Source organism: Aurantimonas sp., assembly GCF_964217435.1.
In the GTDB taxonomy this organism is placed as follows: domain Bacteria; phylum Pseudomonadota; class Alphaproteobacteria; order Rhizobiales; family Rhizobiaceae; genus Aurantimonas; species Aurantimonas coralicida.
Map to the genome: position 1 here is coordinate 1 of NZ_CAXPJM010000030.1, position 93,994 is coordinate 93,994.

90 protein-coding genes are annotated in these 93,994 nt (G+C 68.0%); 38 read left to right on the forward strand and 52 right to left on the reverse strand.

The genetic code is table 11. The annotated features are described in order from the left end of the window. A partial coding sequence (gene ligD, locus ACEQX1_RS12705; RefSeq protein WP_370196884.1) for a DNA ligase D occupies positions 1 to 2,318 on the reverse strand: 2,318 nt, incomplete at its 3' end. Positions 2,319 to 2,330: 12 nt separating this feature from the next. Next, positions 2,331 to 3,296 (reverse strand): Ku protein, encoded by a 966-nt coding sequence (locus ACEQX1_RS12710; protein WP_370196885.1) that lies wholly within the window; start codon positions 3,294 to 3,296, stop codon positions 2,331 to 2,333. Between the two features lie 224 nt (positions 3,297 to 3,520). Here ACEQX1_RS12710 and ACEQX1_RS12715 point away from each other — a divergent pair, with 224 nt between their 5' ends. The 4 genes from ACEQX1_RS12715 (at position 3,521) to ACEQX1_RS12730 (ending at position 10,397) form a co-directional block, all read left to right on the forward strand. Beyond that, entirely contained in the window at positions 3,521 to 4,669 is a 1,149-nt protein-coding gene (locus ACEQX1_RS12715) for an exonuclease SbcCD subunit D (protein WP_370196886.1), read from the forward strand. 3 nt (positions 4,670 to 4,672) lie between these two features. Next, entirely contained in the window at positions 4,673 to 7,321 is a 2,649-nt protein-coding gene (locus ACEQX1_RS12720; protein WP_370194931.1) for an AAA family ATPase, read from the forward strand. Positions 7,322 to 7,719: 398 nt separating this feature from the next. After that, positions 7,720 to 8,949 carry a porin gene (locus ACEQX1_RS12725; protein ID WP_024348687.1) on the forward strand — a complete coding sequence of 410 codons (1,230 nt, stop codon included), beginning with the start codon at positions 7,720 to 7,722 and terminating at the stop codon, positions 8,947 to 8,949. Between the two features lie 476 nt (positions 8,950 to 9,425). Continuing rightward, the gene (locus ACEQX1_RS12730) at positions 9,426 to 10,397 is read left to right on the forward strand and encodes a hypothetical protein (RefSeq protein ID WP_370196887.1); all 972 of its coding nucleotides are present in this window, start codon (positions 9,426 to 9,428) and stop codon (positions 10,395 to 10,397) included. A 40-nt stretch (positions 10,398 to 10,437) separates the two neighbouring features. On the opposite strand, the gene ACEQX1_RS12735 is transcribed toward ACEQX1_RS12730, so the two are convergent. Next, positions 10,438 to 12,618, reverse strand: coding sequence for a lytic transglycosylase domain-containing protein (locus tag ACEQX1_RS12735; RefSeq protein WP_370196888.1), 2,181 nt, complete (start codon positions 12,616 to 12,618; stop codon positions 10,438 to 10,440). Between the two features lie 375 nt (positions 12,619 to 12,993). On the opposite strand from ACEQX1_RS12735, the gene dapA reads away from it, so the two are divergent. The 3 genes from dapA to ACEQX1_RS12750 all read left to right on the forward strand — a co-directional run bounded on the left by dapA (position 12,994) and on the right by ACEQX1_RS12750 (position 15,015). Beyond that, the gene (dapA, locus tag ACEQX1_RS12740) at positions 12,994 to 13,875 is read left to right on the forward strand and encodes a 4-hydroxy-tetrahydrodipicolinate synthase (protein WP_009208945.1); all 882 of its coding nucleotides are present in this window, start codon (positions 12,994 to 12,996) and stop codon (positions 13,873 to 13,875) included. An 89-nt stretch (positions 13,876 to 13,964) separates the two neighbouring features. Further along, entirely contained in the window at positions 13,965 to 14,438 is a 474-nt protein-coding gene (gene smpB / locus ACEQX1_RS12745) for an SsrA-binding protein SmpB (RefSeq protein WP_009208946.1), read from the forward strand. Positions 14,439 to 14,454: 16 nt separating this feature from the next. Then, the gene (locus tag ACEQX1_RS12750; protein ID WP_370196889.1) at positions 14,455 to 15,015 is read left to right on the forward strand and encodes a peroxiredoxin; all 561 of its coding nucleotides are present in this window, start codon (positions 14,455 to 14,457) and stop codon (positions 15,013 to 15,015) included. Between the two features lie 3 nt (positions 15,016 to 15,018). Here ACEQX1_RS12750 and ACEQX1_RS12755 read toward each other — a convergent pair whose 3' ends face one another. Both ACEQX1_RS12755 and ACEQX1_RS12760 read right to left on the reverse strand, forming a co-directional pair. Continuing rightward, positions 15,019 to 15,690, reverse strand: coding sequence for a uracil-DNA glycosylase (locus ACEQX1_RS12755; protein ID WP_370196890.1), 672 nt, complete (start codon positions 15,688 to 15,690; stop codon positions 15,019 to 15,021). Positions 15,691 to 15,736: 46 nt separating this feature from the next. Continuing rightward, entirely contained in the window at positions 15,737 to 16,342 is a 606-nt protein-coding gene (locus ACEQX1_RS12760) for an NYN domain-containing protein (RefSeq protein WP_187392228.1), read from the reverse strand. 270 nt (positions 16,343 to 16,612) lie between these two features. Here ACEQX1_RS12760 and rpoZ point away from each other — a divergent pair, with 270 nt between their 5' ends. The 8 genes from rpoZ (at position 16,613) to recO (ending at position 24,029) form a co-directional block, all read left to right on the forward strand. Then, positions 16,613 to 17,017, forward strand: a complete 405-nt coding sequence (rpoZ, locus tag ACEQX1_RS12765; protein ID WP_370196891.1) for a DNA-directed RNA polymerase subunit omega — start codon at positions 16,613 to 16,615, stop codon at positions 17,015 to 17,017. A gap of 111 nt (positions 17,018 to 17,128) precedes the next feature. Beyond that, positions 17,129 to 19,345 carry a bifunctional (p)ppGpp synthetase/guanosine-3',5'-bis(diphosphate) 3'-pyrophosphohydrolase gene (locus ACEQX1_RS12770; RefSeq protein WP_188077277.1) on the forward strand — a complete coding sequence of 739 codons (2,217 nt, stop codon included), beginning with the start codon at positions 17,129 to 17,131 and terminating at the stop codon, positions 19,343 to 19,345. 57 nt (positions 19,346 to 19,402) lie between these two features. Beyond that, on the forward strand, positions 19,403 to 19,981 hold the full coding sequence (gene pyrE / locus ACEQX1_RS12775) for an orotate phosphoribosyltransferase (RefSeq protein WP_187392230.1): 579 nt from the start codon (positions 19,403 to 19,405) through the stop codon (positions 19,979 to 19,981). Positions 19,982 to 20,084: 103 nt separating this feature from the next. Further along, a complete protein-coding gene (locus ACEQX1_RS12780) occupies positions 20,085 to 20,687 on the forward strand; it encodes a DUF2062 domain-containing protein (protein ID WP_370193941.1) in 603 nt (200 codons plus the stop codon). Positions 20,688 to 20,828: 141 nt separating this feature from the next. Continuing rightward, on the forward strand, positions 20,829 to 21,563 hold the full coding sequence (gene lepB / locus ACEQX1_RS12785; RefSeq protein WP_228238813.1) for a signal peptidase I: 735 nt from the start codon (positions 20,829 to 20,831) through the stop codon (positions 21,561 to 21,563). Further along, complete coding sequence (gene rnc, locus ACEQX1_RS12790) at positions 21,551 to 22,273, forward strand: ribonuclease III (protein ID WP_029702499.1); 723 nt, start codon at positions 21,551 to 21,553, stop codon at positions 22,271 to 22,273. Before lepB ends, rnc begins: the two co-directional genes overlap by 13 nt. Further along, a complete protein-coding gene (era, locus tag ACEQX1_RS12795; RefSeq protein ID WP_370193943.1) occupies positions 22,270 to 23,232 on the forward strand; it encodes a GTPase Era in 963 nt (320 codons plus the stop codon). Before rnc ends, era begins: the two co-directional genes overlap by 4 nt. 65 nt (positions 23,233 to 23,297) lie before the next feature. Beyond that, complete coding sequence (recO, locus tag ACEQX1_RS12800) at positions 23,298 to 24,029, forward strand: DNA repair protein RecO (RefSeq protein ID WP_009208957.1); 732 nt, start codon at positions 23,298 to 23,300, stop codon at positions 24,027 to 24,029. A 19-nt stretch (positions 24,030 to 24,048) separates the two neighbouring features. Here the strand turns inward: recO and ACEQX1_RS12805 are convergent, their stop codons facing one another. After that, positions 24,049 to 25,287, reverse strand: coding sequence for an MFS transporter (locus ACEQX1_RS12805; RefSeq protein WP_370196892.1), 1,239 nt, complete (start codon positions 25,285 to 25,287; stop codon positions 24,049 to 24,051). A 192-nt stretch (positions 25,288 to 25,479) separates the two neighbouring features. Here ACEQX1_RS12805 and panC point away from each other — a divergent pair, with 192 nt between their 5' ends. Then, positions 25,480 to 26,361 (forward strand): pantoate--beta-alanine ligase, encoded by an 882-nt coding sequence (panC, locus tag ACEQX1_RS12810; RefSeq protein ID WP_370193946.1) that lies wholly within the window; start codon positions 25,480 to 25,482, stop codon positions 26,359 to 26,361. Then, positions 26,358 to 27,176, forward strand: coding sequence for a 3-methyl-2-oxobutanoate hydroxymethyltransferase (gene panB / locus ACEQX1_RS12815; protein ID WP_370193947.1), 819 nt, complete (start codon positions 26,358 to 26,360; stop codon positions 27,174 to 27,176). The genes panC and panB overlap by 4 nt, the downstream gene beginning before the upstream one ends. 16 nt (positions 27,177 to 27,192) lie before the next feature. Here panB and ACEQX1_RS12820 read toward each other — a convergent pair whose 3' ends face one another. The 3 genes from ACEQX1_RS12820 to ACEQX1_RS12830 are packed head-to-tail and all read right to left on the reverse strand — an operon-like array spanning position 27,193 to position 29,257. Further along, complete coding sequence (locus tag ACEQX1_RS12820; RefSeq protein WP_370193948.1) at positions 27,193 to 27,708, reverse strand: tyrosine phosphatase family protein; 516 nt, start codon at positions 27,706 to 27,708, stop codon at positions 27,193 to 27,195. A 32-nt stretch (positions 27,709 to 27,740) separates the two neighbouring features. Continuing rightward, positions 27,741 to 28,394, reverse strand: coding sequence for a YfbR-like 5'-deoxynucleotidase (locus ACEQX1_RS12825; RefSeq protein WP_370193949.1), 654 nt, complete (start codon positions 28,392 to 28,394; stop codon positions 27,741 to 27,743). Next, positions 28,391 to 29,257 (reverse strand): folate-binding protein YgfZ, encoded by an 867-nt coding sequence (locus ACEQX1_RS12830; protein WP_370193950.1) that lies wholly within the window; start codon positions 29,255 to 29,257, stop codon positions 28,391 to 28,393. Before ACEQX1_RS12830 ends, ACEQX1_RS12825 begins: the two co-directional genes overlap by 4 nt. A 74-nt stretch (positions 29,258 to 29,331) precedes the next feature. Between ACEQX1_RS12830 and ACEQX1_RS12835 the strand changes: the two genes are divergently transcribed. Continuing rightward, complete coding sequence (locus ACEQX1_RS12835; protein WP_370196893.1) at positions 29,332 to 30,696, forward strand: dihydroorotase; 1,365 nt, start codon at positions 29,332 to 29,334, stop codon at positions 30,694 to 30,696. A gap of 95 nt (positions 30,697 to 30,791) precedes the next feature. Continuing rightward, positions 30,792 to 31,331, forward strand: a complete 540-nt coding sequence (locus ACEQX1_RS12840) for an ankyrin repeat domain-containing protein (protein WP_370196894.1) — start codon at positions 30,792 to 30,794, stop codon at positions 31,329 to 31,331. A 21-nt stretch (positions 31,332 to 31,352) separates the two neighbouring features. On the opposite strand, the gene ACEQX1_RS12845 is transcribed toward ACEQX1_RS12840, so the two are convergent. The 4 genes from ACEQX1_RS12845 to ACEQX1_RS12860 form a co-directional block, all read right to left on the reverse strand. Further along, positions 31,353 to 32,264, reverse strand: a complete 912-nt coding sequence (locus tag ACEQX1_RS12845) for a hypothetical protein (RefSeq protein ID WP_370196895.1) — start codon at positions 32,262 to 32,264, stop codon at positions 31,353 to 31,355. A gap of 66 nt (positions 32,265 to 32,330) precedes the next feature. Continuing rightward, positions 32,331 to 32,591: a hypothetical protein gene (locus ACEQX1_RS12850; protein WP_035694394.1), complete on the reverse strand. Its 261-nt coding sequence runs from the start codon at positions 32,589 to 32,591 to the stop codon at positions 32,331 to 32,333. Positions 32,592 to 32,695: 104 nt separating this feature from the next. Beyond that, positions 32,696 to 33,133 carry a TIGR02301 family protein gene (locus ACEQX1_RS12855; protein WP_370194550.1) on the reverse strand — a complete coding sequence of 146 codons (438 nt, stop codon included), beginning with the start codon at positions 33,131 to 33,133 and terminating at the stop codon, positions 32,696 to 32,698. A gap of 121 nt (positions 33,134 to 33,254) precedes the next feature. Then, the gene (locus ACEQX1_RS12860) at positions 33,255 to 33,683 is read right to left on the reverse strand and encodes an NUDIX domain-containing protein (protein WP_370196896.1); all 429 of its coding nucleotides are present in this window, start codon (positions 33,681 to 33,683) and stop codon (positions 33,255 to 33,257) included. A gap of 83 nt (positions 33,684 to 33,766) precedes the next feature. On the opposite strand from ACEQX1_RS12860, the gene ACEQX1_RS12865 reads away from it, so the two are divergent. From ACEQX1_RS12865 to ACEQX1_RS12875, 3 genes are read left to right on the forward strand one after another with little or no spacing between them, the layout of a single operon-like run. Next, a complete protein-coding gene (locus ACEQX1_RS12865) occupies positions 33,767 to 34,504 on the forward strand; it encodes an SOS response-associated peptidase (protein ID WP_370194554.1) in 738 nt (245 codons plus the stop codon). A gap of 24 nt (positions 34,505 to 34,528) precedes the next feature. After that, on the forward strand, positions 34,529 to 35,566 hold the full coding sequence (locus tag ACEQX1_RS12870; protein ID WP_370194552.1) for a M42 family metallopeptidase: 1,038 nt from the start codon (positions 34,529 to 34,531) through the stop codon (positions 35,564 to 35,566). 44 nt (positions 35,567 to 35,610) lie between these two features. Further along, positions 35,611 to 36,225 carry a LysE/ArgO family amino acid transporter gene (locus ACEQX1_RS12875; protein ID WP_370194555.1) on the forward strand — a complete coding sequence of 205 codons (615 nt, stop codon included), beginning with the start codon at positions 35,611 to 35,613 and terminating at the stop codon, positions 36,223 to 36,225. A 17-nt stretch (positions 36,226 to 36,242) separates the two neighbouring features. Here ACEQX1_RS12875 and ACEQX1_RS12880 read toward each other — a convergent pair whose 3' ends face one another. Next, complete coding sequence (locus ACEQX1_RS12880) at positions 36,243 to 36,431, reverse strand: hypothetical protein (RefSeq protein ID WP_187392246.1); 189 nt, start codon at positions 36,429 to 36,431, stop codon at positions 36,243 to 36,245. A gap of 339 nt (positions 36,432 to 36,770) precedes the next feature. Between ACEQX1_RS12880 and cysS the strand changes: the two genes are divergently transcribed. Continuing rightward, the gene (cysS, locus tag ACEQX1_RS12885; RefSeq protein WP_370196897.1) at positions 36,771 to 38,255 is read left to right on the forward strand and encodes a cysteine--tRNA ligase; all 1,485 of its coding nucleotides are present in this window, start codon (positions 36,771 to 36,773) and stop codon (positions 38,253 to 38,255) included. Between the two features lie 790 nt (positions 38,256 to 39,045). Next, the gene (gene pip / locus ACEQX1_RS12890; protein ID WP_210315360.1) at positions 39,046 to 40,011 is read left to right on the forward strand and encodes a prolyl aminopeptidase; all 966 of its coding nucleotides are present in this window, start codon (positions 39,046 to 39,048) and stop codon (positions 40,009 to 40,011) included. A 24-nt stretch (positions 40,012 to 40,035) separates the two neighbouring features. Here the strand turns inward: pip (ACEQX1_RS12890) and ACEQX1_RS12895 are convergent, their stop codons facing one another. The 3 genes from ACEQX1_RS12895 to ACEQX1_RS12905 all read right to left on the reverse strand — a co-directional run bounded on the left by ACEQX1_RS12895 (position 40,036) and on the right by ACEQX1_RS12905 (position 43,081). Continuing rightward, positions 40,036 to 40,233, reverse strand: a complete 198-nt coding sequence (locus tag ACEQX1_RS12895; protein ID WP_060576971.1) for a hypothetical protein — start codon at positions 40,231 to 40,233, stop codon at positions 40,036 to 40,038. Between the two features lie 524 nt (positions 40,234 to 40,757). After that, positions 40,758 to 40,892: a hypothetical protein gene (locus tag ACEQX1_RS12900; protein ID WP_370195775.1), complete on the reverse strand. Its 135-nt coding sequence runs from the start codon at positions 40,890 to 40,892 to the stop codon at positions 40,758 to 40,760. A gap of 101 nt (positions 40,893 to 40,993) precedes the next feature. Further along, positions 40,994 to 43,081 carry a PatA/PatG family cyanobactin maturation protease gene (locus ACEQX1_RS12905; RefSeq protein WP_370195776.1) on the reverse strand — a complete coding sequence of 696 codons (2,088 nt, stop codon included), beginning with the start codon at positions 43,079 to 43,081 and terminating at the stop codon, positions 40,994 to 40,996. Between the two features lie 201 nt (positions 43,082 to 43,282). Here ACEQX1_RS12905 and ACEQX1_RS12910 point away from each other — a divergent pair, with 201 nt between their 5' ends. The 3 genes from ACEQX1_RS12910 to rarD all read left to right on the forward strand — a co-directional run bounded on the left by ACEQX1_RS12910 (position 43,283) and on the right by rarD (position 45,747). Next, entirely contained in the window at positions 43,283 to 43,750 is a 468-nt protein-coding gene (locus ACEQX1_RS12910; RefSeq protein ID WP_370195777.1) for a GFA family protein, read from the forward strand. Then, the gene (pip, locus tag ACEQX1_RS12915) at positions 43,747 to 44,712 is read left to right on the forward strand and encodes a prolyl aminopeptidase (protein WP_370195778.1); all 966 of its coding nucleotides are present in this window, start codon (positions 43,747 to 43,749) and stop codon (positions 44,710 to 44,712) included. The genes ACEQX1_RS12910 and pip (ACEQX1_RS12915) overlap by 4 nt, the downstream gene beginning before the upstream one ends. A 120-nt stretch (positions 44,713 to 44,832) precedes the next feature. Beyond that, complete coding sequence (gene rarD / locus ACEQX1_RS12920; protein ID WP_370195779.1) at positions 44,833 to 45,747, forward strand: EamA family transporter RarD; 915 nt, start codon at positions 44,833 to 44,835, stop codon at positions 45,745 to 45,747. 10 nt (positions 45,748 to 45,757) lie between these two features. Here rarD and ACEQX1_RS12925 read toward each other — a convergent pair whose 3' ends face one another. Together ACEQX1_RS12925 and ACEQX1_RS12930 are read right to left on the reverse strand one after the other, a co-directional pair. Continuing rightward, entirely contained in the window at positions 45,758 to 47,308 is a 1,551-nt protein-coding gene (locus ACEQX1_RS12925) for a GNAT family N-acetyltransferase (protein WP_187391546.1), read from the reverse strand. Positions 47,309 to 47,491: 183 nt separating this feature from the next. Continuing rightward, a complete protein-coding gene (locus tag ACEQX1_RS12930; protein ID WP_188077300.1) occupies positions 47,492 to 48,103 on the reverse strand; it encodes a TIGR00730 family Rossman fold protein in 612 nt (203 codons plus the stop codon). 209 nt (positions 48,104 to 48,312) lie between these two features. On the opposite strand from ACEQX1_RS12930, the gene ACEQX1_RS12935 reads away from it, so the two are divergent. Then, positions 48,313 to 48,915 (forward strand): YceI family protein, encoded by a 603-nt coding sequence (locus ACEQX1_RS12935; protein ID WP_024348649.1) that lies wholly within the window; start codon positions 48,313 to 48,315, stop codon positions 48,913 to 48,915. Positions 48,916 to 49,059: 144 nt separating this feature from the next. Next, on the forward strand, positions 49,060 to 50,343 hold the full coding sequence (locus ACEQX1_RS12940) for a cytochrome b/b6 domain-containing protein (protein WP_370195782.1): 1,284 nt from the start codon (positions 49,060 to 49,062) through the stop codon (positions 50,341 to 50,343). A 23-nt stretch (positions 50,344 to 50,366) separates the two neighbouring features. Here ACEQX1_RS12940 and ACEQX1_RS12945 read toward each other — a convergent pair whose 3' ends face one another. From ACEQX1_RS12945 to ACEQX1_RS13030, 18 genes are all read right to left on the reverse strand, one after another. Continuing rightward, on the reverse strand, positions 50,367 to 51,104 hold the full coding sequence (locus tag ACEQX1_RS12945; RefSeq protein WP_370195783.1) for an ABC transporter ATP-binding protein: 738 nt from the start codon (positions 51,102 to 51,104) through the stop codon (positions 50,367 to 50,369). Next, a complete protein-coding gene (locus ACEQX1_RS12950) occupies positions 51,073 to 51,870 on the reverse strand; it encodes an ABC transporter permease (RefSeq protein ID WP_370195784.1) in 798 nt (265 codons plus the stop codon). Before ACEQX1_RS12950 ends, ACEQX1_RS12945 begins: the two co-directional genes overlap by 32 nt. After that, positions 51,860 to 52,858 (reverse strand): ABC transporter substrate-binding protein, encoded by a 999-nt coding sequence (locus ACEQX1_RS12955; RefSeq protein ID WP_370195785.1) that lies wholly within the window; start codon positions 52,856 to 52,858, stop codon positions 51,860 to 51,862. Before ACEQX1_RS12955 ends, ACEQX1_RS12950 begins: the two co-directional genes overlap by 11 nt. A gap of 95 nt (positions 52,859 to 52,953) precedes the next feature. Next, positions 52,954 to 53,544, reverse strand: coding sequence for an energy-coupling factor transporter transmembrane protein EcfT (locus ACEQX1_RS12960; RefSeq protein WP_370195786.1), 591 nt, complete (start codon positions 53,542 to 53,544; stop codon positions 52,954 to 52,956). Continuing rightward, the gene (locus ACEQX1_RS12965) at positions 53,541 to 54,215 is read right to left on the reverse strand and encodes an energy-coupling factor ABC transporter ATP-binding protein (protein ID WP_370195787.1); all 675 of its coding nucleotides are present in this window, start codon (positions 54,213 to 54,215) and stop codon (positions 53,541 to 53,543) included. Before ACEQX1_RS12965 ends, ACEQX1_RS12960 begins: the two co-directional genes overlap by 4 nt. Before the next feature lie 25 nt (positions 54,216 to 54,240). Next, a complete protein-coding gene (locus tag ACEQX1_RS12970) occupies positions 54,241 to 54,807 on the reverse strand; it encodes a biotin transporter BioY (RefSeq protein WP_188077306.1) in 567 nt (188 codons plus the stop codon). Positions 54,808 to 54,939: 132 nt separating this feature from the next. Beyond that, the gene (locus ACEQX1_RS12975; RefSeq protein WP_370196898.1) at positions 54,940 to 55,335 is read right to left on the reverse strand and encodes a type II toxin-antitoxin system VapC family toxin; all 396 of its coding nucleotides are present in this window, start codon (positions 55,333 to 55,335) and stop codon (positions 54,940 to 54,942) included. After that, positions 55,335 to 55,628 (reverse strand): type II toxin-antitoxin system VapB family antitoxin, encoded by a 294-nt coding sequence (locus tag ACEQX1_RS12980; RefSeq protein ID WP_370195789.1) that lies wholly within the window; start codon positions 55,626 to 55,628, stop codon positions 55,335 to 55,337. Before ACEQX1_RS12980 ends, ACEQX1_RS12975 begins: the two co-directional genes overlap by 1 nt. Before the next feature lie 59 nt (positions 55,629 to 55,687). Beyond that, the gene (gene glpK, locus ACEQX1_RS12985) at positions 55,688 to 57,172 is read right to left on the reverse strand and encodes a glycerol kinase GlpK (RefSeq protein WP_370195790.1); all 1,485 of its coding nucleotides are present in this window, start codon (positions 57,170 to 57,172) and stop codon (positions 55,688 to 55,690) included. Between the two features lie 82 nt (positions 57,173 to 57,254). Then, entirely contained in the window at positions 57,255 to 58,994 is a 1,740-nt protein-coding gene (locus ACEQX1_RS12990; RefSeq protein WP_370195794.1) for an ABC transporter substrate-binding protein, read from the reverse strand. Positions 58,995 to 59,086: 92 nt separating this feature from the next. Continuing rightward, a complete protein-coding gene (locus ACEQX1_RS12995) occupies positions 59,087 to 59,371 on the reverse strand; it encodes a DUF2160 domain-containing protein (protein WP_040325451.1) in 285 nt (94 codons plus the stop codon). Between the two features lie 40 nt (positions 59,372 to 59,411). Continuing rightward, a complete protein-coding gene (locus ACEQX1_RS13000; protein WP_024348636.1) occupies positions 59,412 to 60,326 on the reverse strand; it encodes a carbohydrate ABC transporter permease in 915 nt (304 codons plus the stop codon). Further along, entirely contained in the window at positions 60,319 to 61,209 is an 891-nt protein-coding gene (locus ACEQX1_RS13005) for a carbohydrate ABC transporter permease (RefSeq protein WP_187391534.1), read from the reverse strand. Before ACEQX1_RS13005 ends, ACEQX1_RS13000 begins: the two co-directional genes overlap by 8 nt. 11 nt (positions 61,210 to 61,220) lie before the next feature. Beyond that, complete coding sequence (locus ACEQX1_RS13010; protein ID WP_370196899.1) at positions 61,221 to 62,303, reverse strand: ABC transporter ATP-binding protein; 1,083 nt, start codon at positions 62,301 to 62,303, stop codon at positions 61,221 to 61,223. A gap of 10 nt (positions 62,304 to 62,313) precedes the next feature. After that, positions 62,314 to 63,396 carry an ABC transporter ATP-binding protein gene (locus ACEQX1_RS13015; RefSeq protein ID WP_370195792.1) on the reverse strand — a complete coding sequence of 361 codons (1,083 nt, stop codon included), beginning with the start codon at positions 63,394 to 63,396 and terminating at the stop codon, positions 62,314 to 62,316. A 24-nt stretch (positions 63,397 to 63,420) separates the two neighbouring features. Beyond that, positions 63,421 to 64,920, reverse strand: a complete 1,500-nt coding sequence (gene glpD, locus ACEQX1_RS13020; protein WP_370195795.1) for a glycerol-3-phosphate dehydrogenase — start codon at positions 64,918 to 64,920, stop codon at positions 63,421 to 63,423. A gap of 94 nt (positions 64,921 to 65,014) precedes the next feature. Continuing rightward, positions 65,015 to 65,803, reverse strand: a complete 789-nt coding sequence (locus ACEQX1_RS13025) for a DeoR/GlpR family DNA-binding transcription regulator (RefSeq protein ID WP_370196900.1) — start codon at positions 65,801 to 65,803, stop codon at positions 65,015 to 65,017. Positions 65,804 to 65,942: 139 nt separating this feature from the next. Next, a complete protein-coding gene (locus ACEQX1_RS13030; RefSeq protein ID WP_370196901.1) occupies positions 65,943 to 66,800 on the reverse strand; it encodes a D-amino-acid transaminase in 858 nt (285 codons plus the stop codon). 183 nt (positions 66,801 to 66,983) lie between these two features. Here ACEQX1_RS13030 and ACEQX1_RS13035 point away from each other — a divergent pair, with 183 nt between their 5' ends. Continuing rightward, a complete protein-coding gene (locus tag ACEQX1_RS13035; protein ID WP_187391530.1) occupies positions 66,984 to 67,763 on the forward strand; it encodes an SDR family NAD(P)-dependent oxidoreductase in 780 nt (259 codons plus the stop codon). 101 nt (positions 67,764 to 67,864) lie between these two features. Then, entirely contained in the window at positions 67,865 to 68,647 is a 783-nt protein-coding gene (locus ACEQX1_RS13040; protein WP_370196902.1) for an enoyl-CoA hydratase, read from the forward strand. A gap of 167 nt (positions 68,648 to 68,814) precedes the next feature. Here the strand turns inward: ACEQX1_RS13040 and ACEQX1_RS13045 are convergent, their stop codons facing one another. From ACEQX1_RS13045 to ACEQX1_RS13075, 7 genes are all read right to left on the reverse strand, one after another. Beyond that, a complete protein-coding gene (locus ACEQX1_RS13045) occupies positions 68,815 to 69,927 on the reverse strand; it encodes a branched-chain amino acid ABC transporter substrate-binding protein (protein WP_370195432.1) in 1,113 nt (370 codons plus the stop codon). A gap of 144 nt (positions 69,928 to 70,071) precedes the next feature. Next, on the reverse strand, positions 70,072 to 70,425 hold the full coding sequence (locus tag ACEQX1_RS13050) for a DUF6867 family protein (protein WP_228238736.1): 354 nt from the start codon (positions 70,423 to 70,425) through the stop codon (positions 70,072 to 70,074). Further along, a complete protein-coding gene (locus tag ACEQX1_RS13055; RefSeq protein ID WP_009209003.1) occupies positions 70,425 to 71,174 on the reverse strand; it encodes an ABC transporter ATP-binding protein in 750 nt (249 codons plus the stop codon). The genes ACEQX1_RS13050 and ACEQX1_RS13055 overlap by 1 nt, the downstream gene beginning before the upstream one ends. Further along, positions 71,171 to 72,148, reverse strand: coding sequence for an ABC transporter ATP-binding protein (locus tag ACEQX1_RS13060; RefSeq protein WP_370195431.1), 978 nt, complete (start codon positions 72,146 to 72,148; stop codon positions 71,171 to 71,173). Before ACEQX1_RS13060 ends, ACEQX1_RS13055 begins: the two co-directional genes overlap by 4 nt. After that, entirely contained in the window at positions 72,148 to 73,608 is a 1,461-nt protein-coding gene (gene livM / locus ACEQX1_RS13065; RefSeq protein ID WP_370195430.1) for a high-affinity branched-chain amino acid ABC transporter permease LivM, read from the reverse strand. Before livM ends, ACEQX1_RS13060 begins: the two co-directional genes overlap by 1 nt. Before the next feature lie 5 nt (positions 73,609 to 73,613). Continuing rightward, complete coding sequence (locus tag ACEQX1_RS13070) at positions 73,614 to 74,531, reverse strand: branched-chain amino acid ABC transporter permease (protein WP_009209006.1); 918 nt, start codon at positions 74,529 to 74,531, stop codon at positions 73,614 to 73,616. A 267-nt stretch (positions 74,532 to 74,798) separates the two neighbouring features. After that, positions 74,799 to 75,542, reverse strand: a complete 744-nt coding sequence (locus tag ACEQX1_RS13075; RefSeq protein WP_024348623.1) for a phosphatase PAP2 family protein — start codon at positions 75,540 to 75,542, stop codon at positions 74,799 to 74,801. Between the two features lie 213 nt (positions 75,543 to 75,755). Between ACEQX1_RS13075 and folP the strand changes: the two genes are divergently transcribed. From folP to ACEQX1_RS13090, 3 genes are all read left to right on the forward strand, one after another. After that, entirely contained in the window at positions 75,756 to 76,616 is an 861-nt protein-coding gene (gene folP / locus ACEQX1_RS13080) for a dihydropteroate synthase (protein WP_228238727.1), read from the forward strand. Beyond that, positions 76,613 to 77,131: a 2-amino-4-hydroxy-6-hydroxymethyldihydropteridine diphosphokinase gene (gene folK / locus ACEQX1_RS13085; protein WP_370195428.1), complete on the forward strand. Its 519-nt coding sequence runs from the start codon at positions 76,613 to 76,615 to the stop codon at positions 77,129 to 77,131. The genes folP and folK overlap by 4 nt, the downstream gene beginning before the upstream one ends. A 131-nt stretch (positions 77,132 to 77,262) precedes the next feature. Beyond that, entirely contained in the window at positions 77,263 to 77,514 is a 252-nt protein-coding gene (locus ACEQX1_RS13090) for a hypothetical protein (protein ID WP_370195427.1), read from the forward strand. 22 nt (positions 77,515 to 77,536) lie between these two features. On the opposite strand, the gene ACEQX1_RS13095 is transcribed toward ACEQX1_RS13090, so the two are convergent. From ACEQX1_RS13095 to ACEQX1_RS13110, 4 genes are all read right to left on the reverse strand, one after another. Next, entirely contained in the window at positions 77,537 to 78,070 is a 534-nt protein-coding gene (locus tag ACEQX1_RS13095; protein ID WP_024348618.1) for a hypothetical protein, read from the reverse strand. An 86-nt stretch (positions 78,071 to 78,156) separates the two neighbouring features. Then, entirely contained in the window at positions 78,157 to 79,278 is a 1,122-nt protein-coding gene (locus tag ACEQX1_RS13100; protein WP_370195426.1) for a YcjF family protein, read from the reverse strand. Continuing rightward, the gene (locus ACEQX1_RS13105) at positions 79,275 to 80,720 is read right to left on the reverse strand and encodes a YcjX family protein (protein ID WP_370195425.1); all 1,446 of its coding nucleotides are present in this window, start codon (positions 80,718 to 80,720) and stop codon (positions 79,275 to 79,277) included. The genes ACEQX1_RS13100 and ACEQX1_RS13105 overlap by 4 nt, the downstream gene beginning before the upstream one ends. 101 nt (positions 80,721 to 80,821) lie before the next feature. Beyond that, positions 80,822 to 81,346, reverse strand: coding sequence for a histidine phosphatase family protein (locus tag ACEQX1_RS13110; RefSeq protein ID WP_370195424.1), 525 nt, complete (start codon positions 81,344 to 81,346; stop codon positions 80,822 to 80,824). A gap of 297 nt (positions 81,347 to 81,643) precedes the next feature. On the opposite strand from ACEQX1_RS13110, the gene dksA reads away from it, so the two are divergent. Beyond that, positions 81,644 to 82,060 carry an RNA polymerase-binding protein DksA gene (gene dksA, locus ACEQX1_RS13115; protein WP_024348614.1) on the forward strand — a complete coding sequence of 139 codons (417 nt, stop codon included), beginning with the start codon at positions 81,644 to 81,646 and terminating at the stop codon, positions 82,058 to 82,060. A gap of 176 nt (positions 82,061 to 82,236) precedes the next feature. Here dksA and ACEQX1_RS13120 read toward each other — a convergent pair whose 3' ends face one another. Then, complete coding sequence (locus ACEQX1_RS13120; RefSeq protein WP_370195423.1) at positions 82,237 to 84,081, reverse strand: hypothetical protein; 1,845 nt, start codon at positions 84,079 to 84,081, stop codon at positions 82,237 to 82,239. A 251-nt stretch (positions 84,082 to 84,332) separates the two neighbouring features. On the opposite strand from ACEQX1_RS13120, the gene cckA reads away from it, so the two are divergent. Then, complete coding sequence (cckA, locus tag ACEQX1_RS13125) at positions 84,333 to 86,870, forward strand: cell cycle histidine kinase CckA (RefSeq protein WP_370195422.1); 2,538 nt, start codon at positions 84,333 to 84,335, stop codon at positions 86,868 to 86,870. Positions 86,871 to 86,891: 21 nt separating this feature from the next. Here cckA and ACEQX1_RS13130 read toward each other — a convergent pair whose 3' ends face one another. Beyond that, positions 86,892 to 87,806, reverse strand: coding sequence for a pseudouridine-5'-phosphate glycosidase (locus ACEQX1_RS13130; RefSeq protein WP_370195421.1), 915 nt, complete (start codon positions 87,804 to 87,806; stop codon positions 86,892 to 86,894). Beyond that, positions 87,803 to 88,750, reverse strand: coding sequence for a PfkB family carbohydrate kinase (locus ACEQX1_RS13135; protein ID WP_370196903.1), 948 nt, complete (start codon positions 88,748 to 88,750; stop codon positions 87,803 to 87,805). Before ACEQX1_RS13135 ends, ACEQX1_RS13130 begins: the two co-directional genes overlap by 4 nt. A gap of 179 nt (positions 88,751 to 88,929) precedes the next feature. Between ACEQX1_RS13135 and recA the strand changes: the two genes are divergently transcribed. Next, positions 88,930 to 90,003 (forward strand): recombinase RecA, encoded by a 1,074-nt coding sequence (gene recA / locus ACEQX1_RS13140; protein ID WP_009209020.1) that lies wholly within the window; start codon positions 88,930 to 88,932, stop codon positions 90,001 to 90,003. A 177-nt stretch (positions 90,004 to 90,180) separates the two neighbouring features. Further along, complete coding sequence (gene alaS / locus ACEQX1_RS13145) at positions 90,181 to 92,853, forward strand: alanine--tRNA ligase (protein ID WP_370196904.1); 2,673 nt, start codon at positions 90,181 to 90,183, stop codon at positions 92,851 to 92,853. Between the two features lie 229 nt (positions 92,854 to 93,082). Here alaS and ACEQX1_RS13150 read toward each other — a convergent pair. Next, positions 93,083 to 93,994: NADP-dependent isocitrate dehydrogenase (locus ACEQX1_RS13150; protein WP_370196905.1), on the reverse strand; the 912-nt coding region annotated here is incomplete at its 5' end.

Sequence of the window (93,994 nt, forward strand, 5' to 3'; positions counted from 1 at the left end):
TGGGCAAAACCGCGGGCGAAGCCTTTCAGATCGTCCCAGCCCTGGCGGCGCTCCAGCGGCGCGATGACGTGGACGCCCTTGCCACCGGTGACCATGGCGAAGGTCGTCAGGCCGAGATCGGCGAGGCTGTCGCGCAGGTCGAAGGCGGCCTGTTTCACATCGCCGAAATCGAGGCCCTCGTCGGGATCGAGGTCGAAGACCAGCCGGTCGGGCTTTTCCAGCCTGTCGTTGTGGGCGCCCCAGATGTGGAATTCGAGCGTGTTCATCTGCACCGCACCGACGAGGCCGGCGGCGCTCCCGACGGTGAGATAGTCGGCCTTGCTGCCATCCTTCTCGGTGACGGCGACGGTTTCGACCGCGTCGGGAAAGCCGCCGCTGTCGTGCTTCTGGAAGAAGCAGCGCTTGTCGCCGCCCTGCGGGCAGCGGACCAGCGACAGCGGCCGGTTGCCGGCATGGGCCAGCATGCGGTCGGCGATCTTCTCGTAATAGAGAGCAAGGTCGCCCTTGGTGACGCCCTGGCCCTCGAAGACGACGCGCCCGGGATGGGTCAGCCGAACGTCGGCCACCCGATCGGGCGCAGCGCCGGTGCTCTGCGGCGACGGCGTCGCCTTCGCGGCGGGCTTGCCGCCCTTGCGCCCCGACGCCGGAGCGGATGTCGGTCGCTCGTCGGTCACGTCCCCGGCCTCCTTGTCCTCGCGCAGTCCCTTGAAGACGCCGTGGCGGATCGAACCGTCGGCGGTGATCTCGGCGAACTCGATCTCGGCCACCAGCGTCGGGGTGACGAAGCGGGCAGCGCGCTTCACATCGGAGGCGAGTTCGGCGAAGGGCGAGGTCTTGCGCGCCAGATCGGCGAAGCGGGACTTCAGATCGGCCATGGCCTCCTCGTCGAAGCCCGACCCGACGCGGCCGCGATAGACCAGCGTGTCGCCGTCCATCACGCCGAGCAGGATCGAGGAGAACGGCCGGCTCTTCTTGTCCGACGGTTTCCAGCCGCCGATGACGAATTCCTGCCGGCGGGTGCATTTCACCTTCAGCCAAGAGCGCGAGCGGCCGCCGCGATAGGGCGCGTCGGCGCGCTTGGCGATGATGCCCTCATGGCCGGAGGCGCAGACCTTCTTGAAGACGGATTCGCCGCTGCCGGTGATGTGCTCGCTGTAGAGCAGCGTCTGGGTCTCGTGCCCGTCGAGAAGATCGCGCAGCGCCGCCTTGCGGTCGGTCAGCGGCTCATCGCGCAGATCCTCGCCATCGAGATGCAGGAGGTCGAAACAGAAGCAGGAGAGGGGGCCGCCCTCCGACAGATGCTTCTGGAGGGTGGAGAAATCGGTGCCGCCCTCGGCGTCGAAAGCCACCACTTCGCCGTCGATCAGCGCGCTGCGGCAGTTCAGGGTCGCGGCGGCCTCGGCGATGCCGGTGAAGCGCTCGGTCCAGTCCTGTTCGTTGCGAGTCCAGCAGGTCACCTTGCCGTCGCCGATGGCGATCAGCACGCGGTAGCCGTCATATTTCATCTCGTGGACCCAGTCGCGCCCGGCCGGGGCCGTGTCGACAAGGGTGGCGAGCTGTGGCGGGGAGAAGGCCGGCATCGGCAACGGCTTGCCCGCCTTGCCCTTGGCGGGCTTGGCCGACGGCTTCTTGTCCTTCGCGGCGGTCTTTGCCTCGGTCGAGGACGCCTTGCTCTTCTTGCCGGTGGTATCCTCGCTCTCGTCGTCGGCCGTGCGGTCGGTGTCCCAGACGTCGTCGCCCTTGGCGATGGCGGCCATGCTGCGCCCGGTCTTGACGCTCTTGTCGGCCTTCAGGAGATTGCGCCGGCGATCGACCGCCTCGTCCTTCTCCTTGATCAGCAGCCAGTTCTCGCGCTTCTCGCCGTTTCGCGGCTTCATCCGCACGAGCGCCCAGTTGCCGCGCATGCGCTCGCCTTCGAGATGCATCTTGAGGCTGCCCTTGGCGAAGCCCTTGTCGGGATCCTCCAGCGGCTCCCAGGTCCCCTGGTCCCAGAGCATCACCGTGCCGCCGCCATATTCGCCCTTCGGGATCGTGCCCTCGAAGGTGCCGTAATCCATCGGATGGTCTTCGGTGCGGACCGCGAGGCGCTTGTCGGCGGGGTCGAGGCTGGGCCCCTTGGTGACCGCCCAGCTCTTCAGGACGCCTTCCCACTCGATGCGGAAATCGTAGTGAAGCCGCGTCGCGTCATGCTTCTGGACGCAGAAGAACAGGCCGTCGCCGGCGATCTTCTCCGCCTCCGAGCCGCTGGGCTCGCGCGTCTTGGCGAAGTCGCGCTTCTGCCGGTAGGTTTCGAGCAGGGCGTCGCTCTTTGCTGCCATGACCGCGACCCGTCAGGCGCTCTTGCGCCGGCTGGTGGAGGCCTTCGCATCCGAGCCGGACTTCGTCGATTTGCTGCCGCTCGCCTTGGTGCTGCGCGACTTGGCGGTGGTCTTGGCCTTGCTGCCCCGTGCGGACGATGCGCCGGACTTGGAGGCGCTCTTCTTCTCGCCGCTCTCGCCGCCGCCACCTTCGAGGCTCTTCTTCAGGGTGGCCATCAGGTCGACGACATTGCTGCCCTTGCTGGCCGGTGCCGGTTCGTCGTCCTCGACGGTGACGCGGGCCTTGCCGCCCTTCTTGCGCTTCTCGGCAATCAGCGCCTTGAGGGCCGCGGTGTAGTGGTTCTTGAAGTTCGAGGCGTCGAAGGGGGCGGTCTTCTTCTCGATGAGCTGGGTCGCGACGTCGAGGAGATCGCCGTCGGTCTCCGCGTCGGAGATGTCGGAGAAGATCGTATCGGACTTGCGGATCTCGTCCTCGTAATGAAGCGTCTCCAGCAGCAGGCCGGTGCCGCAGGGGCGCAGCGCCACGAGATATTCCTTGCCGCGCAGCGAGAGCTGGCCGAGCCCGGTCTTCTTGGCCTGGCGCAAGGCGTCGCGCACGACGCGGAAGGCGTCCTCGGCGAGCTCGTCCTGGGGCACGACGTAATAGGGCTTGTCGAAATAGAGCGGCGGGATCGAGCAGGTGTCGACGAACTGGACGAGCTCCAGCGTCTTCTTGGTCTCGATCTTGACGTCCTCGATCTCCTCGTCGGTGAGCAGCACGTAGTCGTCCTTGCCGACCTCGTAGCCCTTGACGATCTCGTCCTTGTCGACCGGGCCGATGCCCTCCACCACCTTGTCGTAATGGATGCGCTTGCCGCTCTCGCGATGGATCTGGCGGAAGCTGATCGAGGCGCCGGATTGTGTCGCCGAGAACATTTCGACCGGGATCGAGACGAGGGAAAGCCGGATCTGGCCTTTCCAGATGGGACGAGGCGCCATGCATATACTCCAGACAAGACAGACTGCCGCGCCGGTAGAACGGACGCGGGCGGCGACTCGTTCCCGTTGAGTCACCCCGTCGCCCTGCGCGCGTTGGCGCACGGCGAAAAGTGGTTGATGGACACGGGCTGTGCCGCCGCAACCTTGCGTATCGGCCGGCACTCGGGCAGCACGTCCTGCGAACGCCATCCTCGCCCTTCGATTCAACCAACCGCGCCAAGCCCTTGATCCGGATTCTCCATACCGCCGACTGGCAGGTCGGAAAGCCCTTCGGCCAGTTCGAGCCGGACCGCCGCGGCGAGCTGCGGGCCGAGCGTTTCGCCGTGGTCGCGCGGATCGCCGCGCTGGCGCAGGCGCGCGGCTGCGACGCGGTGCTGGTGGCGGGCGACGCCTTCGACGACAACACGGTGTCCGATCGCGATCTGCACCGGACGCTGGAGGCGATGGCGGGCTTTTCCGGCTCATGGATCATGCTGCCGGGCAATCACGACGCGGCCTTGAGCGAATCCGTCTGGACGCGGCTGCGCCGGCGCAGCGGCCAGGCTGCGGTGGTCATTGCCGACCGGCCGGAGCCGATCGATCTGAAGGACGGCGCGGCGGTGATCCTGCCGGCGCCGCTGACCCGCCGCCACGAGGGCGCCGATCTGACGGCCTGGTTCGACCACGCCGAGACGCCCGCCGGCGCCGTGCGCATCGGGCTGGCCCACGGCTCGGTCGCCAACCGGCTGCCGGCCAAGGCCGAATCCGGCAATCCGATCGCCGACGACCGCACCGAGCGGGCGCGGCTCGACTATCTGGCGCTCGGCGACTGGCACGGCTTCGTCGAGATCGCGCCGCGCACGGTCTATGCCGGTACGCCCGAGCCGGACCGCTATCCGGCCAACGAGCCCGGCCATGTGGCGATCGTCGAGATCGACGCGCCGGGCGCGGCGCCGCGCATCGAGCGGGTGCGCACCGCCCGCTTCGACTGGCGCGCGATGGAACTCAGGCTCGACGGTGCGATCGACGGCCTCGACGCGGCGCTGGCGGAACTGACCCGTCCCGGCGAGACGCTGCTCGACCTGACCCTGACAGGCAGCCTGCCGCTGCGCGAGCGGGTGCGGCTGGACGCGGCATTGGACGAGTGGTCGGCGCGGCTCTTCGATCTGCGGCTGCGCGACGCCGGGCTGATCGACGAGCCGGACGCGGAGGATCTCGACCTGATCGATGTCGGCGGCTTCGTGCGCGTGGCCATCGACCGGCTGCGCGAACGGGCAGCCGATCCGCAGGACCCCGAGCGCGCCGCCGCGCAGCTGGCGCTGCGCATGGCCTATGTCGAGCACCGCCGGCTCTTAGGCACCGCGGCCGACGGCTCCGGCACGGCAAAGGGCTGAGCCATGTATCTGAAGTCGCTTCGCCTCACCGATTTCGCGGGCATCCGCTCGGCCGAGCTGCCACTGATCGAGCCGGGCCTCAACGTCATCGTCGGCGACAACGAGGCCGGCAAGTCGACGCTCTTGACCGCGCTGCGCGCCGCCTTCTTCCAGAAGCACCGGGCCGGCGGTGAGGCGGTGAAGGCGCTCGGACCCTATGACCGCCAGGCGCGGCCCGAGGTCGAGGTCGGTTTCGAGATCGACGGGACGAGCTACACGCTGACCAAGGCGTTCCTGCAGCGGCCGGCGGCCGAGCTCGTCTGGGCCGGCGGCAAGCTCTCGGGCGACGCGGTGGAGGAGCATCTCGCCGAGCTGTTCCGCTTCACCCATCCGGGCGCGGGCGAGCCGAAGCTCGACAAGCACCAGGGCGCCTTCGGGCTTTTGTGGGTCGAGCAGGGGCGTTCGACCGGCGGTCTCGACGTCGGTGTCGGTCGCGACGCGGTGACGGCTTCGCTGGAAGGCGAGGTCGGGCAGATTCTCGGCGGCGAGCGCGGGCGCAGCCTGATCGCCAGCGCCAAGGCGCTGCAGGACCGCTTCTTTACCGAGACGCTGAAGGTCGCCCGCTCATCGCCGGTGCGCGAGACGGAAGAGCGTCTGGCGGAGCTGCGCGACGAGCTGTCCGCCAAGACGGCGCTCTGGCGCGACTTCCAGGACCGGCTCGACCGGCTGGAGGAGCGGCGGCGCAAGCTGCGCGCCTATGAGCGCGACGCCGCACTGCCGATGGCCGAGCAGGCGCTGGAAGCGGCCGAAGCGGCGGCGGTCCGCGCCGAAAATCTCGACCGGGAATGCGGCGAGGCCGAGCGCGACGTGCAGCATGCGCTGGCGCGGCGTGACGCGGCGGCCGAGCGCCTGTCCCAGCGCGACAAGCTGATGGCGACGGTTGCCGAGGCGGCGCGGGTGGCCGGGGAGAGTGCGGCCACGCTCGACGAGTTGCGGGCGGCCGGCGTCGAGGAGCGGGCCGGGCTGGAGCGGGCGGAAGCGGCGCGCGAGGCCGCGCGGCTGGCCGCCGAACAGGCCGACGCCGCCGACGAGGCGCAGCGTTCGCGCGCCGAGGTGAAGCGCCTGACCGACGAGATCGCCGCGCTGGAGCGCCGCCTGACGGAAGGCCGGACGCTGGATGCGCGCCTCGCCGAACTGCGCCGGCCCGACGGCGCGCCGGCGATCGACGCGGCTGCGATCAAGGCCCTCGATGCGGCCGACCAGCGGGTGCGCGATGCCGCGGTCCGCCTGTCGGTGGCCGCGCCGACCATCCGGTTCGAGCCCGACGGTGGCGCCGGCGTCACCGACCCGGCCGGGCAGGTCGTGGCGCCCGGCACCGCCGTCCGGGTGACGGTCCCGACCGGCTTCACGCTCGACGGCTTCGGCCGGATCGTGGTGGAGCCCGGCGGCGACGCCGAGACCCTGCGCCATGACAGCGAAGCGGCGGCGGCCGAGCGGGCGGCGCTCATGAAACGCTTCGGCGTCGAATCGACCGACGCGGCGCGCGCCCGTGCCCGGGTCGCCGAAGAGCGCCGGATCGAGGCGGCCGCGCTGACCCGGCAGCTCACGGCGCTTCTGCCCGAGGGCGTGGCGACGGCAGTCTCGGCGCTGGAGGAATTGCGGGCAGACCTTGCCCGGCGCGCAGCCCTGTCGCCGGAGGCCGCGGGAGATGGCGCCGGGCCGCTTGCGGCCGACGGCGAGCGCATCCGGCAGATCCGCCAGGAAGCGCGGCGGCGCCTCGATGCCGCCAGCGCCGAACTGGAGCAGGTGCGTCGTGCGGCATCCGGCAGTCTCGCCCGGATCGCCGCGGCAGAATCGGAGGCCGGGTTCCGGCGGGCCGAGGCCGATCGGTTGCGCCGCGAACTCGCCGAAGCCGAAGCCGTGCGGCCGCGCACGGCGCTGGCCGAGGATCTGGCGGCGGCGGAGCTGGAGCGTTCGGCCAAGGCCGCCGTTGCGGCGATGCGCCAGCGCGAACGCGACAATGCCGATCCGGAGACGGTGCGCCTCACCCTGACGACACGCAGGAAGGCGCTCGAATCGATCCGCCGCGACATGGCGGCGCTGAAGGACGAAGCGCTGACGCTGGAAGGCGAGCTGCGGGCCCAGGGCGCCACCGGCCTCGGCGAGGAGATCGCCCGTCTCGAGGGCGAGATCGGCACGCTGGAGACGCGGCTTTCGCGCCTCAGGCTCGAAGCCGACGCCTCGCGCCTGCTGCACACCACGCTGATCGGCGCCCAGCGCGAGGCGCGCGAACATTGGCTGGGGCCGATCAAGACCCAGGTCGCGCCCTATCTGAAGCTGATCCATCCCGGCACCGAGATTGAGCTCGACGACACCACGCTGGAAATCCGCAGCCTGCACCGGGCCGGCGTCGCGGAAGATTTCCGCCGCCTGTCGGCGGGCGCGCGGGAACAGGTCGCCGTCGTCACCCGCATCGCGCTCGCCCACGTCCTGAAGAAGGGCGGGCATCCGGCCGCGGTGATCCTCGACGATGCGCTGGTCAATACGGACGAGAAGCGCCTGGAGCGGATGCATCTCGTCCTGCAGAAGGCGGCGGAGGATCTGCAGATCATCGTCCTGACCTGCCGCGAGCGGGACTTCCGCGATCTCGGGGCGCCGATCTTCCGACTCTGACCCGCTGGACGGCTGCTTCGGGGCGGGAATCACCCGCGCCGCATTTCGGGCCTCGAAGGGGCAAAAGCCGTTTGGAGGGCCTGTTCCGCGCGGTCCGGGGCCCGGCAAGGCTCCGGGCGAAGGCCGTCAGCGGCGGCCGCAAACCCCTGCAAACCGGCGATTCTTAACAAGTGGTGAATGAAAAAGTGGCATCCCCGCAACAGGGGTGTGTCCAAAGCACCCCAGAAGCCCCAATGTGGCATTTAGGCGATTGCATCCAGAACGCTGGTGGATATTGTCGCCACAGAGAGATCGAGGGGGCATTCGCTTCGGACTTTCGCACAGGGGATGGGGCAGGGAAGGCTGTCCTTCGTATAAGGCCCAACCCTAACCTATAAAAAATGACTGGAGGTCAGGACATGAACATTAAGAGCCTTCTTCTCGGCTCCGCTGCGGCTCTCGTCGCAGTCTCCGGCGCCCGCGCTGCGGACGTCATTATGCCGGTTGCTCCGGAGCCGGTCGACTACGTTCGCGTTTGCGACGTTTACGGCACGGGCTTCTACTACATCCCGGGCACCGAGACCTGCCTGTCGATCAACGGCTACGTACGCTTCCAGTACAACGTCGCTGGCGGCATCGAGGACGACTTCGGCAACGACTACCTCACGAACCTCGAAGGCGACAACTACCAGGCCGGCTCCGCCGTCCGCGTCCGCCTGAACTTCGACGCTCGTGAAGAGACCGAGCTCGGCACCCTGCGCGCCTTCGCTCGCGTCCAGGCTCAGAACGCCTTCGGCGCCTACAGCAACGACGCCAACTACCGCATGGACATGGGCTTCATCCAGCTCGGTGGCCTGACCATGGGTTACCTGGACAGCCTCTGGACCGAAGGCGACGGCCTGCTGACGGATACGGACCTGCCGGTCGGTGACTACCAGACCAACCGCGTCTCCTACACCTACGCTGCAAACGGCTTTACCGCCGCTCTGTCGCTCGAAGACGATGGCACGGGCGACTTTGCTCCGGACGTCGTTGGTCGCCTGGCCTATGCCGGTGGCTGGGGCTCGATCTACCTCGCCGGTTCGTACGACGAGGAAGTCGACTTCGCTACGGGCCTGATCAACCGTGCGTCCTTCGCACCGTTCGTCGTCGGCTTCGATCCGCGCGAAGACGATGGTGCTTTCGCTCTGAAGGCCGGTCTGTCCCTCACGGACCTGATCGCTGCCGACTCCGAGCTGAAGATCGAGGGTTCCTACGCCTTCGACCCGTCGAGCTACTCCACGATCGGCCTGTTCTCGAATGCCGCTACGCTCGGCACGCAGATCGACCTGTTCACCGGTACCCTGCCGGTCGAGTGGCAGATCGGTGCTGGTTACGCTCAGCAGTTCGGCAAGCTCGGCATCGCCGTGTCCGGCGTCTACGGTGAGACCTTCGACACCTACGGCTTCACCACTGCCACCGCCTTCACGAACCGTGGCAACGGCGACTACTACAAGCTGGTCGGTAACGTCGGCTACGAGATCACCAACAACTTCGACATGCTGGCTGAGATCTCCTACGCCAACCTCGACTTCAACGGCGACAACGGCTTCGCTGACAACTCGATCGACCAGACGGCGGGCTTCCTCCGCTTCGTCCGCTCCTTCTAATAGAGCAGACATATCGTCTAGAGAGCCCGGCGTTCGCGCCGGGCTCTTTTTGTTTGTGGCCGTGACTGTCACCGCAAGACGTCCGTCCGGCGGATCGACGGTCCTGCCGACCGGCGGTTGCCGCGCTGCACACTCCCACTAGCTAGTCCCGCATCTTCATCGACTGCGGAGCCGGCCAGATGACGTCCTTCCTTGGCAAGTTGATCGTGCTTGCCGCCACGACCGCAGGTCTCACCCGACTGTCCCGCCTTCTTCGCGGCGACAGCGGCCGGGCAGGGAGCCGAGGGCCCAGGGACGACAAGACCTCCCAAGCTGCTGAAACACCAGCCCCCGCGCGCATGGACGGGGCCGAGGCCGTCGACAATGCTGCGGCGAGGCCTGCTCCTGCTCCGCCCGAGACCGACTCGCAGGACGTTGCCGGTCAGGACGTGCCGTCCGCATCGAACGGAGCGGGCGCAGACTCCGCGAAGGCAGAGGTGGCGGCGAAGCCTGCCGCCGCGCCAAAATCTGCGGCACCGGTCCCGCCGGAAGACCCGCTCGCCGTCAAGCACCGGGCCGCGCCCTTCGACCGCAATTTCCGCTCGGTGGACTACACCCGATTGTCGCAGGACCGGGCGGCGATCGCTGAGGATCGCGCGCGTCAGCGGCGCATGCATTCGACCTGGAGCCCGCCGCCGCCGGACCAGAGACGACCAGCCGAACCCAGCCAGTCGGGTGTGTTCTCGAATTTCGGCGGCAGCGTAGTCGCCGCGGAGGTGATCCGCGGTGGCGAGGCCGGGCGCATTCCCGATCCCATGCCGCAGCTTCCCGGCGAACGGATCGCGTTCTCCGGGCCGCATCCCGATGCGCCGACGCCCGATCTCGCCGATCGCGAAGGCATACCGGCCGACCCGTTGGCGGTGAAGCACCGTTCCGAGCGTTTCGACCAGGATTTCCGGACGGTGGATTATGCCAATCTCGATGGCGGCGATGCAGCGCCCGGGATGGTCGAGGACGTCAGTGCCGTGCCGCCGGCCCTGACGCCGGTGCCCGCCGATGACGGGACCTATGTCGCCGCGTTCCGCACGGCCGGAGGGCCGGCGCCGTTGCGCGGCGCGCCGGCGAGCGCGGACATGGAGCAGGACCCGGACGCCGAAGGTTCAGCCAATTCGGGCGAAGGGGATGCGGGCGTCGAGGCGGCGCCTGCTGCCGCAGCCGCCGATGCGTCTGTGACCGACACCGGAGAGGGCGCGCGGGCGCCGGACGACCTCACGCAGATCAAGGGGATCGGCCCGACGGTGGAGCGTCTCCTGTTCGAGCAGGGCATCTTCCGCTTCGACCAGATCGCGGCACTCGGCGAGAGCGAGATCGCGGCGATCGAAGCGGCGATTGGCTTCAGCGGCCGGATCGGCCGGGAGGCCTGGGTCGAACAGGCCCGTGCCCTGTCACAGGGCAAGGCGGCCGGCTGAGGCCGGGCGCCCGCCGTGTCAGGGCTTCAAGCGGCGGCGGTCAGCCGCCGCGGCCGAAGCGCAGGTCGCGCTCGATGTCGAAGCCGGCGCCGAGGCGCATCTTGTAAACCCCGTAATTCTCCATGATCCGCTGCACGTAGTTGCGGGTCTCGGTGTAGGGAATGCGCTCGACCCAGTCGACGACCTGGTCGAGCGGCTTGCCGCGCGGGTCGCCGAACCGTTCGATCCATTCGCGGGCGCGCCGCGGGCCGGCATTGTAGGCGGCGAAGGTCAGCACGTAGGAGCCGCCGAAATCGGCGATCTGCTCGCCGAGAAAATGCGCGCCGAGAGTGGCGTTGTAGCCGGGGTCGCTGGTCAGCCGGTCCGGCGAATAGCTGACGCCCACCTTGCGGGCGACGCTCTTGGCGGTGTTCGGCATGAGCTGCAGCAGGCCGAGTGCGCCGGCCGATGACCGGGCCTTCGGGTTGAAGGCGCTCTCCTGCCGCGCGATGGCATAGGCCAGCGCCTTGCCCGCCGCCGAGATGTTGGCGCTCGCCGGGATCACGCCGATCGGGAAGGCGAGGGCAGGGGCATCGATGCCGCGCCAATAGGCGAGCTTGCCGACCTGCAGCACCAGATGATGGTCGCCGCGTCGCTCTGCCATGACTGACAGAAGCGCGAGTTCGCCGGGGCTCTCCAGTTCGTCCGCAAGGGCGCGATAGAGGCTATCGGCGCGCCAGTCGGAGCCGATCTCCTCCAGTCGCCGGATCGCGCGGACCGCCTCGCGCTGCTCGAAGCGGCGGCGTTCGGCGTCGCTCGGGCGGGGGAAGCTGATCGCTTCGGGCTTGCGGCCGAGGCGCGCCGCCGCGAGCTGGCCGTAATAGGTCGCCGGATAATGCGCGGCCTTGGCGTAATAGCTGGCCGCCGAGCCCGAGGCGCCGGCTTCCGCCGAACGACCCAGCCAGTAATAGCCGCGCGACAGGGACAGCGGCATGCTGGAGATCTGGACGATCTGGGCGAAATGGCGCTGCGCCGTCACCGGGTCGTTGAGGAAGCGCATGGCGATCCAGCCGGCGTGGAACTCGGCCTCGACCTGTTCCTGGGGGCTTTCGGCCAGATGCATGGCGGCGACGCGATAGGCGAGCTTCGGCTTGCCGAGATCGAGGAGATCGCGGGCAACGATGCGGCGCTCGTTCCACCAGGCGTCGGGATCGACCAGCGCATCGACATCGCGCGGGGCGTCGATGAGGAGCTGCGCGGCTTCCTCGACCTTGTCGTGCTTGCGGTTGTACTCGATCAGCGCGAGGCGGTAGCCGGGATCGGCGCGCTCGGCCTTCGGCACCGCCGACAACAGCTTGGCGGCATTGCCCTCGTTGCGGATCACCGCGGCGCGGGCGGCATAGAGCGCCTTGGCGCCGGCCATGCCGACGACGCGCCCGGCATCGGTCACGCGCTCGGCATAGAGCAGCATGTCCATGCGGCGCTTGTGGTCGGCCCGCGACAGAAGTGACTGGAAATTCGCCAGGAACTGGCGCTCGACATCCTTGTCGAGACGTTCCTCGCGCCAGACCCGCGACACCAGCGCCTTGGCGCGGCCGGCGTCGCCGGCGGCCAGATAGGCACGGGCGAGCGCCATCGCGCCCTCGGGGCTTTCCGGTTTGCCGTTGCCGAAGGCGCGGATCACTTCGCCCGCCGGCAACTGCTCGCGATAGAGCGCCTTCTCGCTGTTGATCCGCAGCGTCTTGGTGCCGGGCCAGCTGGCGAGCTCGGTGGCGGTGCGGGCGATCTCGGCGGCCGGAACGTCCTTGCCGCCGGTCAGGCCGATCGCCCAAGAGAGGATGTGGCGGTCGAGCGAGCCGGGCACCATGCCCTCGCGGATGGCACGGGCCTTCTGGGCATTGCGGTCGGAGAGCGCCTGCAGGCCGTCCTTCAACTCGCCGCGCATCGGCTGCACCGAACCGAGGCGCGGGGTCATCGCCGCGATCGAGGCGGTGAAGGCGCTGGCGCCGGCCGGGGTCGCCGCGGGGGCGGCCTGGGCGAGGGCCGGGTTCTGGCGCGCGGTGACCGTTCGGCCAAAGCGCCACGGATCCATCGGGACGCCGGCCGCATGGACGGCGGGACGCGACGTCGGCAACGGGCCGAGCAGGGGCAACACGGCCTCCTGGGCCAGTGTGGACGTGGCCGTCATGGCGGAGATCACCGCTGCAATCACGAGCCGCTGCGCAAGATTCTGTGCTGTCATGGCCAACCTTCTGGACGTCCGGACCAAGGCAGATGGACTGCCTGGCCCCGCCATTTCCGCTCGCAATCGCCGCTGCCTGTGATCGTCGCGATCGGGGCATGGCGGATTGCCGGAATGGTTTGCAAATCTCTCACGACCACGATTAAAGCGCCGTTACCGGCAACAGTCACGAGGCTTCGGGCGGGACCGCCTCCGGGCGCTGCTTGTTTCGCCCCGACCGCTTCAATATGGTGCCGCGATCCCGGACCGATCGCAGCTTCCGGCACGCCATCTTCGGGTGGTCCAGCGGGCGACGGTCGTCGGCCAAATGACATTCACGAGACGAAGTGCGTGCCGCCGTTCGATGCGTCCGGCATGTGGGGAGAAAGAGAGAGCATGTTCAAGGGTTCGCTGCCGGCGTTGGTGACGCCGTTCGCCGAAGACGGATCGCTGGACGAGGCGACGTTCGCGGCCTTCGTCGAATGGCAGATCGGCGAGGGCTCGCACGGTCTGGTGCCCGTCGGCACGACGGGCGAGAGCCCGACGCTGACCCATGGCGAGCACAAGCGCATCGTCGAGATCTGCATCGAGACGACGCGCGGCCGGGTGCCGGTTGTGGCGGGTGCCGGCTCGAACAACACGGTCGAGGCGATCGAACTCGCGCAGTTCGCCGAAAAGGCCGGCGCCGACGGGCTTCTCGTCGTCACGCCCTATTACAACAAGCCGAACCAGAAGGGCCTCTACGCCCATTACGCCGCCATCGCCCGGTCGGTGTCGCTGCCGATCATCATCTACAACATTCCCGGGCGCTCGGTCATCGACATGACGCCGGAGACGATGGGCCGGCTGGCGGCGGATTTCTCCAACATCATCGGCGTCAAGGACGCGACCAGCCGCGTCGAGCGCGTGTCGGAGCAGCGGATCACCTGCGGCCCCGACTTCCTGCAGCTGTCCGGCGAGGACGCCTCGGCGCTCGGCTTCAACGCCCATGGCGGCCAGGGCTGCATCTCGGTGACGGCGAATGTCGCGCCGAAGCTGGGCGCCGAATTCCAGTCGGCCTGCCTTGCCGGCGACTACGCCAAGGCCCTGGAGATCCAGGACAAGCTGATGCCGCTGCACAAGGCGCTGTTCATCGAGCCGAACCCGACCGGCGTGAAATACGCCCTGTCGAAGCTCGGCAAGCTGGGCAACCGCCTGCGCTCGCCGCTGGTGCCGATCGACGAATCCACCGAGCGCACGATCGACGCGGCGCTGAAGCATGCCGGCCTGATCGGCTGATCTGCCGTCTTACGACGGTCGAAACCATGCCGTCTCGCCCCTATATCATGGGGCGAGAGGAGCGCGGCCGGGCCGCGCGCGAGGTTTGAATGGCGAAGAAGAAGAAATCGGCAGGCTCGAACGTTGCGGCGGAGAACCGCAAGGCCCGCTTCAATTACGAGATCCTCGACACGCTGGAGGCCGGCCTTGTCCTGACCGGGACCGAGGTGAAGTCGCTGCGCGAGGGGCGGGCGTCGATCGCCGAGTCCTACGCCAGCGAAGAGGGCGGCGAGCTCTGGCTGATCAACTCCAACCTGCCGGAATATCTGCAGGCCAACCGCTTCAACCATGTGCCGAAGCGGCGGCGGAAGATCCTCGTGCATCGCACCCAGCTCAGCCGGCTGGCGAGCGCGATCCAGAAGGACGGCATGACGCTGGTGCCGCTGCGCATCTACTTCAACGATCGCGGCGTGGCCAAGCTGCAGCTGGCGCTGGCGCGCGGCAAGAACGCGCCCGACAAGCGGCAGACCATGAAGGAACGCGACTGGAACCGCCAGAAGCAGCGGATCCTGAAGGAAGCCTGAGCCGGGGGAGAGGCGGATGGTCGACGTGTCGAGACTGCCGGACGATCTGACGCCGCCGACCGACGACGGCGGGGCCGCCCACCTGGAAGGTGTGCGCCTTCCGGCGGTGCCGCTGCCGGCAACGGACGGGACAGAGGTCGACCTGTCGCGTCTGCCCGGCCGGCTCGTCCTCTATGTCTATCCGATGACCGGACGGCCGGATGCGGCGCTGCCCGAAGGTTGGAACGACTTTCCCGGCGCACGCGGCTGCACGCCCCAGAGCTGCAGCTTCCGCGACCATCATGCCGAATTGCAGGCGCTCGGCGTCGCACAGGTGTTCGGCCTGTCCACCCAGACGACCGAAGAGCAGCGCGAGGCAGCCGAACGGCTGCATCTGCCCTATCCGCTTCTGTCGGATGCCGCGGGAGACCTGCGCCGCGCCCTCGACCTTCCGTTCTTCGAACTCGACGGCGGGCTGTATCTGAAGCGCATGGCGATGGTCGTCACCGACGGGCGCATCGACAAGGTGTTTTACCCGGTGTTCCCGCCCGATCGGAACGCGGCCGATGTCGTCGCCTGGCTGTCCGCCGGGCGCTGACCTTCAGCGCTTCAGGAACGCCGCCGCATTCTCGAACACGTCGTGGAACATCGCCTCGGTCAGCCGGCCGGTATTCGTGTTGTAGCGCGAGCAGTGATAGCTCGAGAACACGGCGATGCCGCCGACCATGTGATGGGCGTTGTGCCCGAAGGGTGCCACTGATGGGCGTTCGCCCAGCGCGCGGACCGTCGAGTCATGGGCGATGCGGCCCAAGGTCACGACCGCCGCGAGCTTCGGAAAGGTCGCCATCCGTCCGGAGAAGAACTGCCGGCAGGTGTTGATCTCGGCGCCGACCGGCTTGTTCTGTGGCGGCACGCAGCGCACGGCGTTGACGATCGCCGTGTCGATCAGTTCGAGCCCGTCATCGGTGCGGGCGGCGAAGCGATCATTGGCAAAGCCGTAGCGCGCCAGCGTCGCGTAGAGGAGGTCGCCGGCATAGTCGCCGGTGAATGGCCGGCCGGTGCGATTGGCGCCGCGCAGTCCCGGCGCCAGACCGGCGATCAGCAGCCGCACCGCGCCGGCCCCCTCTGGCGGCAGCAGGGGCGGCACCGGGGCATTGTGCCAGTCGGGCTCCTTTGCCCGCCATTCCTCGCGGAATGCGACGAGCCGCGGGCAGAGCGGGCAATCGCGAGAGGGCTCTGCCGGCAGGTTTTCGGGCGCGCGCGTTGAACTCATTCTTCGATCCGAAGCGTCGACGGACGGCGCGGCGCGATGGCGGCGCTCAATAGTCGTCGTCCTCTTCGACGGCCGCGGCGGCTTCCTCGGCCTCGATGCGGCGGGCGATCCGCGCCTCGCGCTCGGCCGGGTCGCGGCCGATCTCGGCCTTGAGGCTCGCCAGCTCGATGAAATGGTCGGCCTGGCGCCGCAGATCGTCGGAGATCATCGGCGGCGAACTGGTGAGCGTCGAGACAACCGACACCTTGCGCCCCTTGCGCTGCAGGGCCGCGACCAGCGAGCGGAAGTCGCCGTCGCCGGAGAACAGGACGAAATGGTCGACGGTGTCGACCAGCTCCATCGCGTCGACGGCGAGCTCGATGTCCATGTTGCCCTTGATCCGGCGGCGGCCGCTGGCATCGGTGAACTCCCGGGCCGGCTTGGTGACGACGCGGTAGCCATTGTAGTCCAGCCAGTCGATCAGCGGCCGGATCGAGGAGTATTCGTTGTCCTCGACGAGGGCGGTGTAATAATAGGCGCGCAGGAGATAGCCGCGGGCCTCGAAGCTGCGCAGCATCTTCTTGTAGTCGATGTCGAAGCCCAGCCCGCGCGAGGCCGCATAGAGATTGGCCCCGTCGATGAAGAGAGCGATCTTTTCGCGTTGATCGAACATGGATGGCTGCTTTCTCGCATGAGGGAGGGCACGCATCCGCAGGCTCGACAGGATGAGCGCAGGCGGCACGAGGGTCTGCGGGCCGGCCGTTTCAGGCCGGCGTCGGCGCCGGTCGGCGAAGGCCGGTGAGTTGCGCTTCGCTTATTCTGGCCGCCGCGGCGCTGTCAACGAGGGCAGGGGATAGCGCAGCGTCCGACCCTTGCCGTACGCCCACAAACGGTATATGCGACGCGTTCATCTCTTCGAATTTCAGATACTCAGGAGACAGGCATGGCCCGCGTCACCGTAGAAGATTGCGTCGATAAGGTCGACAATCGGTTCGAGCTGGTCCTGCTCGCCAGCCATCGCGCCCGGCAGATCTCCCAGGGTCAGCCGATCACCATCGATCGCGACAACGACAAGAACCCGGTGGTCGCGCTGCGCGAGATCGCCGACGAGACCCTGTCGCCCGGCGATCTCAAGGAAGACCTGATCCACTCGCTGCAGAAGCATGTCGAGGTCGACGAGCCGGAGCCGGCACCGCAGCCCGCCTCGGCCCCGGCCGAGACCCGCAGCATCGCTGCCACCGCCGATGCCGGCGACGACGAGCCGGTTTCCTTCGACCGGATGTCCGAGGAAGAGCTCCTCTCCGGCATCGAGGGCCTGGTCCCGCCGGAAAAGACCGACGATTATTAAGCTTTTGGGAATGCCGGCACTTTCGGTCGGCGGCCTCACAGTCTTATATTGAGGGGCGTGCCGTCGTTGACGGCGCGCCCCTTTCTCTTTGCGGACCCGATCCCCAATCCCATGATGCGGCAATATGAACTCGTCGAGAAGGTGGCGGCCTACAAGCCCGATCTCGATGAAGCGCTCCTCAACCGAGCCTATGTCTACGCCATGCAGAAGCATGGCGCGCAAAAGCGTGCGAGCGGCGATCCGTATTTCTCGCATCCGCTGGAGGTCGCGGCGATCCTCACCGACATGCATCTCGACGAGGCGACCGTCGCCGTCGCGCTGCTGCACGACACGATCGAGGACACCGACGCCACCCGCAAGGAGATCGACCAGCATTTCGGCCCCAAGATCGGCCAGCTCGTCGAGGGCCTGACCAAGCTAAAGCGCCTCGACCTCGTCTCCAAGAAGGCGGCGCAGGCAGAGAACCTGCGCAAGCTGCTCCTGGCCATCGCCGACGACATCCGCGTCCTCCTGGTCAAGCTGGCCGACCGCCTGCACAACATGCGCACCCTCGGCCACATGGCGCCGGAAAAGCGGGCCCGCATCTCGCAGGAGACCATGGACATCTATGCGCCGCTCGCCGGGCGCATGGGCATGCACGACATGCGCGAGGAGCTCGAGGATCTGGCGTTCCGGCATGTCAATCTGGAAGCCTACGAGACGATCTCGGCGCGCCTCGAAGAGCTGAACCAGCGCCATGCGGCGCGGATCGCCAGCATCGAGACGGACCTGACCGACCGCCTGCGCGAGAACGGCATCGTGGCGACGGTCAGCGGCCGGCAGAAGAAGCCCTATTCGGTGTTCTCCAAGATGCAGCGCAAGGCGCTGTCGCTGGAGCAGCTCTCCGACATCTTCGGCTTCCGGGTGATCGTGGAGACCGAGGAGGAGTGCTATCGCACGCTGGGCATCGTCCACCGCAGCTGGGCGATGGTGCCGGGCCGGTTCAAGGACTACATCTCGACCCCGAAGCAGAACGACTACCGCTCGATCCACACCACCATCGTCGGCCCGTCGCGCCAGCGCGTCGAACTGCAGATCCGCACCCGCCGGATGCACGAGGTCGCCGAATACGGCGTCGCCGCCCACACGCTCTACAAGGACATGGAGGGCGACGGCGACCAGCGCGTCCACCTGTCCAAGGATTCCAACGCCTATGGCTGGCTGCGGCGCACCATCGAGCTTCTGGCAGAAGGCGACAATCCCGAGGAGTTCCTGGAGCACACCAAGCTCGAGCTCTTCCAGGACCAGGTCTTCTGCTTCACGCCCAAGGGCCGGCTGATCGCGCTGCCGCGTGGCGCGACGCCGATCGATTTCGCCTATGCGGTGCATACCGATGTCGGCGACAGCTGCGTCGGCGCCAAGATCGACGGCCGGATCATGCCGGTGGTCACCGAATTGTCGAATGGCGACGAGGTCGAGATCATCCGGGCCAAGGGCGCGACGCCGCCCCAGGCCTGGGAGAACCTGGCGGTGACCGGCAAGGCGCGCTCGGCGATCCGCCGGGCCAATCGCGCCGCCATCCGCCGGCAATATTCCGGCCTTGGCCAGCAGATCCTCGAACGCACCTTCGCGCGCTCGGGCAAGACTTTCTCGCGCGATGCGCTGAAGCCGCTTCTGGCCAAGCTCGGCCAGCGCGAGGTCGAGGACGCGCTGGCGGCCGTGGGCCGCGGCGAGCTGAACTCGGCGGACGTCGTGCGGGCGGCCTATCCGGATTTCCAGGACAGCCGCGTCACCCGCAAGTCGCCGCACCGGGAAGAGGACGGCTGGGTCAATCTGCGCACTGCCGCCGGCATGATCTTCCGGGTGCCCGGCCGCTCCAAGAAGTCGAAGAAGGGCGGCAAGGCGATTCCCATCCGCGGCGCCGGCGACGACATGCCTGTGAGCTTCGGCCCGGACGGCGCGGTGCCGGGCGACCGCATCGTCGGCATCATCGAGCCGGGCAAGGGGATCACCATCTATCCGATCCAGTCGCCGGCGCTGATCGCCTTCGACGACGAGCCGGACCGCTGGATCGACGTGCGCTGGGACATCGACGAGGCGATGAACGAGCGCTTTCCGGCCCGCATCATGATCTCGGCGATCAACGAGCCGGGTTCGCTGGCCGAGATCGCCGAGACGGTCGCCGCCAACGACGCCAACATCCACAATCTGACGATGGTCAACACGGCGCCGGACTTCACCAAGATGGTGCTGGAACTGGAAGTCTGGGACGTCCAGCACCTGACCCAGACCCTGCGTCAGCTCCGCGCCAAGCCCTGCGTCTCGGAAGTCGTGCGGGTCAACGGTTGAGCCGGGCGGCCAGCCAGCGTATCGAACCGCTGCAACAGCAGCCGAGGAGACCTGTTCATGACCAGTGAGGAAGTGCTCGCGATATTCCGCGAGGCCGGCGCCTATCTGGAAGGCCACTTCATCCTGACCTCGGGGCTGCGCAGTCCGGTCTTCCTGCAGAAGGCCCGGGTGTTCATGCATCCGCATCTGACCGAGCGGCTGTGCAAGGCGCTGGCCGAGCGTATTCGGGAAGAGGTGTCGCCGGCGCCGGACTATGTCGTCGGCCCGGCCATCGGCGGGCTCATCCCGGCCTATGAGACCTCCCGCCATCTCGGCGCGCCGGCGATCTGGGTAGAGCGCGAGAACGGCGTGTTCCGGCTGCGGAGATTCGAGATCTCTCCCGGCGACCGCGTGGTCATCGTCGAGGACATCGTCACCACGGGCCTGTCGATCCGCGAGACCGTGGAATGCCTGCGCGGGCTGGGCGCCGAGGTGCTGGCGGCGGCCTGCATCATCGACCGCTCGGCCGGCAAGGTCGATGTCGGCGTGCCGCTGATCGCGCTGGCCGAATACGAGGTGCCGGCCTATCCGGCCGACGCCCTGCCGCCGGAACTGGCCGCAATTCCGCCGGTCAAGCCGGGTAGCCGCAACCTGTAGCCGACCGGGCGGGACCATCGCCAGTGACCGTGCGGCCCTTCCGCACCGGGCGCAGGCAAGACTGATCGCCGCGATCTGACGCGGATTGGGGAATGCGACCGGAATGTTGTTCAGGCGGCGCCAGCCGGAGAATCTAGCAGAGCGGATCCGCACGATCCTGTGGCCGCGCCGCTCGTTCCGCCGCTCCTTCCGCTATCTGCGCAAGCGGGTGCTGCGGCTGAACGCGACGCCGCATGCCATCGCGGCCGGGGTGGCGGCAGGCGTCGCCTCCTCGTTCACGCCCTTCATCGGCTTCCACTTCCTGCTGGCCTTCGCCATCGCCTATGTCATCGCCGGCAACATGGCAGCCGCGGCGCTGGGCACGGCGGCCGGCAATCCGCTGACCTTCCCGCTGATCTGGGGCATCACCTACGAAACCGGCCAGTTCATGCTGCATGCGCCGCCGGTGCACGAGAAATCGCCCGAAGGACTGGGTACGGCCCTCGGCCACATGGATTTCATCGCCATCTGGGATCCGGTGGTGAAGCCGATGCTGGTCGGCTGCCTGCCGCTGGGCCTGATCGCCGGGCTGGCCAGCTACGCGCTGGTGTTCTTCACGGCGCGCAGCTTCCAGCGGCGCCGCGCCCGACAGATCATCGCCGGACGGCCGCCGCGCGGTCTGCGCGACCCGGATGCCGCGGGTGGCGACGCCGGACGGGCGGCCTGACAGGCCGCCGCGACGAGGGCGACGGGGCGCGCGTTTGGGCGCCGCGAAGTTTGACGCAGAGCGGATTGCTCCTGTCGGAGCGAGCCGGTAGAAGGCGCGGGCGGCTTTGCCGCGCTGCGATGGGGCGACGAAAGGCGAAGCATGGTCGAGAAGGCCGAACGTAGGGAATCCGGGGGGATCGGCGAGACCCTCAAGGTGATCGTGCAGGCGCTCCTGCTCGCCCTCGTCATCCGCACGTTCCTGTTCCAGCCGTTCTCGATTCCGTCGGGTTCGATGATGCCGACGCTGCTCGTGGGCGACTATCTCTTCGTGTCGAAATGGAGCTACGGCTTCTCGCAATATTCGATGCCGCTGTCGCCGCCGCTGTTCGACGGCCGGGTCATGGCCTCGCAGCCCGATCGCGGCGACGTGGTGGTGTTCCGCAAGCCGCGCGAGGAAGACGTCGACTACATCAAGCGGCTGGTCGGCCTGCCGGGCGACCGCATCCAGGTGGTCGACGGCGTCCTGTCGATCAACGGCAAGCCGGTCGAGCGCGAGAAGGTCGAGGATTTCGTCGCCGAGGACGGCACGCCGGTGCCGCGCTATCGCGAGACGCTGCCGAACGGCGTCAGCTACATGACGCTCGACCTCAGCCCGAATTCGGCCGGCGACAACACCCGCGAATTCGTGGTGCCCGAGGGGCATTACTTCATGATGGGCGACAATCGCGACAACTCGCTGGATAGCCGCTTCGACGTCGGCTACGTGCCGTTCGAGAACCTCGTCGGCAAGGCCCAGGTGATCTTCTTCTCCGTGGAGGGCGACGTGTCCCCGCTGGAAATCTGGAAATGGCCGACCGACCTGCGGCCGGGCCGCATCCTGACATGGCTCGGCTGAAGGCGGACAAGCCGCTCGAGGAGCTCGAACGCCGGATCGGCATCACGTTCCATGAAAAGGCGCGGTTCGAGCGGGCGCTGACCCATTCGAGCCTGCGCTCCAGCAAGGGCGGCAAGGGCGAGGGCGAACGCAGCTACGAGCGGCTGGAATTTCTCGGCGACCGGGTGCTCGGCCTCGTCGTCGCCGAAAAGCTGTTCGACATGTTTCCCGGTGCCGACGAGGGCGAGCTGTCGCTGCGGCTGAATTCGCTGGTCAGCGCCGATACCTGCGCCGAGATCGCCGACGAGCTGGGTCTCTACGAGTTCGTCCGCCATGGCGGCGACCTGAAGAAGCTGAAGAGCGATCGCACCAAGAGCATTCGCGCCGATCTGGTGGAATCGCTGATCGCGGCTATCTATCTGGGTGAGGGGCTCGATACAGCGCGCGACTTCATCGTGCGCTACTGGGGCGGGCGGCTCGGCAAGAGTGTCGCCGCACGCCGCGATGCCAAGACGGCGCTGCAGGAATGGGCGCATACGCGCGGGCCCGTGACGCCGCAATACGAGATCGTCGAGCGCTCCGGCCCCGACCATGATCCACTGTTCACCGTGCGGGTCTCAATCCCGGACGTTGCTCCCGCGGACGGGCAGGGCCGGTCCCGCCGCATTGCCGAACAGGAGGCCGCCACGGCGGTGCTCATTCGCGAATCCGTCTGGAAGGACGACAATTGACCGAAGACGACAACACGACCGGCATCGACGCGACCGAGACGGGCGCGACACCCGCCGCAGAAGGACCGACGCGCTCGGGCTTCGTGGCGCTGCTGGGCGCCCCCAACGCCGGCAAGTCGACGCTGGTCAACCAGCTCGTCGGCACCAAGGTGTCGATCGTCACCCACAAGGTGCAGACCACCCGCGCCCTGGTGCGCGGCATCGCCATGCGCGATCGCACGCAGATCGTCTTCGTCGACACGCCCGGCGTCTTCGCGCCGAAGCGCCGGCTCGACCGGGCGATGGTGCGCACCGCCTGGAGCGGCGCCCGCGACGCCGACATCGTCCTGGCGATCATCGACGCCGACCGCGGCATCAACGAGGAGGTCGAGACCATTCTCGAACGCCTCAAGGATGTGAAGCAGCCCAAGGTCCTGCTGCTCAACAAGGTCGACCAGATGCGCCGCGACCGGCTGCTGGGCCTGACCCAAGAGATCACCGAGCGCGGCGTCGCCTTCGATGAGATCTTCATGATCTCGGCGCTGAACGGCTCGGGCTGCGGCGACCTGATGGACTATCTGGCGAAGGCGTTGCCGGAAGGGCCCTGGTACTATCCGGAAGACCAGATCACCGACCTGCCGCTGCGCCAGCTCGCCGCCGAGATCACCCGCGAGAAGCTGTATCTGCGCCTGCATCAGGAACTGCCCTACAGCTCGCATGTGGAGACCGAGCTGTGGGAGACGCGCCAGGACGGCTCTGTGCGGATCGAGCAGACCATCTATGTCGAGCGCGACAGCCAGAAGCGCATCGTGATCGGCCACAATGGCGAGACCATCAAGGCGATCGGTTCGGCGGCCCGCAAGGAGATCACCGAGGCGGCTGACCAGAAGGTGCATCTGTTCCTGTTCGTGAAGGTGCGCGGCAATTGGGGCGACGATCCCGAGCGCTACCGCGAGATGGGGCTGGACTATTCCAGTTGACCGCCTGCGGCCGTCACCGCCGTCGCGGCGGATCGGTCCGGAGTGCGCTGCGGCGCTGATGTGACATGGAATGGCGTGAGGAAGCGATCGTGCTCGGCGTGCGGCGCCTCGGCGAGACCAGTGTCGTCGCCGAGGTGATGACGCGCGCGCGGGGCCGGCATCTCGGCCTCGTGCGGGGCGGGCGTTCGCGCAAGCAGCAGCCGGTGCTGCAGCCGGGCAATTCGGTCGCCGTCCACTGGCGCGCCCGGCTCGACGAGCATATGGGCGCCTTCGTCCTCGAACCGCTGGAACTGCGCGCCGCCCGGCTGATGGAATCCGGCGTCGGGCTGAACGGCGTGCAGCTCGTCGCGGCGCATTTGCGGCTTCTGGCCGAGCGCGATCCCCATGCGCGGCTCTATGACGGGCTGCAGATCATCGTCGATCACCTCGACCGGCCCGAACTCGTCGCCGAACTGATGCTGCGCTTCGAGATCGCGCTCCTGGAGGAGCTGGGTTTCGGCCTCGATCTGGAGCGCTGCGCAGCCACCGGCCAGCGCGACGACCTCGCCTATGTCTCGCCGCGCACCGGCCGGGCGGTCAGCCGCGACGCCGGCGCGCCGTGGCACGACAAGCTGCTGACATTGCCCGCCTTCCTCGCCGATGCCGCGACGGCCAGCGACGCGGAATCACTGGCGGCGGGTTACCGCCTGACCGGCTATTTCCTCGGCCGCCATGTCTACGAGCCGCGCGGGATCGACGTGCCGGATGCGCGCGCCGGCTTCCTGTCGGCGCTGCGCAAGATCGGCGTCGCCGCCTAGTCGCGGCCGGGGGGCTGGCTCAGGCCGGAACCGGCGTCCGCACCACCGGCACCTCTTGGATCGGCCAGTGAACCAGCGCCGCGACGAGACCCAGCCCGACGCCGAGCCACCACACCGGATCGTAGGAGCCGGCGACGGCATAGAGATAGCCGCCCAGCCAGACGCCGAGGAACGAGCCGATCTGGTGGGACAGGAAGACGAGGCCGCCGAGGAGCCCGAGATAGCGGGTGCCGAACATGATCGCGACGAGGGCGTTGGTCGGCGGCACGGTGGACAGCCACAACAGGCCCATGACCACGGCGAAGACCACCACCGTCAGCGGCGTGATCGGCGTCAGCAGGAAGATCGTCACCGCGATCGACCGGCCGACATAGATCAGCGCCAGGAAATGCGGCTTGGAATAGCGCTGGCCGATCAGGCCCGAGGCGATCGAGCCGATGATGTTGAAGAAGCCGATCAGCGCCAGCGCCGTGACCGCCCAGACCGGGGCGATGGCCTTGTCGGCGAGATAGGCGGGGAAGTGGGCGGTGATGAAGGCGACCTGAAAGCCGCAGACGAAGAAGCCGGTGGTCAGGAGGACGTAGCTCTTCGTCGCGAAGGCCTCGCGCAGGGCCGCGCCCATGGTCTGCTCGATCTCCGCCACCAGGCTGGAATGGCCGCGCGTCGTCCGGCTGTTGCCGCGCAGGGCAAAGGCGAAGAGCGGCACCAGCAGCATCATCGCCGACAGGACCAGGAGCGAATCCGACCAGCCGAAGCGGTCGATCAGCCCCTGGCTGAGCGGCGCGAAGACGAACATGCCGGCGGAACCGGCGGCGGTGCCGAGGCCGAAGACGAAGGAGCGCTGCTCGGCCGAGACCCGCCGTGCGAAGGCCGCAAGGACGATGCCGAAGGAGCCTGCGGCGACGCCCAGCCCGACGAGGACGCCCGAGCCGATGGTCAGCCAGAGCGGCGTCGGCGCGACGGCGGTGATGGCAAGGCCCGCGGCGTAGAGGAAGCCGGACAGGACCAGCACCTTGGCGGTGCCGAAGCGGTCGGCGATGGCGCCGAACAGCGGCTGGCCGGCGCCCCAGAACAGGTTCTGGATGGCAATGGCGATGGCGAAATCCTCGCGGCTCCAGCCATTGTCGGTGAGCATCGGGATCTGGAAGAAGCCGATCGCCGAGCGCGGCCCGAAGGTGAGGAGCGCGATCAGGCAGCCGGCGGCAATCGCCAGCCATGGCGTCCGGTCGGCGCTCGCGGTCGTTGTCGTCGCGCTCATCTCGTCATCCCCGCATCGGTTCGCCGCCATTACTAGACCCGGCGCAGCGCCCGTGAAACCGCGTTTCCGTGATCGCAGCGATCACCCTCGCTGATCGGTCGCCCACAAGTCCGGTCCCGCAACCGGTTGCGACGGCTTTCGCTCGCGCCCCGCAGACGATAAAAGCCGCGGCCAGACGGTGGGGAGGACTGCGTGCAGGTACATAGCGAGATCGGATCGATGCGGGCGGCGCTGGTGGATTGCCGGGCCCGGGGCGAGAGCGTCGGCGTGGTGCCGACCATGGGTTATCTCCATGCCGGCCATCTGAAGCTCGTCGAGCGGGCCTGCGCCGAGAACGACGCCGTGGTGGTGACGATCTTCGTGAACCCGACCCAGTTCGGGCCGAACGAGGATCTCGACGCCTATCCGCGCGATCTGGAGCGCGACCTTGCGCAGCTGGCCGCGTTCGCCGGCGTCCAGGTGTTCGCGCCGACGGTGGCGGAGATGTATCCGCAGCCCCTGCAGACATCCGTCGATCTCGCGCCGCTCGGCCAGATCCTGATCGGCGCGGCGCGGCCCGGGCACTTCCGCGGCGTCGCGACGGTGGTCACCAAGCTGTTCAACATCGTCCAGCCGGACCGTGCCTATTTCGGCGAGAAGGACTACCAGCAGCTCACCGTGATCCGGCGCATGGTCGCCGACCTGTCCTCGCCGGTCGCCATTGTCGGCGTGCCGACGGTGCGCGAGGCCGACGGACTGGCGATGTCGTCGCGCAATGTGCGGCTGACGCCGGAGGACCGCGATGCGGCCGTGGTGCTGGCGCGGGCGCTGGACCGGGGCGAGGCGCTGCTGCGGGCCGGTGCCGCCGAGCCGGAGCCGGTGCTGGACGCGATGCGGGAGATCATCGCCGCCGAACCGCGCGCCGATCTCGCCTCGCTGGACATTCGCGACGCGGCAAGCCTCGACGCGGTGACGGCGATCGACGACCGGCCGGTGGTGATTCTGGTGACCGCCCGCTTCGGCGACGTGCTCCTGATCGACCAGCGCGTCGCGGAGAAAGCGCAAGGGAGCGCAACGGGAGGGAAGGCCGCATGAGCACGCCGGTTCGCACGACCCGCCTGACGGCGCCCGCCATTGCCGGCCGCAAGGGCGCCACCCCCATCGTGGCCCTGACGGCCTATAACGCGACCATGGCGGCTCTGGTCGATCCGCATGTGGATTTCATCCTGGTGGGCGACAGCCTCGCCATGGTCGAGCACGGCATGGCGTCCACCCTCGGCGCCTCGCTGGATCTGATGATTGCCCATGGCCGCGCCGTGGTGTCTGCGACAGAGAAGGCGCTGATCGTCGTCGACATGCCCTTCGGCAGCTACGAGGCGAGCCCCCAGGAAGCCTTCCGCTCGGCCGCGACGGTGATGGCGGAGACCGGCTGCGGCGCGATCAAGCTGGAAGGCGGCCAGCACATGGCGCCGACCATCGCCTTCCTCGTCGAGCGCGGCATTCCGGTGATGGCCCATGTCGGCCTGACGCCCCAGGCGGTGAACGCCATGGGGGGCTTTCGCAGCCAGGGCCATGATGACGCCGCCCGCGACCGCATCCTCGCGGACGCGAAGGCGGTCAGCGAGGCCGGCGCCTTCGCCGTGGTGCTGGAAGGCATCGTCGAGCCGCTGGCCGAGACGATCACGGCAGGGATCGCGGCGCCCAGCATCGGCATTGGCGCCTCGGCGGCCTGCGACGGCCAGATCCTGGTCTTGGAGGACATGCTCGGCCTGACGCCGCGCGTGCCGCGCTTCGTCAAGCGCTACGGCGCGCTCGGCCAGGCCGCCAGCCAGGCCATCGCGGACTATGCCGACGAGGTGCGCAGCCGCAGCTTCCCGGGCCGCGACCACGTCTACAAGCCGCGGGGCTGACGCTGCCGCTCGTCGATCAGAGCGTCAGCGGCAAGATGAAGGGTGTGCCGGAAAAGGCGTCTTCGCCGCGGCCGATGGCGCGGATGGCAGAGACCATGCGGCCGCCGCGCTGCAGCTTGTCGTCGGCGAGGGCGACGAGGCGCGGATTGGGGGTGGCGGACGGTGCCCGCCTGCGCAGCTCGTTCGCCAGCGCCTCTTCTTCAAGATCCGGATTGATCGACAGCGCCAGGATATAGGCGGCGGCGGTGGAGCGGCTGATCCCGGCCCAGCAATGCACCGCCAATGGCGTGTCGCGGCGCCAGCGCGTGCCGAAGTCCAGCAACTGGTCGAGATGGTCGACGGTCGGCGCCGTCAGGCCCTCGATCGGCTCGGCGATGTCGTTGAAGCCGAGGAACAGATGCCGGTCCGGCGCGATGCCGGACGGCCGGTCGACCCGCGTGTCGGCGTTGATCAGCGTGACCAGATCCTGGGCGCCATGGCTGGCGACCGTGGCGGGCAGTTCGGCGAGGGACGAGACGACGAGATAGGACATGGGCCCACATATTGCGCCGGGATGCGCCGATGTCACCCCTGCCGCGACGCTTTGGCCGGCGCCCGCTCGCCCGAGCCGGCGGCGACGGCCAGCGCCGCGTCGAGTTCGGCGAAACGCCTGAGGAAGGCGGCTTCGGTCGCCGCGGTCGGGACGGGGGCGAAATCGGCGGCATCGAGCAGCGCCGCGCCGGGCTTGCCGAAGAGCTGTGCCGCCTCGCGCTCGTCGAAGCCGGCAAGCAGCGTCGCCTCGTGATAGGCCGACAGCCGGTCGGCGGCCTTGATCGCCTTCTCGACGGCGGCGGGCAGCGTCGCCGGCAGGGAGAAGCGCAGATGCAGCGCGGCCTGCAGGCGCTTTTCCACCAGCTTGTAGTCGCCGCCCATGACGCTCTTGAAGGGCGAGATCATGTCGCCGATCACATATTCCGGGCCGTCATGCAGCAGCGCGGCAAGGCGCCAGCGCGGATCGGGCTCGCGGCGCGCGACGATCGCCTCGACGATCAGCGAATGCTGGGCGACGGAAAAGGCGTGATCGCCGCGGGTCTGGCCGTTCCAGCGGGCGACACGCGCCAGGCCATGGGCGACGTCCTCGATCTCGATGTCGAGCGGGGAGGGATCGAGCAGGTCGAGCCGGCGGCCCGACAGCATGCGCTGCCAGACGCGCTGCGGTTTCGCGTCGGTGCGGCTCATGCCTCGCTTCCGGCGGTCTCGCCATCGGCGCCGGCGGGTTCGGGCAGGGCGAAGCCGGCCCAGGGCGGGATCGTCGCCGTCACCGGCACGCCGTCCGCCGACAATTCCTCGCCGCGCGAGAGGGCGCCGGCGAGCCGGTCGATCCGCAGGAAGCCGAAGCCCTCGCTGCCGTCGGCCGACAGCACGGTGCCGATGGTCTTGCCGCCGGCCTCGATGTTGGAGCCGGGCGTCAGATGCCGCTCGCCGGCCAGCAGCATCAGCCGGCGCCGCGCGGTGCCGCGGTGCTGCATGCGCGAGACGACCTCCTGGCCGACGAAGCAGCCCTTGCGGAAGGACACGCCGCCATTCTGGTCGAACAGCACGTCATGGGGGAAGACGTCTGAGCCGGGATAGTCGGTCTCGGCCTCGGCGATGCCGGCGCGGATGCGGCGCAGGCGGTAATCGTCGGCGGAGGCCTCGGCGAGCCCCTCCGGCGGAGTGCCGTAGAGCCGCGCCATCTCCCCTTCGGGGAAACGGCGATCGGCATGAAGTTCGGCGGCGGTGAGGTCGGGCTCCTCCCACACCGCATGGACCGGCAGGTCGGGCGATTCGATGCCGATCTTGGTGCGCAGGCGGTAGAGGGTCAGGCGCTTCTTCAGATCGGCGGCGGCGCTTGTCGCCACATCGATGCGCAGCCCGTCGGCCTGTTTGCCGATGAGGAATTCGAACAGGATCTTGCCCTGCGGCGTCAGCAGCGCGCAGGGGCGCATCTCGCCGTCGGCCAGACTGTCGAGGTCGGCGGTGACGAGGTTCTGCAGAAAATGATGGGCGGCCTCCCCGGTGACGGCAAGGAGGCTGCGCTCCGGCAGGCGGGCATAGGGCATGGACGGCTCGCTTGTGTGATCCTGCCTGTTTACGTAAGCCGGGCACTCCAGAGGGACAAGCACGGAACGACGCCATGGGAACGAGTGCCAGCAACGCCGCGACCTTCGACACGGTTCTCAAGGGCGGTATCGTCGTCAACCAGGACGGCGCCGGTGAGCGCGACGTCGGCATCGTCGGCGGGCGCATCGCCGCGATCGGCACGCTGGACGCCGCCTCGGCCGGCGAGGTGATCGACTGCACCGGGCTGCACATCCTGCCCGGCGTCATCGACAGCCAGGTGCATTTCCGCGAGCCGGGCGCCACCCACAAGGAAGATCTGGAGACCGGATCGCGCGCCGCGGTGCTGGGCGGGGTCACCTGCGTCTTCGAGATGCCGAACACCAATCCGCTGACCACCAGCGAGGAAGCCCTCGCCGACAAGGTGGCGCGCGGCCGCCACCGGATGCATTGCGACTTCGCCTTCTGGGTCGGGGGCACCCGCGAGAACGCCGCCGACGTCGCCGAACTGGAACGGCTGCCGGGCGCGGCCGGCATCAAGGTGTTCATGGGCTCGTCGACCGGCTCGCTGCTGGTCGAGGACGATGACGGCGTGCGCGAGATCCTGCGCCGCACCCGCCGCCGCGCCGCCTTCCATTCCGAGGACGAGTTCCGGCTGCGCGACCGCGCCGACCTGCGGGTCGAGGGCGATCCCGCCTCGCATCCGGTCTGGCGCGACGAGGTGGCGGCGCTGCAATGCACCGAGCGGCTGGTCGGCATCGCCGAGGAGGTGGGCGCGCGCATTCACGTCCTGCACATCTCGACGGCCGAGGAGATCGTCTATCTCGCCGGGCACAAGCGCAACGTCACCTGCGAGGCGACGCCGCATCACCTGACCATGAGCGCCGAGGATTACGGACGGCTCGGCACCAAGCTGCAGATGAACCCGCCGGTGCGCGAGGCGCGGCATCGCAACGGCATCTGGCACGGCATCGCGGCCGGCGTCGTCGACGTTCTCGGCTCCGACCATGCGCCGCACACGCTGGAAGAAAAGGCCGCAATCTATCCGAAGTCGCCTTCGGGCATGACCGGCGTGCAGACCCTCGTGCCGATCATGCTCGACCATGTCGCCAATGGCCGCCTGTCGCTTGCCCGCTTCGTCGACCTGACCTCGGCCGGTCCGCAGCGGATCTTTGGCCTGTCGCGCAAGGGGCGCATCGCGCTCGGCTACGACGCCGACTTCACCATCGTGGACCTCAAGCGCGAGGCCACCATCACCGACGACTGGATCGGCTCGCGCTCGCAATGGACGCCCTATGACGGCAAGGCGGTCACCGGCTGGCCGGTGGGCACGCTGGTGCGCGGCCGGCGGGCAATGTGGGAGGGCGAACTCGTCGCGCCGTCGACCGGCGAGCCTGTGGAGTTCGTCGAGACCCTGGCGCCGCTCGGCCGCCAGGGCTGAGGCGGAGGGCGGCCGTCTGTCGTCCCATGGCTTGGCATCTGCCAGCGACTTCCTAAGTCCGCACGTTGCAGACGCCACGGATCAAGGAGACGGCCATGCAGGACGAGGCGAACGGCCCCGCCCCACAATTCGACGAGGAGACGCTGGCGCTGGCCGCCATGGTCTTCCAGGCGGCGCGCGGCGGCGATGCCGTCGCCATGGCCGATTTTCTCGACAAGGGCCTGCCGCCCAATCTGCGCAACGAGAAGGGCGACAGCCTGCTGATGCTGGCGAGCTATCACGGCCATGTCGAGCTGACCGAACTGCTGCTGAAACGCGGTGCCGATCCGTCGCTGGTCAACGATCGCGGCCAGACGCCGCTGGCCGGCGCCGCCTTCAAGGGCGAGGCGGAGATCGCCCGGCTGCTGCTCGACCATGGCGCCGCGGTCAACGGCAGCGGGCCGGACGGGCGCACGCCGCTGATGATGGCGGCGATGTTCAACCGCACCGAGATGGTCGATTATTTCCTGGAGCGCGGCGCCGATCTCGAGGCTCGCGCCGCGGACGGCGTCGACGCGCTGGGCGCAGCCAAGGCGATGGGCGCGCAGGAGACGGCGGCGCAGCTCGAACGGCTGATGGCGGCGAAAGCCGGCTAGTTCGGCCAGGAACGCTGGGGCTCAGTCGCCGGCGACGAAGAATTCCAGCCGGCCCTCGGGCGAGATGCCGACCCGGTAGAAATTGTAGGCGCCGAATTCGCGCATGTTCCGGTAGTCGCCGGCGGTCACCAGCTCGAACAGCTCGACCAGTTGCGGCTTGGTCAGCGAATCCATCGGCTGCTGGGTGAAATAGGGCCAGACATAGATCTCGTTGTCGGTGTCCGGCTCCATCCGGGCATAGCCCGACTGCAGCACTTCCAGGAGGATGGCGAGGATCTCGATCCCTTCGCCGTCGCCGGAGGCCGATTTCAGGAAGGCGATCGGGTCCTCGCCGCCCTGGCCGAAGGACAGGACCGTGCCGTGGTCGCCGCGTTCGATATAGGGCGCGAGCTTCTCGATCTCGCCGCTTCTGGCCGCGGCGATGAGCCGGGCCCGCAGGTCGCGGACCGGGCGCGGCAGCCCGGCATCGCCATAGGCGACTTCCGAGGCGAGGGCCGCGCTCGGCGCCCGTTCGGCCTGGAAATTGGTGGTTGCGCCGTCCGGTCTTGCCCGCGCCCCGTCCTGACGCGGGGTGTCGGGGCCGGGACGATCGGTGGCATCGGCCGGCGCCTCGCCGGCGGGCCTCGGTTCGCGCCGGCGCTCGGGCCCTTCGGCGGGCGCCGGTCTTGTGTCGCCGGGCTCGACCTCGTCTTCGGGCGACAGCGGCACTTCGCCGGCATCGGTGCCTTCGCCCGGTCCCTGGGGGCGGCCGGTCTCCGTCTCGCTGATCGGCGCATCCGTCAGCGGCGGCAGCGGCACCGCGATGATGCCTTCACGCGAGCCGGAGCGGCCCTCGACGGGATCGATCTGCGACAACGCCAGCGCGTCGCCGGCGACGAGGGTCGCCAGCGCGAACAGAGCAGTGCTGAGGGCAAGGGTCAGGCGCGTCGGCACGACGGACCTCCGCTGCGTTGGACGATGGGGTGCGGTAAAATATCCGGACCGCGGGGAGGGCAGAGACTACTGGATGATCCGGTCGGGACGGAATTCACCATATTCGATGCGCTGGCGCAGGGTCTCGACCATTTCGAGGACATCGTCCTCGCCATGGCGGCGCACCAGCTCGGTGAGGGCGGTGGCGATGGCGGTCTCGGCAAGGATCTCGGCCTCGATGCCGTCGGAGATGCCGTCGGCCCAGGCTTCGTTGTGATACTCGAATGCGACTTGCTTCTTTTCGGCCTGGATCATTTCGTCCAGTTCGGCGCTCTGCAAATCGATCATTCCGATTCCCTCAATTCCAGCCATGCGGCTTCACGTCCCGTTAAGGTCCTAGCACGATCCGGGCGCGAACAGTCTCGCCGTTTTTCCGAACCGTTAATCATCGGTTAATTTCCGTATCTGGCACTGATTTCGCGTGCCAGAGTGACCCCTTCGCCCTGATAGCGGTTCACCGCGACCCGTGCGGCGGGGGTGCATTCGCGATAGGTCGATTCGAACGCCCGGTAGCCGCTGTTGAAGCTGCCGATCAGATAGCGGCGGTCGGCGTCACCCGGCGCCTGCTCGGCCAGCAGCTCTTCCATCTTCTGGCGCCAGATCGCCGCGTCGGTGTCGCCGCACAGGGTCCGCAGGAAGTGGATGGAGCCGAGGATCGACGCCAGCCGTCCGAGAGGCTTCAGGAATGCTGCCTCGCCCCGCGGCGCTGCAGCTTCCGGCGCGGTCTCCGCCGGGGCGCTCTCCTGGGCCAGCGCCCGGTGATCGCCCGCCACGGAACCGGCGAAAGAGACCACCAGTGCGGCCGTCGCGGCTATCATCATTCGACGCATGGCCGATGTTTCGTCCTTCGTTAAGACAATTGCAACGATCGGTCCGATGCCCGGCCGCTTATCTCCCGCGCCTGCGCCTTTCGGGCAACAGGAATCGCGCGCCGTTCGTTGCCCCGGTGTGTCAGTTTTCCGCGCAGGTGGCGAGGACCTTCCGTGCGACATCGTAAAGACCGGGCGTCGTGCGGCCCGCCGCGTCGGCGGCCTCGATGTCGGCGAGCGACAGCCAGTGCAGTGCCGCGGCGTCGTCGGCCGCCGCCAGTTCGCTGCCGGCCATCAGCCGTCCGCCGAAAACCGCGATCACCGCGTGGAAATCCGGATCGATCGCCTCGTGCAGCGTGACGAAGGCGAGATTATCCGCCACCGCACCGGTTTCCTCGGCCAGTTCGCGCCGCGCGGCGGTCGCGACCGCTTCGCCGAAGCGCAGCTTGCCGCCGGGCAGGCTGAGCTTGCCGGCAAAGGGCGGACGACCGCGTTCGACCAGAAGCAGGCGGTCCTCGGCGACGAGGCCGCAGGAGACGCCGAGAATCGGACGGGGGCTGGTCTCTGGCATGGGCAACGTTCCTCTTCGCTCCGCCTGCCGGATCGGCCGCGACCCGCTTGACAGGACGCTGGCGCTACGGCTCAACAGCCGGCATGTGCGGACGTTTCACTCTCACGGCACCCCCGGACGACGTCGCCGCGCTGCTGGCGCTGGCGGAGCTCGATCCGTTTCCGCCACGCTACAACATCGCGCCGACCCAGCCGATCCTGATCGCCATCGGCGGCCAGCCCGAGCGGCCCGGTGCGAATCTGCCGAACCGCACGGCGCTGATCGTGCGATGGGGCCTGATCCCGTCCTGGGTCAAGGATGTGAAGGCGTTTCCGCTGCTGATCAACGCCCGCGCCGAGACCGCGAGCGAGAAGAACGCCTTTCGCGGCGCCATGCGCTACCGGCGCTGCCTCGTGCCGGCGACCGGCTTCTACGAATGGCGCCGGCAGGGGAAGGCGAAGTCCGAACCGTATTTCCTGCGTCCGGCGGACGGCCGGCCCTTCGCCTTTGCCGGGCTGATGGAGACCTATCTGGCGCCGGACGGCAGCGAGATCGACACCGCCGCCATCCTGACCACGGCCGCCAATCCCGGCATCGCGCCGATCCACGACCGGATGCCGGTCGTCGTCTTGCCACAGGATCATGACCGCTGGCTGGACTGCCGCACCCACGATCCCGTGTCGGTCGGCGATATTCTGACCGCGGCGAACGACGATTTCTTCGAGCCGGTGCGGGTGTCGGACAAGGTCAACAAGGTTGCCAATACCGGCCCCGATATCCAGTTGCCGGTGGAGGCCGCATCGGAGCCGGCCGATGGCCCGATCCAGCCCTCGCTCTTCTGACATTTCCAACAGGACGATAGCCCCGTGAACACCGATCTTCTGAAGCGTCTGTGCGAAACCCCCGGCGTGCCGGGCCGCGAACACCGCGTGCGCGACCTGATCACCAAAGAGGCGGAGGGCCTGTTCGACGAGATCCGCGTCGATACGCTCGGCTCGCTGATCTGCACCCGCAAGGGCAAGGGCGAGACCCCGAAGAAGGTCATGCTGCTCTGTCACATGGACGAGATCGGCTTCCTCGTCAGCCACGTCACCGACAAGGGCTTCATCCACATCGACCCGGTCGGCGGCTTCGATCCGCGCAACCTGTTCTCGCGCCGCGTCCTCGTCTGCACCGACGACGGCGACTTCAAGGGCGTGATGAATGCCGAGGGCAAGCCGATCCACATCCAGTCGGCCGAAGAGCGCAAGAAGATGCCGGAGCCGAACGAGTTCTTCGTCGATATCGGCCATGGCGCGGCGACCAAGGACATGGTGCAGGTCGGCGACTTCGTGGTGATGAACGAGCCCTTCGAGGAGATGGGCGAGAAGATCGTCTCCAAGGCGCTGGACAACCGCATCGCCTGCTGGCTCGGCCTGGAAGCCGTGCGCAAGCTTGTCGAGGCCGGCGAGACCCATGATTGCGAACTGACGGTCGCCTTCACCGCCCAGGAGGAAGTCGGCCTGCGCGGCGCCAAGACGGCGGCCTTCGGCGTGCAGCCGGACATCGGCATCGGCGTCGACACGACGCTCGCCTGCGACACGCCGGGCGTGCCGGAAAAGGACCGCACGACGGTGCAGGGCAAGGGCTTCGGCCTGCATCTGAAGGATGGGTCCTTCATCGCCGACATCGACCTCGTGCGCGAGATCGAGGCGCTGGCGCGCTCCAAGGACATCGCCTTCCAGCGCACCATCCTTGCCCGCGGCGGGCAGGACGGCGCCGCCGTCCAGCAGGCGGCCTCGGGAGCCCGGGCGGTCGGCATCGCCGTCGGCACGCGCTACATCCACACGGTGGCCGAGATGATCGACAAGCGCGACCTTCTCGCAGCGCGCGAAATCCTGACCGCGTTCATCGCCGCCCATTGAGGCGGCTGTCCTGCTCTCGATCGGTGACGGATAGCTGAATGGAACTGCTTGCGGCCGGGGCGCGGGGCTTTGCGCTGGGTCTCGGCCTGATCGTGGCGATCGGGGCGCAGAACGCCTTCGTGCTTGAGCGCGGGCTGGCGCGCAACCACGTGCTGGCGGTGGTGCTGGTCTGCACGCTGGCGGATGCGGCGCTGATCGCCGCCGGCGTCGCCGGGCTCGGCACGCTGATCACCGGTGCGCCGGAGATCGTCCGGCTGGTGACGCTGGGCGGTGCGGCCTTCCTTGCCGTCTATGCGGTGCTGGCGCTACGCCGGGCATTCCATCCGGACGCGATGGCGGTCCGTGGCGCACGGCTGATGAGCCGGCGGGCCGCGATCGGCGTGGTGCTCGGGCTGACCTTCCTCAACCCGCATGTCTATCTGGACACGGTGGTGCTGCTGGGCAGCCTGTCGGCCCACTATGCCGACGCCAGTGAGCGCACGGCCTATGCCGGCGGGGCGATGATCGCCTCGGCGGTGTGGTTCGTGGCACTGGGCTACGGTGCGCGGCTGCTTGCGCCCGTCTTCGTCAGACCCGCCGCATGGCGGATCCTGGACGTTTCGATCGCCGCCGTGATGGCGCTCCTGTCCATCACGCTGCTGATGAGCGCGGATCTCTGAGGTCCGCGTCCGTCGCCCTAGTGGGCGGCGGTCAGGTCGGCGCCGGCGTAGCTGTCCCGGCGCGTCTCGACGCGCTTCTGCTTGCAGCAGGACTGGCTCGCCGCGGCAATCGCGCGGTTGCCGATTTCGCGGTAATTGCGCTCCAGATGGATGTCGCGCTCACGCTCGCTCTTGGAACGAAATTCGATACTGTTGCTGCTGCTCATTGCCATGTCTCGTCGGCTGGATGGGACCGCAACCAATGACCCCGATTGCGCCAGATTAGCGGCGAACTCTGAACCGAAACAAAAACCTCGGGGCGTCGCTTGCGTTTGGGTCTCACAGTGGCAATCGCGACACAATGGAAGGGTTCCAAGCAATTGGAATATTTCCGGTTTGGTGCCCTTGGCGAACGAAAATTGCGCCGGGTGTTTTCGATCAATCCGCATGTCGGACTGTCATGAATCGTGGGGTTCATCGGCGTGGCCCTCCGCCGCGATTTGTCAGCCGGGCCGAATGGCGTTAGCGAGAGCCTCCGCAACCACGCAGACGACCGGGGACGAGTGATGGACGACGGCTTTCGGGGGCTGACGCTCTGGAACACCATGAAGCGCGCCAAGGAGGAGTTCCGGCCGCTCGACTGGCAGGATCCGGGGAAGGCCGAGGCCGACCGGCATGTACGCATGTATGTCTGCGGGCCGACCGTCTACGACTACGCCCATATCGGCAACGCCCGGCCGGTGATCGTCTTCGACGTGCTCTACCGGCTGCTGCGCCATCTCTACGGCGCCGATCATGTCACCTATGTGCGCAACATCACGGACGTCGACGACAAGATCAACCGGCGGGCGGCGCGAGACTATCCGGACCTGCCGCTGAACGCGGCGATCGCGAAGGTCACGCAGGCGACGGCCGACCAGTTCCACGCCGACGTTGCGGCGCTCGGCTGCCTGCCGCCCGGTCACGAGCCGCGGGCGACCGATTTCGTCACCGGGCGCAGCGACGGCCACGACATGGTGTCGATGATCGCCACGCTGATCGAGAAGGGCCATGCCTACGAGGCGGGCGGCGAAGTGCTGTTCGACGTCACCTCGATGGCCGATTACGGCCAGCTGTCGAACCGCAGGCTGGACGAGCAGCGGGCCGGCGCGCGCATCGCCGTCGAAGGCCACAAGCGCAATCCGGGCGATTTCGTCTTGTGGAAGCTGTCCTCACGCGGCGAGCCCGGCTGGGAAGCGCCCTGGGGCCGCGAGGCCTGGGAGGCCGCGGGCCGCACCGGCACGCCGAAAGGCCGTCCCGGCTGGCATATCGAATGCTCGGCGATGAGCGAGGCCTATCTCGGCCAGACCTTCGACATCCATGGCGGCGGACTCGACCTGATCTTCCCGCATCACGAGAACGAGATCGCCCAGTCCCGCTGCGCCCACGGCACCGCGGCGATGGCGCAGGTCTGGATGCACAATGGCTACCTCCAGCTGGAGGGCCGCAAGATGTCGAAGTCGGACGGCAATTTCGTCACCATTCACGACCTCCTGCACACGAAACGGTTCGGCCGGCGGTCCTGGCCGGGCGCCGTGCTGCGGCTGGCCATGCTGATGACCCAGTATCGCGAGCCGATCGACTTCTCGGTGAAGCGCCTGGAGGAGGCCGAGGAGGCGCTGGCCGGCTGGGCGCGGGCCGTGGCCGAGGTCGCGCCCTCCGCGCCGAGCGAACGTTTCCTCGCCGCCCTGTCCGACGATCTGGCGAGTGCCGCCGCCATCGCCGAACTGCACGCGCTGCGCAAGGGCGACCCGGCCGCGCTGCGCGCCTGCCTCGATTTGATCGGCATCGACGTGGCCGGCTATCTCGCCGCGACGTCGGACCTGGCCGCGCCGGTGCCGGCGGACGCCATCGCCGCCCGGATCGCCGAGCGCCTCGATCTCCTGCGGGCGAAGAACTTCGCCGAGGCCGACCGCATCCGCGACGAGCTGCTCGCCGAGGGCATCCAGCTCAAGGACGGCAAGGACCCCGACACCGGCGAGCGCATCACCACCTGGGAGATGAAGCGCTAGCGGCGGCGGGGGCGCGGCGCGGCGCCTGGGGTGCAGGGACCCGCTAGCTGGCGACTGCGCCGGCTATCCATTCAACGCGCTACCATTACCGCTTGCTATCCATCCACGACACTCACCCCACCCACGGCGTCATCCTCGGGCTTGGCCCGAGGACCCATGCCTCGGCATCGCCACGTCGCGGCGGTCGGGGAGAGGCGCCCGTTATCGTGGCGGCGGTGGGAACGGTTTGGCATGGGTCCTCGGGTCGAAGCCCGAGGATGACGCAGCTTGGGAGGTCGGCGCCCTTTGTGGCGAGGGCGGGGGCTGGCTGAGCTGCGGGCAGTTCAGTGCGGGCGTCTGTGTCGATCAACCATTCAAGGGCCACCATCACGCCTGCCAGTTACCCTCTGCGCAAACCCAACCAACGCCTGCCATTCATCCGCTGCGCATACCCATCAGCGCCTGCCCGGCATCCACGGCGCTCATCCCCCCACGGCGTCATACTCGGGCTTGACCCGAGGACCCATGCCTCGGCATCGCGCACGTTGCGGCGGTTGGGGAGGGGCGCCCGTTGCCGTGGCGGTGGTGGAAGCGATTTGGCATGGGTCCTCGGGTCGGAGCCCGAGGATGACGCAGCTTGGAGGTTGGCGCCCTTGGCGGTGGCGGTTGGGTGTCGCGGAGCCGCCGGGCATGACGTTACGGCAGCGGTGCGTCGCAGCCAGCTCGGCAGTCGGCGCTTCCCCGTCGCTCGTGGAGAATTCATCGGTGTGTCCCGATGCCAAGCGGGGTTGTCTGCCCTACAAGGCAGGGAATGAGTGAACCAACGCGCAAGCCCTATCCCGCCATCGAGCCCTATGAAACCGGACGCCTTGCCGTCGGTGACGGGCACGAGCTGTATTACGAATTGTGCGGCAATCCGCGCGGCATCCCGGTGGTGTTCCTGCATGGCGGGCCCGGCAGCGGGGCGTCGCCCCAGCACCGGCGGCTGTTCGATCCGGAACGCTACCGCATCCTGCTGTTCGACCAGCGCGGTTGCGGTCGCTCGACCCCGCTCGGCGAGCTGGAGGGCAACACCACCTGGCATCTGGTCGCCGATCTGGAGCGGCTGCGCGAGCTGATCGGCGTCGAGCGCTGGCTGATGTTCGGCGGCTCCTGGGGGGCGACGCTGGCGCTCACCTATGCCGAGACCTATCCGGAAAGGGTCTCGGGGCTGATCCTGCGCGGCATCTTTTCCGGCCGGCGAGCCGAGCTCGACTGGTTCTATGACGGCGGCGCCAACCGCTTGTTTCCCGACCGCTGGGAAAACCTGCTGGGGCCGATCCCGGCGAATGAGCAGGACGACATCATCGCGGCCTATCGCAAGCGCCTGACCGACCCGGACCGGGCGGTGCGGGCCGAGGCAGCGCGGGCCTGGACCGGCTGGGAATCGGCGACGGTCATGCTGCGGACCGCGCCGGGTGGCGAGCCGGCGTCCGGCGGCCATGTCTCGGACGCGACGATCGCCTTCGCCCGGCTGGAGAACCATTATTTCTACCATGATCTGTGGCTGGAGGAGGGGCAGCTGATCCGCGACGCCGGCCGGCTCGCCGACATTCCGGGGGTCATCGTGCAGGGGCGCTACGATGTCGTCACGCCGGCGATCACCTCCTGGCAGCTGGCCCAGGCCTGGGTGCGGGCGGATTATCGCATGGTCGAGGGCGCCGGCCACGCCTTCGCCGAGCCGGGCATCCTGAACGAACTCCTGAAGGCGACGGAGCGCTTCGCAAGGGAATTGTGACCCTGCCGGCGGGGGCGGTGTGCCTCAGCCGACCGAAAAGGTCATGAGCTGGCGCAGGCACGCGCCGTCCGCCTTCTTGCGACGGCGCTTCGGCCTGGTGGTCTCCTCCAGGCGCAGCGCTTCGGGCACGCTGCGGTCCTCGGCCGTCGGCGCCCATTGCCGGCCGACGAGTTCCTGCATGAAATTGCGAGGCTGGGGCTTCGCCTGACGGGGCATGTCCATCGTCTGAGCCTCCCTGTCGAAGGGGATCATGCGGGGGCGCGCTCGCAAGAGGCGAAGCACGCGGCGAGTCTCGGACCGTGGGGTCCGTTTGTGCAACGCGGATCGTGCGTTGCGGGGCGACCGCCGGCCCGGTCGGATGGGCCGGCGGTCGCCGGTGTCGTCAGAAGCAATTCTTGCAGGTGTTGAACGACGAACCGAGACAGCTGATGCAGCCGGGGTTCAGGGGATTCGGAATGCACTGCGGAGCGCAGCGGATGAGCTTGCTGCCGCATTTCAGCAGGCAGCTCCAGCTGAAGGATTGGCCGACGCCGCCCGAATCCGAGACGAGGGTCGCTCCGCGCATGACCGGAGCCGCTTGCATGGGGGATCTCATGATGACTTCTCCCTGTTGGTGACTGGCTGTGGGTCGTTGACATGTCCGGATGGCCGGCGCGCCTGTCGCACGACGCCCATCCCGTTGAGACCGACCGGCGGGTCTTTCAGGCCGGGCGGTCTTCCGATGCGGGCCGGATGATCCGGCCCGTTCAGCAGATCGGGGAACTGGCGATGCAGATCCCGGCGACGCGCACGCAGCAGCCGGACTGGCTGACCGTGCCCGAGAGATGTGTCAGGCCGCTGCCATGGCGCTGGACGGGCGGAGCCTGGATCGGTCGTCTCATGTTGGTTCTCCTTCAGGTTCGCGGAACTGGCGCCGGCACATCATGCGCCGACGCCGGGAACCGCCGGGCGCGCGCAGGCAGACCCGGCGGATGGGCTCGGGTCACGTCAACGCGCTGAGCGGGACGCTCCAGTTGCGGCCGGCGCCGACGGTGACGGGCAGGACCTCGCTGACATCCACCGTGAAGCGGTAGACGCGGGCGGCGCGCCGCTCGTTCTCGGCGTCGAACATCGTCACCTGCACATCCCAGCAATCGGAATCCGGCCGGCAGATCGGACTGCGCGCGACGGTGATGCTGTAGAGCTCGAGCCCGCGATTCATGCCGTCGGCAAAGACGCTGGCGCCCTGATAGGCATTGGTGGCGGCGAAGTTGATCGCCCGGTCCTCGGGGCTGATGCCCAGATTGCGCAATTCGTCATAGGTGCGCACGAGGAAGTTGAAGATCGCGTCGTCGCTGACGCTCTCCTCGCCGATCGCGGCCTTGGCGGCGTTGACCAGTTCCATCGGCTTCCATTTGCTCATGCCGCGCGGGTCGGGATAGATCACCGGCAGGATCTGGCCGTTCATCAGCCGCGTCGAACCGTGGACGAAGCCCGGGATCGCGACGCGCTGCAAATCGCCGGTGTTGTCGAGGCTGGTCTGCATGGCGTCGAGCAGGTCGGCATAGACCTCCTGGGCGAAGGGGCCGGCCGGCGTGATCGCGTAGATCGGGATCTGTTCCTGCATCAGGATGAAGGTGATGCCGGTGGCAAAGGACAGATCGTTCTTCAGCATGTCGATCAGGGCCGCCGGCGTGTTGGCGGCGACGGGGTCGCCCATGCGCTGGACGATGGCGTCGTACCGCGGCTCGTTGCCGAAATCGAACCAGACCGAGCCGATGGCATAGACCTTCTGCGGCTCCTTGGCCGCGCCGCCGCAACCGCAGCCCTGCTGCGTCACGCTCGACTGACGGACCTCGCGGGCCTCTGCCAGCGCGCCGCGCCGCCGCCGGACCGGCCGGGCCGACTGCATGGCGCCTGCGACGTCCACATCATCGTCGCCGTCGTCGTCATCCCCGCCATCGTCGCCCGCGGTGAGCATGTCCTCGTCGAACTCGTCCGCGTCGGCCATCGCGCCGGCGGCCAGTTCCTGCTGCGCCGCCTGCTTCTTGCCGCCGCAGCCACAGCCGCAATCGGACTGAAGGACGGCGCCGGCGATGCCGGATCGCCCGGGCGGGGACATGGTCGCCGCGGACGGGCTGACGGATAGGGTTTCCCTGATCATTGGCTCTCTCCCAGCTTGGTCGTTCCCGGATCGCGGGAGGAAAACCGCCCCCTCCAGCTCCGGCTCCAGTGTCTGACGAAGGCGTTCGATCGCTCCCCGAACGTCGAGCCGTCCGGCGAGAACCCGCGCACACTCGCCATCGGCCTGCGGATCGCAGGGGCGGGCGGTCTCGATGAGGATCCGGCGGATGACGAGCGGGCCGAGGGACCTGCCGGCGCGCCGGGCGGCCGACAGCAGCCGTGCGGCGACCCCGGTGACCACCGCGGTGGCGAAGCTCGAGCCGCTGCGCTGGACGCGTTCGCCGCGCAGGCTGGAGACGGTCAGGCCCGCGCCGGGCGCCAGGATGCCGTTGGCGCCGTAGCTCGCGCCGAAATTGGAGCTCTGCAGCGGCCGGCCCGCCGCATCCATCGCGCCGACCGCCAGAACGCTGGCGACGGCGGCCGGGACATGCAGGCAGGCGCAGCCGTCATTGCCGGTGGCGGCCACGACGAGGATGCCCTTGCGCTCGCACAGATCCAGCGCGTCCTCGAGATGGCGCGAGGCCTCGGGCGTCGAGGACAGCTGGCCGGCACTGATGTTGACGATCGCGACGCCGCGCTCGACCGCCATGTAGATCCCGCGCGCGATGTCGGTCTGGGTGGCGCGGGGCGCCATGTAGGCGGGGCGCGGATCGGGGAAGAACACCGGCAGGATGAGACCGCTGCAGCCGCGGGCCAGGCCGCCCTCGCGGTCGAACAGCACGCTGCAGATCTCGGTGCCATGGGCGTCCGGCCCGTGCGCCTCGGCAATGCGCATCGTGGGCTCCAGGTCGAGCCGCGCATCGGCGAGGGCGGGGATGGCGAGGTCGGGCGTGCCGTCCACCACGCCGATGCGCAGGGTCGGGTCGCAGGGGCCGAGCGTGTCGAGGAGGGTCGATATGTCGGACATGCCGTTCCCCCTCCCATCCGATACAATTATTACGTTACGTAACATTGCATATGCAACCTAGGAGGGCAAGTCTGTTTTCTTCCATGGGTTGCAATTGGAGGCGGATCACACTTGGCACCTGCCTGTTGGAGACGCGCGGGCGCGGGTCTATCCTCGTGGCGGCGCGTTCGGGCGCCGGACGGAACGATAAGGACGGGGCGGATGGGGCATTCGGGCGGATGTCAGTGCGGCGCGGTGCGGTTTCGCATCACCGGGACACTGGGGCAGGCGTCGATCTGCCATTGCCGCATGTGCCAGAAGGCGTTCGGCAATTTCTACGCGCCGCTGGTGTCGGTGCCGGAGGGCGGCTGCGTTTGGACGAAGCGCGAGCCGGCGCGGTTCCGTTCGTCGAACCATGTGCTGCGCGGGTTCTGCGAGAGCTGCGGGACGCCGCTGACCTACGAGGCGCCGGACGGCATGGCGCTGGCCATCGGCGCCTTCGACGACCCGGCGGCCATCGCGCCGACGATCCAGTTCGGCGTCGAGGCGCAGCTGCCCTATACGGCCCGGCTCAGCGATCTGCCCGTGCGGTCGACCGACGCCGATATCGCCGCCAATCCGTTTCTGGCAGAGATCGTGTCGCACCAGCATCCCGATCGGCCGGATGCCGAGGAACAGGAACGGCCATGAACGACGCGACCGGCCTCAAGGGCCTCTATCCGGACATCGCGCCTTACGCCCATGGCATGCTGGATGTCGGCGACGGCCACCGGATCTACTGGGAGCGTTGCGGCACGCCGGGTGGCCGGCCGGCGGTGTTCCTGCATGGCGGGCCGGGGGGAGGCTGTTCGCCGGCGCATCGCCGCCTGTTCGATCCGGCGGTCTACGACGTTCTCCTCTTCGACCAGCGCGGTTGCGGTCGCTCGACGCCCCATGCCGAGCTTGCGGCCAACACCACCTGGCACCTGGTCGCCGACATCGAGCGACTGCGCGCCATGGTCGGGGCCGAGACCTGGCTGGTCTTCGGCGGCTCCTGGGGCTCGACGCTGGCGCTCGCCTATGCCGAGACCCATGCGGAACGGGTCGACGCGCTGGTGCTGCGCGGCATCTACACGCTGACGAAGGCGGAGCTGTCCTGGTACTACCAGTTCGGCGTCTCGGAGATGTTCCCGGACAAATGGGAGCGCTTCCTCGCGCCGATCCCGCCTGCCGAGCAGGGCGACATGATGATGGCCTATCGCCGGCGCCTCGTCGGCGACGATCCGGCCGCGCAGCTTGCGGCGGCACAGGCGTGGAGCCTTTGGGAGGGCGAGACCATCACGCTCATGCCCTCGGCGGCGCTGACGGCGGACTTTTCCGACCCGCATTTCGCCATCGCCTTCGCGCGGATCGAAAATCACTTCTTCGTTCATGCCGGCTGGCTGGAGGAGGGGCAGCTGCTGCGCGACGCGCATCGTCTGAAGGGCATTCCGGGCGAGATCATCCACGGACGCTACGACATGCCGTGCCCGGCCCGCATCGCCTGGGAACTCCACAAGGCCTGGCCGGACGCGGATCTGCACCTAGTCGAGGGTGCGGGGCACGCCTTCAACGAGCCGGGTATTCTCGACCGGCTGATCCGGGCAACGGACCGCTTCGGCCGGCAGGGCTGACCCCGACAGCCCCATGTCGATCATGATTCGCGATCGGTCCGATCACCAGAAAGCGGGTGTCGGGACGGGGGCGGCTCTGTTACAGGAAGCCGTCACTCAACCTTATTATCGAGCACATCCATGCAAGCCGCCGGCAGCGCGAACAAGGGCTTCTTCTATGCCTTTGGCGCTTACGCGATCTGGGGTCTGGTTCTCCCGATCTACATGAAGCTCCTGAGCCACGTCTCGCCGCTGGAGATCGTGGCGCATCGGGTGATCTGGGCGATCCCCTTCGCGGTGCTCGTCCTGTGGTGGCAGGGGCTGCTCGGCGGCGTCTGGCGGCATTTCACCCAGTGGCGGACCCTGGCGCTGGCGGCGCTGACGGCCTCGCTGATCTCGTTCAACTGGGGCACCTATGTCTACGCCATCGCCTCCGGCCAGGCGCTGGACGCGGCGCTCGGCTATTACATCAACCCGCTGGTCAATGTGCTTCTGGGCGCGGTGATCCTGGGCGAGCGGCCGAACCGCCTGCAGGCGACGGCCATTGCCCTGGCCGGCGTCGCGGTGCTGATCCTGACGATCAAGGCGGGCGGCTTGCCGTGGATCTCGCTCGTCCTGGCCTTTTCCTTCGGCACCTACGGGCTGCTCCGCAAGATGGTGCCGGTCGGCTCGACCGAGGGCTTCTTCCTGGAGGTGGCGCTGCTGGCTGTGCCGAGCGTGCTGCTCCTGGCCTTCCTGCCGGGCGACAACCACGTGATGACCGGCGGCTACGTGGCCGGCATGCTGATCTTTGCCGGGCCGCTGACGGCGATCCCGCTGATGCTGTTCGCCGCCGGCGCGCGGCTCCTGCATTACTCGACCATCGGCATCCTGCAATACATGGTGCCGACGCTCCTGTTCCTGACTGCCGTCTTCGTCTTCGGCGAGCCCTTCTCGAACTGGCAGCTGGTCGCCTTCTGCCTGATCTGGAGCGCGGTGGTGCTCTACACCGTGGCGCTCTTCCGCAACGGGCGGGCGCGGCGGCGGGCCGCCGCGCTCACCCCGCAGACGGCCTGAGCCGGACGGCTCAGCCGCCGTCCGACCAGCGCACCTTGTAGAGATCGAGCCGGCGGTCGCGCAGATTGCGCACCGAACCCTCGTAGCGGGCCCAGTTGAGCGTCGCGAGATTGAGATCGGCGACGGTGACCATCTCGACATTCTCCGAGGCCTCGGCGGCGATGCCGTCGCGGGCGAAGGGGAAGTCGCAAGGGGTGAAGATCGCCGACTGGGCGTATTCGATGTCGAGATTGTCGACGTTGGACAGATTGCCGGTCATGCCGGACGTCACGACATAACACTGGTTCTCGATCGCCCGGGCCTGGCAGCAATAGCGCACCCGCAGATAGCCGTGGCGGGTGTCGGTGTTGAACGGCACGAACAGGATGCGGGCGCCCTGGTCGGTGAGGCGGCGCGCCACTTCCGGGAATTCGGAATCGTAGCAGATCATGATGCCGATGGGGCCGCAGTCGGTCTCGATCGTGTCGGTGGGATCGCCGCCCTTGATCTGCCAGTACTGGCGCTCGTTGGGCGTCGGATGGGTCTTCTCGCGCTCGTGCACCGAGCCGTCGCGCAGGAACACATAGCCGACATTCTGGATGTCGCCGTCGTCGGTCTTGGTGGCGTGGCTGCCGCCGATGATGTTGATGTTGCGGCGGATCGACATCTCGCTCAGCCGCTCGACGAAGTCCGGCGTGTGCTCGGTCAGCCGCTGGATCGCCGCATCGGGCTTCAGCTCCTCCGGCTCGCAGGACAGCAGCATCAGCGTGAAGAGTTCGGGGAAGACGACGAAGTCGCCGCCATATTCCGACGCCACCTCGACGAAATATTCGACCGCATCGTAGAAATCCTGCGGCTGGGCGATCTTGCGCGCCTTCATCTGCACGGTGACGATGCGCACCATGTCGGGATTGCCGCGATTGACCGGCTGCTCCTCGCGGGCCGGATCGTAATAGGGATTGCGCCACAGCATCAGGACGCCGTAGCCGCCGGACGCCTTGTCGCCGGGGTAGTAGTTCTTCAGGAGGCCCTGCGGCTCGAAGCCGGCATTCAGGTGGAACGAGACGATCGGGTCCTTGACGTCATTGGCCTTCACCGCCTCCAGATAGGCTTCCGGGGTGCCGAACTTCTTGGCATGGCGCTGGTAGCCCGGCATGCGGCCGCCGAAGGCGATGCCCTTGAGGTCGAGATCCTGGCACAGGCGCCGGCGGGCGTCGTAGAGCCGCTTGCCGATGCGCAGGCGCCGGCGGTCGGGGTCGACGCAGACCTCGGTGCCGTAGAGCCATTCGCCCTTGCGGTCGTGCATGGCGGCATAGCCGCCGCCGGTGACCTCGCCCCAGCTGTGCTGGCCGAGCGCCTTCTCCTCGGCGAGGATCATGGTCGCGGCATAGCCGACGATCTCGCCCTCGTAGACGACGACGAACTGGCCCTCGGGAAAGGCCGAGAGCTGGCCGAGGATCATGCCGCGCGTATAGGGCGCGTCGTCCTTGAAGACCTTGGAGGAGAGGGCGATGATGTCGGTGACGTCGCTCTTCTCGGCGGTACGGACCTCGATCTTCGGGGTCGAGCGCTTCTCGGCCATGCGGCGTGTCCTTGTCTTCTCGGGTCGTGTGACGGGGAGGAATGGGGTGCGGCCGGGCGCCGCCATGCGTTCGATGTAGGACGCGGGCGCCGCGACGCAAGCAAAGGCGCCCGCCGCCGGCAGTCCGGGGGCGGGCGCATGGTCGTGCGATGGGGCCGAAGGGCCGTGAGGCCGCGGCCGGCGTCAGAGCTTCTCGACGATCTCCGCCCGGCCGCGGCGATGCGCGTCGTCGCCGGCCAGCGCCGTGACCAGTTCCGGCACGATGGCATCGACGTCGTCGATCACCATCGGGCGCACCTGATGGGCCGTATGGAGAAAGCCTTCGGCGCTCATATGGTCCATCAGCCGGGACAGCGGGTCCCAGAAGCCGCCGACATTGGCGACGATGACCGGCTTGGCATGGCGGCCGAGCTGGCTCCAGGTGAGGATCTCGATCAGCTCCTCCAGCGTGCCGATGCCGCCGGGCAGGGCCACGAAGGCGTCGGAGCGCTCGAACATCTGGTGCTTGCGGGCGTGCATGTCCTCGGTGACGATCAGTTCGTCCAGCCGGGTCAGCTCGCTCTCGGTCGCCTCCATGTCGATGAGGAAGCGCGGGATGATGCCGGTCACGGCGCCGCCTTTGGCGATCACGCCCTCGGCGACCGCGCCCATGATGCCGCGCGTGCCGCCGCCATAGACAAGGCGCATGCCGGCGGCGCCGATCGCCTCGCCAAGACGTCGGCCGCTCTCGAGATATCGGGGATCGCGGCCGGCGGAAGAGCCGCAATAGACGCAGACGGATCGAATCGTGTTCATGGGATCGAAAGTCCGACGCAGGCGCGAAGAGGTCAAGCGGCAAGCGGGGTCTTGGGCAACGCCGCGCGCCCCGTCGCTACGATCCCGGATCGCGGCTGCGCCGGGGAATGCCCCTGAACAGTCTGTCTCGGCGGGGGCGTCTTTTTGCAGTGCAGAAAATCCGTAGTGTACCGGCAGCCCCAGAGGCTTTCTGTCCCAGAGGAGTTTTCATGCGTTTCTTGCTGACCACCGTCGCCGCACTGTGCCTTGCCGGCTCCGTTCATGCGCAGAGCATCGACGTGCCCGCCGGAACCTATGTCGCCGATCCGCTGCACACCAATGTTCTTTGGAAGGTGAAGCATTTCGGCCTGTCGACCTATATCGGCCGGTTCTCGACGATTTCGGCCACGCTGGAGCTGAATTCCGAGGATCCGGCGCAGTCGAGCCTGACCGCGACGATCGACCCGGCCTCGGTGGACACGAACTATCCGGCCGACGACAAGGATTTCGACGCCGAGATCGCCAGCGACATGTTCCTGAACGCGGCGAAGTTCCCCGAGATCACCTTCGTGTCCAAGTCGATCGAGCTGACCGGCGACAACACCGGCACGGTGACCGGCGACCTGACGCTGAACGGCCAGACCCATGAAGAGACGCTGGACGTCACCTTCAACACCGCCCTGAACCCGCATCCGATGTCGCAGAAGCCGGCCGTCGGCTTTTCCGGTGCGATGACCGTGGACCGCACCGAATACGGCATCGAGGCGCTGGCAGGGCCGGTCGCCGCCGAGGTGCTGCTGGAGATCGAGGCGGAATTCGTTCCCCAGTCCTGATCGCCTGAAGGCGGGGCGCTTCCCTGCGTCCCGTCGCCCGCGGCCGCATGATCCCCAAGGTCTGACGCCCCCCGCGAGCCGGGCGGTCGTGCGGCCGTTCGCCGGTCCTCCCGTCATTCCCCTTTTCCCGCCACGGAGCGTCAGATGAGCGTGTCCCCGACAGCCGGCTGGTCCGCGGCCTATACGCGCTACACCAGCGGCGCGATCCTGCTGCACTGGACGATCGCCCTAGCGATCCTGTTCCAACTCGCCGTCGGCCTTGCCATGGTGCATCTCGACGCCATGCCGGACGCGCTGCGCTTTGCACTCTTCCAGTGGCACAAGACGATCGGCATTCTGGTGCTCTGCCTGACGCTGGCGCGGATCGCCTGGCGACTGGTGAACCCGCCGCCGGCGCTGGCGCCGACGACCTCGCGCGCCGAACGGGCGGCGTCCGGCCTGGTCCATCTGGCCTTCTACGCCCTGATGCTGTTCGTGCCCCTGTCGGGCTGGCTGCTGGTCTCGGCGGCTGCGGCAGGCATCCCGACCTATCTCTTCCTCAGCGACAGCCTCGAATGGCCGCATCTTCCGGTGACCGCGCTTCTCCCCGGCATCGACCCCGCCGCGCTCGAGGATGTTCTCGGCTTTGCCCATAAATGGCTGGCGCTGTCGTTTCTCGGGCTTCTGGTCCTGCATGTGGCCGGGGCGCTGAAGCATTCGCTGGTCGATGCGGTTCCGTCCTTCTCGCGCATGCTGCCGCATCACGGCATGGCGCGACCCCAGACCCGCCTGATTGCGATCCCGATCGCGCTGGCGGTGGTGCTGTCCGCGCTCGGCGGCGGGCTTCTGGCCGGCCAGTCCGACGCTCTCGTCGGGGCAGAGGCGACGCGCGCCGAACGCGCGCCGGCAGCGCCCGACGCGGGCCCGGCCGGCGGCGACTGGATCGTCGATCCGGCGCAAAGCCAGCTCGGCTTCGAGACGCGATTTTCGGGCAAGACGCTGACCGGCACCATCGGCGCGTGGCAGGCAGATGTGCGCTTTTCCCCTGAGGCGCTGGATCTGGCCGAGGCCAACATCACCATCGATGCGGCGTCGATCGCCGTCGACAACAGCTTCGTTGCGCTGCAGGTGCAGGGCACGGACGGTTTTGCCAGCGAGACGCACCCGACCGTGACGCTGCAACTCAGCGACTTCCGCGCGGTGGAGACGGGCTATGAAGCCGGCGGCACGCTGACGATCAGGGAAAAGAGCCTGCCGGTGACGGTCCCCTTCCGCTTCGAACAGGACGGCGACGGCACGGCGCATGTGGCCGGGAGCGCGACGGTCGACCGGACCGCCTTCGATCTCGGCGTCGCAAACGATCCGACCGGGCAGTATCTGGACAAGGCCGTGACGATCCGCTTCGAGCTGGTCGCAGTTCCGGCGGGGGCGACGGTCCCCGGCAGCTAGGCGGGGGCGCGGCCTTTGCGGCCTTAGAGAACGCCCGGGAAGCGGGCGTCGATCGCCCGGACAGCGGCGTCGCGCCAAACGGCATCGCGCTCGGATCGCGGCGTGTCGATGTCGTGGATGCCCCGGACCCTTGCCGGCCGCTCGGTCAGGAAGATGATGCGGTCGGAGAGTTCCACCGCCTCGCGCAGATTGTGGGTGACCATCAGCGCCGTCGTCGGGCGGGCCGACCACACTTCCATGAGCAAAGCGCGCAGCCGGTTGGCCGTGGCCTCGTCCAGCGAGACGAAGGGCTCGTCGAGCAGCAGCAGCGCAGGTTCGATGGCGAAGGCGCGAGCCAGAGCCGCCCGGCGGGCAAGACCCAGCGAGAGTTCGCCGGGATAGCGGCCGCGCATGGCCGCAAGGCCCAGCGTCTCGAACAAAGCGTCGAGATCGGCGCCCGCCAGCGCTTCGGGCAGCGCAAGGCGGACATTCTGTTCGACCGTGCGCCAGGGCAGGAGACGCGGTTCCTGGAACACCGCGGCGATGCGGCCGTCGGCGGCGGGCAGGAGCACATGGCCCGTATAGTCCCGGTCGAGCCCGAGAATGATCCGCAGCGTCGTCGTCTTGCCGCAGCCGGACGGGCCGATCAGCGTCGTGAAGCTGCCCGGCGGTGCGGTGAAGGCGACCGCGTCGATCGCGGCAAGCCGGACGCCGTCGATCGTCGTGAACACCTTGTCGCGGATGGCGACGTCAAGCGGGCCGGGCGCGCCAGCGGGTGGCATGGGCTTCGAGGGGTTGGACAAGCAGGAACTCGATCAGGAGCATGATGGCGACGAAGGCCAGGGTGTAGGCGAGGATCGCCGCGACATCGAAGAGCTGGAAATAGAGATGGATCTGGAAGCCGACGCCATTGGAACGGCCGAGAAGCTCGACGACCAGGGCGATCTTCCAGATCAGCGCGATCCCGGAGCGGGACGCCGCGGCGAAATAGGGCTGGAGCTGCGGCAGAACGACGTCGCGCAGGGTCCGCCAGCGTCCGAAGCGGTAGACCGAGGCCATCTCCGAAAGGCCGCGATCCAGCGAGCGGGCGCCCTCGCGCATAGTGACGACGACATTGGGGATCTTGTTGATCGCGATCGCCCCGACCGCCGCGGCCTCGTTCAGCCCGAACCAGATATAGGCAAGGACGATCACCACCAGCGCCGGAATGTTGAGGAACAGGATTAGCCACGGGTCGAAGAAGCGGTCGGCGCGGGCATCCATGCCGAGGCCGACGCCGATAGCCGAGCCGATGATCATGGCGATGGCAAAGGCCGCGGCAACGCGCATCAGCGTCATGGCGAGATGGTAGAAAAGTTCGCCGGTGACGGCATCGCGCCAGAAGGCGTCGAACACGGCAGGCGGCGTCGGCAGGACGCGGCTGTCGGCGATGACCGCCGCGATCCACCAGGCGGCCAGAAGTCCGAGCAGCGACAGCGTCGTCACCAGCGCCGGCGCGATGCCGGCCGAGGGCCTGCCGCGACCGCCGGAGGCTACGTCAGGAGCCATTCCCGTCGCCGGTCCAGTAGGTGCCCTCCACGAGCGTGTCCGAGGGGCCGACCAGCTTCGATCCGCCGATCTCGGCCAGGACCTCGTAGAGCCTGGCGGTGTCGACGGCCTCGTCGGCGCCGCTGCGGCCGGGGATGCCCTCGCGGTAGCGATCGCGGAGAATCCGGAAGGTCGCGTCGTCTTCGGCCTTCATCAGCGGTTTGAGCGCGTCCCAGGCGTCGTCGGAGGTCGCAAGCAGCTGCTTGGTCGCCTTGTCGGCGGCGACGAAGCCCTCGACCGCCTTCGGATGGTCCTTCGCAAAGGCCTCGCTGAACACCCAGCCGATCGCCGCGACCGGTCCGGCGGTGCCCATGGCGATCGCCGCGTCGGTGCCGGAGATCAGCGTGCGGAAGCCCTGCGCCTCCAGCCGGGCGGCATAGTGCCAGTAATTGAGGACGGCATCGAGCTCGCCGGTCCGGGCCTTTTCGGCCAGGAGCGGCGGCGCGCCATAGGCAATGTCGTTTTCGGCCGCGAGGTCGGTGCCATGGTCCTTTTTCGCGAGCGCCTGGATCAGCAGCCAGTTCTTGTCCAGAGGTCCGCCGGCGACGCCGATGGTCCTGCCGGTCAGGTCGCCCAGGTCGGCGACGGGGCTGTCGCCCGGCACCATCAGCGAACCGACCGAGGTGGAGTAGGGGACGAAGGTGAAGTCGGCGCCGGTCGCCCGCTGGCGCGACACCCACAGCCAGTCGGAGACAATCATGTCGACCGAGCCGGCCTGCAGCGCCACGGCCGAGGCATCCTCGCCGGCGAAGGGCACGATCTCGACATCGACGCCGTTGGCGGCGTCGAGCCCGGCGCGCTTCATGGCGTCGAGTTCCCAGTTGACCGTGCCGTATTTCAGAACGCCGATCCGAACCGGCGCGTGTGCCGTGTCGTCCTCGGCGGCCGCGAAACCGGTCCACAGCGCCAGAGCCAGTGCGGCGCAGAGCGTCGCCCGAATCCATCGCATGAACGATCCTCCCATGATCCTTCGCGTGCCCGGCTTCATCTAGCGCGTCCGGGTGCGGCCCGTCACGCCCTATCGCACAACGGGAATTTCTCCCGTCAGGAGCGGGCGTCGATAGCCTCGGCGATCTCGTCGGCCATCTTCAGGAGACGGATGATCACCGGCACGGCCAGCGCAATCATGCTGCGGTCCTGGCCGCGGGCGCGCTGGGCCTCGCGCACCTCCTCGACGATCGCGGCGACGGCGGGAATGAAACGGATGGCAAGCGAGATGGCGAGGCCGACCTTCGCCACATCGACGCCCAGCCTCGCCAATGGCGACAGTGCCCATTCGATGACCGCAACGAGCTCGGCGGTGCGCGTGGTCAGAGTAACGAGCGATGCGGCAAGGATCAGCGTGGCGAAGCGCAGGACGAGCAGCAGGGCTGCGTCGAGCCCGACCAGCCAGAGCTGGACCGCGAAGAGAATGCCGAGAATCCACAGGGCCGGACGGATCTGGGCAAAGGCGACGCGGGCCGGAATGCGCGCCAGCCCGTGGGCGGCTATGGTCAGAACGAGAGCCGCGGCCGCGAGCCGGGGATCGGCAATGGCGAAGAGCAGCGTGCCGAGGCCGAGCAGCGCCGCGAGCTTGCTGCCGGCGCGGGCACGGTGGACCGGACTGGTCCCGGGCCGGTAAAGCCCGGCGATCATCCTGCGATGGCCCGGTAGGCGGCCACCGCCTCGGCCGGTGCCGCATCGGCAACGAGACGGCCGGCCTCGAAGACGAGCACCCGGTCGAAGCCGGCGATCAGGTCGAGATCGTGGGTAACGAAGACGACATGCTGATCCAGCGCCGCGACCGCGTCCATGACACGGCGGGTGTTGCGCAGATCGAGCAGCGTCGTCGGCTCGTCCATGACCAGCCAGCGCGGCGCCATCGCCATGACGCCGGCCAGCGCCAGCATCTGGCGTTCGCCGCCGGACAGTTCATGGGCGAGGCGGTCCTCCATGCCGGTCAGGCCGAAGCGGTCAAGCGTTGCGGCGACCCGGGCGGCGATCGCCGGCTTGTCCAGCCCGCGCCCCTTCAGGCCGAAGGCTATATCCTCGGCGACGGTCGGATAGACGATCTGGTTGTCCGGATTCTGGAAGACGAAGCCGACGAGTTGGCGCACCTCCTTGCCGCTCGACCTCGTGTCGAGACCGTCGACGGTGACGCTGCCTTCGCTCGGCAGGACCAGCCCGTTGAGCAGGCGCGCGAAGGTGCTCTTGCCGGAGCCGTTGGCGCCGACAATGGCGATCCGGCGTTCGGTGAGGGTGAGGTCCAGATCCGACAGGACGCGGCGGCCGCCGCGTTCGGCGGCGACGCCGGTCAGGGCGATCACGAGGCGGCCATCCGCATGTTGCCGGTCAAGCCGAGCGGGCGGAGGCCCGGGGCGCGATCAGCGGATAGGCGCGGCGCACGGCGATGATCACCGCCGCGGCGACGCCGGCCTTGATCAGGTCGCCCGGGATGAAGGCGACGGCCGAGCCGATGAAGGCTTCGACGAGGCCCATGCCCGACATCGCCGCATACCAGGGAATGCCGACCAGATAGATGATGCCGATGCCGCCGATGACCGCAATGACGAAGGCGAGCGGGAATGACAGGCGGTTCCAGAACCGCTCGGTCAGCCAGCCAATGACGAAGGTTGCGGCGAGCCAGCCATAGATGAAGCCCGACCACGGGCCGACGAAGGGCGCGAGGCCACCGCGGCCGCCGGACAGGAGCGGCAGGCCGACTGCGACGAGGGCGAGGAAGAGCAGCATCGACAAGGTGCCGCGCTTGGCGCCGAGAATGCCGCCCATCAGCATCGGGCCCATGGACTGGGCGGTGATCGGAATGCCGAGCGCCGGGATCATCAGGGGCGGAAACACGCCGAGCACCGCCATCAGGGCGGCGAACAGGGCGATATAGACGATGTCCTTGGTGGCCATGGCGAATCTCTTGCGGGATGTTGTGAGCGGCAGCCGGATGCGGCGCCGTTTCGGCTGACGACAGACCGGATCGCGGGGCAAAGGTCAACGGGGCAGGCGCATCCCATTGCTTAGCTGCGCGGCGGACCGCGGTCAGGCGGCGCCGATGTCGGTCCGGGCAAAGTCGTTGCCCTTGTAGAGTAGCGGCACGTCGAAATGCTTGGCGCAGGCATAGGCGAAGCAATCGCCGAAATTCAGCGCCGCCGGATGCCGGCCCTTGCCGTATCGCGCATAGGCGTCGATGGCGATCGCGGCGGTTTCGGGCTCGATCGCGACGATCCGGACCGACTGATCGCCGAGGAACTCGTCGATCATCCGCCGGGCAATCTGTGGATCGACCTCGCGGATACGCGACAGCGCGATCGATGCTTCCCAGATGGCCAGAGCGGACGTCAACCGGCGGTCATCCCGATCCATGCGCGCACTCAGTTGCACGGCATCGGCTTCGCCCGCCAGAATCGCGCAGATTGCCGAGGCATCGATGAACATCAGTCCTCGTAGAGACTGTCAATCCATTCCTCGGTGACGGGCAGCCCATGACCTCCAGATGGATATTTCTCGCGCAATGCGGCGGCCTGATCGAGGATCCGCCGCGCTCCCGGCGTCAGATGCTCCGCATCCGAACCGGGGCTTGGTTTCGGCTTGTGGCGCGCAAGGGCGGCGGCGAGGGCGCGCCGGACGGCTTCGGTCTTGGTCGTATGGGTCAGCGCGGCGAGTTTTTCGGCGAGTTCGCCGACTTCCGGGTCTTTCACATAGAGCGGCATGATCGTGCTCCGATCCATGGGGATATCCCTAACTTAATATCGGGATATCCGCGTGTCCAGCGACGCGTCGAACGGGCTCAGCTCAGGGTCCGCTTCACCGCATCGGCCCAGCCGGCGAGCTTGCGGCCGCGGGTGACGGCATCCATGCGCGGCTCGAAGCGGCGTTCGAGGTTCCAGCGTTCGGCGAAGCCGGCCATGTCGGGCCACACGCCGGCCTTCTGTCCGGCGACCCAGGCGGCGCCGAGGGCTGTGGTTTCCAGAACGACCGGACGGTCGACAGGTGCGTCGAGAATGTCGGCAAGGCGCTGCATCGTCCAGTCGGAGGCGACCATGCCGCCGTCGACGCGCAGGATGGTGTCGGAGGCGCCGGTCCAGTCCTTCTTCATGGCGGACAACAGGTCGGCGGTCTGGAAGCAGACGGATTCGAGGGCGGCGCGGGCGAGTTCGTTGGGGCCGGTCTTGCGGGTCAGGCCGTAGATCGCGCCGCGCGCTTCCGCGTCCCACCAGGGCGCGCCGAGGCCGGTGAAGGCCGGCACCATGTAGACCTCCTGGGCGTCGTCGGCGGCCCCCGCCATCGGGCCGGTGCGGTCGGCGCGGTCGACGAGGCCGAGCCCGTCGCGCAGCCATTGCACCGCGGCGCCGGCCACGAAGATCGAGCCCTCGAGGCCGAAGGTGGTGCGGCCGGCCAGCCGATAGGCGATCGTCGTCAGGAGCCGGTTGGAGGAGGGCACCTTGGTGTCGCCGGTGTTGAGCACCGCGAAGCAGCCGGTGCCGTAGGTCGATTTCAGCATGCCGGGCTGGAAGCAGGCCTGGCCGAGGGTCGCGGCATGCTGGTCGCCGGCCATGCCGCAGATCGGGATGGCGGCGCCGAAGAGGCCGGGGTCGGTGGTGCCGAAGGCGGCATCGCAATCCTTGACCTCGGGCAGCAGCGCGCGCGGCACCCTGAGGAGCCGCAGGAGGTCGTCGTCCCAGTCATGCGCCTCGATGTCGAAGAGCATGGTGCGGCAGGCATTGGTGGCGTCGCTGGCATGGACGCGGCCGCCGGTCAGCCGCCACAGGAGGAAGCTGTCGACGGTGCCGAAGGCGAGCCTGCCGGCCTCGGCCCGGGCTCTGGCGCCCTCCACATTGTCGAGCAGCCAGGCGATCTTGGTGCCGGCGAAATAGGGGTCGATCAGGAGCCCGGTCTTGCGGGTGATCTCCGGCTCGTGGCCGTCGGCGACCAGCTTGCGGCAGAATTCGGCGGTGCGGCGGTCCTGCCAGACAATGGCGTTGTGGATCGGCTTGCCGGTGTCGCGATCCCAGATCAGCGTGGTCTCGCGCTGGTTGGTGATGCCGATGGTGGCGATGTCGGAGGCCGACAGCGAGGCGTCGGCGAGCGCGGTGCGGATGGTGGCGAGCGTCGAGGACCAGATGTCCTCGGGATCGTGCTCGACCCAGCCCGAATGGGGGAAATGCTGCGGGAATTCCTGCTGGCCGAGGCCGCGAATATGGAAGCCGTCGTCGAAGACGATCGCACGGGTCGACGTCGTGCCCTGGTCGATGGCGAGAACGTATCCGGACATGCCGTCCCCTTCTGGATGCTGGTGTTCGCGATGGCAGAAGGCCGGGGCTGACCCCGGCCTTCGTTTCTCAGATGTCAGACGCTCACTTGGACGCGTTGGCGTCGGCCCAGCTCTTCACCAGCTCGTCGTAATTGACGGTGATCGGCTGTTCCTTCTCGTCTTCTTTCTTGGGCTGGGGTGCCAGCGTGCCGTTGGCCTTGGCCTGCTCCACCCAGTACTCCATGTCCTGCTCTTCGTTGAGCTTGGGACCGATGTCGCCCTGGATGCCGGCGCGCTCGATGCGCTCCATCACCTTTTCCTGCTCGGCGCAGAGGGAGTCCATCGCTTCCTGGGCCGACTTGGCGCCCGAGGACGCGTCGCCGATCGCCTGCCACCAGAGCTGTGCCAGCTTCGGGTAGTCCGGCACGTTGGTGCCGGTCGGCGACCACTGCTTGCGGGCCGGCGAGCGGTAGAACTCGATGAGACCGCCGAGTTCGGGAGCCCGCTCGGTGAAGCTCTCGTCGCGGATGGTCGATTCGCGCACGAAGGTCAGACCCTCATGAGCCTTCTTCACGTCGACGGTCTTGGAGCCGACGAACTGGGCGTAGAGCCAGGCAGCCTGGGCGCGGTCGACCGGGGTCGACTTCATCAGCGTCCACGAGCCCACGTCCTGGTAGCCGAGCTTCATGCCGTCGACCCAGTAGACGCCGTGCGGCGAGGGTGCCATGCGCCATTTCGGCGTGCCGTCCTCGTTGACCACCGGCAGGCCTTCCTTGACCGCATCGGCGGTGAAGGCGGTGTACCAGAAGATCTGCTGGGCGATGGCGCCCTGGGCCGGGACCGGACCGGATTCGGAGAAGGTCATGCCCTGGGCCTCCGGCGGGGCATAGGCCTTCAGCCAGTCGAGATACTTCTCGATGGCGTAGACCGAGGCCGGGCCGTTGGTGTCGCCGCCGCGCGCGACGCAGGAGCCGGTCGGCTGGCTCTGCTCGTTGACGCGGATGCCCCATTCGTCGACCGGCACGCCGTTCGGGATGCCCTTGTCGCCATTGCCGGCCATGGACAGCCAGGCGTCGGTGAAGCGCCAGCCGAGCGACGGGTCCTTCTTGCCGTAGTCCATGTGGCCATAGACCTTCTTCCCGTCGATCTCGCGACCGGTGAAGAATTCGGCGATGTCCTCATAGGCCGACCAGTTGACCGGCACGCCGAGCTCGTAGCCGTACTTCTCCTGGAAGTCGGCCTTGTTCTTCTCGTCGTTGAACCAATCGTAGCGGAACCAGTAGAGGTTGGCGAACTGTTGGTCGGGAAGCTGATAGAGCTTGCCGTCCGGCGCGGTGGTGAAGGATGTGCCGATATAGTCGTCGAGGTCGAGGCCCGGATTGGTGACCTCCTTGCCTTCGCCTTCCATCCAGTCGGTCAGGTTGCGGACCTGCTGGTAGCGCCAATGGGTGCCGATCAGGTCGGAATCGTTGATGTAGGCGTCGTAGATGTTCTCGCCCGACTGCATCTGCGTCTGCAGCTTCTCGACGACGTCGCCCTCGCCGATCAGGTCGTGGCTGACCTTGATGCCGGTGATGGCGGTGAAGGCCGGGGCCAGCACCTTGGACTCGTATTCATGGGTGGTGATGGTCTCGGAGACGACCTTGATCTCCATGCCCTGATAGGGCTTCGCCGCGTCGATGAACCACTGCAGCTCCTTCTCCTGTTCCTCCCGGGACAGGGTGGAGAGGTCGCCGATCTCGGCGTCGAGGAACTTCTTGGCCGCGTCCATGTCGGCGGCCGCAGGACCCGTGGCGAGGGCGATCGCCAGGGTGGCGGCCGTTCCCATCAGATATCGTTTCATCATGTCGAATGTCCTCCCAGTGTGTGCCGGTGCGTGCGATGGGCATGTCCGCGTCGACCGGCGACGACGCGGGGTGGCCCGGTTCCGACCCGTCAGACGAGCCGGAAAACCAGAACGAAGAAGACGGCGCAGAGGCCGAGGGCGTACCAGAGCGGCAGGTCGACGCCCCACAGCCAGCCGAGGCAGATGAAGGCCGAGCCGAGCAGCGACACGAACAGCCGGTCGCCGCGGGTGGTCTCGAAGCGCAGGATGCCGACGCGGGGATTGCCACCGGGCGACACCTTCTCCCAGACGCCCATCAGGGCGATGATGGCGAAGATCGCGATGAAGAAGGTGGCGGTCGGCCAGGTCCAGGCCATCCAGGACAGGTCGATCATCGGCAGGCCTCCGTCTTGGCTGTCGGTGCGGTGACGCGCATCACACCCTCCCCAGGGCGAAGCCCTTGGCGATGTAGTTGCGCACGAACCAGATCACGATCGCGCCGGGAATGATGGTCAGGGCGCCGGCTGCGGCGAGCACGCCCCAGTCGAGGCCGGAGGCGGAGACCGTGCGCGTCATGATCGCCGAGATCGGCTTGGCGTCGGTCACCGTCAGGGTGCGGGCGATCAGCAGCTCGACCCAGGAGAACATGAAGCAGAAGAAGGCCGCGACCCCGATGCCGCTGGCGATCAGCGGGGTGAAGATCTTGAAGAAGAAGCGCGGGAAGGAATAGCCGTCGATATAGGCGGTCTCGTCGATCTCTTTCGGCACGCCGGACATGAAGCCTTCCAGGATCCACACCGCCAGCGGCACGTTGAACAGGCAGTGGGCGAGCGCCACGGCGATATGCGTGTCGATCAGGCCGAAGGCCGAATAAAGCTGGAAGAAGGGCAGGGCGAACACCGCCGGCGGCGCCATGCGGTTGGTCAGGAGCCAGAAGAACAGGTGCTTGTCGCCCAGGAAGCGGAAGCGCGAGAAGGCGTAGGCCGCCGGCAGCGCCACCGAGACCGAGATCACCATGTTCAGAACGACATAGATGATCGAGTTGATGTAGCCGTTGTACCAGGACGGGTCGGTCAGGATGACCGTGTAATTGCGCAGGGTCGGGTTTTCCGGCAGCAGCGTCAGACCGCTCAGGATCTCCTGATTGGTCTTGAAGCTCATGTTGACAAGCCAGTAGATCGGCAGCAGCAGGAAGACGATGTAGAGGATCGGGATCAGCGCCTTCCAGCGGAAGCCGCCGGATGCCTTGCGGCTGCGCCGGGCGATCGCCTCGCCGGACCGGCCGGTCGGCGGCACGGCGCCGGCGCCCGGAGCCTCGACGACGTCGCGGTTTGCCGTGGTGTCAGTCATTGTCGCCTCCCTTCATCGGGCGCTCGGTGCCGACATTGGTCATGATGGTGTAGAAGACCCAGGACAGCGCCAGGATGATCAGGAAGTAGATCAGGCTCATCGCCGCCGCCTCGCCGAGGTTGAACTGGCCCAGCGCCAGCTTCACCAGGTCGATGGACAGGAAGGTCGTGGCGTTGCCCGGTCCGCCGCCGGTGACGACGAAAGGCTCGGTGTAGATCATGAACGAATCCATGAAGCGCAGGAGCACGGCGATCAGCAGCACGCGGCCCATCTTGGGCAGCTGGATGAAGCGGAACACCGCCCAGCGCGAGGCGCCGTCGATCTTGGCGGCCTGGTAGTAGGCGTCGGGGATCGAGACGAGGCCGGCGTAGCACAGGAGGACGACGAGGCTCGTCCAGTGCCAGACATCCATGATGATGACCGTGACCCAGGCGTCGAACGGGTCCTGGACGTAATTGTAGTCGAGGCCGAGCGAGGCGAGGGTGTAGCCGAACAGGCCGATGTCGGTGCGCGCGAAGACCTGCCAGATCGTGCCGACGACGTTCCAGGGGATCAGCAGCGGCAGCGCCATCAGGACGAGGCAGACCGGCACCCAGATACCCTTGCGGGGCATGGCCAGCGCCACCAGGATGCCGAGCGGCACCTCGATGGTCAGGATGATGGCCGAGAAGGCGAGGTTGCGGATCAGGGCGTCGTGGAAGCGCGCCGAGGTCAGCACCTCCTCGAACCAGTCGGTGCCGTACCAGAAGAACTGGTTGTTTCCGAAGGTGTCCTGCACCGCGTAATTGACCACGGTCATCAGCGGGATCACGGCGGAGAAGGCGACCAGCACCAGCACCGGCATGACCATGAACCAGGCTTTGTTGTTCCAGGTCTTGTCCATGTGCGTTCTCCCTAGACCCGTCCGACCAGCCGGGAATCGGCATAGAGATTGAGCGCGTCGGGCGCGAAGCGCATGGCCGCGTCGGTGGGGATGGCGACGCCTTCACGCACGATGGCACTCAGCGGATGCTCGCCGAGCCGGGCCCGCACGATGCGCTCCGATCCCACGTCCTCGACCTTGTCGATGGTCACCGGCACGGCGTCGCCGTCGCCGCGGTCGACGATGGTGACGAATTCCGGCCGGATGCCGAGTTCGGTCTTCGCCCCGGCGGCGTAGGCCGCGCGGCCGCCCGGCAGGGCGATGCGCATGTCGGAGACCATCGCGTCGCTGCCGTCGATCCGGCAGGGCAGGACGTTCATGCCCGGCGAGCCGATGAAATAGCCGACGAAGGTATGCTGGGGCCGCTCGAACAGTTCCTCGGGCGTGCCGATCTGCACGACCTCGCCCTCGTACATGACGACCACCTTGTCGGCGAAGGTGAGGGCCTCGGTCTGGTCATGGGTGACGTAGACCATGGTCATCGCGAATTCGCGGTGGAGCTGCTTCAACTCGGAGCGAAGCTGCCACTTCATGTGCGGGTCGATGACGGTCAGCGGCTCGTCGAAGAGGATGGCGTTGACGTCGGAGCGCACCAGGCCACGGCCGAGCGAGATCTTCTGCTTCTCGTCGGCGGTCAGGCCGCGGGCCTTGCGATCGGCCTTCGCCTCGAGGCCGATGCGGCCGATCATGTCCTCGACGCGGGTCTTGATCTCGGCGGCCGGCACCTTCCGGTTCTTCAGCGGGAAGGCGAGGTTCTCGCGCACCGTCATGGTGTCGTAGATGACCGGGAACTGGAACACCTGGGCGATGTTGCGCGCCTCGGGCGTCAGCATGGTCACGTCGTCTTCGCCGAACAGGACGCTGCCCTCGGACGGGGTCAGCAGGCCGGAGATGATGTTGAGCAGCGTGGTCTTGCCGCAGCCCGACGGCCCGAGCAGCGCATAGGCGCCGCCGTCGTCGAAGGTGTGGTGAACCTCGCGCAGGGCGTAGATGTCGGCCGCGGCGAGGGCCGGCGAATAGGCGTGGCGGATATGGTCGAGGCGGATGCGGGCCATGGCGTTCTCCTCAGGCCGCGTGTCGGGCGGGCGCCACGACGGCGTTGCCCGCTTCGTCGAAGACGAGAAGGCTGGCGGGGTCGAAGGACAGGCGGATGGTCTCGCCGGTCTCGTGACGGCGCACGCCGTGGACGAGGGCGATGATCCGGTCCTCGCCGACCTCGGCGTGAATGTAGGTTTCCGAGCCTGTGACCTCGGTCAGGCTGATCACCGCCGGAAAGACGGTGCCGGTGGTGTCGCCGGTCTCGACGGTGAGGTGATGGGGCCGGATGCCACCGAGATAGCGGCCGTCCGGCAGGCCGGCCTGGCTTGGCGCGGCCTCGAAGACGACGCCGTTGGGCGAGGTGAAGCGGCTGCCGGCCTTGGTGAAGGCCATGACGTTGAGCGGCGGATCGGAGAAGGTGCGCGCGGTCAGGAGATCATGGGGCTGGCGATAGACGTCGGGCGTCTCGCCGAACTGTGTGACGCGGCCCTTGGAGAGGGTCGCGGTGCGCCCGCCCAGAAGCAGCGCCTCGTGGGGCTCGGTGGTGGCGTAGACGAAGATCGCGCCGGTCTCGGCGAAGATCTTCGGCAGTTCCTCGCGCAGTTCCTCGCGCAGCTTGTAGTCGAGATTGGCCAGCGGCTCGTCGAGGAGCACCAGTTCGGCATTCTTGACGAGCGCGCGGGCGAGCGCGGTGCGCTGCTGCTGGCCGCCGGAGAGGTTGAGCGGCGTGCGGTCGAGGAAGGGCGTCAGCTTCATCAGCGCCGCGGCCTTCTGGACCGCGGCCTCGATCTCGGCCGCCGACTTGCCGGCGATGCGCATCGGCGAGGCGATGTTCTCGTAGACCGTCAGGGTCGGGTAGTTGATGAACTGCTGGTAGACCATGGCCACGTTGCGCTTGCGCACGGGCACGCCGGTCACGTCCTTGCCGTCCATGACGACGCGACCAGACGTCGGCGCGTCGAGGCCGGCCATCAGCCGCATCAGGCTGGTCTTGCCGGCCAGCGTCGGCCCGAGCAGCACGTTGAGCGAGCCGCGGTCGAGGGTCAGCGAGACGTCTATGATGTGCTTTTCGCCGCCGACGCTGCGGCTGACGTTCTGCAATTCGAGCAATGTGTCCTCCCAGACGCGCCGGTTCTATTCGGCGGCCGTCCTCCGTTCATTCTGTCGCTGCGTCACATATTGCGCCAGTGCGTCCGTCTCGTCGGCCCTGAAGCGCAGGCCGAGCTTGGTGCGGCGCCACAGGATGTCCTCTGCCGTGCGGGCCCATTCCTCCGCGATCAGCCAGTCGATCTCGGCCTGGTAGAGACCGTGCCCGAAATCCCGGCCAAGTGCACCGGTCCTGGCGAATCTCGCCGCGTCGGTGCCGTAGGAGCGGACGAGCCGGTGGATCGTCGCCGCGTCGAGTTTGGGCGCGGCCTGGCGCAGTGCCGCCTCCAGCGCGCCGACGCCGTCGACGGCGAAATCGCCGCCCGGCAGCGGCTCGTCGCCGGTCCAGCTCTTGCCCTTGGATCCGAGATGATGGGCGATCTTGCCGAGCACTTCTTCCGACAGGACGCGGTAGGTGGTGATCTTGCCGCCGAAGCAGTTGAGGACCGGCGCCTCGCCATTCTCGCCCTCGACCTTCAGGACGTAGTCGCGGGTGGCTTCCTGCGCCTTGGAGGCACCGTCGTCGAAGAGCGGGCGCACGCCGGAATAGGTCCAGACGATGTCCTCGGCGACGACCGGCCTGGCGAAATACTCGCTGGCGGCCGACAGGAGATAGTCGATCTCGCCTTGGCTGATCGCCACCTGCGACGGGTCGCCTTCATAGTCCTGGTCGGTGGTGCCGACGAGGGTGAAGTCGTCCTCGTAGGGGATGGTGAAGATGATCCGCCCGTCGGCGTTCTGGAAGATGTAGGCGCGGTCGTGGTCGTAGAGCTTGCGCGTGACGATGTGCGAGCCCTGGACGAGGCGGATGTGGTTGGCGCCGTTGCGGCCCATGGCGTTCTGGATGATGGCGTCGACCCAGGGGCCGCCGACATTGACCAGGAAGCGCGCGGTGACGGAGCGGACCGCGCCGGTCTCCTGATCGTGGAGGGCGATGACCCAGCCGTCCTTTTCACGCCGCGCCTCGGTCACCTTGGTGCGGACCATGATGTCGGCACCGCGCGCCGCCGCGTCGCGGGCGTTGAGGACGACGAGGCGGGCGTCGTCGACGCGGGCGTCGGAATATTCGAAGCCCTTCTGGAAATCGTCCTTCAGCGGCGCGCCCAGCGGCCCGTCGAGATCGACGGTGGTCGTCGCCTTCAGCTTCCGCCGGCCGCCGATATGGTCGTAGAGGAACAGGCCGAGGCGCAGGAGCCAGGCCGGGCGCAGGCCGTCGTGATGGGGCAGGACGAAGCGCAGCGGCCGGATGATGTGCGGCGCGATGCTCCACAGCACCTCGCGCTCCATCAGGGCGTGGCGCACGAGGCTGAATTCATAGTGTTCGAGATAGCGCAGGCCGCCATGCACCAGCTTGGTCGACCAGGAGGACGTGCCGGAGGCGAGATCGTTCATCTCGGCGAGCCCGACACGGTAGCCGCGGCCGACGGCGTCGCGGGCAATGCCGCAGCCGTTGATTCCACCACCGATGATGAAAACGTCGTAATCCAGAAGAGCCTCCCCAGGCTTCGCACCGCAACATTCGAGGTTGCGATTGCGAATGTGAGGAGGCTATTACGAAACCAAACCGAACGTCAAACGAAAACTACTCGGCGACGTCGGCTTTGGTCGCATCGCGCCGGCCGGCCTCGATCAGACGGACCTCGCGCTCTTGGCAGATCCGCCGGATTCCGTCGGGCGCGACGTCGGTGACGAAGGTGTGGACCTGGTCTAGATGGCCGATCCGCACCGGCGCGCTGCGCTCGAACTTGGACGAATCCGCCGCCAGGATGACGTGGCGCGCATTGGAGATGATCGCCTGGGCGACGCGCACCTCGCGATAGTCGAAATCCAGGAGCGAGCCGTCGGGATCGATGGCCGAGACGCCGATGACGGCGAAATCGACCCGGAACTGGCGGATGAAATCCACCGCCGCCTCGCCGACGATGCCGCCATCGGAGCGACGCACGACGCCGCCGGCGATCACCACCTCGATCTCCGGATAGGGCCGCATGACGGTGGCGACGTTGATGTTGTTGGTGATGACCATCAGGCCGGCATGGCGCAGCAGCGCGCGCGCGACGGCCTCGGTCGTGGTGCCGATATTGACGAAGAGCGAGGCGCGGTCCGGCACGAGATCGGCAACCGCCCGGCCGATCGCGCCCTTCTCGTCGGCCGCGATGGTGCGGCGGGCGTCGTAGCCGACATTCTCGACGCCGGAAGACAGCACCGCACCGCCATGGACGCGGGCCAGAAGTCGCTGATCGCAAAGGTCGTTCAGGTCCTTGCGGATGGTCTGGACCGACACGTCGTAGCGGGCCGCCAGTTCCTCCACCGAGACGCGGCCGCTGCGCTTGGCACTCTCGAGTATCTGTGTCTGTCGGTCCGACAGCATGGTTCACTCCTCCCGTGACGGAGCGATCATGGGCAAAACGAAACCGAAGCGCAAGAAACGAAAGTGGAGCCGATGGCCGGCCATTATTGCGAGCCAGAGCCAGTCGGCGGCGTGCCGACCGGCCGGCGTCCCGAGGCCGTCAGATGGCGGTGCGGTCGGCCTCGGCGAGGTAGATCTCGCGCAGGCGCCTGGCGATCGGGCCGGGCGCACCGCTGCCGACGGGCTGCCCGTCGATCTCGACCACCGGCATGACGAAGGTGGAGGCGGAGGTGACGAAGGCCTCGCTGGCGTTTTTCGCCTCGTCCAGGGTGAAGCTGCGCTCCTCGACCCTGACGCCGTCGTCCGCCGCCAGCTTCAGCACCGCGGCGCGGGTGATGCCGTGCAGGATCGAATGCGACAGGTCGCGGGTGATCAGCGTGCCGTCGGCGGTGACGATATGGGCGTTGTTGGACGAGCCCTCGGTGACGATGCCGTCCTCGACCAGCCAGGCGTCGTCGGCGCCCTTGGCCTTGGCTTCCATCTTGGCCATGGACGGATAGAGCAGTTGCACCGTCTTGATGTCGCGGCGGGCCCAGCGCAGGTCGGGCACCGAGGCGATCCGGATGCCGGTGCGCGCCGCCGGCTTGTCGCGCAGAACCATGGCCTGGGTGAACAGGACGAGGGACGGCGCCGTGTCCTTCGGCGGGAACAGGAAGTCGCGATCGGCGGCGCCGCGGGTCACCTGCATGTAGATCAGTCCCTCGTCGAGGCCGTTGCGGGCGACCAGTTCGCGGTGGATCGTCAGCAATTCGTCCTCGCTGGCCGGCGAGGGCATGTCGAGTTCGCCGAGCGAGCGCGCCAGCCGCTTCATGTGCGGGCCGAAATCGACCAGCTTGCCGGACAGGACGGTGGTGACCTCGTAGACGCCGTCGGCAAACAGAAAGCCGCGGTCGAAGACCGAGATCGTCGCCTCTTCCTCGGGAACGTAGGCGCCATTGACGTAAACGGTACGGGACATGCCGGACTCCTGTGACAGATCGCTGCCGTGCATACGACGTGGCGCGGCCGGGTGGAAGACGAGGGGGAAAGATCGCGCCCGGGGGTCATTTCCGGCTTTCGCCGGGGAACGCGCGGGGCTACGGCAATAGATCACATCCCAAGGGGCGAGGCGCCGCATCTGAGCGGCCCCGTCCCGCAACGCATGGAGGAATGCTTGGATATCGGAACGACGACACCGGCGATCGTGACCGGCGCAGGCTCGGGTCTCGGGCGCGGCACGGCTCGCGCACTGGCCGCCAAGGGGGCCAAGGTCGCGGTGCTGGACCTCAACGAGGAGGCCGGGCAGGCGGTCGCGGACGAAATCGGCGGCGTCTTCGTGCGCTGCGACGTGTCCGATTCCGAATCGGTCCGGCAGGCGCTGGCGCTGGCCGTCGAGGCGATCGGCACGCCGCGCATCCTGGTCAATTGCGCGGGCATCGTGGCGGGTCGCAAGACGATCTCGCGCGGCGCGGCGCATGATCCGGCGCTGTTCCAGAAGGTGATCGCGGTCAATCTCATCGGCTCCTTCAACATGGCGTCGCAGGTGGCGCAGCTGATGTCCGAGGGCGACCCGCTCAACGCCGATGGCGAGCGCGGCCTGATCGTCTCGACCTCGTCAGTCGCCGCCTTCGACGGCCAGATCGGCCAGCTCGCCTATTCGGCCTCCAAGGCGGCGATCGCCGGCATGACGCTGCCGATGGCCCGGGATCTCGCGCAGACCGGCATCCGGGTGATGACCATCGCGCCAGGCATCTTCGAGACGCCGATGCTGGCCGGTATGCCGGAAGAGGTGCAGGCCTCGCTGGCGGCCGCGGTGCCGTTCCCGTCGCGTCTCGGTACCGCCGAGGAATACGCCAGGCTGGTCGTCCACATCGCCGAGAATGCAATGCTCAACGGCGAGACGATCCGCCTCGACGGCGCCATCCGCATGGCCCCGAAATAAGCACCGCGATCGCGGCGGCCGGGTTGCCGAAGACGGCAGCCCGGACCGTCGCCCCATGTCGCAGAGCCGAGAGCGGGCAGGGCCCCGCAAGAGGAGGACAGATGAGCGAAGACAAGGTCGTACTCACCAGCCGGGAGGGCCGCGTCGCGATCCTCACCCTGAACCGGCCGAAGGCGCTGAATGCGCTGAATTCCGAGGTCATGCGCGAGATCGTCCGGCTGACCGCCGAGCTCGACCGCGACCCCGGCGTCGGCGCGATCCTGATCACCGGTTCGGAAAAGGCCTTCGCGGCCGGCGCCGACATCAAGGAGATGGAAGACCGCACGGTCATGGAGATGATGCTCGCCGACTGGTTCTCCGACTGGGAGATGCTGGAGCGGGTGCGCACGCCGATGGTCGCGGCGGTGTCCGGCTTCGCGCTGGGCGGCGGCTGCGAACTGGCGATGATGTGCGACCTGATCATCGCGTCCGACACGGCGAAGTTCGGCCAGCCGGAGATCAAGCTCGGCGTCATTCCCGGCATGGGCGGCTCGCAGCGCCTGACCCGCGCCGTCGGCAAGTACAAGGCGATGGACATGATCCTCACCGGCCGGATGGTCGAGGCCGAGGAAGCCGAGCGGATGGGGCTGGTGTCGCGGCTCGTGCCCGCCGCCTCGCTGATGGAGGAGGCGATGGCCGCCGCGCGGACCATTGCGGAGTTCTCCAAGCCGGCGACCATCACCGCCAAGGAAGCCACCAACCGGTCGTTTGAGGTGGGGCTGCGCGAGGGGCTCTTGCACGAGCGCCGCACCTTCCATGCGCTGTTCGCCGGCTCAGACCAGAAGGAAGGCATGTCCGCCTTCCGCGAAAAGCGCGCCGCCGTGTTCAAGCACGGGCAGGACTGACAACGGACTGCCGGCTGGCCATGCCCAGACGCATGGCCGGCAGGTGCCGGGACGGGCAGGGTGCTATCCGCGAGCCGAGCCCCGCGCCGCCACAACGAAGAAGGCCCCGGCGCAATGCACCGGGGCCTTCGTCATGTCGGGATGCGGCGTCTGCCGCGCCCTGATGCTTACTGGGCGGCGCCGTCGACGTAGTCGTACTGGCCGTCCTTCCACTCGTAGACGACGTAGCCGGGCAGCGTGACGTCGCCCTTGTCGTCGAAGGTCAGGTCGCCGATGACCGTGGCGTAGTCGCCATCATTGAGGGCGGTGACGACCGGATCGAAGTCGGTGGAACCGGCCTTCTTGACCGCGTCGGCCCAGGCCTGGATCGCCGCGTAGGTGTAGAGCACGTAGCCCTCGGCGGTCTTGCCGGCCTTCTCGAGCTCGGCGACGACCGGCGCTGCGGCCTCGTTCTTGCGCGGGTCCGGCGAGAAGGTCATGAGCGTGCCCTGGCCGGCGTCGCCGGTGATCGCCCAGTATTCCTCGGCGACGAGCGCGTCGCCCGACATCAGCACGGTGTCCATGCCCTGCTCGCGCATCTGGCGCGCCATCAGGCCGGCTTCGGTGTGGTAGCCGCCGATGTAGAGCAGGTTGATGCCGGCTTCCTTCATCTTGGTGACGAGGGCGGTGTAGTCCTTTTCGCCGGCCGTGTAGGCCTCGACGAGGGCCGGCGACTTGCCGGACGCTTCCTCGTAGAACTTCTGGGTCTGGTCGGCGAGGCCCTTACCGTAGGCGGTCTTGTCGTTGATGATCGCGACATTGGCATCCGGGAAATTGTCCGAGATGTACTTGCCGGCGACTTCGCCCTGCTGGTCGTCACGACCGCAGACGCGGAACACGCCGTCGCCCGGGCGCTTGTCGGTGAAGTCCGGGTTGGTCGAGGCCGGGGAGATCTGGACGATCTGCTCGTCGGCATAGACCTGGCTGGCCGGGATCGAGGAGCCCGAGCAGAAATGGCCGGCCACGAACGGCACGCCCTGCGAGGCGAACTGGTTGGCCACGGCCACGGCCTGCTTCGGATCGCAGGCGTCGTCGCCGACCGAAAGCTTCAGCATCTCGCCATTCACGCCGCCGGCGGCGTTGATGTCGGCAACGGCCTGCTCGGCACCCGTGCGCAACTGCTCACCGAAGCTGGCGTACTGGCCGGTCATGGGGCCGGCGACGCCGATCGTGATCTCGGCAAACGCTGCGCCAGCGAATACCAGGTTGAGCGCTGCGCCGGCTAGGAGTGCTTTCTTCATGGGAACCTTCCTGTTGATTCTGGCGGCCGGTGGGCCACGAGGCGGTGTTGACCGTCCTCTACCGAGGGGGATTTAAGACCGGATTCGCTGCCGTTGGAATAGCCCCGGCACAGTTTTTCGCCGGCGCTCATTAATGCGGCAGAGTCAGCGATGGTTACCGTGCAATATACCGTACTGCCGAGACATCTGACGGTTGCGGACATAGCTGCGCCCGATGCCGGCAATGGCCAACAATACGATGAAGTCGATCAGTCCATAGTAGATCGCGGTGCCGAATGTCGCCGGCGGCAGAAAGAACGAGCCGCCGAACAGACTGAAGTGAATGAAGCGGACGGCCATCGTCAGCAACAGCACGTAGAAGGTCATCAGACCCCAGCCGTTCCACGTCAGCGCGGTGGAGCGGCCGATCATCCAGGCACCGCCGCCGCCGAGAACGACGGTGACGAGCAGGAATTCGGGCAGGGCGACTTCCCAGAGCAGGCCCATTTCGGATTCCATCAGTGGGCTCCCCCTTCCAGATAGGCGCTGCGCACTTCCTCGCGGGCCAGAAGCTCCTTGCCGGTGCCCGACATGGTGACGGTGCCGTTGACCATGACGTAGCCGCGATGGGCGAGGCGCAGGGCGTGGAAGGCGTTCTGCTCGACGAGGAACACGGTCAGCCCCTCATTGGCGTTGAGTTCGCGGATGACGTCGAAGATCTGCTTGACGATCAGCGGGGCGAGGCCGAGGGACGGCTCGTCCAGAAGCAGGAGCTTGGGCCGGCTCATCAGGGCGCGGCCGATGGCCAGCATCTGTTGCTCGCCGCCCGACAGGGTGCCGCCGCGCTGGCCGCGCCGCTCCTTGAGGCGCGGGAACAGCTCGAAGACCTTGCGCAGGTCGTCGTCGAAATATTTCTCGTCCTCCATGATGGCCCCCATCTGGAGGTTCTCCATCACGGTCATCCGGCCGAAGACGCGGCGTCCTTCCGGCGACTGGGCGATCGACCGGGACATGATGTCGTGGGTCGGCATGTGGGTGATGTCCTCGCCGCGATAGAGGATCTGCCCCTCGCGGGCCTGCGGATTGCCGCAGATGGTCATCATCAGGGTCGACTTGCCGGCCCCGTTGGCGCCGATCATGGTGACGATCTCGCCGGCGAAGACGTCGACATCGACGCCCCGCAGCGCCTGGATCTTGCCGTAGAAGGTATGCACGCCGCGGACCGCCAGCATCGGCTCCCCCGCGGGCGTCGGCGCGACCGCGCTCATGCCATGTCTCCCTGACTGCCGTCGGCGACGTGCGTCGACGCGCCGGCCTTCTTGACGCCGAGATCCTGCTCGACCTGCTCCACCTCCTCGTCGTCGACGCCCAGATAGGCGGCGATGACCTTGGGATCGTCGCGCACCTCGGCGGCCGAACCGTCGGAGATCTTCTTGCCGTAGTCGAGCACGATGATGTGGTCGGAAATCTCCATCACCACGCCCATGTCGTGCTCGATCAGCAGCACCGAGACGTCATGCTCGTCGCGGATGTAGCGCAAGAGCGTGTTCAGCTCGGCCGATTCCCGCGGGTTGAGGCCGGCGGCCGGCTCGTCGAGGCACAGCAGCGCCGGATCGGTGCACATGGCCCGGGCGATCTCCAGCCGGCGCTGGGCGCCGTAGGGCAGGTCGGAGGCCGGGTCGTCGGCGCGGTCGAGAAGGCGGGTGTGCCCCAGCCATTCGATCGCCTTGCGCTTGGCGTCGGCGGCGGCGCGGCGGTAGCCGGGCAGGCCGAACAGGCCGCCGATGGTCATGCCGGAGGCGCGCATCAGCTTGTTGTGCTGCGCGACCAGCAGGTTCTCCAGCACCGTCATGCCGCCGAACAGGCGGATGTTCTGGAAGGTACGGGCGACGCCGGCGACCTCGGTGATACGGAAGTCGGTCATCCGCTCCAGGAGGAACACCGCATGCTCGTCGTCGCGGTCGTACTGGTTGCCGCTGCGGGTGAGGGCGGCGATCTTGGCGTCCGGGACATTGCGGCCCCGGCGCATGGCGATGCGGCCCTCGGTCGGCTTGTAGAAGCCGGTGACGCAGTTGAAGACCGTGGTCTTGCCGGCGCCGTTCGGACCGATCAGGGCGGTGATGTCGCCGCGCCCGACATTGAAGGAGAGGTCGTCCACGGCGGTCAGGCCGCCGAAGCGCATCGTCAGATGCTCGACGGTCAGAACCGGGTCGAGCGACCAGCGGTGAGAGGTGTTCGACATTAGTGACCCTCGCCCTGGGAGACCTGATCGGCGCCGATCTTCTTCTTCTCCTTGTAGACATCGGATGGGGAGCGCGACGAGATCAGGCCGCGCGGCTTCCACACCATGATCGCCACCATGGCGAGACCGAAGATCAGCATGCGGTACTGGGTCGGATCGAAGTCCGAACCGAACACCGCCTGCAGGATGGTGAGGTTCCGCAGGAGTTCGATGCCGCCGATCATCACCACCGAGGCGATGACCACGCCGAGCTGCGAGCCGAGGCCGCCGAGCACCACGATGGCGAGGATGATCGCCGATTCGATAAAGGTGAAGCTCTCCGGCGAGATGAATCCCTGCCGGGTGGCGAAGAAGGCGCCGGCGAAACCGCCGAACATCGCGCCCGTGGCGAAGGCCGTGAGCTTGACGTTGGTGGTGTTGATGCCGAGCGAGCGACAGGCGATCTCGTCCTCGCGCAGCGCTTCCCAGGCCCGGCCCACCGGCAGCTTGCGCAGCCGCAGGGTGACGAAGTTGGTGATCAGGGCGAGCGCCAGGATGATGTAGTAGAGGAACACGAAGCGCTGCACGGTGTCGTATTCGAGGTTGAAATACTCCGCGAAGGAATTGTCGCCGCGGTTGAACTCCAGGCCGAACAGCGTCGGCTTGGGAATGCCCAGGAGGCCGTTCGGGCCGCCGGTGAACTCGTACCAGTTCAACAGGACGATGCGGATGATCTCGCCGAAAGCGAGGGTGACGATGGCCAGATAGTCACCGCGTAGGCGCAGCACCGGGAAGCCCAGCATGACGCCCCACATCGCGGCGAACAGGCCGGCCATGGGCAGGCAGACCCAGAAGCCGAGACCGAAATTCGTCGACAGCAGCGCGAAGGAATAGGCGCCGACCGCGTAGAAGGCGACGTAGCCGAGATCCAGCAGGCCGGCGAGGCCGACGACGATGTTCAGTCCCCAGCCGAGCATCACATAGGTGAGGATCAGGATCGCCAGGTCGAGGAGATAGCGGTTCTGGCTCGGAACCAGCGTCGCCAGGAGATAGGGCAGGGTCAGCGCGACCAGCAGGAGCGCGATGCCGAGGACCTTGCCGATCGGCAGGCCGCGGGCGGTGGGCGCGAAGGTCTTCTTGAGAAAGCCGGTGATCGGCTGTTCGGAACGGAAGACGAAGTAGGACAGGAGGAAGCGGACGCCGAAGGCGATCGCCACCCAGACGAGCCAGAGCTCCGGCCGCAGCGTCAGGGACAGGCCGCCCGATGCGATGTCGGACCGGAAGGCCAGGAAGAACAGGGTGATGACCGCGATGATCGCCGCGGTGATGCCGGCCTCCTTCAGGGAGGCGACGAGGCGGCTGTCGCCGGTCGGCGCTTCGGTGAAGGGCGGTTCGCCCCGCGCCGCGTCGCGCCGCTCTTCGGACAGGAGCTCCGCGCCCTCGGGGCGGTTCGCCGCGGTGGCTGATGTCGTGCTGGCCATCGCGATCAGACCTTCTCGACTTCAGGCCGGCCGAGCAGGCCGGAGGGCATGAAGATCAGAACGATCGCCAGGATGGAGAAGGCGGCGACGTCCTTATACTCGACCGAGAAATAGCCGGACCAGAAGGTCTCGATCAGGCCGATGGCAAGGCCGCCCAGCATGGCGCCCGGCAGCGAGCCGATGCCGCCCAGAACCGCCGCGGTGAACGCCTTCACTCCGGCGATGAAGCCGATATAGAAGTCGATGACGCCGTAATAGAGCAGGTACATCATGCCGGCGACCGCCGCGAGCGAGGCGCCGAGCACGAAGGTCAGCGAGATCGTGCGGTCGACATTGACGCCGAGCAGGGACGCCATCTTGCGATCCTGCTCGCAGGCGCGCTGCTGGCGACCGAGCGAGGTGCGCGAGATCAGCAGCGAGAAGCCGGCCATCAGGACGATGGTCATGCCGATGATGATCATCTGCATGTAGCTGAGCTGCACGACGATGCCGGAGGGTGAATCCATCAGCGTGATACCGCCCTGGATCTGCGGCGGGAGCGGCTTGACGCGGGCACCCTGGGTGACCTGCACGAAGTTCTGCAGGAAGATTGACATGCCGATGGCGGTGATCAGCGGGGCGAGCCGGAAGGAGCCACGCAGCGGCCGGTAGGCGACCCGCTCGACCGTCCAGCCCCAGAGCGAGGTGCAGAGCATGGCGACCAGCACCATGATCAGCAGCACAAGCGGCAGGAACGTGATGCCGAGGGCGGCGAGCGCCAAGAAGACCGTAAGCGAGACGAACGATCCGATCATGAAAATCTCGCCATGGGCGAAATTGATCATGCCGATGATGCCGTAGACCATCGTGTATCCGATGGCGATCAGCCCGTAGATCGAGCCGAGCGTAATACCGTTGATCAATTGCTGAAGAAAATATTCCATTGCCCGCCCGTTTTCCGGTGCTTCTGGGATGCCGGTCTGTTTGGCGCGGGCGAAAGTGTCAGGAACGCCGCGTCCGAAGGCATGATCATTTCCATAGCAATGGCGGCTCCGCAAGCCGATTGCGTCAATTTCGCGGCGCGATGGTGTTAACGCCTTGGCGAATCAGGGCTTAGGCGCATGCAAGCACGACGAAAGGCGCATAGAGATCGCTTATGGCCGCCCGGTCGGGGCGGCCATGGAAGCGCTCGTGAGCCGTCGCAGTCGGCGTCAGGTCGTGGCAGAATCGACGGGGTCGTCGATCGTCTGGGCTTCCGGCTCGACCGCGCCGCGTTCCTCCAGCCAGCGGGCCAGCATCCACCAGCCGACCGCCCAGGCGGCGCCCGCGGTCCAGCCGGCGAGAACGTCGGTCGGCCAGTGCACGCCGAGATAGACGCGGCTGACGCCGACCAGCACCGTCAGGAAACAGGCGATGGTGATGAGGTAGATGCGGACCCGGTGGCGCTCCTGGACGCGGGCGACGAGGATCGCCAGCGTCAGATAGGTGACGGCCGACATCATGGAGTGACCGCTCGGGAAGCTGGCCGTGTAGACGATGGAGCCATGCGGCACGAGGTCCGGACGCGGCCGGTCGAAGCCGAACTTGAGAAGCTGGCTCATGGCAAAGCCGCCGCCGACCGCGGCGAAGATCATGATCATCGAGCGGCGCTTGCCCTGCATCCACAGGAAGCCGCCGGCAAACAGCGTCAGCATGACGAGGACACCGGTGCCGCCCAGGGCGGTCATGTCGCGGCCGAACTCTTCCATCCAGCCGGGGCCGAGCGGGTCCTGCGGGTCGGTGGCGCTGCGGAACCAGAGCAGGATGTCGGTGTCGAGCCCCTTGGTGTCGCCTTCCACCACCTCGCCGGCGAGCGAGACGAACCCCCAGATCGCAGCTGCCGCAGTCAGCGCGGCCACGAGCGTCGTGATCTCGATCCGCTGGCGGACCCATTGGTGGATGGCGTGGTATTGCATCGGCGGCTTTCGCGGGCAGTGGCAGGGCGGGCTGAACGTCACAGGCTAGCGCGCAAGGCCTCCGGGGCCAGTGGGAGGCCGGCAGAAAGGGCCCGGTCGCGGCGTTTTCGCGCGCCTGCACGCCGACCCGGCGCGCTTGCCCGGCGACGCGATTGCACCCGGCCGGGCCGCGCGCTACCAGACCCTGATGCAATGCTGGCAAGGTGACACGCGATGAAGCTGACCGAACCGCGCGGCGGAACCTGGCGCGTGGGCCATGGCCGCACAATCGACCTCAACGGTCCGGCCTGCATCATGGGCATCCTGAACGCGACGCCCGACAGCTTCTCCGACGGTGGCCGCTATGCCAGCGTCGACGCTGCGGTGGCGGAATCGCTGCGGATGGTCGAGGCGGGCGCGACGATCGTCGACATTGGCGGCGAATCGACCCGGCCCGGCGCGACCCCGGTGGACGCCGCCGAGGAGCAGCGGCGGATCATGCCGGTGATCGAGGCGCTGGCGGCGTGCTCCGACTGCGTGATCTCGGTCGACACCTATCGCTCCGAGACGGCCCGCATGGCGGTCGAGGCGGGGGCGCATATCGTCAACGACATCTGGGGCGCGCAGAAGGACCCGGGCATCGCCACGGTCGCAGCCGAGACCGGCGCCGGGCTCTGCCTGATGCACAATGGCCGCGAGCGCGAGACGCTCGAGGACATGATCGCCGACCAGTATCTGTTCCTGAACCGGTCGCTGGACATTGCGCGCGGGGCCGGGGTGCCGGCCGAGGCGATCGTGGTCGATCCGGGCTTCGGCTTTGCCAAGGATGGACCGCAGAACCTGATCCTCCTGACCCGGCTCGACGAATTGCAGGCGCTGGGCCATCCGCTGCTCGTCGGCACGTCGCGCAAGCGCTTCGTGCGCGGCGCGGTCGGGCGCGAGGATCCCGAGCCGGACATCGCCACGGCGGCGACCAGCGCGCTGATGCGCGAACGCGGGGCCGACATCTTCCGCGTCCACAACGTGGCGGCCAATCGCGACGCGCTGCGGGTGACCGACGCCATGTTCCGCGCCATGCGGGGCGAACGCTGGTGAGCGCACGTGCATATCTGGGGCTCGGCGGCAATATCGGCGATCCGGCGGCGAAGATGGCGGCGGCGCTGCGTCGGCTCGATGGGCGCGACGACACGGCGGTGGTCGCGGTGTCGCGGCTGTACCGCACGCCGCCCTGGGGCAAGACCGACCAGCCGGACTTCGTCAATGCCTGCGCGGCGGTCGAGACCGATCTGGCGCCGCGCGATCTCCTGGAACTGTGCCTGGCGACGGAGCGGCTCTTCGGCCGCGAACGGCGTGAGCGCTGGGGGCCGCGCACGCTCGACCTCGACGTGCTGGATTATGCGGCCACACCCTATGAGGACGACGCGTTGACATTGCCGCATCCCAGGGTAACCGAGCGCGCCTTCGTGCTGGTGCCGCTCGCCGACATCGCGCCTAAGCTCGCCTTCGGCGGCCGGACGGTGGCCGACTGGATCGCGGCGATCGTTCCCGAGGGGATCAAGCCCGCCAGCGCCGACGGCGAATGGTGGCGGGAGGAACACGCCGACGCCTGAGAGCGGCGGCGTCTGGCCGCGTAGCAGAGGTGGGCGCTGGCACCGCGGGGTGTTCCGGGACCGGGCGGTCGAGCGACGGGACGGACCGGGCCGGTCCGAGTGGATGTCAGGGGAAGGCGAGACGGACCGGCATGACCCAGCTCTATCTCTTTCTCTGCGACGAGCGGTGGCAGGGCACCGACATCGATCTTCACGGAGACGGCTTCAGGCTGGGCGACGGCGTCTATCTGATCGACAGCGCGCTGACGCGCTCGAAGCTCTACCACCGGCTGAAATGGCAGCTCGTCGACGACGCCTGGCTCCTCGTCGCGCCGCTGGAGGACGCGCCGAAATTCAAGGGAATGGCGCCCGGCGCCCTGGCATGGCTGCGCGGGCGCAGCTGACGTCGGCGTCCTTTGTTGAGCTCTAGTCGGTCAGCGCGCTCTGGCGGGTGGCGCCGGTGCGCTTCAGATTCATGCCGATGACCGGCACGAGCTCGGATGCGACGGTGACCGAGACGGTGATCGCCAGCGTCTCGGCGTCGGCGAGGCGGGCGACCATGGCGCCCTTCAGCTGCTTGCGGTCGAGGCCGACGATGATGCGGTCGCGATCGACATTGCCGGAGACGATGTCTAGGCCCTTGCCCTTGGCGCCGTCCTGGAAGGCGCCGCGATAGCTGGTGCCCGAACGCAGGACTTCGGCATGCATGGGCTGCGAGAACAGGCCGACGCGGCAGGAGCCGTCGAGGGCGACGCCGGTGGCCTTGGGATGCTCGGAGCCGGCGAAGTCGCAGACGAACTTGGTGCCCTTGTACTTGCCGGCGACGATTTCGCCCGGGCCGGACCACTGGCCGACGACCTGGCGGAAGAACGCCTTGTCGGGATCGGCGAGAGCAGGCGTCGCGATGGCCGAACCGGCCGCGATGGCGAGAGCGAGACCGGCGTTCAGCATGCGGGACATGAGCGGACCTTCCTGACGGCGCAAGTGGCTGTTTCCTAGCCCCCTTTATGATCCGTAAGGGTTAACACAGCCTTGCGACGGTTCGCTCAACCGGACGTGCGCGGCTCGGTCGATCCCGCCTGTGGCGTTCGGGCCGCACCGATGACGGTCAGGTCGCCGAGGACATCGGAGATCGACGGCCGGCGCAGCCGGAGGAACGGCAAGGGCCGGCAGAGGTCCATGGCGGCAAGGCCGACGCGGGCGGTGAGCAGGCCGTTGACGACACCCTCGCCGAGCCGGGCGGACAGCTTGGCGGCGACGCCATGGCCGAGCAATTGCTGGGCGAGCCCGTCGCCGATGCCGATCGTGCCGGTGACGGCGAGATGGCCGACCACGTCGCGGGTCAGGCGGATCAGGCCGAGCGTGCCGGGCCGGGCGCCATAGAGCTCCGACATGCGGCGGATCAGCTTGACCGTCTCGAACAGGACATAGGCGACGTCGACCAGCGCCTTGGGGCTGACGGCGGTGACCACGGAGACGCGCTTGGAAGAGGCGAGGACAAGGGCGCGCGCCTTCATGTCGAGCGGCCCCAGCAGCTCGCGCTCGGCCAGCGCCACCAGATCGGCGCCGTCGATCACCTCGTCTTTCAGCTCGGCCATCTTCGCGCGCCCCTTGGCGGTTTCAGGCCGGCCGGAGAGGAGGGTGGACAGTCCACGCACCACGTTGCGGGCGTCCTCGGTCGAGTTGCCTTCATAGGCGGCGCGGCCGGCCTGGCGCTCGCGATCGACGGCGGCCAGCCGCATCAGGCCGATCACTTCCCGCAGGGCGACGCCCAGTGCGCCGACGACGAGGAGTCCGGCGAGCGCCACGGCGCCCCAACCCAGCCATTCCCAGCGGGCGAAGAGATCGCGGACGAGGGCATCGACGGCAAGGCCGATACCGAGCGAGATCAGCAGGCCGAGCGCGGCGAGGAACAGCTTGCCGAAAGAGAAGCGCCGCTTGCGCCGGGCCGCCGGCTCGTCGTCGATGACCGCGATCGCCTCGCGCTCGATGGCGTCCTCGGGGTCGAGCCGGATCTTCGCGATGTTCTCGATGGCCCGCGGCGTGCGGCTGGGTGTCGCGGCTTCTGCCTCCGGCGCCCGCTCGGGCTGCATCCCGGCCTCGTCGAGGCGAAAGGCGCCGGGCCGGCGGCGGGGACGGGGGCCGTCCTGCGTCTCGTCGCTCGTCATGACAACCGGTCTCCCATGAGGAACTGCAGGGCGCGGTCGAGGCGGATATGCGGCAGCGACAGGGTCAGCCCGGCAGCATCGCGCTCCAGCCGCGGCGGCTTGAACCGCACGAAGCGGATCGGGTCGGGTTCGGCCCCGTCGACGAACAGCCGGGCCGGGTCGGCGGGCAGGTCGCCGGGGAAGATCGCCGTTTCGGTGCGGCCGTCGAAGGTTTCCTCGCCGATGGTCTCGCCCTTGGCCGGCGTGCCGACGATGACCGGCAGGGTCTCGCCGCCATCCTCGACGCTGGCCTCGCGGGTGGCGCGCACGGCGGCAAGGGCGAGGACGTCGGTGCGGGCGCCGGAGAACTTCGCCCGGGCGATGGCGTCGTCGAGCAGCCGGCGCACGATGCCCTCCAGCCGCCGATGGCTGTCGCGGTGGAGATGGTCGGCCTTGGTGGCGGCGACCAGGATGCGGTCGATCCGCCTTGTCAGGAAGGAGCCGAGCCAGGTCGAGCGGCCGGGGCGGAAGCAGCCGAGAATGTCGGCGAGGGCGGTTTCGAGATCGCGGACGGCCTCGGGGCCGGCATTGATCGCCTGCATCACGTCGACCAGCAGGATCTGCCGGTCGAGCCGGGCGAAATGATCGCGGAAGAAGGGTTTGACGACGACGGTCTTGTAGGCCTCGTAGCGGCGCGCGAGATGGGCTGCGAGCGAGCCCTTGGGATAGGTCCGGCCGGGCTCGACCGGCAGCGGCGCGAAGGTGAGGGCCGGCGAGCCTTCAAGGTCGCCGGGCATCAGGAAGCGCCCCGGCGGCAGCGTCGAGAGGGCGGCGCTGTCGGCGCGGCAGGATTGCAGATAGCCGGCGAACGCACGGCTGAGCGCCACCGCCGTCGTCTCGTCGGCCGGGGCCTCCAGATCGACGCTGTCGACGAGGTCGAGATATTCCCGGGCGAGATGGCGGCGCGAGGGCAGCCGCGCGCGCTCCAGCGATTCGGCCGAGAAAGTCGCGAAGTCCTTTTCCAGGAGCGGCAGATCGAGCAGCCATTCGCCGGGATAGTCGACAATGTCGATGGACAGCCGGCCGCCGGAGAACATCCGGCCCCAGCCGGAGCCCGATTCATACTCGATGGTCAGGCGCAGCTCGGAAATCGCCCGCGTCGAGTTCGGCCAGAGCCGGTCCTCGAGGATGGTGCGGATGTGCTCCTCGTACTGGAAGCGCGGCACGGCATCGTCCGGCTGCTCCTCGAGGAAGGAGCGCAGGATGCGGCCGCCCGCCTGCGCCTCGAACAGCGGCAGCCGCCCGCCATGCAGCAGATTGTGGACGAGCGCGGTGATGAAGACCGTCTTGCCGGCGCGCGACAGGCCGGTGACACCCAGCCGCAGTGTGGGGTGGAACAGGCCGGCGGTGCGGTCGGTGAAGGTATCGAAGACGAGCCGGGCTTCGTCGGCAAGGGAGGTCATGGGCGGGGCGGGGGTCCTCTCTGGGCTCCGGGTCGGTCGTCAGGCCCGATATAGGTCCGCCGGGGTCGCCTCGAAAGGCGCGCCGGCCCGCGGCCTGCCGCTCAGCCGGCCTCGTCGGGATCGAACAGGCGGCACAACCGGCCGGCGCCCGGTGCGATCCGGGACAGGGGCCCCTCGAATTCGACGATTGCCAGTCCCCCGGTGGGGAAGCCCTGGCTCGCCGTGGCGAGTGCGGCGCGATTGCCGCTGCCGGCGAGCGACAGGGTGAATTCCTCGATCATCGGATTGTGCCCGATGACGAGAAGCGCGGCCGCCTCGGCCTGTCCGCGCACCGCCTCGTAATAGGCCGCGATCTCGCCGCCATAGAGCGAGGACAGGTTCGCTTCGGCAAGGCCGGACGGCAGGGCCGGTCGAATCAGCTCGAGCGTCTCGCGGGTGCGCGCCGCCGTCGAGCAGAGGATGGTGTCGAAGGCGAACGCTTCGCGGCGCAGGAAGACGACCAGCCGCTCGCATTCGGCGCGGCCGCGGGCGTCCAGCCTGCGATCATGGTCGCTTTCGCCGGGGCGGGCCCAGCCCGCATGGGCATGGCGGAGAATGTAGAGGCGGGACGTCGGGGCGGAGGACATGGCGAGGGACTATGCCGATAAATGCGGTCCGGGCAATCGGCGGCCTCGCCGCCCCTGTCGGCACGTCGGTCGGGGGCGCGGTTCCGGGCGGAACCGGCGACCGGTTCGACGCAGGACGGCATTCATCGCCGCCGCGTCATCGCCACGTCATCCAGACGAGGGATAGAGCGCTCGGAAACCCTTGCGAAATCCGTCTCTTAGAAACGTCTTCATATTCTGGATGTAGGATGCCGGAGTTAACTTGTTCCCGGAGACAAGCGTCGCTATAAGCCCGAATTGCGGAAACGGAGGTGCGTGATGAGCCAGTTACTCAATATCGATGCGACCTTGTCCGAAGACGGGCAGTTCATGAACGACCGTCAGAAGGACTACTTCCGTAAGAAGCTGTTGGCGTGGAAAGCGGAGATCCTGCGGGAATCGCGCGAGACCCTCCTGGGGCTGGCCAGCGACAACAGCAATCAGGCCGATGCCGCCGACCGCGCCTCCTCCGAGACCGACCGCGCCATCGAGCTGCGGGCCCGTGATCGCCAGCGCAAACTGATCGCCAAGATCGACTCGGCGCTGGAGCGCATCGAGGACGGCACCTACGGCTATTGCGAGGAGACCGGCGAGCCGATCAGCCTGAAACGGCTCGATGCCCGCCCGATCGCCACCATGTCGCTGGAAGCGCAGGAGCGGCACGAGCGCCGCGAGAAGGTCTATCGCGACGAATAACCGACCGGTCTTCCCCTGACGGGGGCCGCCCTTCGTACGTTCAGCTTTCCCGTTTCAGGCCGCACCGTTCCGGTTCGGCGTTCCAATCCCGACAATTTCAGCGTGCCGACCGTCCACCCCTCAGGGTGGCGGAATGCCCGCCTGCGCGTGATCGGCGCCAGGCGGGCATTCCGGCATCAATTGGGTTTGCGCTCGCCCTTGGCGTCGAAGCTGAAGTCGCCCAGCAGGCGCTCCATCTCTTCTTCCAAAGTCAGCCGCCGCTCGGGGGCCTGATCGCCCGTGGCGGGTGCATCCGGGGCCGAATCGTCCTCGGTCTCGCGGTCGGCGCGCGTCTCGGGTTCCACCCGCGCCGGTTCCGGCATCGGGCGCGGGGAGGCCGCCGGCTCGCGGCTGGGGGCGTCGATCGACGGGGCGGGGGCCGGTGACGGCTTCGCATCCTCGGCCTTGGCGACGACCGGGGTCGGCGCCTGCGGCCAGGTCGACGCGCCGGGGGAACGCGAGGTGGCGTCGACCTTCGGCACGTCGCGGGATTCGGGCGTGCGCTCCGGCCGGTCCGTCACGGGTACATCGACCGCGGGAGCCGGGGCATTGTCACGCGGCGGAGCGACATCCTCGTCGCCGTCATCATCACCGAAATCGGTATCGAGTTCGGCCGACAGGAAATCCTCAAGGCTCGGGTCGGCGCGTTCGGCCTCGATGGCGGGGGCTTTGGCGGGCTCAGATGCGGAGGCAGCCGGCGCTTCCGGTTTTGCGGCCGGCGTTACCTCCGGTTTCGGCGCTTCCGGCTCGGGGGCCGGCGATGCGACCGATGGGGCCGGGGAGGCAGCGGACGCGGTGGCGGCGGTCGCAGCGCCGCGGCCAGTTGCCGAAGCCGGGGCCGCCGAAGCCGGCCGAGGCGTCGGCGCGGGGGTGGCAGGCGTTGCCGGCGGCGGCATTTCAGGCGGCGCCTTGCGCTGCTGGATGGCGCTGGCGAAGCTGCGGACCGACAGGGGCTGGCGCGCTGCCACCGGGGAATCGGCGGGCTCGACGGCGATCGCCGGCGCGGTCGCGTCCTGAACCCGCGAGAATTCCGGCGACTGCGAGCGGTTCATCTGGGCGCGCAATTGCGTGCGGGCGGTCTCGGAATCGGGCGTCGATGGCTCCGGCTGGCTTCTGGCCGCAGCAAAGCGCGGCTCGACGCGGCTGCCGGGGGCCGGGCCGGCGGCCGTGTCCTGTTGCGCGGTCGCAGGGCCGATGTCGGGCGCACGCGTGGCCGTCGGCGTCGCCATGGAGCGCGGCTGGGTCACCGGGCGCGCCGCAACGGGTGCCCTGGGCGGAGCGGGCGGCGCCACCGGTTCCGGCATGGCGGCGGCCGCGGGACGCCTGCTATCCGGCGACGGGCTGTCGACCGCAACGGACGCGGCGGCACCATTTGCGGCGGCACCTGTTGCGGCTGTGGCCAGGCCGGCAGCGGCCAGCGGCGACGGCGTTGCCACCGGCGGGGGCGAGCGACGGTCGTTCGCCTCGGCGGAGGGCGCGTCGGCGGACCGGGCTTCGGCGCGTTCGGGCGACGTCGGCTTCGTCTCGCGCGGGGCCGGCGCGTCGATCCGCGGCTCGGGCGCCCGGGCCCGTTCGGCGACGGAGGGGAGCTCCGGCTCGTGGCGATGGTTCCTGGCGAAGCGCTCCTCCTCGATCTCGTCGGAGCGCGAGGTGTTCCAGTCGCCATGCGGACGCGCGGCGGCCGGCACCCGCAGGATGTTGCCCTCCAGCAGGACGTCGTTCTGGCCGCCGATGAGGATCAGGTGCTCGATCTCGTCGCGGCGCACCAACACCAGCTTGCGCTTTTCGTCGATGCGGGTGACGTCCATCACCGCCAGACGCGGCGCGCGGCCCTTGAACTGGGTGCCGATCCGTCCGCCGAAGGCCTTCTTGGCGAGAACGATCATCGCCATCGCCAGACCACAGACGATGACGGCGACGATGGCCACCCAGACGATCGGCGCGAGGCCTTCCCCGACGAGATCGACGATCCACTGCGGCATGGGGCGGGCTTCCTTCTACTCTGGGCGGAGGAGCACGCCCGATTTCACATTTGGGGCAACCTTCCGCGGGATGAACCCCATGGGCAAGGGCAACGCCAGCTTGGACGTTCATAAAGCGTTGGACGGCGCGCGCGAAGGCGTCGCCGGGATTTTCCGCGGCCACAGGCCGAATAAAAGCACCCTGGGGCACTCTCGCGTCGAATCTGCTTTTGATTCATAGTCATGGCGGCGCGGACAAGGAGCGAATCACGATGGATGGAGGGGCGACGACGGGGTCTGCAGACCGGCCGCTGATCGACAGGGCCACGGCAGCCTCGGGCGTCAGGCGCCTTCTGATGCTGGGCGGCTCGCTGATGGTGCTGGCGGCGCTGCTGGCGCTTCTGGGCAACGCCTATGGCGGCATCGCGCTGCTGATCATCTTCGGCGGCCTCGCCATGGCCGGTCTTGCGGCGATCTTTGCGACCGCGCTGGGCTTCGTGCAGTTCACCGGCCGGATCGCCGAAGCCTCCATCGCCAAGGATTTTCTCGATACCGCCCGCACCGGCATGCTGATCCTCGATCGCAAGGGCCGGATCATCTACGCCAACAAGGCCTATGGCGAGATCACCGGCGCCACCAGTGCCGCCGGCGTGAAGACGCTGGAGCGGCTCCTGGCGCGCGAGACCGAAGCGTCCGAGGCGATCTACCACCTCGCCAATCTGGCGCGGGAAAACCGCACCGGGCAGCGCGAGTTCCGCCTGCCGCGCAGCCTGTATGACAGCACCGACCCGACGCCGCACTGGTACCGCGCCTCGGTGCGCCCGCTGAACACCTCGAACGGCACGCTGCACGCCTGGCAGATCCTCGACATCACCTCCGAGCGCAAGCACCAGGAGAGTTCGTTCCAGGATCTACAGCACGCCATCGACTATCTCGACCGCGCGCCGGCCGGCTTCTTCGCCACCGACGGCAATCTGAAGATCGGCTATCTCAACGCCACCTTGGCCGACTGGCTCGGCGTCGATCTGGTCGAGTTCCGGCCGTTCAGCCGCTCGATCCTGGAATTCGTGCCCGAGGCCTCGCATCCGCTCCTGACCCTGCCGCAGGACAGCGCCGATGCGCAGGACACCACCGCCATCGACCTCGACCTGATCACCAAGTCGGGTCGCAGCCTGCCGGTACGGCTCCTGCGCAAGCCGGTCGCCGACGACGTGGCCGCGCCGGGCACGGTGCGCACGCTGGTTCTCAACCGCAGCGGCGACAACCATGCCGCCAGCCCCGTCGAGGTCGCCGAGGCCCGCTTCACCCGCTTCTTCAATTCCTCGCCCATGGCGATCGCCGTCCTCGACCGGCAGGGCCGCGCGGTGCGCTCGAATGCGGTGTTCCGGCAGATCTTCGGCAACGAGGCGGCGAACGGCACCGCGGCGATCGAATCCAGCATTCTGGCGGCCGGTCGCGACGGCTTCCATCAGGCGCTCGGCTCGGCCATGGAAGGGCAGGCGGGCGTGCCGCCGATCGACGCCGAGATCGAGGGCGAGCGGACCCGCGCGGTGCGCTTCTATGTCAGCCCGATCCCGAATTCGGGGTCGGACACCGAAGAGGTCGTCATTCTCTACGGCGTCGACATCACCGAGCAGCGGGCCCTCGAGGAGCAGTTCGCGAAGAGCCAGAAGATGCAGGCCATCGGCAATCTGGCCGGCGGCATCGCCCACGATTTCAACAACGTCCTGACGATCATCACCGCCTCGGTCGACTTCCTGCTGCTCAACCACCGCACCGGCGATCCCTCGTTCCAGGACCTGTTGCTGATCAAGCAGAGCGCCAACCGCGCCGCCTCGCTGGTGCGCCAGCTGCTGGCCTATTCGCGCCGCCAGACCATGCGGCCGAAGATGCTGAACCTGACCGACGTGGTCGCCGACATGCATCTCCTGCTCAAGCGGGTCAGCGGCGACCATGCCAAGCTGGAGCGCCATCATGCGCGCGACCTGTGGCCGGTCATGGCCGATATCGGCCAGTTCGAGCAGGTGATCACCAACCTGGTGCAGAACGCCCGCGACGCGATGCCGGACGGCGGCACCATCACCATCTCGACCCGCAACGTCGAGGCGGCGGAGGCCGCGGCCTTCGGCTACGCGGAAATGACCGAGGGCGATTATGTGCTCGCCGAGATATCCGATACCGGCACGGGTATGCCGGTCGAGGTCGCCGAGCGCATCTTCGAGCCCTTCTTCACCACCAAGGACATCGGCAAGGGCACCGGCCTCGGCCTCTCCATGGTCTACGGCATCGTCAAGCAGTCGGGCGGCTTCATCTTCGTCGACACCAAGCCCGGCGAGGGCACGACCTTCCGCATCTTCCTGCCGCGCCATATCCCGGCGCAGGTGACGGCGGCCAAGAGCGATGCCGTCGCCGCGCCGGTCAACGCCAAGGTCGACCTGTCGGGCACCGCCTCGATCCTGCTCGTCGAGGACGAGGACCATGTGCGGGCCGGCAATGTGCGTGCGCTGAAAATGCGCGGCTACGACGTCCACGAGGCAGCGTCCGGCATCGAGGCGCTGGAGGTGATGGAAGAACTCGACGGCCAGATCGAGCTCGTCGTCTCCGACGTTGTGATGCCCGAGATGGACGGCCCGACGCTGCTGCGCGAAATGCGCAAGACGCGGCCGGAGCTGAAGTTCATCTTCGTCTCCGGCTATGCCGAGGATGCCTTCGCCAAGAACCTGCCCGAGGGCGAGAAGTTCGGATTCCTCGCCAAGCCGTTCTCGCTGCGCGAGCTGGCCGTGGCGGTCAAGAACATGCTCGACGAATAGGCTTCCAGCCGCCCCGGCGGCTCAACCCTGCCGGGCGACTGCGATGCGGGCCGCAAGCCGGGCATTCGCCTCGACCAGCGCGATATTGGCCTCCAGCGAGCGACCGCCGCTGAGCGTGAAGATGCGGGCGAGGAGGAAGGGCGTCACGGCCTTACCGGTAATCCCCTCCGCCTCGGCATCGGCGAGCGCCTGGGCGATCCAGCCATCGACCTCGCCGCGATCGATCGCCAAGGCTGCGTCGAGCGGATTGGTCACCAGCATGCCGCCATCGATGCCAAGACTGTCGCGGGCGGCCTGGAAGCCGGCGATTTCGGCGGCGCTGTCGAGGCGCAGCGGCACCGGCAGCCCGGAGCTGCGCGACCAGAAGGCCGGCAGATCGTCGGTGCCGTAGCCGACCACCGGAACGCCTTTGGTTTCCAGCACTTCCAGCGTCTTCTGCAGATCGAGAATCGCCTTGGCGCCGGCGCAGACGACGATCACCGGCGTGCGGGCCAGTTCTTCGAGATCGGCGGAAATGTCGAAGCTCGTCTCTGCGCCGCGATGGACGCCGCCGATGCCGCCCGTGGCGAAGACGCCGATGCCGGCGAGCGCACTGGCGATCATCGTGGCGGCGACCGTGGTCGCGCCGGTGCGGCCGGTGGCCAGCGCATAGGCGAGGTCGGCGCGCGACACCTTCAGAACGTCTTTTGCGGTCGCAAGGGCCGTGAGTTCGGCGGGCTCGAGGCCGATCCGCAGGCGGCCGTCGAGGACGGCGATGGTCGCCGGCACGGCCCCTTCCTCGCGGACGATCGCCTCGACCCGCTCGGCCATGGCGAGATTGCGCGGATAGGGCATGCCGTGGGTGATGATGGTCGATTCCAGCGCGACGATCGGCGCGTTCGAAGCAAGCGCGGCGGCGACATCGGCAGAGGCCGTATAGGGCAGGGCAGTGGTCAAGACGCAGGCTCCGGTGCGCGGGGATCATGCAGTGCGGCGACGCCCTCGGCGATCCTCCGCGACAATGCGTCCGGGGATAACGGATCCGACGAAATCCGCAACGAGGCGGCGACGATGCCGGCGCGCACGGCGTCGAGCCAGGGCGTGCCGGCGCACAAAGCCGCAAAGGCGGTGCCGGCCAGATTGTCGCCGGCGCCGGTGATGTCCTTCGGAACGACGGTGGGCGGCTGCTGCAGGAGGACGGTCTCGCCGTCGATGATCATCACCTCGCGCGGACCATCGGTCACCACGGCGCGGTGGACGCCGAGCTCGCCCAGAAGTTCGGCGATCAGCTGCGGGCTGGTGCCGGTGGTCGCCTCGACGAGGCTGGCGGCCTCGGCATAGGAGAGGAACAGCGCCGAGATATTGGCGAGCGATTCCTGCAGGCGGCCGATCTTGGCCGGCGAGACGCCGATGGCGCCGACCGGCTTGCCCGCCGCCTCCCGGGTGATCGTCGCGATCGCGCCGGACGGCAGGTTGGCGTCGACGAGGACGCCGTCGGCCTTGCCGATCGCCGCGCGCACGGCGCTCTTGGTGAACAGCCGCGGCACCAGGAGGTCGTAGAGCGCCATGTCGGCGATGCCGGCGACGAGTTCACCCTTGTCGTCGAGAACGGCGGTGTAGGTGGGCGTCATGCGGTCGAGCCAGGTGACCGACAGGTCGGTGACGCCGAGGGCGCGGATCGCGTCGGTGACGCGGCGCCCGTCCGGGTCGCCGCCGCGGGCGCTGTGCAGGCTTATCGTCGCCCCGGCCTGGACCATGGCCTGAACCGCGTTGAAGGCTGCGCCGCCGGGGCAATCCACCAGCCGCCCGGGATTGGAGGCCTGCGGGATGAAGGGCGCGTCCGAGATCGCGCGCCGGTCGATATGGGCCGCGCCGGCGACATAGATCAGGGGGGCGGTCATGGGCGGGCTCTTCATCAAAACTTCAGAAATTCATCGCCGGGAAGCGATTCGCGGCAGCGCGCGGAAACGGAACAAACCGGGATCGGAGACTTGCGGAACGGGAACAAAAAGAGTACATGGTGATGGTGCGGCTCGTCATTGCACCCCCGTCCAACGCGTGGAATAAGGTCTCGTCTCTCATGGCACAGAATTCACTCAGGCTTGTCGAGGATAATTCGTTGGACAAGAACAAGGCGCTCGACGCCGCGCTGTCGCAGATCGAGAGAGCCTTCGGCAAGGGCTCTATCATGCGGCTCGGCGAGAACGAAAAGATCGTCGAGATCGAGACCGTTTCCACCGGCTCGCTGGGCCTCGACATCGCGCTCGGCATTGGCGGCCTGCCGAAGGGCCGTGTCGTCGAGGTCTACGGCCCGGAAAGCTCGGGCAAGACGACGCTGGCACTGCACACCATTGCCGAAGCCCAGAAGAAGGGCGGCGTCTGCGCCTTCGTGGATGCCGAGCACGCGCTCGATCCGGTCTATGCCCGCAAGCTGGGCGTCGATCTGGAGAACCTCCTGATCTCGCAGCCGGACACCGGCGAGCAGGCGCTGGAGATCACCGACACGCTGGTGCGCTCGGGCGCGATCGACGTGCTGGTGGTCGATTCGGTCGCCGCGCTGACGCCGCGCGCCGAGATCGAGGGCGAGATGGGCGATTCGCTGCCCGGCATGCAGGCCCGGCTGATGAGCCAGGCGCTGCGCAAGCTCACTGGTTCGATCTCGCGCTCCAAGTGCATGGTCATCTTCATCAACCAGATCCGCATGAAGATCGGCGTCATGTTCGGCTCGCCCGAGACGACGACGGGCGGCAACGCGCTGAAGTTCTACGCTTCGGTTCGCCTCGACATCCGCCGCATCGGCGCGATCAAGGACCGCGACGAGGTCACCGGCAACCAGACCAAGGTCAAGGTGGTCAAGAACAAGCTGGCGCCGCCGTTCAAGCAGGTCGAGTTCGACATCATGTATGGCGAGGGCGTCTCCAAGACCGGCGAACTGGTCGATCTGGGCGTGAAGTCCGGCATCGTCGAGAAGTCGGGCGCGTGGTTCTCCTACAACAGCCAGCGGCTGGGGCAGGGACGCGAGAACGCCAAGTCGTTCCTGCGCGACAATCCGGCCGTCGCCGACGAAATCGAGACGCTGATCCGCCAGAATGCCGGTCTTCTCGCCGAGCAGCTTCTGGACGATACCGGCCCGGGCGACGATTCCGACGCCTGATCGGCGACGGCAGCACGACATGCGCGACGGCCTGCCCTTCCGGGTGGGCCGTTTCGCGTTGGGGGGTCTGATGGACAGGGCGAGCGGGCCTCTGTACAACGCGCCTTTGCCCGAGGCTGACGGCGTGCGCGCCGCGGCGACGGGCTCTTCCCCGCAGGTATTCCGAAGGTCGCATTCATGAGTGGCGTCAACGAAATCCGGTCCGCGTTCCTCGACTATTTCGCGAAGAACGATCACGAGCGGGTGGCCTCGTCGCCGCTCGTTCCGCGCAACGACCCGACATTGATGTTCACCAATGCGGGCATGGTGCAGTTCAAGAACGTCTTCACCGGCGTCGAGACGCGGCCCTACCAGCGCGCCGCGACCTCGCAGAAATGCGTGCGCGCCGGCGGCAAGCACAACGATCTCGACAATGTCGGCTACACCGCCCGGCACCACACCTTCTTCGAGATGCTGGGGAATTTCTCCTTCGGCGACTATTTCAAGGACCGGGCGATCGAACTCGCCTGGAATCTGATCACCAAGGAATTCGCGCTGCCGGCCGACCGCCTCCTGGTCACGGTCTATTCCGAGGACGAGGAAGCGGCGTCTTTGTGGCGCAAGATCGCCGGCCTGTCCGACGACCGCATCATCCGCATCTCGACCTCCGACAATTTCTGGGCGATGGGCGAGACCGGCCCGTGCGGCCCGTGCTCGGAGATCTTCTTCGACCATGGCGAGGGCATTCCCGGCGGGCCTCCGGGCAGCCCGGACGAGGATGGCGACCGCTTCATCGAGATCTGGAATCTCGTCTTCATGCAGTTCGAGCAGCTGAGCGCCGACAATCGCGTCGAGCTGCCGCGCCCGTCGATCGACACCGGCATGGGGCTGGAGCGCATCGCGGCGATCCTGCAGGGCGTCCACGACAATTACGACATCGACCTGTTCAAGGCGCTGATCGCCAGCGTCGAGGCGACCATCGGCTCGCGCGCCGAGGGTGACAGCGTCGCCAGCCACCGGGTCATCGCAGACCACCTGCGCTCGACCGCCTTCCTGATCGCCGACGGCGTCCTGCCCTCGAACGAGGGCCGCGGCTATGTCCTGCGCCGGATCATGCGGCGGGCCATGCGCCACGCCAAGATGCTCGGGGCACGCGAGCCGGTGCTCTACAAGATGCTGCCGACGCTGGTCGCCGAGATGGGCCGCGCCTATCCCGAGCTGGTGCGGGCCGAGGCGCTGATCTCCGAGACGCTGAAGCTGGAGGAGCGGCGCTTCCTGCAGACGCTCGACCGCGGCCTGTCGCTGCTGACCGACGCGACCGAAGGCATGGATGCCGGCGCCAAGCTGTCCGGCGAGACCGCCTTCAAGCTCTACGACACCTACGGCTTCCCGCTGGATCTGACCCAGGACGCGCTGCGCCAGCGCGGCATCGAGGTCGATCTCGACGCCTTCAATACCGCCATGGAGCGGCAGAAGGCCGAGGCGCGCAAGAGCTGGACCGGCTCCGGTGAAGCCGCGTCCGAGACGATCTGGTTCCCGATCCGCGAGCGCGTCGGCGCGACGGAGTTCCTCGGCTACGACACCGAGCGGGCCGAGGGCTCGGTCATGGCAGTGGTGCGCAACGGCGCCGAGGTGCCGGCAGCGGGTGCCGGGGACGAGGTGGCCATCATCCTGAACCAGACGCCGTTCTACGGCGAATCGGGCGGCCAGCTCGGCGACACCGGCATCATGCGCGGCGACGGCGTCGAGATCGTCATCGCCGACACGCAGAAATTCGCCGACGGGCTGTTCGTCCATCGCGGCAAGGTGAAGTCGGGCACGGTGAAGCCGGGCATGCCGCTGGACCTGATCGTCGATCATGGCCGGCGCACCAAGATCCGCGCCAACCATTCGGCGACGCATCTGCTGCATGAGGGCCTGCGCGAGATCCTCGGCAGTCACGTCGCGCAGAAGGGCTCGATGGTCGCGCCGGAGCGGCTGCGCTTCGACTTCTCGCATCCCAAGCCCATCGAGGCCGCCGAGCTCGCCGAGGTCGAGCGGCTGGCCAACGGCATCGTCCTGCAGAACGCCCCGGTGGAGACTCGGCTGATGGCGGTGGATGACGCCATTGCATCGGGCGCCATGGCGCTGTTCGGCGAGAAATACGGCGACGAGGTGCGGGTCGTGTCCATGGGCACGGGCGAGGAAGGCGAGAAGGCCGGCAAGACCTTCTCCATCGAACTGTGCGGCGGCACCCATGTGAATGCCACCGGCGACATCGGCCTCGTCCATATCCTGGGCGAGAGCGCGGTCGGGGCCGGCGTGCGCCGGGTCGAGGCGCTGACCGGCCAGGCGGCGCGGGATCATCTCCTCGCGCAGGATGCCCGCGTCCGGCAGATGGCGTCGATCCTCAAGGTCTCGCCGGCCGATGCGCCGGCGCGCCTGGAAGCGGTGGTCGAAGAGCGGCGCCGGCTCGAGCGCGAACTGGCGGAAGCCCGCAAGCGGCTGGCGCTGGCCGGCGACGGGGCGAGCGGCGAGGGTGGTTCGGCGTCGAAGGTCGTGGCCGGGGTCGGTTTCGTGGGCCGTGTGCTCAACGGCGTTGCCGGCAAGGATCTGAAGGGCCTGGTGGACGAGGCCAAGACGCAGCTGGGCTCGGGCGTCGTCGCCTTTGTCAGCGTCGATGCCGGCAAGGCCAGCGTCGTCGTCGGCGTGACGGCGGACCTGACCGACCGTTTCGACGCGGTGGCGCTGGTGCGCGAGGCGAGCGTCGCGATCGGCGGCAAGGGCGGCGGTGGCCGGCCCGACATGGCGCAGGCCGGCGGTCCCGATGCCGACAAGGCCGACGCGGCCATCGCTGCCGTCGAAGCGGCGATCGAGGCCGCGGCGGGCTGAGGCCGACCGCACATGGCTATCGAGGATCAAGGGGCGCCGCGGGCGCCCCTTTTGCGTTCGTGCCAGTTTGCCCGTGCCGGTCTGCGTCTGTCTGGGGACCGTGAGCGGCTCCGCGTTCGTGCCAGCGCGCCCCGACTGACCCTGCGAGCGGCGTCGCCTCCCGTCTCCCCATACGAGAACGCCCGGCGGTGAGGCCGGGCGTTTCGTCATTCAGCTGTCGGGCTGGCGATCAGGCCATGGCCTTCTGCAGGTTCTCGTCGACCTTGTCGAGGAAGCCGGTGGTCGACAGCCACGGCTGGTCCGGACCGATCAGCAGCGCCAGGTCCTTGGTCATGTGGCCGCTCTCCACGGTCGACACGCAGACCTTCTCCAGCGTCGAGGCGAACTCGGCGAGGGCGGCGTTGTCGTCGAGCTTGGCGCGGTGGGCGAGGCCGCGGGTCCAGGCGAAGATCGAGGCGATCGAGTTGGTCGAGGTCTGCTCGCCGCGCTCATGCTGGCGGTAGTGGCGGGTGACGGTGCCGTGGGCGGCTTCCGCTTCCACGGTCTTGCCGTCCGGCGTCATCAGCACCGAGGTCATCAGGCCGAGCGAGCCGAAGCCCTGGGCCACGGTGTCGGACTGCACGTCGCCGTCGTAGTTCTTGCAGGCCCAGACATAGCCGCCCGACCATTTCAGGTTGGAGGCCACCATGTCGTCGATCAGGCGGTGCTCGTAGGTGATCTTGGCGGCCTTGAACTTGTCCTCGAACTCGGCCTCGTACACCTCCTGGAAGATGTCCTTGAAGCGGCCGTCATAGACCTTGAGGATGGTGTTCTTGGTCGACAGATAGACCGGGTAGCCGCGCTGCAGGCCATAGTTCAGCGAGGCGCGGGCGAAGTCGCGGATCGACTCGTCGAGATTGTACATGGCCATGGCGATGCCGGCGGCCGGGGCGTCGAACACCTCGTGCTCGATGGTCTCGCCGTCTTCGCCGACGAACTTGATCGACAGCTTGCCCTTGCCGGGGAACTTGAAGTCGGTGGCGCGGTACTGGTCGCCATAGGCATGGCGGCCGACGATCACCGGCTGGGTCCAGCCGGGCACCAGGCGCGGCACGTTCTTGGCGATGATCGGCTCGCGGAAGATGACGCCGCCGAGGATGTT

Coding starts and splice junctions, on each gene's coding strand:
- recO (WP_009208957.1), top strand. CDS start 23,298: ATGGAATGGCGTGAGGAAGCGATCGTGCTCGGCGTGCGGCGCCTCGGC.
- ACEQX1_RS12995 (WP_040325451.1), bottom strand. CDS start 59,371: ATGATCGACCTGTCCTGGATGGCCTGGACCTGGCCGACCGCCACCTTC.
- ACEQX1_RS12725 (WP_024348687.1), top strand. CDS start 7,720: ATGAACATTAAGAGCCTTCTTCTCGGCTCCGCTGCGGCTCTCGTCGCA.
- ACEQX1_RS13060 (WP_370195431.1), bottom strand. CDS start 72,148: ATGTCGAACACCTCTCACCGCTGGTCGCTCGACCCGGTTCTGACCGTC.
- ACEQX1_RS13055 (WP_009209003.1), bottom strand. CDS start 71,174: ATGAGCGCGGTCGCGCCGACGCCCGCGGGGGAGCCGATGCTGGCGGTC.
- pip (WP_370195778.1), top strand. CDS start 43,747: ATGAACGACGCGACCGGCCTCAAGGGCCTCTATCCGGACATCGCGCCT.
- ACEQX1_RS12820 (WP_370193948.1), bottom strand. CDS start 27,708: ATGTCCTATCTCGTCGTCTCGTCCCTCGCCGAACTGCCCGCCACGGTC.
- cysS (WP_370196897.1), top strand. CDS start 36,771: ATGGACGACGGCTTTCGGGGGCTGACGCTCTGGAACACCATGAAGCGC.
- ACEQX1_RS13045 (WP_370195432.1), bottom strand. CDS start 69,927: ATGAAGAAAGCACTCCTAGCCGGCGCAGCGCTCAACCTGGTATTCGCT.
- dapA (WP_009208945.1), top strand. CDS start 12,994: ATGTTCAAGGGTTCGCTGCCGGCGTTGGTGACGCCGTTCGCCGAAGAC.
- ACEQX1_RS12970 (WP_188077306.1), bottom strand. CDS start 54,807: ATGGCCACCAAGGACATCGTCTATATCGCCCTGTTCGCCGCCCTGATG.
- alaS (WP_370196904.1), top strand. CDS start 90,181: ATGAGTGGCGTCAACGAAATCCGGTCCGCGTTCCTCGACTATTTCGCG.
- ACEQX1_RS13005 (WP_187391534.1), bottom strand. CDS start 61,209: ATGGACAAGACCTGGAACAACAAAGCCTGGTTCATGGTCATGCCGGTG.
- ACEQX1_RS13105 (WP_370195425.1), bottom strand. CDS start 80,720: ATGACCTCCCTTGCCGACGAAGCCCGGCTCGTCTTCGATACCTTCACC.
- dksA (WP_024348614.1), top strand. CDS start 81,644: ATGAGCCAGTTACTCAATATCGATGCGACCTTGTCCGAAGACGGGCAG.
- ACEQX1_RS12840 (WP_370196894.1), top strand. CDS start 30,792: ATGCAGGACGAGGCGAACGGCCCCGCCCCACAATTCGACGAGGAGACG.
- ACEQX1_RS13135 (WP_370196903.1), bottom strand. CDS start 88,750: ATGACCGCCCCCCTGATCTATGTCGCCGGCGCGGCCCATATCGACCGG.
- ACEQX1_RS12850 (WP_035694394.1), bottom strand. CDS start 32,591: ATGATCGATTTGCAGAGCGCCGAACTGGACGAAATGATCCAGGCCGAA.
- ACEQX1_RS12760 (WP_187392228.1), bottom strand. CDS start 16,342: ATGTTCGATCAACGCGAAAAGATCGCTCTCTTCATCGACGGGGCCAAT.
- ACEQX1_RS12770 (WP_188077277.1), top strand. CDS start 17,129: ATGATGCGGCAATATGAACTCGTCGAGAAGGTGGCGGCCTACAAGCCC.
- cckA (WP_370195422.1), top strand. CDS start 84,333: ATGGATGGAGGGGCGACGACGGGGTCTGCAGACCGGCCGCTGATCGAC.
- ACEQX1_RS12910 (WP_370195777.1), top strand. CDS start 43,283: ATGGGGCATTCGGGCGGATGTCAGTGCGGCGCGGTGCGGTTTCGCATC.
- ACEQX1_RS12720 (WP_370194931.1), top strand. CDS start 4,673: ATGTATCTGAAGTCGCTTCGCCTCACCGATTTCGCGGGCATCCGCTCG.
- ACEQX1_RS12865 (WP_370194554.1), top strand. CDS start 33,767: ATGTGCGGACGTTTCACTCTCACGGCACCCCCGGACGACGTCGCCGCG.
- ACEQX1_RS12925 (WP_187391546.1), bottom strand. CDS start 47,308: ATGGCCGAGAAGCGCTCGACCCCGAAGATCGAGGTCCGTACCGCCGAG.
- recA (WP_009209020.1), top strand. CDS start 88,930: ATGGCACAGAATTCACTCAGGCTTGTCGAGGATAATTCGTTGGACAAG.
- ACEQX1_RS12830 (WP_370193950.1), bottom strand. CDS start 29,257: ATGCCCTATGCCCGCCTGCCGGAGCGCAGCCTCCTTGCCGTCACCGGG.
- ACEQX1_RS12880 (WP_187392246.1), bottom strand. CDS start 36,431: ATGAGCAGCAGCAACAGTATCGAATTTCGTTCCAAGAGCGAGCGTGAG.
- ACEQX1_RS12805 (WP_370196892.1), bottom strand. CDS start 25,287: ATGAGCGCGACGACAACGACCGCGAGCGCCGACCGGACGCCATGGCTG.
- ACEQX1_RS12980 (WP_370195789.1), bottom strand. CDS start 55,628: ATGGATCGGAGCACGATCATGCCGCTCTATGTGAAAGACCCGGAAGTC.
- ACEQX1_RS13040 (WP_370196902.1), top strand. CDS start 67,865: ATGAGCGAAGACAAGGTCGTACTCACCAGCCGGGAGGGCCGCGTCGCG.
- ACEQX1_RS13030 (WP_370196901.1), bottom strand. CDS start 66,800: ATGTCCCGTACCGTTTACGTCAATGGCGCCTACGTTCCCGAGGAAGAG.
- rpoZ (WP_370196891.1), top strand. CDS start 16,613: ATGGCCCGCGTCACCGTAGAAGATTGCGTCGATAAGGTCGACAATCGG.
- ACEQX1_RS13110 (WP_370195424.1), bottom strand. CDS start 81,346: ATGTCCTCCGCCCCGACGTCCCGCCTCTACATTCTCCGCCATGCCCAT.
- ACEQX1_RS13010 (WP_370196899.1), bottom strand. CDS start 62,303: ATGGCCCGCATCCGCCTCGACCATATCCGCCACGCCTATTCGCCGGCC.
- ACEQX1_RS12935 (WP_024348649.1), top strand. CDS start 48,313: ATGCGTTTCTTGCTGACCACCGTCGCCGCACTGTGCCTTGCCGGCTCC.
- ACEQX1_RS12930 (WP_188077300.1), bottom strand. CDS start 48,103: ATGAACACGATTCGATCCGTCTGCGTCTATTGCGGCTCTTCCGCCGGC.
- ACEQX1_RS12975 (WP_370196898.1), bottom strand. CDS start 55,335: ATGTTCATCGATGCCTCGGCAATCTGCGCGATTCTGGCGGGCGAAGCC.
- ACEQX1_RS13100 (WP_370195426.1), bottom strand. CDS start 79,278: ATGACGAGCGACGAGACGCAGGACGGCCCCCGTCCCCGCCGCCGGCCC.
- panB (WP_370193947.1), top strand. CDS start 26,358: ATGAGCACGCCGGTTCGCACGACCCGCCTGACGGCGCCCGCCATTGCC.
- ACEQX1_RS13050 (WP_228238736.1), bottom strand. CDS start 70,425: ATGGAATCCGAAATGGGCCTGCTCTGGGAAGTCGCCCTGCCCGAATTC.
- ACEQX1_RS12780 (WP_370193941.1), top strand. CDS start 20,085: ATGTTGTTCAGGCGGCGCCAGCCGGAGAATCTAGCAGAGCGGATCCGC.
- ACEQX1_RS13075 (WP_024348623.1), bottom strand. CDS start 75,542: ATGCAATACCACGCCATCCACCAATGGGTCCGCCAGCGGATCGAGATC.
- ACEQX1_RS13025 (WP_370196900.1), bottom strand. CDS start 65,803: ATGCTGTCGGACCGACAGACACAGATACTCGAGAGTGCCAAGCGCAGC.
- ACEQX1_RS12855 (WP_370194550.1), bottom strand. CDS start 33,133: ATGCGTCGAATGATGATAGCCGCGACGGCCGCACTGGTGGTCTCTTTC.
- pyrE (WP_187392230.1), top strand. CDS start 19,403: ATGACCAGTGAGGAAGTGCTCGCGATATTCCGCGAGGCCGGCGCCTAT.
- ACEQX1_RS12960 (WP_370195786.1), bottom strand. CDS start 53,544: ATGATCGCCGGGCTTTACCGGCCCGGGACCAGTCCGGTCCACCGTGCC.
- livM (WP_370195430.1), bottom strand. CDS start 73,608: ATGGCCAGCACGACATCAGCCACCGCGGCGAACCGCCCCGAGGGCGCG.
- pip (WP_210315360.1), top strand. CDS start 39,046: ATGAGTGAACCAACGCGCAAGCCCTATCCCGCCATCGAGCCCTATGAA.
- ACEQX1_RS13095 (WP_024348618.1), bottom strand. CDS start 78,070: ATGTCCCGCATGCTGAACGCCGGTCTCGCTCTCGCCATCGCGGCCGGT.
- rnc (WP_029702499.1), top strand. CDS start 21,551: ATGGCTCGGCTGAAGGCGGACAAGCCGCTCGAGGAGCTCGAACGCCGG.
- ACEQX1_RS12955 (WP_370195785.1), bottom strand. CDS start 52,858: ATGCGATGGATTCGGGCGACGCTCTGCGCCGCACTGGCTCTGGCGCTG.
- ACEQX1_RS13120 (WP_370195423.1), bottom strand. CDS start 84,081: ATGCCGCAGTGGATCGTCGATCTCGTCGGGGAAGGCCTCGCGCCGATC.
- ACEQX1_RS12825 (WP_370193949.1), bottom strand. CDS start 28,394: ATGAGCCGCACCGACGCGAAACCGCAGCGCGTCTGGCAGCGCATGCTG.
- ACEQX1_RS12895 (WP_060576971.1), bottom strand. CDS start 40,233: ATGGACATGCCCCGTCAGGCGAAGCCCCAGCCTCGCAATTTCATGCAG.
- ACEQX1_RS12950 (WP_370195784.1), bottom strand. CDS start 51,870: ATGGCTCCTGACGTAGCCTCCGGCGGTCGCGGCAGGCCCTCGGCCGGC.
- lepB (WP_228238813.1), top strand. CDS start 20,829: ATGGTCGAGAAGGCCGAACGTAGGGAATCCGGGGGGATCGGCGAGACC.
- ACEQX1_RS12945 (WP_370195783.1), bottom strand. CDS start 51,104: ATGCCACCCGCTGGCGCGCCCGGCCCGCTTGACGTCGCCATCCGCGAC.
- ACEQX1_RS12900 (WP_370195775.1), bottom strand. CDS start 40,892: ATGAGACGACCGATCCAGGCTCCGCCCGTCCAGCGCCATGGCAGCGGC.
- ACEQX1_RS12755 (WP_370196890.1), bottom strand. CDS start 15,690: ATGAGTTCAACGCGCGCGCCCGAAAACCTGCCGGCAGAGCCCTCTCGC.
- ACEQX1_RS12835 (WP_370196893.1), top strand. CDS start 29,332: ATGGGAACGAGTGCCAGCAACGCCGCGACCTTCGACACGGTTCTCAAG.
- ACEQX1_RS12990 (WP_370195794.1), bottom strand. CDS start 58,994: ATGAAACGATATCTGATGGGAACGGCCGCCACCCTGGCGATCGCCCTC.
- ACEQX1_RS13035 (WP_187391530.1), top strand. CDS start 66,984: ATGGAGGAATGCTTGGATATCGGAACGACGACACCGGCGATCGTGACC.
- ACEQX1_RS13000 (WP_024348636.1), bottom strand. CDS start 60,326: ATGACTGACACCACGGCAAACCGCGACGTCGTCGAGGCTCCGGGCGCC.
- ACEQX1_RS13070 (WP_009209006.1), bottom strand. CDS start 74,531: ATGGAATATTTTCTTCAGCAATTGATCAACGGTATTACGCTCGGCTCG.
- ACEQX1_RS12940 (WP_370195782.1), top strand. CDS start 49,060: ATGAGCGTGTCCCCGACAGCCGGCTGGTCCGCGGCCTATACGCGCTAC.
- smpB (WP_009208946.1), top strand. CDS start 13,965: ATGGCGAAGAAGAAGAAATCGGCAGGCTCGAACGTTGCGGCGGAGAAC.
- ACEQX1_RS12750 (WP_370196889.1), top strand. CDS start 14,455: ATGGTCGACGTGTCGAGACTGCCGGACGATCTGACGCCGCCGACCGAC.
- ACEQX1_RS12735 (WP_370196888.1), bottom strand. CDS start 12,618: ATGACAGCACAGAATCTTGCGCAGCGGCTCGTGATTGCAGCGGTGATC.
- ACEQX1_RS12710 (WP_370196885.1), bottom strand. CDS start 3,296: ATGGCGCCTCGTCCCATCTGGAAAGGCCAGATCCGGCTTTCCCTCGTC.
- ACEQX1_RS13090 (WP_370195427.1), top strand. CDS start 77,263: ATGACCCAGCTCTATCTCTTTCTCTGCGACGAGCGGTGGCAGGGCACC.
- ACEQX1_RS12860 (WP_370196896.1), bottom strand. CDS start 33,683: ATGCCAGAGACCAGCCCCCGTCCGATTCTCGGCGTCTCCTGCGGCCTC.
- rarD (WP_370195779.1), top strand. CDS start 44,833: ATGCAAGCCGCCGGCAGCGCGAACAAGGGCTTCTTCTATGCCTTTGGC.
- glpK (WP_370195790.1), bottom strand. CDS start 57,172: ATGTCCGGATACGTTCTCGCCATCGACCAGGGCACGACGTCGACCCGT.
- folP (WP_228238727.1), top strand. CDS start 75,756: ATGAAGCTGACCGAACCGCGCGGCGGAACCTGGCGCGTGGGCCATGGC.
- ACEQX1_RS12905 (WP_370195776.1), bottom strand. CDS start 43,081: ATGTCCGACATATCGACCCTCCTCGACACGCTCGGCCCCTGCGACCCG.